Origin of the sequence: Streptomyces sp. MAR4 CNX-425, from assembly GCF_048656465.1 — a bacterium.
Taxonomy (GTDB): domain Bacteria; phylum Actinomycetota; class Actinomycetes; order Streptomycetales; family Streptomycetaceae; genus Streptomyces.
This window is the reverse complement of the sequence record NZ_JBMDLF010000015.1, coordinates 1-115,001: the sequence shown is the minus strand read 5'-3', so window position 1 is coordinate 115,001 and position 115,001 is coordinate 1. Positions and strand designations below refer to the sequence as shown.

95 protein-coding genes, 1 tRNA gene, 2 pseudogenes and 2 CRISPR repeat arrays are annotated in these 115,001 nt (G+C 73.2%); of the genes and pseudogenes, 33 read left to right on the top strand and 65 right to left on the bottom strand.

Annotated elements, in window-relative coordinates:
• Positions 1–57 precede the first annotated feature (57 nt).
• A CRISPR array of direct repeats spans positions 58–2,341; the repeat unit is 29 nt; unit sequence GGGTCCATCCCCGCGTGCGCGGGGAGCAG.
• A 299-nt stretch (positions 2,342–2,640) separates the two neighbouring features.
• From cas3 to cas2e, 8 genes are read left to right on the top strand one after another with little or no spacing between them, the layout of a single operon-like run.
• The gene (gene cas3 / locus ACHZ99_RS31310; RefSeq protein ID WP_420308208.1) at positions 2,641–5,589 is read left to right on the top strand and encodes a CRISPR-associated helicase Cas3'; all 2,949 of its coding nucleotides are present in this window, start codon (positions 2,641–2,643) and stop codon (positions 5,587–5,589) included.
• Positions 5,579–7,309, top strand: a complete 1,731-nt coding sequence (gene casA / locus ACHZ99_RS31305) for a type I-E CRISPR-associated protein Cse1/CasA (protein ID WP_420308207.1) — start codon at positions 5,579–5,581, stop codon at positions 7,307–7,309. Before cas3 ends, casA begins: the two co-directional genes overlap by 11 nt.
• Positions 7,310–7,326: 17 nt before the next feature.
• The gene (gene casB, locus ACHZ99_RS31300; protein WP_420308206.1) at positions 7,327–8,001 is read left to right on the top strand and encodes a type I-E CRISPR-associated protein Cse2/CasB; all 675 of its coding nucleotides are present in this window, start codon (positions 7,327–7,329) and stop codon (positions 7,999–8,001) included.
• Positions 8,002–8,010: 9 nt separating this feature from the next.
• On the top strand, positions 8,011–9,216 hold the full coding sequence (cas7e, locus tag ACHZ99_RS31295) for a type I-E CRISPR-associated protein Cas7/Cse4/CasC (RefSeq protein WP_420308205.1): 1,206 nt from the start codon (positions 8,011–8,013) through the stop codon (positions 9,214–9,216).
• Positions 9,213–9,917, top strand: a complete 705-nt coding sequence (gene cas5e / locus ACHZ99_RS31290; RefSeq protein WP_420308204.1) for a type I-E CRISPR-associated protein Cas5/CasD — start codon at positions 9,213–9,215, stop codon at positions 9,915–9,917. The genes cas7e and cas5e overlap by 4 nt, the downstream gene beginning before the upstream one ends.
• Complete coding sequence (gene cas6e / locus ACHZ99_RS31285; protein WP_420308203.1) at positions 9,917–10,663, top strand: type I-E CRISPR-associated protein Cas6/Cse3/CasE; 747 nt, start codon at positions 9,917–9,919, stop codon at positions 10,661–10,663. The genes cas5e and cas6e overlap by 1 nt, the downstream gene beginning before the upstream one ends.
• Before the next feature lie 2 nt (positions 10,664–10,665).
• Positions 10,666–11,628, top strand: coding sequence for a type I-E CRISPR-associated endonuclease Cas1e (gene cas1e, locus ACHZ99_RS31280; protein ID WP_420308202.1), 963 nt, complete (start codon positions 10,666–10,668; stop codon positions 11,626–11,628).
• A complete protein-coding gene (gene cas2e, locus ACHZ99_RS31275) occupies positions 11,625–11,972 on the top strand; it encodes a type I-E CRISPR-associated endoribonuclease Cas2e (protein WP_420308201.1) in 348 nt (115 codons plus the stop codon). The genes cas1e and cas2e overlap by 4 nt, the downstream gene beginning before the upstream one ends.
• Positions 11,973–12,383: 411 nt before the next feature.
• On the opposite strand, the gene ACHZ99_RS31270 is transcribed toward cas2e, so the two are convergent.
• From ACHZ99_RS31270 to ACHZ99_RS31255, 4 genes are all read right to left on the bottom strand, one after another.
• Positions 12,384–13,514: a methyltransferase domain-containing protein gene (locus ACHZ99_RS31270; RefSeq protein WP_420308200.1), complete on the bottom strand. Its 1,131-nt coding sequence runs from the start codon at positions 13,512–13,514 to the stop codon at positions 12,384–12,386.
• A gap of 15 nt (positions 13,515–13,529) precedes the next feature.
• Positions 13,530–13,967, bottom strand: a complete 438-nt coding sequence (locus tag ACHZ99_RS31265) for an SPASM domain-containing protein (protein ID WP_420308199.1) — start codon at positions 13,965–13,967, stop codon at positions 13,530–13,532.
• 29 nt (positions 13,968–13,996) lie between these two features.
• Positions 13,997–14,416, bottom strand: a complete 420-nt coding sequence (locus ACHZ99_RS31260; RefSeq protein ID WP_420308198.1) for a radical SAM protein — start codon at positions 14,414–14,416, stop codon at positions 13,997–13,999.
• Between the two features lie 528 nt (positions 14,417–14,944).
• Complete coding sequence (locus ACHZ99_RS31255) at positions 14,945–15,412, bottom strand: ATP-binding protein (RefSeq protein WP_420308197.1); 468 nt, start codon at positions 15,410–15,412, stop codon at positions 14,945–14,947.
• Between the two features lie 141 nt (positions 15,413–15,553).
• Here ACHZ99_RS31255 and ACHZ99_RS31250 point away from each other — a divergent pair, with 141 nt between their 5' ends.
• Entirely contained in the window at positions 15,554–16,387 is an 834-nt protein-coding gene (locus tag ACHZ99_RS31250) for a helix-turn-helix domain-containing protein (RefSeq protein ID WP_420308196.1), read from the top strand.
• Positions 16,384–16,593, top strand: a complete 210-nt coding sequence (locus tag ACHZ99_RS31245) for a DUF397 domain-containing protein (protein ID WP_420308195.1) — start codon at positions 16,384–16,386, stop codon at positions 16,591–16,593. The genes ACHZ99_RS31250 and ACHZ99_RS31245 overlap by 4 nt, the downstream gene beginning before the upstream one ends.
• A gap of 119 nt (positions 16,594–16,712) precedes the next feature.
• Positions 16,713–18,634: direct repeats of the CRISPR family, unit length 29 nt; unit sequence GGGTCCATCCCCGCGTGCGCGGGGAGCAG.
• Between the two features lie 279 nt (positions 18,635–18,913).
• On the opposite strand, the gene pheT is transcribed toward ACHZ99_RS31245, so the two are convergent.
• The 11 genes from pheT to ACHZ99_RS31190 all read right to left on the bottom strand — a co-directional run bounded on the left by pheT (position 18,914) and on the right by ACHZ99_RS31190 (position 30,298).
• Positions 18,914–21,442: a phenylalanine--tRNA ligase subunit beta gene (pheT, locus tag ACHZ99_RS31240; RefSeq protein ID WP_420308194.1), complete on the bottom strand. Its 2,529-nt coding sequence runs from the start codon at positions 21,440–21,442 to the stop codon at positions 18,914–18,916.
• Positions 21,442–22,587: a phenylalanine--tRNA ligase subunit alpha gene (gene pheS / locus ACHZ99_RS31235; RefSeq protein ID WP_420308193.1), complete on the bottom strand. Its 1,146-nt coding sequence runs from the start codon at positions 22,585–22,587 to the stop codon at positions 21,442–21,444. The genes pheT and pheS overlap by 1 nt, the downstream gene beginning before the upstream one ends.
• A 138-nt stretch (positions 22,588–22,725) precedes the next feature.
• Positions 22,726–23,814, bottom strand: a complete 1,089-nt coding sequence (locus tag ACHZ99_RS31230) for an ATP-binding protein (RefSeq protein WP_420308192.1) — start codon at positions 23,812–23,814, stop codon at positions 22,726–22,728.
• Positions 23,815–23,888: 74 nt separating this feature from the next.
• Positions 23,889–24,758 (bottom strand): TrmH family RNA methyltransferase, encoded by an 870-nt coding sequence (locus tag ACHZ99_RS31225; RefSeq protein ID WP_420308191.1) that lies wholly within the window; start codon positions 24,756–24,758, stop codon positions 23,889–23,891.
• 128 nt (positions 24,759–24,886) lie between these two features.
• Complete coding sequence (gene rplT / locus ACHZ99_RS31220; protein WP_420308190.1) at positions 24,887–25,273, bottom strand: 50S ribosomal protein L20; 387 nt, start codon at positions 25,271–25,273, stop codon at positions 24,887–24,889.
• Between the two features lie 102 nt (positions 25,274–25,375).
• Entirely contained in the window at positions 25,376–25,570 is a 195-nt protein-coding gene (rpmI, locus tag ACHZ99_RS31215) for a 50S ribosomal protein L35 (protein WP_027757135.1), read from the bottom strand.
• A 110-nt stretch (positions 25,571–25,680) separates the two neighbouring features.
• Complete coding sequence (infC, locus tag ACHZ99_RS31210; protein WP_420308214.1) at positions 25,681–26,289, bottom strand: translation initiation factor IF-3; 609 nt, start codon at positions 26,287–26,289, stop codon at positions 25,681–25,683.
• A gap of 331 nt (positions 26,290–26,620) precedes the next feature.
• Positions 26,621–26,986, bottom strand: coding sequence for a DUF1844 domain-containing protein (locus tag ACHZ99_RS31205; protein WP_420308189.1), 366 nt, complete (start codon positions 26,984–26,986; stop codon positions 26,621–26,623).
• 108 nt (positions 26,987–27,094) lie between these two features.
• Positions 27,095–27,838, bottom strand: a complete 744-nt coding sequence (locus ACHZ99_RS31200) for an SseB family protein (protein WP_420308188.1) — start codon at positions 27,836–27,838, stop codon at positions 27,095–27,097.
• Positions 27,816–29,204 carry a type VII secretion-associated serine protease mycosin gene (gene mycP, locus ACHZ99_RS31195; protein WP_420308187.1) on the bottom strand — a complete coding sequence of 463 codons (1,389 nt, stop codon included), beginning with the start codon at positions 29,202–29,204 and terminating at the stop codon, positions 27,816–27,818. Before mycP ends, ACHZ99_RS31200 begins: the two co-directional genes overlap by 23 nt.
• On the bottom strand, positions 29,201–30,298 hold the full coding sequence (locus tag ACHZ99_RS31190; RefSeq protein ID WP_420308186.1) for a hypothetical protein: 1,098 nt from the start codon (positions 30,296–30,298) through the stop codon (positions 29,201–29,203). The genes mycP and ACHZ99_RS31190 overlap by 4 nt, the downstream gene beginning before the upstream one ends.
• 162 nt (positions 30,299–30,460) lie before the next feature.
• Here ACHZ99_RS31190 and ACHZ99_RS31185 point away from each other — a divergent pair, with 162 nt between their 5' ends.
• Positions 30,461–31,660 (top strand): amino acid deaminase/aldolase, encoded by a 1,200-nt coding sequence (locus tag ACHZ99_RS31185; RefSeq protein WP_420308185.1) that lies wholly within the window; start codon positions 30,461–30,463, stop codon positions 31,658–31,660.
• A gap of 18 nt (positions 31,661–31,678) precedes the next feature.
• Here the strand turns inward: ACHZ99_RS31185 and ACHZ99_RS31180 are convergent, their stop codons facing one another.
• The 3 genes from ACHZ99_RS31180 to ACHZ99_RS31170 are packed head-to-tail and all read right to left on the bottom strand — an operon-like array spanning position 31,679 to position 35,294.
• The gene (locus tag ACHZ99_RS31180) at positions 31,679–32,464 is read right to left on the bottom strand and encodes a 3-oxoacyl-ACP reductase (RefSeq protein WP_420308184.1); all 786 of its coding nucleotides are present in this window, start codon (positions 32,462–32,464) and stop codon (positions 31,679–31,681) included.
• A gap of 5 nt (positions 32,465–32,469) precedes the next feature.
• On the bottom strand, positions 32,470–33,882 hold the full coding sequence (locus ACHZ99_RS31175) for an aldehyde dehydrogenase family protein (RefSeq protein ID WP_420308183.1): 1,413 nt from the start codon (positions 33,880–33,882) through the stop codon (positions 32,470–32,472).
• Positions 33,883–33,893: 11 nt separating this feature from the next.
• Positions 33,894–35,294 carry a glutamine synthetase family protein gene (locus ACHZ99_RS31170; RefSeq protein ID WP_420308182.1) on the bottom strand — a complete coding sequence of 467 codons (1,401 nt, stop codon included), beginning with the start codon at positions 35,292–35,294 and terminating at the stop codon, positions 33,894–33,896.
• 98 nt (positions 35,295–35,392) lie between these two features.
• On the opposite strand from ACHZ99_RS31170, the gene ACHZ99_RS31165 reads away from it, so the two are divergent.
• The 3 genes from ACHZ99_RS31165 (at position 35,393) to ACHZ99_RS31155 (ending at position 38,478) form a co-directional block, all read left to right on the top strand.
• Positions 35,393–36,133 (top strand): FadR/GntR family transcriptional regulator, encoded by a 741-nt coding sequence (locus ACHZ99_RS31165; RefSeq protein ID WP_420308181.1) that lies wholly within the window; start codon positions 35,393–35,395, stop codon positions 36,131–36,133.
• A 135-nt stretch (positions 36,134–36,268) separates the two neighbouring features.
• Positions 36,269–37,789 (top strand): ethanolamine permease, encoded by a 1,521-nt coding sequence (gene eat / locus ACHZ99_RS31160; RefSeq protein WP_420308180.1) that lies wholly within the window; start codon positions 36,269–36,271, stop codon positions 37,787–37,789.
• The gene (locus tag ACHZ99_RS31155) at positions 37,786–38,478 is read left to right on the top strand and encodes a gamma-glutamyl-gamma-aminobutyrate hydrolase family protein (RefSeq protein ID WP_420308179.1); all 693 of its coding nucleotides are present in this window, start codon (positions 37,786–37,788) and stop codon (positions 38,476–38,478) included. Before eat ends, ACHZ99_RS31155 begins: the two co-directional genes overlap by 4 nt.
• A 46-nt stretch (positions 38,479–38,524) precedes the next feature.
• Here ACHZ99_RS31155 and ACHZ99_RS31150 read toward each other — a convergent pair whose 3' ends face one another.
• Positions 38,525–39,460: a LysR family transcriptional regulator gene (locus ACHZ99_RS31150; RefSeq protein WP_420308178.1), complete on the bottom strand. Its 936-nt coding sequence runs from the start codon at positions 39,458–39,460 to the stop codon at positions 38,525–38,527.
• 70 nt (positions 39,461–39,530) lie between these two features.
• Here ACHZ99_RS31150 and ACHZ99_RS31145 point away from each other — a divergent pair, with 70 nt between their 5' ends.
• Positions 39,531–40,616: a C4-dicarboxylate ABC transporter gene (locus ACHZ99_RS31145; RefSeq protein ID WP_420308177.1), complete on the top strand. Its 1,086-nt coding sequence runs from the start codon at positions 39,531–39,533 to the stop codon at positions 40,614–40,616.
• 23 nt (positions 40,617–40,639) lie between these two features.
• Positions 40,640–41,374, top strand: a complete 735-nt coding sequence (locus ACHZ99_RS31140) for a helical backbone metal receptor (RefSeq protein ID WP_420308176.1) — start codon at positions 40,640–40,642, stop codon at positions 41,372–41,374.
• Between the two features lie 106 nt (positions 41,375–41,480).
• Here ACHZ99_RS31140 and ACHZ99_RS31135 read toward each other — a convergent pair whose 3' ends face one another.
• Both ACHZ99_RS31135 and ACHZ99_RS31130 read right to left on the bottom strand, forming a co-directional pair.
• Positions 41,481–44,105, bottom strand: a complete 2,625-nt coding sequence (locus ACHZ99_RS31135; RefSeq protein WP_420308175.1) for an ABC transporter permease/substrate binding protein — start codon at positions 44,103–44,105, stop codon at positions 41,481–41,483.
• Positions 44,098–45,174: a quaternary amine ABC transporter ATP-binding protein gene (locus ACHZ99_RS31130; protein ID WP_420308174.1), complete on the bottom strand. Its 1,077-nt coding sequence runs from the start codon at positions 45,172–45,174 to the stop codon at positions 44,098–44,100. Before ACHZ99_RS31130 ends, ACHZ99_RS31135 begins: the two co-directional genes overlap by 8 nt.
• A gap of 229 nt (positions 45,175–45,403) precedes the next feature.
• Between ACHZ99_RS31130 and ACHZ99_RS31125 the strand changes: the two genes are divergently transcribed.
• Positions 45,404–46,315, top strand: a complete 912-nt coding sequence (locus ACHZ99_RS31125) for a 5'-3' exonuclease (RefSeq protein WP_420308213.1) — start codon at positions 45,404–45,406, stop codon at positions 46,313–46,315.
• A gap of 170 nt (positions 46,316–46,485) precedes the next feature.
• Positions 46,486–47,349: a siderophore-interacting protein gene (locus ACHZ99_RS31120; RefSeq protein WP_420308173.1), complete on the top strand. Its 864-nt coding sequence runs from the start codon at positions 46,486–46,488 to the stop codon at positions 47,347–47,349.
• Positions 47,350–47,370: 21 nt separating this feature from the next.
• Here the strand turns inward: ACHZ99_RS31120 and ACHZ99_RS31115 are convergent.
• Positions 47,371–47,724: pseudogene (locus ACHZ99_RS31115) on the bottom strand (ABC transporter permease); the annotation flags it as partial.
• Between the two features lie 166 nt (positions 47,725–47,890).
• Between ACHZ99_RS31115 and ACHZ99_RS31110 the strand changes: the two are divergent.
• Positions 47,891–50,050 (top strand): choice-of-anchor A family protein, encoded by a 2,160-nt coding sequence (locus ACHZ99_RS31110; RefSeq protein ID WP_420308172.1) that lies wholly within the window; start codon positions 47,891–47,893, stop codon positions 50,048–50,050.
• Positions 50,051–50,089: 39 nt separating this feature from the next.
• Here the strand turns inward: ACHZ99_RS31110 and ACHZ99_RS31105 are convergent, their stop codons facing one another.
• From ACHZ99_RS31105 to ACHZ99_RS31045, 13 genes are all read right to left on the bottom strand, one after another.
• The gene (locus ACHZ99_RS31105) at positions 50,090–50,788 is read right to left on the bottom strand and encodes a L,D-transpeptidase (protein WP_420308171.1); all 699 of its coding nucleotides are present in this window, start codon (positions 50,786–50,788) and stop codon (positions 50,090–50,092) included.
• Positions 50,789–50,892: 104 nt separating this feature from the next.
• Positions 50,893–52,428, bottom strand: coding sequence for an oxidoreductase (locus ACHZ99_RS31100; protein ID WP_420308170.1), 1,536 nt, complete (start codon positions 52,426–52,428; stop codon positions 50,893–50,895).
• Positions 52,429–52,480: 52 nt separating this feature from the next.
• Positions 52,481–55,321 (bottom strand): DEAD/DEAH box helicase, encoded by a 2,841-nt coding sequence (locus ACHZ99_RS31095; protein WP_420308169.1) that lies wholly within the window; start codon positions 55,319–55,321, stop codon positions 52,481–52,483.
• A gap of 117 nt (positions 55,322–55,438) precedes the next feature.
• Positions 55,439–56,329, bottom strand: a complete 891-nt coding sequence (locus ACHZ99_RS31090; protein WP_420308168.1) for a diacylglycerol kinase — start codon at positions 56,327–56,329, stop codon at positions 55,439–55,441.
• Between the two features lie 17 nt (positions 56,330–56,346).
• The gene (gene tatC / locus ACHZ99_RS31085) at positions 56,347–57,288 is read right to left on the bottom strand and encodes a twin-arginine translocase subunit TatC (protein ID WP_420308212.1); all 942 of its coding nucleotides are present in this window, start codon (positions 57,286–57,288) and stop codon (positions 56,347–56,349) included.
• Positions 57,289–57,411: 123 nt separating this feature from the next.
• Positions 57,412–57,714: a Sec-independent protein translocase subunit TatA gene (gene tatA / locus ACHZ99_RS31080; RefSeq protein ID WP_420308167.1), complete on the bottom strand. Its 303-nt coding sequence runs from the start codon at positions 57,712–57,714 to the stop codon at positions 57,412–57,414.
• Between the two features lie 134 nt (positions 57,715–57,848).
• Entirely contained in the window at positions 57,849–58,073 is a 225-nt protein-coding gene (locus ACHZ99_RS31075) for a hypothetical protein (protein WP_420308166.1), read from the bottom strand.
• A 121-nt stretch (positions 58,074–58,194) separates the two neighbouring features.
• Positions 58,195–59,118 (bottom strand): helix-turn-helix transcriptional regulator, encoded by a 924-nt coding sequence (locus ACHZ99_RS31070; RefSeq protein ID WP_420308211.1) that lies wholly within the window; start codon positions 59,116–59,118, stop codon positions 58,195–58,197.
• A 47-nt stretch (positions 59,119–59,165) separates the two neighbouring features.
• On the bottom strand, positions 59,166–60,182 hold the full coding sequence (locus tag ACHZ99_RS31065; protein WP_420308165.1) for a helix-turn-helix transcriptional regulator: 1,017 nt from the start codon (positions 60,180–60,182) through the stop codon (positions 59,166–59,168).
• A gap of 190 nt (positions 60,183–60,372) precedes the next feature.
• Complete coding sequence (locus tag ACHZ99_RS31060) at positions 60,373–60,747, bottom strand: FKBP-type peptidyl-prolyl cis-trans isomerase (RefSeq protein WP_420308164.1); 375 nt, start codon at positions 60,745–60,747, stop codon at positions 60,373–60,375.
• Between the two features lie 271 nt (positions 60,748–61,018).
• Positions 61,019–62,002 carry an FKBP-type peptidyl-prolyl cis-trans isomerase gene (locus ACHZ99_RS31055; protein ID WP_420308210.1) on the bottom strand — a complete coding sequence of 328 codons (984 nt, stop codon included), beginning with the start codon at positions 62,000–62,002 and terminating at the stop codon, positions 61,019–61,021.
• A 127-nt stretch (positions 62,003–62,129) separates the two neighbouring features.
• Positions 62,130–63,491 carry a Pup--protein ligase gene (gene pafA, locus ACHZ99_RS31050; RefSeq protein ID WP_420308163.1) on the bottom strand — a complete coding sequence of 454 codons (1,362 nt, stop codon included), beginning with the start codon at positions 63,489–63,491 and terminating at the stop codon, positions 62,130–62,132.
• 9 nt (positions 63,492–63,500) lie between these two features.
• Positions 63,501–64,751 carry an MFS transporter gene (locus tag ACHZ99_RS31045; RefSeq protein WP_420308162.1) on the bottom strand — a complete coding sequence of 417 codons (1,251 nt, stop codon included), beginning with the start codon at positions 64,749–64,751 and terminating at the stop codon, positions 63,501–63,503.
• A gap of 181 nt (positions 64,752–64,932) precedes the next feature.
• On the opposite strand from ACHZ99_RS31045, the gene ACHZ99_RS31040 reads away from it, so the two are divergent.
• On the top strand, positions 64,933–66,024 hold the full coding sequence (locus ACHZ99_RS31040; protein ID WP_420308161.1) for a LacI family DNA-binding transcriptional regulator: 1,092 nt from the start codon (positions 64,933–64,935) through the stop codon (positions 66,022–66,024).
• A gap of 120 nt (positions 66,025–66,144) precedes the next feature.
• Here the strand turns inward: ACHZ99_RS31040 and prcA are convergent, their stop codons facing one another.
• The 9 genes from prcA to ACHZ99_RS30995 all read right to left on the bottom strand — a co-directional run bounded on the left by prcA (position 66,145) and on the right by ACHZ99_RS30995 (position 75,551).
• The gene (gene prcA / locus ACHZ99_RS31035; protein ID WP_420308160.1) at positions 66,145–67,002 is read right to left on the bottom strand and encodes a proteasome subunit alpha; all 858 of its coding nucleotides are present in this window, start codon (positions 67,000–67,002) and stop codon (positions 66,145–66,147) included.
• Between the two features lie 51 nt (positions 67,003–67,053).
• Entirely contained in the window at positions 67,054–67,899 is an 846-nt protein-coding gene (prcB, locus tag ACHZ99_RS31030; RefSeq protein WP_420308159.1) for a proteasome subunit beta, read from the bottom strand.
• Positions 67,851–68,435: an endonuclease VII domain-containing protein gene (locus ACHZ99_RS31025; RefSeq protein WP_420308158.1), complete on the bottom strand. Its 585-nt coding sequence runs from the start codon at positions 68,433–68,435 to the stop codon at positions 67,851–67,853. Before ACHZ99_RS31025 ends, prcB begins: the two co-directional genes overlap by 49 nt.
• Before the next feature lie 9 nt (positions 68,436–68,444).
• A complete protein-coding gene (locus ACHZ99_RS31020) occupies positions 68,445–68,663 on the bottom strand; it encodes a ubiquitin-like protein Pup (RefSeq protein ID WP_420308157.1) in 219 nt (72 codons plus the stop codon).
• Positions 68,664–68,856: 193 nt separating this feature from the next.
• A complete protein-coding gene (gene dop / locus ACHZ99_RS31015) occupies positions 68,857–70,368 on the bottom strand; it encodes a depupylase/deamidase Dop (RefSeq protein WP_420308156.1) in 1,512 nt (503 codons plus the stop codon).
• 244 nt (positions 70,369–70,612) lie between these two features.
• Entirely contained in the window at positions 70,613–72,379 is a 1,767-nt protein-coding gene (arc, locus tag ACHZ99_RS31010; protein ID WP_420308155.1) for a proteasome ATPase, read from the bottom strand.
• 292 nt (positions 72,380–72,671) lie between these two features.
• The gene (locus ACHZ99_RS31005; RefSeq protein WP_420308154.1) at positions 72,672–73,247 is read right to left on the bottom strand and encodes a hypothetical protein; all 576 of its coding nucleotides are present in this window, start codon (positions 73,245–73,247) and stop codon (positions 72,672–72,674) included.
• Positions 73,248–73,448: 201 nt separating this feature from the next.
• Positions 73,449–74,354 carry a tRNA (adenine-N1)-methyltransferase gene (locus ACHZ99_RS31000; protein ID WP_420308153.1) on the bottom strand — a complete coding sequence of 302 codons (906 nt, stop codon included), beginning with the start codon at positions 74,352–74,354 and terminating at the stop codon, positions 73,449–73,451.
• 27 nt (positions 74,355–74,381) lie between these two features.
• Positions 74,382–75,551, bottom strand: coding sequence for a site-2 protease family protein (locus ACHZ99_RS30995; protein ID WP_420308152.1), 1,170 nt, complete (start codon positions 75,549–75,551; stop codon positions 74,382–74,384).
• A 102-nt stretch (positions 75,552–75,653) separates the two neighbouring features.
• On the opposite strand from ACHZ99_RS30995, the gene ACHZ99_RS30990 reads away from it, so the two are divergent.
• Positions 75,654–76,679, top strand: a complete 1,026-nt coding sequence (locus ACHZ99_RS30990) for a RecB family exonuclease (RefSeq protein ID WP_420308151.1) — start codon at positions 75,654–75,656, stop codon at positions 76,677–76,679.
• Positions 76,680–76,711: 32 nt separating this feature from the next.
• Positions 76,712–77,383 carry a response regulator gene (locus tag ACHZ99_RS30985; RefSeq protein ID WP_420308150.1) on the top strand — a complete coding sequence of 224 codons (672 nt, stop codon included), beginning with the start codon at positions 76,712–76,714 and terminating at the stop codon, positions 77,381–77,383.
• Between the two features lie 76 nt (positions 77,384–77,459).
• Here ACHZ99_RS30985 and ACHZ99_RS30980 read toward each other — a convergent pair whose 3' ends face one another.
• The 4 genes and pseudogenes from ACHZ99_RS30980 to metH all read right to left on the bottom strand — a co-directional run.
• On the bottom strand, positions 77,460–79,061 hold the full coding sequence (locus tag ACHZ99_RS30980) for an ABC transporter substrate-binding protein (protein WP_420308149.1): 1,602 nt from the start codon (positions 79,059–79,061) through the stop codon (positions 77,460–77,462).
• A 57-nt stretch (positions 79,062–79,118) separates the two neighbouring features.
• A complete protein-coding gene (locus tag ACHZ99_RS30975) occupies positions 79,119–80,720 on the bottom strand; it encodes an ABC transporter substrate-binding protein (protein ID WP_420308148.1) in 1,602 nt (533 codons plus the stop codon).
• A 340-nt stretch (positions 80,721–81,060) separates the two neighbouring features.
• Positions 81,061–81,798, bottom strand: coding sequence for an HAD family hydrolase (locus ACHZ99_RS30970; RefSeq protein ID WP_420308147.1), 738 nt, complete (start codon positions 81,796–81,798; stop codon positions 81,061–81,063).
• Positions 81,799–81,896: 98 nt separating this feature from the next.
• Positions 81,897–85,445: pseudogene (gene metH / locus ACHZ99_RS30965) on the bottom strand (methionine synthase); the annotation flags it as partial.
• Positions 85,446–85,715: 270 nt separating this feature from the next.
• On the opposite strand from metH, the gene ACHZ99_RS30960 reads away from it, so the two are divergent.
• From ACHZ99_RS30960 to ACHZ99_RS30940, 5 genes are all read left to right on the top strand, one after another.
• On the top strand, positions 85,716–86,480 hold the full coding sequence (locus ACHZ99_RS30960) for an IclR family transcriptional regulator (protein ID WP_420308146.1): 765 nt from the start codon (positions 85,716–85,718) through the stop codon (positions 86,478–86,480).
• Positions 86,481–86,668: 188 nt separating this feature from the next.
• The gene (locus ACHZ99_RS30955) at positions 86,669–87,463 is read left to right on the top strand and encodes an MIP/aquaporin family protein (RefSeq protein WP_420308145.1); all 795 of its coding nucleotides are present in this window, start codon (positions 86,669–86,671) and stop codon (positions 87,461–87,463) included.
• Positions 87,464–87,551: 88 nt separating this feature from the next.
• The gene (gene glpK, locus ACHZ99_RS30950; RefSeq protein WP_420308144.1) at positions 87,552–89,078 is read left to right on the top strand and encodes a glycerol kinase GlpK; all 1,527 of its coding nucleotides are present in this window, start codon (positions 87,552–87,554) and stop codon (positions 89,076–89,078) included.
• Between the two features lie 5 nt (positions 89,079–89,083).
• A complete protein-coding gene (locus ACHZ99_RS30945; RefSeq protein ID WP_420308143.1) occupies positions 89,084–90,706 on the top strand; it encodes an FAD-dependent oxidoreductase in 1,623 nt (540 codons plus the stop codon).
• Positions 90,707–90,878: 172 nt separating this feature from the next.
• On the top strand, positions 90,879–91,550 hold the full coding sequence (locus tag ACHZ99_RS30940; protein WP_420308142.1) for a FadR/GntR family transcriptional regulator: 672 nt from the start codon (positions 90,879–90,881) through the stop codon (positions 91,548–91,550).
• Positions 91,551–91,584: 34 nt separating this feature from the next.
• On the opposite strand, the gene ACHZ99_RS30935 is transcribed toward ACHZ99_RS30940, so the two are convergent.
• The 6 genes from ACHZ99_RS30935 to ACHZ99_RS30910 all read right to left on the bottom strand — a co-directional run bounded on the left by ACHZ99_RS30935 (position 91,585) and on the right by ACHZ99_RS30910 (position 98,563).
• Complete coding sequence (locus tag ACHZ99_RS30935) at positions 91,585–92,412, bottom strand: amidohydrolase family protein (RefSeq protein WP_420308141.1); 828 nt, start codon at positions 92,410–92,412, stop codon at positions 91,585–91,587.
• A 2-nt stretch (positions 92,413–92,414) separates the two neighbouring features.
• Positions 92,415–93,380, bottom strand: a complete 966-nt coding sequence (locus tag ACHZ99_RS30930; RefSeq protein ID WP_420308140.1) for an aldo/keto reductase — start codon at positions 93,378–93,380, stop codon at positions 92,415–92,417.
• A gap of 10 nt (positions 93,381–93,390) precedes the next feature.
• On the bottom strand, positions 93,391–94,395 hold the full coding sequence (locus ACHZ99_RS30925; RefSeq protein WP_420308209.1) for an ABC transporter permease: 1,005 nt from the start codon (positions 94,393–94,395) through the stop codon (positions 93,391–93,393).
• 53 nt (positions 94,396–94,448) lie between these two features.
• Positions 94,449–96,059 carry a sugar ABC transporter ATP-binding protein gene (locus tag ACHZ99_RS30920; protein ID WP_420308139.1) on the bottom strand — a complete coding sequence of 537 codons (1,611 nt, stop codon included), beginning with the start codon at positions 96,057–96,059 and terminating at the stop codon, positions 94,449–94,451.
• A gap of 3 nt (positions 96,060–96,062) precedes the next feature.
• A complete protein-coding gene (locus ACHZ99_RS30915; protein ID WP_420308138.1) occupies positions 96,063–97,109 on the bottom strand; it encodes a sugar ABC transporter substrate-binding protein in 1,047 nt (348 codons plus the stop codon).
• 134 nt (positions 97,110–97,243) lie between these two features.
• A complete protein-coding gene (locus ACHZ99_RS30910) occupies positions 97,244–98,563 on the bottom strand; it encodes an enolase C-terminal domain-like protein (protein WP_420308137.1) in 1,320 nt (439 codons plus the stop codon).
• 260 nt (positions 98,564–98,823) lie between these two features.
• Between ACHZ99_RS30910 and ACHZ99_RS30905 the strand changes: the two genes are divergently transcribed.
• Entirely contained in the window at positions 98,824–100,038 is a 1,215-nt protein-coding gene (locus ACHZ99_RS30905) for a PAC2 family protein (protein WP_420308136.1), read from the top strand.
• A gap of 22 nt (positions 100,039–100,060) precedes the next feature.
• Here ACHZ99_RS30905 and mshC read toward each other — a convergent pair whose 3' ends face one another.
• From mshC to ACHZ99_RS30875, 6 genes are all read right to left on the bottom strand, one after another.
• On the bottom strand, positions 100,061–101,290 hold the full coding sequence (gene mshC, locus ACHZ99_RS30900) for a cysteine--1-D-myo-inosityl 2-amino-2-deoxy-alpha-D-glucopyranoside ligase (protein ID WP_420308135.1): 1,230 nt from the start codon (positions 101,288–101,290) through the stop codon (positions 100,061–100,063).
• Between the two features lie 134 nt (positions 101,291–101,424).
• Positions 101,425–102,336: an SCO1664 family protein gene (locus ACHZ99_RS30895; protein ID WP_420308134.1), complete on the bottom strand. Its 912-nt coding sequence runs from the start codon at positions 102,334–102,336 to the stop codon at positions 101,425–101,427.
• Positions 102,300–102,890 carry a DUF3090 domain-containing protein gene (locus ACHZ99_RS30890; RefSeq protein WP_420308133.1) on the bottom strand — a complete coding sequence of 197 codons (591 nt, stop codon included), beginning with the start codon at positions 102,888–102,890 and terminating at the stop codon, positions 102,300–102,302. The genes ACHZ99_RS30895 and ACHZ99_RS30890 overlap by 37 nt, the downstream gene beginning before the upstream one ends.
• Before the next feature lie 103 nt (positions 102,891–102,993).
• Positions 102,994–103,722 (bottom strand): histidine phosphatase family protein, encoded by a 729-nt coding sequence (locus tag ACHZ99_RS30885; RefSeq protein ID WP_420308132.1) that lies wholly within the window; start codon positions 103,720–103,722, stop codon positions 102,994–102,996.
• Positions 103,723–103,898: 176 nt separating this feature from the next.
• On the bottom strand, positions 103,899–104,690 hold the full coding sequence (locus ACHZ99_RS30880) for a ferritin-like domain-containing protein (RefSeq protein WP_420308131.1): 792 nt from the start codon (positions 104,688–104,690) through the stop codon (positions 103,899–103,901).
• A 226-nt stretch (positions 104,691–104,916) separates the two neighbouring features.
• Positions 104,917–105,966, bottom strand: a complete 1,050-nt coding sequence (locus ACHZ99_RS30875) for an LLM class F420-dependent oxidoreductase (RefSeq protein WP_420308130.1) — start codon at positions 105,964–105,966, stop codon at positions 104,917–104,919.
• A 125-nt stretch (positions 105,967–106,091) separates the two neighbouring features.
• Here ACHZ99_RS30875 and ACHZ99_RS30870 point away from each other — a divergent pair, with 125 nt between their 5' ends.
• Together ACHZ99_RS30870 and ACHZ99_RS30865 are read left to right on the top strand one after the other, a co-directional pair.
• Positions 106,092–107,099: an aldo/keto reductase gene (locus tag ACHZ99_RS30870; protein WP_420308129.1), complete on the top strand. Its 1,008-nt coding sequence runs from the start codon at positions 106,092–106,094 to the stop codon at positions 107,097–107,099.
• A complete protein-coding gene (locus ACHZ99_RS30865) occupies positions 107,096–109,465 on the top strand; it encodes a helix-hairpin-helix domain-containing protein (RefSeq protein ID WP_420308128.1) in 2,370 nt (789 codons plus the stop codon). Before ACHZ99_RS30870 ends, ACHZ99_RS30865 begins: the two co-directional genes overlap by 4 nt.
• A gap of 80 nt (positions 109,466–109,545) precedes the next feature.
• Here ACHZ99_RS30865 and ACHZ99_RS30860 read toward each other — a convergent pair whose 3' ends face one another.
• Entirely contained in the window at positions 109,546–110,328 is a 783-nt protein-coding gene (locus tag ACHZ99_RS30860; RefSeq protein ID WP_420308127.1) for a hypothetical protein, read from the bottom strand.
• 47 nt (positions 110,329–110,375) lie between these two features.
• Here ACHZ99_RS30860 and ACHZ99_RS30855 point away from each other — a divergent pair, with 47 nt between their 5' ends.
• Positions 110,376–110,564 (top strand): DUF5703 family protein, encoded by a 189-nt coding sequence (locus ACHZ99_RS30855; RefSeq protein WP_420308126.1) that lies wholly within the window; start codon positions 110,376–110,378, stop codon positions 110,562–110,564.
• 90 nt (positions 110,565–110,654) lie between these two features.
• Here the strand turns inward: ACHZ99_RS30855 and ACHZ99_RS30850 are convergent, their stop codons facing one another.
• From ACHZ99_RS30850 to ACHZ99_RS30840, 3 genes are all read right to left on the bottom strand, one after another.
• Entirely contained in the window at positions 110,655–111,419 is a 765-nt protein-coding gene (locus ACHZ99_RS30850; RefSeq protein WP_420308125.1) for a chaplin, read from the bottom strand.
• Between the two features lie 139 nt (positions 111,420–111,558).
• A complete protein-coding gene (gene chpH, locus ACHZ99_RS30845) occupies positions 111,559–111,792 on the bottom strand; it encodes a chaplin ChpH (protein ID WP_420308124.1) in 234 nt (77 codons plus the stop codon).
• Positions 111,793–111,975: 183 nt separating this feature from the next.
• Positions 111,976–113,310: a M20/M25/M40 family metallo-hydrolase gene (locus tag ACHZ99_RS30840; RefSeq protein WP_420308123.1), complete on the bottom strand. Its 1,335-nt coding sequence runs from the start codon at positions 113,308–113,310 to the stop codon at positions 111,976–111,978.
• Between the two features lie 145 nt (positions 113,311–113,455).
• Between ACHZ99_RS30840 and ACHZ99_RS30835 the strand changes: the two genes are divergently transcribed.
• A tRNA-Leu gene (locus ACHZ99_RS30835) sits at positions 113,456–113,539 on the top strand.
• A 193-nt stretch (positions 113,540–113,732) separates the two neighbouring features.
• On the opposite strand, the gene ACHZ99_RS30830 is transcribed toward ACHZ99_RS30835, so the two are convergent.
• A complete protein-coding gene (locus ACHZ99_RS30830; RefSeq protein ID WP_420308122.1) occupies positions 113,733–114,434 on the bottom strand; it encodes a DUF3710 domain-containing protein in 702 nt (233 codons plus the stop codon).
• A 362-nt stretch (positions 114,435–114,796) separates the two neighbouring features.
• Here ACHZ99_RS30830 and ACHZ99_RS30825 point away from each other — a divergent pair.
• Positions 114,797–115,001, top strand: a 205-nt coding sequence (locus tag ACHZ99_RS30825) for a hypothetical protein (protein WP_420308121.1), incomplete at its 3' end; no start/stop codon positions are given.

Sequence of the window (115,001 nt, the reverse complement as noted above, 5' to 3'; positions counted from 1 at the left end):
CCCACCATCCCGCATCACCGCAGGTCAAGACACAAACCACTGCTGGAGTACTAGCCCGGACCCATCCCCGCGTGCGCGGAGAGCAGGTGTTCGCGTCGGAGCCGCCCGAGCGGATGCGGGGTCCATCCCCGCGTGCGCGGGGAGCAGTCCCAGTCGAAGTCGAACGGCCCCGGCACGAGGGGTCCATCCCCGCGTGCGCGGGGAGCAGTTGTCTCCGGCCGCGTCGGAGCGGCGGTGCGAGGGTCCATCCCCGCGTGCGCGGGGAGCAGCGGAAGCCGCGGATCGCAAGCGCGTCATACTCGGGTCCATCCCCGCGTGCGCGGGGAGCAGTACCTGTCGGTGCTGCGCACCGTCGTCCCGCTGGGTCCATCCCCGCGTGCGCGGGGAGCAGGGCATCGGCAGCCGCATCGATGCGGGCAAGCAGGGTCCATCCCCGCGTGCGCGGGGAGCAGGTCGCCGGCCCGGTCGTGGACAAGCTGGCGCGGGGTCCATCCCCGCGTGCGCGGGGAGCAGGGCGATGTGCAGACAGCCTTTGGTTCATGATCGGGTCCATCCCCGCGTGCGCGGGGAGCAGCTGCGCGCTCAGGTGACGCAGCATGTCGCGGAGGGGCCATCCCCGCGTGCGCGGGGAGCAGTCGGCGGTCTCCCCCTGGACGCTGACAGAGCAGGGTCCATCCCCGCGTGCGCGGGGAGCAGACGAAGCCGAACCCGCAGGCGCACTTCGCGACGGGTCCATCCCCGCGTGCGCGGGGAGCAGTGGACGCCATCGGAGCTTCCGGAGGGCTTCCCGGGTCCATCCCCGCGTGCGCGGGGAGCAGAGCTTCTCGTTCCTGCTCCACGTCCCGGTTCAGGGTCCATCCCCGCGTGCGCGGGGAGCAGAGCGAAGTGCGCAGCGGCGGGGCCGGCCACGGGGGTCCATCCCCGCGTGCGCGGGGAGCAGACGGGGGCAGTGATGGCGACGTTCACTGACCTGGGTCCATCCCCGCGTGCGCGGGGAGCAGACCGGCAGAGACAGATTGCGGAACTGCTGCATGGGTCCATCCCCGCGTGCGCGGGGAGCAGTCAGCTACGTCCATAACGGCGTCCGCCGCCCGGGGTCCATCCCCGCGTGCGCGGGGAGCAGAAACAGGAAAGGGACTGGCTGATCACGGCCCTGGGTCCATCCCCGCGTGCGCGGGGAGCAGCGGACATCGAGGGCGGTGGGGCGTCCGGAGGTGGGTCCATCCCCGCGTGCGCGGGGAGCAGTGCTCCCAGGCGGCTTCGGCCGCCGCCTTGGCGGGTCCATCCCCGCGTGCGCGGGGAGCAGACGATCCGGTCTGCCCGGGCAGGGGTGATCTTGGGTCCATCCCCGCGTGCGCGGGGAGCAGTGCCGCCACGAATTCGGCTTTGCCAGCGAGAAGGGTCCATCCCCGCGTGCGCGGGGAGCAGGCCCGCGCCGTGCTCAGCGCGGCAGCTTGGGTGGGTCCATCCCCGCGTGCGCGGGGAGCAGCTCCGTCAGCGGCGCGCTGGCGGCCGAGCAGGCGGTCCATCCCCGCGTGCGCGGGGAGCAGTCCGTCTGCACGATCACCCCGTCCACGCGCCAGGGTCCATCCCCGCGTGCGCGGGGAGCAGTGTCCAGCGCGATGTACCGCCAGCCGCCGGAGGGTCCATCCCCGCGTGCGCGGGGAGCAGGAGGTGCGACCCAAGAAGCGGGACCCCGAGACGGGTCCAGCCCCGCGTGCGCGGGGAGCAGTGCTGGCCGAAAGCATTGAAGTCCATGTGATGGGTCCATCCCCGCGTGCGCGGGGAGCAGTTCAAGGCCATCGGGGCGATCTTCCGGTTCTGGGGTCCATCCCCGCGTGCGCGGGGAGCAGGGGTACGAGGGGGCGCGTCAGGTCTTGGAGGGGGGTCCATCCCCGCGTGCGCGGGGAGCAGCGCCGGCGTACGGTGCGCCAGGAGGAAGCGCAGGGTCCATCCCCGCGTGCGCGGGGAGCAGAAGGAAGCGTTCTTGATCGGAAGCGCGACCGGGGGTCCATCCCCGCGTGCGCGGGGAGCAGCTACTGACCAGGGAGGCACCCGCATGATCCCGGGGTCCATCCCCGCGTGCGCGGGGAGCAGGTCTTCTCCGGTACGGGTCGCAGTGCTGCGGTGGGTCCATCCCCGCGTGCGCGGGGAGCAGTTCGAGGTCATGAACAAGACCATGGGCCTGCTGGGTCCATCCCCGCGTGCGCGGGGAGCAGTTCGCTACCTACGGCCGCGAGCCGGGTGCGCTGGGTCCATCCCCGCGTGCGCGGGGAGCAGAAGTGGTCCGAACTAAAGTTCACCTATCTTTGGGGTCCATCCCCGCGTGCGCGGGGAGCAGACTTGCTGACCTGGGTGTTTATCGAGCGATGACGCCGTTCTGAGCAACCAACGAAGATTCGGACATTTCCGCCATTCAGTCTAGCTGGGACAGCACGTCCCGCCTCAGGTGCAGCTCAGCGTACGCCCATCGGAGCCACTGCCGGACAAGCCGGACAGGTGAGTGACCATCGGATGCCGGGAGGGGAGAATCAGCCGCGACGAAGCAAAGCTACAAAACGTCGATCACAAACATGAATTATCAGACAGAATCATTCAACGGCGCTATGCATCACCTCATCACGGGGTCTAATGCACGGCATGAACGACAGGCCGCTGGACCCGGCACGTATCGGTGAGCGATTGTCCTCGCCCGCCCGAACGGTGTGGGCGAAGTCCGACCAGCGCGAAGGCGGCAAAAGCGGTGCGTGGCTGCCGCTGTGGCGGCACATGGCCGACAGCGGGGCCGTGGCCGGGCGCCTCTGGGACGACTGGTTGCCCCGTCAGGTGCGGCGGTCGGTGGCAGAGGCTCTGCCGGGTGGGAACGAGGATGCGCGGCGTCTGGCCGTGTGGCTGGCGACGGTGCACGACATCGGTAAAGCCACGCCGGCCTTCAGCTGCCAGGTGGAGGATCTCGCCGCCGTCATGCATGACCACGGTCTGGCGATGTCGACCCGCCGCCTGCTCACCGACCGCAAAGCTGCACCGCACGGCCTGGCCGGACAGTTCCTCCTGGACGAGTGGCTGGAGGCGCGCGGCGCGTTCGCGAAGGACACACGGGGCCAGTTCACCGTGGTCGTCGGCGGGCACCACGGCGTGCCTCCGGACGCCGGGCAGGTCAGACAGCTCCGTGGCAGAAGTGAACTGTTACGCACGCGCGGGGCGGCCGAAGACGCGTGGCGGCGCGTGCAGACAGAGTTGCTGGACGCGGCCGCCGTGGTGTGCGGGGTTCAGGACCGGCTGTCCGCCTGGCGGGACATTCGGCTTCCTCAGACCGTTCAGGTGCTGCTGTCCGCGACCGTCATCGTCGCTGACTGGATCGCGAGCAACCCCGACCTCTTCCCCTACTTCCCCGACGCGCAGGACCAGACCTCCGCCGAGCGGATCGAAGTGGCCTGGCACGGGCTCGAACTCCCCGCCCCCTGGCAGGCGGTGGACCCACCGGCAGCAGCGGACGACCACTACGGCACCCGGTTCGCCCTCCCCGCCGGCGCGCAGGTACGACCGGTCCAGACCGCGGCGGTGGAGCTGGCTCGTGAACTGCCCGAGCCGGGGCTGCTGATCGTCGAGGCCCCGATGGGTGAGGGGAAGACGGAGGCGGCGCTGGCGGTGGCGGAGGTGTTCGCGGCGCGATCGGGCGCGGGCGGGTGCTTCTTCGCTCTGCCGACCAGGGCGACGGGTGACGCGATGTTCCCCCGGCTCCGGAACTGGCTGGGCCGACTGCCGGACGAGGACCGGGATCGTGGCGCGCACTCCGTGTTCCTGGCCCATGCCAAGTCTGCGCTGAATCCCCACTACACCTCGCTGATGGGCGCTCCTTCCCGCCCGATGGCCGTGGAGGCGGACGACCCGCGGACGAAGGGGTCGCAGCGCATCGACGGACACGTCGTGCACACCGCGGAACTGGTGGCACACCAGTGGCTGCGCGGCCGGAAGAAGGGGATGCTCTCCTCCACCGTCGCGGGCACGATCGACCAGCTCCTCTTCGGCGCGCTCAAGACCCGCCATCTCGCCCTGCGTCACCTCGCGCTGGCCAGCAAAGTGGTCGTAATCGACGAGGCGCACGCGTACGACGCGTACATGGACACCTATCTGGACGCCGCCCTGGCCTGGCTGGGCGCGTACCGGGTGCCGGTCGTGGTGCTCTCCGCGACGCTCCCTGCGGCGCGTCGGCGGGAACTCACGCGCGCGTACGCGGGCGGGCAGGCGTATCGGGAGCCGCTGCGGCCGGACTCCGCGCCGGTGTACCCGCTGCTCACCGCCGTTCCACCGGGCGGTACCGCGGTGGAACGCGCGCCGGCGGCGTCGGGGCGCGGTACGCAGGTCGTCGTCGAGGCGTTGGCGGACAGCCCGGAGGTCCTCGCCGAAAGGCTGGCCCGTGAACTCGACGGCGGCGGTTGCGCTCTGGTCGTCCGCAACACGGTGGACCGGGTGCGGGAGACCGCGGCCGTCCTGCGGGCGCGCTTCGGTGCGGAGGCGGTGACGGTCGCTCACGCGCGCTTCGTGGACCTGGACCGCGCCGCCAAGGACACCGACCTCCGCGAGCGCTTCGGGCCGCCGGATACCTCCCCCGGACGACGGCCGGAGACCGCGCACATCGTGGTGGCCAGCCAGGTCGCCGAGCAGTCGCTGGACGTGGACTTCGACCTCCTGGTCACCGACCTGGCCCCGGTGGACCTGGTCCTCCAGCGGATGGGCCGCCTGCACCGCCACGAGCGGGAGCGTCCGCCGCGGCTGCGGTCCGCCCGCTGTCTGGTCACCGGCATCGAACCGGATGACCAAGGCAGGCGGTGGACCGCCCCCGCCGGGCCGCCTCCCGTCCCGGTCCGCGGATCGGCGGCCGTGTACGGGGCCTGGCCGCTGCTGCGCGCGGCGGCAGTGCTCCGGCCGCACCTGGCGGACGGCGGCCGGCCGGTACGGCTCCCGGCGGATATCTCCCCGTTGGTGCAGGACGCGTACGGCGCGGCCCCTCTGGGGCCGACGGGCTGGCAGGACGCCCTGGCAACAGCGGAGAAGTCCGACGAGGCGCGGCGGGCCCGGCAGAAGGAGAAGGCCAGGACGTACCGGCTGGCCGCTCCCAAGGCGCCGGGGCGGTCACTGCTGGGCTGGATCGACGCGGGTGTCGGCGACGCGGACGACACCCCGGCTGGGCGGCAGCAGGTGCGGGACGCCGAGGACAACTTGGAGGTACTCGTCGTCCAGCGCACCGCCGACGGGACGCTGCGCACTCTCCCGTGGCTGCCCCCGGACGAGCGCGGACGGCGTCGCGGCGGGCTGGAGCTGCCCACCGACGCCGCGCCGGACGCGCACCGCGCACGCGCGGTCGCGGCCAGCGCGCTGCGCCTGCCGCGCCAGTTCAGCCACGAGACCGCGGACCGTGCGGTGACGGAACTGGAGGAGCTGTACATCGACGCGTGGCAGGGACGCGACTGCCACTGGCTGGCCGGCGAGCTGGTCCTGGCGCTGGACGAGGAGTGTCAGTGCTCTCTGGCAGGCTTCACACTGCGCTACTCGCCCGACGACGGTCTTGAGGTGACCCGTGTCCCCTGACGTCCAGGAACCGGTCCCCGACGCCGACGCGACGCCCTCCTTCGACCTGACCACCCAGCCGTGGCTGCCGGTGCTGCTGCGCGACGGGGTGGAGAAGGACCTGTCACTGACCGAGGTGTTCGAGCGGGCCGACGACATCCGGCGGCTTCCGGGCGACCTGCCCACGCAGGAGTTCGCCCTGGTCCGGCTGCTGCTGGCGGTGCTGTACGACGCGCTGGACGGCGGGCCGCCGACGCGGGACGCGTGGGCGGAGTTGTGGCAGGCGGGTCCGGAGGGCTTCCCGGCCGAGCAGGTGGCGGCGTACCTGTCGGAGCACCGGGGGAGGTTCGACCTGCTGCACCCGGAGCGCCCCTTCTTCCAGGTGGCGGACCTGCGGACGGCGAAGGACGAGGTCTTCAGCCTGGACCGGATCGTCGCGGACGTCCCCAACAACGACCGGTTCCTCACCATGCGGGCGCACGGCGCGCAGCGGTTGTCCTTCGCCGAGGCGGCCCGCTGGGTGGTGCACGCGCACGCCTGGGATGTCTCGGGCATCAAGACCGGTGCCGTGGACGACCCGCGGGTCAAGTCGGGCAAGGTCTACCCGCAGGGCGTCGCTTCGGTCGGGATGCTCGGCGGCGTCTTCGCGGAGGGGGACACGCTGCGCGAGACGCTCTTGCTGAACCTGATCCCCCGCGAGGACGACGACCTGCTGCGGCACGATGACGAGGACCTGCCCGTCTGGCGCCGTCCGCAGGCGCCGGGGGCGGCTCCGCTGCCCGCGGCGGAGGCAGGGCCGTACGGGCCACGCGGCAGGTACACCTGGCCCGCCAGGCGGGTGCGGCTGCACCATGACGGCCGTGAAGCGCACGGCGTGGTGCTGGCCTACGGGGACCCGCTCCCCTACCGGGACATGCACGGCTGCGAGCCGATGACCGGCTGGCGGCGCAGCGCGCAGCAGGAGAAGAAGCTGCGGACGAGCCCGGTGTACCTCCCGCGCACCCATGATCCGGCCCGCGCCGCCTGGCGGGGTCTGGCCGCACTGATCACCGGCTACCCGCCCGAAGCGGTGCAGAGTGCCGCCGACCGGGGCGCGGCACCGGGACTCACGCCCCGCGTGCTGGAGTGGCTGGGCCGCATGGCGGAAGAGAGCGCCGTGCTGGGCCGGGACCACCTGATCAGGGTGCGGATGGTGGGCTGTGAGTACGGCACCCAGCAGTCGGTGGTCTCCGATGTGGTCGACGACAGCCTGAGTATGTCCCTCGCGCTGCTCTCCCAGCAGGGCAGCAGGCTGCGGGACACGGCGATACGGGCCGTGCAACTCGCCGAGACCGCGGTCTGGCTGCTGGGCAACCTCGCCGCGGGCCTCGCCGAGGCAGCGGGCGCCGAGCAGGCGACGCCGCGGGCGGAGGCCCGCGACCGGGGCTTCGGCGAGCTGGAGGGTTCCTTCCGCCTGTGGCTGGCGACGCTCAAGTCCGGTGCGGATACCGGAGAACGGCTGGAGAGCTGGCGTCGCGTTGCGCACGACCGGGTGCGCGCGCTCGGCTCGGAGCTGGTCGAGTCCGCGAGCGAGGCCGCCTGGGAAGGCCGCGTCCTGGAGACCGCGAAGGGCGGCACGAACTGGCTGAACGCCGCGAGCGTGGAACGCGGATTCGGCAGGGAACTGCGCAAGCGCGTCCTGGCCCCGGAGGACGACGGACCCCCGCCCGGCCCCGACGGTGACGCCCCCTCACCAAACTGACCAGAGGAGCCCACGCCGTGACCACCAGCAGCGCCACGCCCACCGAGGCGGGGCGGGACGTGTACGAACCCGGCCCCGCCGGCCGTACGGTACTGGCGTGCCTGGAGCCGATCCAGCGCGGCTATGTGTCGCACGACGAACCATGGGCCGTCGCCCGGCTCGCCCAGCTCCGGCGCGGCGCGGGGAAGGCGCCTGAGGAGGTCCCGGAGCTGTTCGGCCTGATCGATATGGATGCGCTCTACACACCGGGGGGCCGGGTGCGGGGCAGTGAGCACGGGCCCACCGCCGTCCATCTGGCGGTCACCTTGTACGCGCTGCACCAGCAGTCCAAGCGCACCGGCCCGATGCATGTTCGCGGCAAGCGGCTCGGCGGCGCCGTTCGGGCGCTGATGCCACGGGGCGAGATCGACGAGTCGCTGCGCCGTCGTTTCGTCCGGGTCGCCGGGGCCACGTCGGCGAACGTACTGGCGTACCGGCTGCGGGAGTTGGTCCTGCTGCTGCGGGGCGCGGGCGAGCCGCTGGACTACGCCAGGCTCGCCGACCAGATCGAGCGGGTCCTCGATCCCACCCGGCGCCTGGCCGTCCGCCGGGAGTGGGGCCGTGAGTTCCACTCCCGGCGCCTGGACGAGGAAGCCGGGAACGCGAGTCCCACCGACGAAGGCGGTTCACCCGCCACCGGGAACGACCAGTGAGGAACATCCGTGAGCCGTACGATCGTTGACATCCACGTTCTCCAGACGGTCCCGCCGAGCAACCTGAACCGGGACGACACCGGCACCCCCAAATCCGCCGTCTACGGCGGCGTGCGCCGTTCCCGGGTCTCCAGTCAGGCGTGGAAGCGCGCCACCCGCACGGCGTTCGGGCGGCTGCTGGACCCGGCCGAGCTGGGCGTACGGACGAAGAAGGTCGCCGAACTGATCGGCGAGACGATCCGGGAGCTTCAGCCGGAGGTCACCCCCGAGGAGTCGTGGGAGCTGGCCAGGGCCGTCGTGGAGGCCGGTACCGGCGCGAAGCTGAGCGTCCCCGAGCGCAAGAAGCCCAAGAAGACCAAGGATTCCGCCGAGGCGGAGGAAGCGAAGCCGCTGCCGCCCGAGTCCCCGTACCTGATGTTCCTCAGCGCCCAGCAGCGGCGCGGTCTGTCGGAGCTGGCGATCGAGGGCCGTGCGGACATCGGCGGGTTCCTGAAGGCCAAGGAGAACAAGGAGCGCGCCCGGCAGATCGCCGACACCCGCCACTCCGTCGACATCGCCCTCTTCGGCCGGATGGTCGCCGACGGAGCCGACATCAACGTGGACGCCGCCGCCCAGGTCGCACACGCCCTCAGCGTGCACGCGGTGGAGAACGAGTCGGACTACTACACGGCGGTGGACGATGAGAACGAGGCGGACGAGACCGGCGCCGGGATGATCGGCACCGTCGAGTTCAACTCCGCGACGCTGTACCGCTACGCCGCCCTCGACGTGGACCGGCTCGCCGACAACCTCGGTCAGGGTGTGGACGAGGACGCCGACCGGGCCACGCCGGTGCGCCGGGCGGTCGAAGCGTTCGTCCGCGGCTTCGTCTCCTCCTTGCCCACCGGCAAGATCAACACCTTTGCCCACCACACCCCTCCGGACGCCGTGGTGGTCAAGCTGCGCGACGGCCGGCCGGTCAACTTCGTGGGGGCGTTCGAGGAGCCGACGATGGCCGAGTCGGGCAGCGGCCACGTCCGGCAGGCCAGCGAGCGGCTGGCCGAACAGATCGCCGACGTGGAGCGGGAGTTCGGCGAAGAGGCGCTGGCGACCTGGGTGGTCCTCGCCGGCCGCAACACCGCCAAGCTCGCCGAGGTCGGCACCCGGGTCACCCTGGCCGAGCTGGTGGCGAGCGTCGGCGCGGCGGTCGCGGAGCGGCAGGGCGGCGGGCAGTGAGTGTGCTGCTGCTCCAGCTCGCCGGGCCGCTCCAGTCCTGGGGCGCCTCCTCCCGCTTCGCGCGGCGCTCCACGGAGTCGGCGCCGACCAAGAGCGGAGTGCTCGGGCTGCTCGCCGCCGCCCAGGGCCGCCCCCGCACCGCCGATCTGTCGGATCTCGCCGCGCTGCGCTTCGGCGTACGCGTCGATCAGCCGGGCACGCGTGTGCGGGACTTCCACACCGCGCACCACCAGGTCAGCGGCAAGGCGATGCCGGTCACCGAGCGCTTCTACCTGGCCGACGCGGTGTTCCTGGCGGCGGTCGAGGGCGGCCGGGCACTGATCGAGGAGCTGCGCACGGCAGTGCGTGCGCCGCACTTCCTGCCGTTCCTCGGCCGCCGCGCCTGCCCGCCCGCACGGCGGCTCGACCTGGGCGTCCGGCACGACACAGGGCTGGAAGGGGCGTTGCGGGAGCACCCGTGGCTCGCCGCGGCCTGGTATCGGCGGCAGACCACCCGCGCCGCCCCGGACCGGCTTCCCGTGCTGCTGGACTCCGCACCCGACGACCCGCCCGGTGACATCGTGGCCGACCAGCCGCTCAGCTTCGACCCGCGCCACCGCCGGTACGCCCGCCGGTCGGTGCGGGTCGACGGCGTACCGCGGCCGGTCGAGATCCCGGGAGTCCCGGAGCACGACCCGATGCCCCTGCTGGAGAGCGACTGATGTACCTCACCCGCTTCCGCATCAACACCGCGCGGGCCGGAGCCCGCTTCCTGCTGTCCTCACCGCAGCGCCTGCACGCGGCGCTGCTCGCCGGCTTCCCCGGCCTGTCCACCGACCCCGAAGCCCGGCCCCGCATCCTCTGGCGCCTGGACCACGGCGACCGTACCGACGTGCAGGTCTACCTCGTCGGCCCCGACCGTCCCGACCTCACGGCCCTCGTCGAGCAGGCCGGCTGGCCCAGACTGGCCACACCCGAGGCCCCCGGCTGGGAGACCCGGCACTACCAGCCGTTCCTGCGCCGCCTGGCCAAGGGCGACCGCTGGTCGTTCCGGCTGACCGCCAACCCGGTTCACTCCATCCGCCGCAAGGACGGGGAACCGACCAAGCGCACCGCGCACGTCTCCCCGCGCCACCAGCTCGGCTGGCTGCTAAAGCAGCAGGAAAGGCACGGCTTCGAGCTGCTGCCGGGAGCGGCGCCGGACGCGGAGGACCCGCTGCACCGGCACGCCGTGGTCGTCCACGGCCGCCGTGACCTCTCCTTCCGCAAACGCCCCGGCGACCCCGCGCCGCCCGCAGGCGGGAAGGGGAATGGCACGCGGGGCGGCCCGGTCAGCCTGGCCACCACCGTCTTCAGCGGCGGACTGGAGGTCACCGACCCCGATGCCCTGCGGAACGCCTTGATCCACGGCATCGGCCGGGGCAAAGCGTACGGCTGCGGACTGCTCACCCTGGCACCACAGGAATAGCGATGACCACCGTCAGCAGGCGCGGCGCCTCCTCACCACGCGAACTCACCCGGATCGGCGACCGGTTGTCCTTCGTCTATCTGGAGCGCGCCGTCGTCCACTGTGCCGACAACGCGATCACCGCGGCCGACGGCGACGGCGTACGCCACCTCCCGTCCGCGACCATCGGCACGCTGCTCCTCGGACCGGGCACGAAGATCTCCCAGCAGGCGGTCCGGCTGCTGGGCGAGAGCGGCGTCGGCATCGTGTGGGTCGGAGAGCACGGCGTACGCTACTACGCCGGCGGCCGGGCCCTCTCCCGCTCCGCGGCCCTGGCCGAGGCCCAGGCACGGCTGTGGGCCAACCCGCGGACGCGGCTGGATGTCGCCCGCTCGATGTACGCGCTCCGCTTCCCCGACGACGACCCGGCCGGCCGCAGCCGCCGCGAGCTGCTCGGCAAGGAGGGCGACCGCGTCAAGGCGTGCTACCGCGCCGAGGCGACCCGCACCGGCATCCGCTGGCGCGGCCGCCGTTACGCCCACGGCGACTTCGCCTCCGGCGACGCCCCGAACCAGGCCGTCACAGCAGCCGGGCAGTGCATGTACGGCATCGCGCAGAGCGTGGTCGCGGTGCTGGGCTGCGTCCCCGGGCTGGGCTTCGTGCACTCCGGGCATGAGCTGTCCTTCGCCCTGGACATCGCGGACCTCTACAAGACGGAGATCGGTATCCCGGTCGCCTTCGAGGTCGCAGCGGAGAGCGAGGAGGACATCGGCCCGCGCGTGCGCCGCGCGCTACGCGACCGCATACACACCACCGGACTGCTGGAGCGCTGCGTCCGCGACGTGCAGGCGCTGCTCACCCCCGGGATGACGGCCGCGTCCGCCGAGGAGGGCAACCCCCCGCAGCAGGACCGGGTCATGCTCCAGTCCGACCGCGGCGAAGAAGTGGAGTCCGGCAGCAACCTCGGCGAGGGGCTGATCTGGTGACCGTGATCGTCCTGTCCAACTGCCCCGTCGGCCTGCGGGGCTTCCTCACGCGCTGGCTGCTCGAAGTCTCCCCCGGCGTCTTCGTCGGCAGCCCCTCGGCCCGTATCCGCAGCGCGCTCTGGGCAGCGGTGGACGAGTACGCGCACGAGGGCCGCGCCCTGCTGACGTACACCACCGACACCGAGCAGGGCTACACCTTCGAGACCCGCGACCACCACTGGCAACCGGAGGACCACGAGGGCGTCACCCTCATCCGCCGCCCCACCGACCAGCCCACCGCTCCAGCTCGCCCACCCCGCCAGGGCTGGAGCACGGCCGCCAAGCGCCGCCGCTACGGCCGCTGAGCGAACGAGCCGGGGGCGGAAGCCCACCGAGGGTTCCGCCCCTATCCTGTCAGGACCTGCTCCCTGGCAGGCAGGGAAGCCTGGTGACAGCCCTGCTCCCGCGCACGCGGGGATGGTCCCCGTGGCAACTCCCACCGTCATGCAAGGCCCTTCAAGCGCCCGCGACAGAAGCAGTCAGAACCGGCGTACCTTCGCCCCACGGTGCTCCAGCCCCGCCCGACCTGGCACGAGCGTGGCCGCCGCCGACCTCGACCGCCTCAAGGCGCAGGCCGACCAGGCCGTCGCTCCGGTCCGCGCCGTCGCCCGGCGCGCCACCACTCGGAGCTCCCGATTCCGGGCGGGGCAGGGCGCGGGGACGGGGCTGCTCAGCGGTGCGAGGGTCAGTCGGTCACCGCGGAGACGGCGACGCGGTCAGCCGTAGGAGGCCGACCACTTCCCGCGGGTGAAGTGGCATACGCCATCGGGGGTGATGTGCACGCGGCTGCCGTAGATCGGTAGACCTCCCTCGGCGTTGAGCCGGTGCCGGATGCGTTCCAGAGTCGTCCACAGTCGCCGCGGGCCCCCCTGGTGGACCGTGGGCGGATCAATCCACGTCGCCGACGCGCGGGCCCAGGAGCCGTCGGCGTGCAACAGCCGTGCCGTGCGCTGGTCGCCGTGTTCCTCGTAGAAGGTCTCGACCCCGGGCGCGGCGAGTTCGAGCATGGCGCGCACGTCCCACGCCTCCGCCACGTTCAACACCGGATAGCGGCCCCTGGTCACCTCCTCCCCCTCGCGATCGCGAACGGCCGTGAACAGCTCGCCCACGCCGGGCGGGTAGTCGGCGCCCGTGCGGGTGGACATGAACCCGGCGCGGTCCCACTCGACCACGCCGCGGGCGGCGCCGTCGGAGTCCTTGTCGGCCGTGACGATCACGTGCATGCGGGCGAGTGTGGTCACCAGCCGCCCGCCTGGACGTAGCGCGGCTACCACCGTGGCAAGATTGCGCAGCGCCACGAGTGACACGATGCGGTCGAAGTCGGCTGGCAGTGGTCCCGTAGCGTCACAGGTGACCATCCGGGGGGACATGCCGGCAGCGGCAAGCCGCTCCGCCGCCGTCTCGGTCAGGTACGGGTCTACGTCCATGGCCGTGACGTGCTCATCCCCCAGGCGCCGTACGGCGAGGGCGGTGCTGGCGCCGGTGCCCGTGCCGATCACGCCGAGGTCGGCACCGTCGTACAGCAGGCCGTGCCGCAGCATGCGCACCACGAGGCCGGGCATGGTGCCGGACGACGTGGGCACGCCGCGCGGCCGGTGGCCGGAGGTCGCCTGGTCGGCATGCAACGGGCCCACCCGGGTCACCAGGGACGTGTCCGAGTAGGCCGCGCGCAGCCACGCGGACTCGTCCGTCGGCCCGTCGCGCAGCGCCCAAGCGCCGTCGTCCGCCGGTTCCCACCACCGGGGCACGAAGACGTGCCGGGGGGTGGAGGCAACCGCTTCCCGCCATCGCGAGACGGGCGGGGCCACCTCGGCCGCGAGGCGTTCGGCATGGGGCTTCCAGTTCATCAGCGCCCTCACTCGCTAGTACTTGGGGTCGCACGCTTCCTGCTCTGCGGGCGAGCAGTCTCCGCCGTCCGAGGCGGGCTTGCAGTCGGGGTCACATGGGCCGATGTCCGCGCGAGCCGGGATCACGCGCAGCGCCTCGGCCCACGTCTCGCCGCCCAGGATCGCGCCCAGGGCACGGTTTCGCACGTTGCCACCGGTCAGCCACCGCGCAATAACGCACGGTGTCACCTCGCCCGAGGGCAGAACGGCCGCCTGCCCGTCGCCACAGCGCCCGCACAGCTCCGCCGCGTCGGTCGCGTCCGCCCCGGGCCGCAAGGCGCGGCCGAGCCGCCGTGTGCGGTCCGTGCGGATCGTCCTCACGCCGAGCGTTTCCAGTTCGCGCCGCGCCTCGGTCACGCGCTGCCCCGGCAAGACGGACACGATGCCGACGCGCAGCGGAATACCGCGCCGCACGGCCTCGACGACGTTGGCCCGGGTCCTTTCTAGCTGCCCGGCCGCGTGGTAATCGCGTCGTGTTCCTCGGCACGGTCGCTGTAGTAGCTGGTTGCCAGCTTCACGCCGTCGCGGTCGAGCACGTCCCACCAACCGGGCTTGATGTGGAACAAGTTGCTGTAGACCTCGGTCCGAAGGCCGAGGCTCAGCGCATGGTCGACCAGCTCGCGCCATGCCGGGTGCGTGGTCGGTTCCCCTCCGATGAGTTGCACCTCGCGCACGCCGAGTGCTGCGGCATCGCTGATCACGCGTCGCCAGTCGTCGGCCGTCATTGCGCCGTGCGTGCCGTGCGGCCCCGACTCGGCGAAACACTGCGTGCACTGAAGCTGGCAAGCTCCCGTGATTTCGAGTTCAAGCAAGCTGAGCCCCCCGCAGGGCGCACTGGCCGGACTGTCCACGATGGCGGTCACTCGCCGTACTCCTTCGCGTCGGTTGTCATAATGTGTCATGCTTCCGCCGTCTCAGGTCAGTTGCGGCCGGTGGCGTCCCGCCCCCAACCCCTGATCCGTGAGACGACCTGTTGCGGCGGGCCACCGGGGGGGTGGCCCCCGGCGGCCCGCTGTGTCCTGCCGTACGCCGCAGGCCCGGAGCAGGCGGCAGGTGCGCCCGCTCCGGGCCACCCCCGTCCTCGCCGGGGTGTCCGGCGGTGGGGGGGCGGGGCCGAGGCGGCCCGGGGCGGCGTCATGGCGGCGGTGAGGTCAGCACTGGCGTGGCGCCTGCCGGCCGCTGCCGCGTTCATGCGGTGACCGCGCCGAGGAGTGCGCGACCGCGCGTGCCCCTGTGGTCGAGGTACGGCTCGACAGCGTCGGAACCGGAGCCAAGCGGTAGCGGGTCGAGGCCGACGACAACGCATCCGGGGGAGCCGTGCGTCGCGTCAAGGCGGGTTGCGGCACACAGCGTCGCAGTGAACCCGGGGCCCGGCACCCCGGCACGGGCCGTCAGCACGTCCCCTCCACGGCAGCCTGGATCTTGAACTCCATCCACACGAACTTGCCGGGTCCGAGGCGGCCGGACGACCCCCAATCGTCCGCGAAGGCGGCGACGAGCATCAGGCCACGCCCGCGGTCGTCGGTGTCCGCGGGCGTGCACATGCGCGGAGTGCCCCCGCCGGCGTCGTGCACCTCGATGCGCACGACGCCCTCGTTGATGATGATCCGTACGAGGAAGCGGCGGCCGGCGGGGGTGTGCTGGAGCGCGTTGGTCGCGACTTCGGAGACGCACACGCGAATGTCGTCGGTGCGGTCGCCCGCGCCAACCACGGTGGCGACGAAGTCGCGGGCCTTGCCGACCGAGGCGGCACTCCGGGCGAACAGGCGCGCATACGTGGTCTTGGTGTCTGCCTCGTTCCCGGTGGGAGGCTGTCCGGAGGACTGCCCATCCGCTGCGTGGCTGCCTGCCGTCGTCATACCGAATCTCCGCGGGGGGTATCTCGTGTGGCCCCGACTTCCTGCCGGGTACTACTCTGCGTATCCCAACCATCACCGAGAAGCGGCGACTTGACCCCCCGTCAGGCGTCGTCGCAGCGGCAGGCAACAGCGGGAGACGGCATGGCCGAACAGACAGGCGAGAACAAGGACCAAGAGAAGCAAGACGCACGCGAGATCTTGGCTCACGCGCTTGTCACGCTGAGGAAGAAAGCGGGCAAGTCCCTCTCGCAGCTCGCAGAAGACACAGGGTACGAGCGAAGCTACCTAAATCGCCTTGAAAACGGCGAACGCATTTCAAAGCGCCCGGTCATGGAAGACCTGGACAGCTACTACGGGACTGACGGATTGCTGGTAAAGCTCTGGCAGTCAGCGCGGAACAGCGTCATCGTGAACAGGTTCAAGCTGTTCATCCGGTACGAAGAGGGGGCGGTGATCATGCACAAGTTCATGACCGCGATCCCCGGACTCCTCCAGACCGAGGACTACGCGAGAGCCATCCTGTCGTCATCTCCGAACCACGGAGGGCCGGACTGGCTGGAAGAACAGGTAGCCCTGCGCCTCAGCCGTCAGGAACTGCTAAGGCGGGAGCCGCCGCCGAGCCTTCGCGTGATCCTCGACGAAGCCACGCTCAGGCGGCCAACCGGGGACGCGAAGGTGTGGGCGGGACAGCTCACCCACTTCTTGGAGTCGGCCGAGCAGCCCTCCATCGTGATCCAGGTCCTACCCTTCACGGCCGGCGTCCACGACCTCATGGGCGGTTCGTTGTCGCTGCTATGGCAGGCGGACGGGATGGGCGTTGCCTACCTGGAGGGCAACAAGTCGGGGGACCTGGTGGAGGATGCGGCAGAGGTGGCTCAGTACAGGCTGTCATACGATCAGCTACGAGACGCGGCCCTCCCACCGTCAGCCTCGCTCGATTTCATCAGAACCGTTATGGAGGACACGGCATCATGAGTACCACCAACCTCGGCGCCGCGCGGTGGCGCAAGAGCAGCTACAGCAACGGGGGCGACGCGACCTGTGTTGAGGTCTCCGACAGCTTCCCCGGCATTACGCCGGTACGGGACTCGAAGGACCCAGACGGCCCGGCGCTCGTCTTCTCGGCGGATGGCTGGGCTTCGTTCGTCGCCGCCGTCAAGGGCGGGGAGTTCACCGCCTGAGCCCACGAAAGCAGACCCCGAGTGACCGGCCCTCGCCACGCGGCGGGGGTCGTTGTCGTGCCGGCACAGGCCACCAATTCGGCGCCGACCGTACGTGTGCGAGCGGCGCGCCGCCGCGACGGGCCATCCCCGCATGGGCGGGGAGCAGGTCCTCGTCGCCGGCCGGCTCGGGCGGTACTGGGGTCCATCCCCGCGTGCGCGGGGAGCAGTGGCTTGGAGCTGAAGGCGAATCGGACGGACACGGGTCCATCCCCGCGTGCGCGGGGAGCAGGGCCTGTTGGCGTTCGGGGGTTCTCGGTGTGGGGGTCCATCCCCGCGTGCGCGGGGAGCAGGTCTCGGGGTCGACGGAGATGTCGCCGTGTTCGGGTCCATCCCCGCGTGCGCGGGGAGCAGCCGTTGCTGTTGCGCTCGTAGCGGCGGCCGGAGGGTCCATCCCCGCGTGCGCGGGGAGCAGGTCCCCAGCGGCCCGCCCCTCGTGCTTCGAGAGGGTCCATCCCCGCGTGCGCGGGGAGCAGAACGGCTGCAATGGCGGAGATCAGTGCGACTAGGGTCCATCCCCGCGTGCGCGGGGAGCAGTTCTCAATCCGCACAAGCCACGGGCGCAGGGTGGGTCCATCCCCGCGTGCGCGGGGAGCAGCGATCATGACCGCTTTGGTCTGCGTGTCCTCCGGGTCCATCCCCGCGTGCGCGGGGAGCAGAGAGGTAGAGGAGGCTGTCGCGTACGTGGCCGGGGTCCATCCCCGCGTGCGCGGGGAGCAGCACACGAACGTCCGCCGCGCGCTGATCGCGGCGGGTCCATCCCCGCGTGCGCGGGGAGCAGGACCCGGACATGACGTTCGAGCGCGACGACTCGGGTCCATCCCCGCGTGCGCGGGGAGCAGCACACGGCGTCGGACGCCTTGCGGATCGTGTTGGGTCCATCCCCGCGTGCGCGGGGAGCAGCTACTGGGACGCCCCCGGCCAGCGCGACCCCGCGGTCCATCCCCGCGTGCGCGGGGAGCAGATGGGATGGGACATCTCCCACGGCACCAACAAGGGTCCATCCCCGCGTGCGCGGGGAGCAGCGGTTTCCTCTGCCGGCAGCTTCGCCTCGGAGGGGTCCATCCCCGCGTGCGCGGGGAGCAGGCGCGCGCTCGCCCCAACAGAGCGTTGAAGCGGGGTCCATCCCCGCGTGCGCGGGGAGCAGGGGGACTCGTTGAGGATGCCGGTGATGTACAGGGGTCCATCCCCGCGTGCGCGGGGAGCAGCAGATCTGGCCGCTGCGCCCGGATCTGGTGCGGGGTCCATCCCCGCGTGCGCGGGGAGCAGCACGGCGTGCGGCTGGAGTCGGGGCTGACGTTCGGTCCATCCCCGCGTGCGCGGGGAGCAGTCGTTCCAGTCATCCCGCGCTCGGATGTACCCGGGTCCATCCCCGCGTGCGCGGGGAGCAGTCATCGAGGACCCTCCGGCGAGCTGACGACGTCGGGTCCATCCCCGCGTGCGCGGGGAGCAGTCCTTCCCGCCCGGGCCGCCGCCGTCTTTGATGGGTCCATCCCCGCGTGCGCGGGGAGCAGCGTTCGCGCGAGAGCGAGCACACGCGGGCATGGGGTCCATCCCCGCGTGCGCGGGGAGCAGCTGTGTCATCTCTCCGATGACAACGAGGAGTTGGGTCCATCCCCGCGTGCGCGGGGAGCAGGTACACCTTCCGGCCGGCACCCGGCCAACGTCGGGTCCATCCCCGCGTGCGCGGGGAGCAGAAAGGACGACCGATGGGTGAAGCCCACGACGAGGGTCCATCCCCGCGTGCGCGGGGAGCAGTCCAGGCGGCAGCGGCAGACTGGCGCCGGCGTGGGTCCATCCCCGCGTGCGCGGGGAGCAGCCCTGATGTACCGGCCCGAGCAGCTCGCCGAGGGGTCCATCCCCGCGTGCGCGGGGAGCAGGTATCGCCCACTACAGATGTAGTCCACGTGGTGGGTCCATCCCCGCGTGCGCGGGGAGCAGAGATTCTCCGCCTCGCACCAGTCCAGATATTCGGGTCCATCCCCGCGTGCGCGGGGAGCAGTCTTGCTGACCTGGGTGTTTATCGGAACCAGAGGCCGTTCTGAGCAACAAAGAGGGATTCGGACATTTCCACCACCTGCCGAGCGGGATGTCTGCGTACTTCGTGGTGCGCGGGGTCCAACACTTCGTCTCATGCTACGAGTTCAGCTTTAGCCGTTGTCAGCGGAAACGACTGCCGAACTCCAGTGGCCACGACGGTTCCTCCCGGAGTACCTCCCCGGTGCGGGGCCGTCTCCGGCCCCGCACCGGGCGGCAGCTGCGGGCGCGACCGCCGTGCTGGTCACGCCCCCCGGAGCACCGCGCCTGCCTCCTCCGCCGCCCGCGCCACCGCCGCGTCGCGGGCGGCGCTCGCCTCCTCCGCGGTCAGCGTGCGGTCCGGGGCGCGGAAGCGCAACGCGTACGCGAGGGACTTGTGGCCCTCGCCTACCTGTTCGCCGGTGAAGACGTCGAACAGCCGCACCGACTCCAGCAGCTCCCCCGCGCCCGCGCGCAGCGCCTCGGCTACCTTCGCCGCCGGCACATCCGCCGCCACGACCAGCGCCACGTCCTGCGTCGCCACCGGGTACGTGGAGACGTGCGGGGCCTGGACCGGGCCGCCGCCCGCGATCTCCAGCAGGTCGAGCGAGACCTCCATCGCGCAGGTGCGCTCCGGCAGCTGGAGGGCTTTGACCACCCGCGGGTGCAGTTCTCCGGCGTGGCCGACGATGCGCCGTTCGCCGTCCACGACGGCGAACAGCGCGGCGCAGCGGCCGGGGTGCCACGGCGTGTGCTGGTCGGGCTCGGCTTCCAGTTCCACGCCCGCCGCTTGGGCGACGGTGCGGGCCGCGGCCACCGCGTCCGCCCAGTCCGCCGGGCGGCCGGGACCCCACCAGCCGGCCCGCTCGCGGGCGCCGGCGAGGACGGCGGCGGCGCGGCGGGGCTGCTTGGGGAGGGCGGCGTTGAGGGAGGCGATCTCCTCGGCGGTCGGGCGGCGGTCGACGGGGAGCCGGGCCGGCTCGGACTCGTAGCCGGAGGGGCGGAAGACGAGGCCGGTCTCGAAGAGCGCCAGGTCGGCGGTGCCGCGGCCGTGGTTGCGGCGGAGGGCGGTGAGGAGGCCGGGCAGCAGGGTGGTGCGCAGGCCCGGTTCCTCGTCGCTGATCGGGTTGACGAGGGTGACCGTGCGGCGGCGGGGGTCGGACGCCTCCAGGCCGAGGGCGTCTAGGGCCACCTGGCCGACGAAGGGGTAGTTCAGCACCTCTACGTAGCCGGCGCCGGCCAGGGCGCGGCCGGCCCGGCGGTGCAGCCGCTGGCGGCCGGTCAGGCCGCGGCCGGCCGGGGGGCGGGGCAGGGTGGACGGCAGGTTCTCGTAGCCTTCGAGCCGGATGACCTCCTCGGCGAGGTCGTTCGGCGCGGCGAGGTCGGGGCGCCAGGTGGGTACGGTGACGGTCAGCTCGTCGGCGCCGTAGACGTCGCAGCCGACCTCCTGGAGCCGCCGTACGACGGCTTCGCGCCCGTACGTCACGCCGGCGACCCGGTCCGGGTGGTCGGCCCGCATCCGGACAGTGCGCGGCCCGGTGGGCGCGACGACCTCGGTGACGCCCGCCTCGGCGGAGCCGCCGGCCAGCAGCACCAGCAGGTCGACGGTGCGCTGTGCCGCGGCGGGGCCGGCCTGCGGGTCGACGCCGCGTTCGAAGCGGCGGGAGGCTTCGGAGGTGAGGCGGTGGCGGCGTGAGGTGCGGGCGATGGAGACGGGGTCGAAGTGCGCGGCCTCGATCACGATCTCGGTGGTGCCCGCCACCGTGCCGAGCAGGTGGTCGCGGACCTCGGGCTCGGCGATCTCGGTGTCGGCGCCGCCCATCACTCCGGCGAGCCCGATGGGCCCGCGGTTGTCGGTGATGAGCAGGTCCTCCGGGTGGAGGGTGCGCTCGACGCCGTCGAGGGTGGTGAGCTTCTCGCCGCGGGTGGCGCGGCGGACGCCGATGGGGCCGTCGAGCCGGGCGCGGTCGTACGCGTGGAGGGGCTGGCCGATCTCCAGCATCACGTAGTTGGTGACGTCGACGGCGAGGGAGATCGGGCGCATGCCGGCTTTTTGCAGCCGGCGCTGGAGCCAGATCGGTGAGCGGGCCTCGGGGTCGACGCCGGTGACGACGCGGGCGGTGAACCGGTCGCAGCCGCGCGGGTCGTCGACCTTCACCTCGTAGCCGTAGTCGTTGGGCGTGGGTACGTCGAGGAGCGCCGGGTCGCGCAGCGGCAGGCCGTAGGCGATGGCGGTCTCGCGGGCGACGCCGCGCAGGGACAGGGCGTAGCCGCGGTCGGGGTTGACGGCGATGTCCAGGACCTCGTCGTCGAGCTCCAGCAGCTCGATCGCGTCGGTGCCCGGCTCGTACTCCGGCGGCAGCACGAGGATGCCGTCGTGGTCGTCGCCGATGCCCAGCTCGCGCACGGAGCAGATCATGCCTTCGGAGACCTTGCCGTACGTCTTGCGGGCGCCGATCTTGAAGCCGCCGGGCAGCTCGCCGCCGGGCAGGATGACGACGACCTTGTCGCCGACGGCGAAGTTGGTCGCGCCGCAGATGATGTTCTGCGGGTCACCCGTGCTGTTGGCGTCGCCGACGTCGACCTGGCAGTAGCGGATCGGCTTCTTGAACTCCGTCAGCTCCTCGATCGCCAGCACCCGGCCGACGACCAGCGGGCCCGTGAGGTCCGCGCCCAGCCGCTCGACGGTCTCGACCTCCAGGCCGGCGCTGATCAGCCGGTCCTGGACGCCGCGGCCGGTCTCGCCGGCGGGCAGGTCGACGTACTCCCGCAGCCACGAAAGCGGGACTCGCATCAGATCTCCATCCCGAACGGCCGGGTGAAGCGCACGTCACCCTCGACCATGTCTCGCATGTCCTCGACGTTGTGGCGGAACATCAGCATCCGCTCGATCCCGAACCCGAAGGCGAACCCGCTGTAGCGCTCGGGGTCGATGCCGCAGGCGACCAGCACCTTCGGGTTGACCATGCCGCAGCCGCCCAGCTCGATCCAGCCCTCGGAGCCGCAGGTGCGGCAGGGCCGGTCCGGGTTGCCGACGGAGGCGCCGCGGCAGACGAAGCAGACCATGTCCATCTCGGCGGACGGCTCGGTGAACGGGAAGTGGTCCGGTCGCAGCCGGGTCCGCATGCCCTCGCCGAAGAGCGAGGAGACCATGTGGTCGAGGGTGCCCTTCAGGTCGGCCATGGTCAGGCCCTCGTCCACCGCCAGCCCCTCGACCTGCATGAAGACGGGGGTGTGGGTGGCGTCCAGCTCGTCGGTGCGGTAGACGCGGCCGGGGCAGATCACGTAGACGGGCAGCTCGCGGTCGAGCATGGAGCGGATCTGCACCGGTGAGGTGTGGGTGCGCAGCACGACGCCGGTCTCGTCGTCGTCCCGCTGCCCGGCCGCGCCGTCGCGCCGGGGGGCGCGGACGAAGAAGGTGTCCTGCTCGCTGCGCGCGGGGTGGTCGGGCGCGATGTTGAGCGCGTCGAAGTTGAACCACTCGGCCTCGACCTCGGGGCCCTCGGCCACCTCCCAGCTCATCGCCGTGAAGATGTCCTCGATGCGCTCGGAGAGGGTGGTCAGCGGGTGCCGCGCGCCGGCGGGGGTGCGGTCGTACGGCAGTGTGACGTCCACCGCCTCCTCGACCAGCACCCGGGCGTCGCGCTCGGCCTCCAGCTCCTCCTGGCGCCGCTTCAGGGCCTGCCCCACCTCGCCGCGGGCCCGGCCGACGCGCTTGCCGGCCTCCGCCTTGGCGTGCGGCGGCAGGGCGCCGATCTCGCGGTTGGCGAGCGCGAGCGGGGAGCGGTCGCCGGCGTGGGCGGTCTTCACCTCGCGGAGCGCTGCGAGGTCGCCGGCCGCGGCGATGGCGGCGAGCGCCTCGTCGCGCACCCGGTCGATCTCTTCCGGTTTCAGTGCCTCGACCTCGACAGGGTCGTACGACTTGTTCGGTGCCGACATCTCTTCCCGTGCTTCCGATTGGCTGGCTGCGCCCGATCCGGCGGCCGCGGCGCCGGCGACCGGGGTCGCCGAAGTGCCGGGGGTCGAGTCTACGGGCGCGGGGACGCTGGTGTGGCCCGTGGGCGGGGCGGCCGCTGCTCAGGCGAGGTGGGCCGGGGCGCCGACGGGCAGGGTAAATCGAAAGCGGGCGCCGCCGCCGGGCGCGCGGCCGACGGTGATGATCCCGCCGTGCGCCTCGACGATCCCCTTGACGATGTAGAGGCCCAGGCCGGTGCCGCCGCGCTTGCTGCCCCGCCAGAAGCGGGTGAAGACGCGGCTCATCGACTCCTCCGGGATGCCGGGGCCTTCGTCGCTCACGGTGACCTGGGTGCCTTCCCTGCCGTGGTTGAGGGTGGCGGGTGCCACCTCGATGGTGACAAGTCCCTCGCCGTGCCGCACGGCATTTTCCAGCAGGTTGCCGAGGACCTGGTCGACCTTGTCGGGGTCGGCCCACAGGTCGGGCAGCTGCCGCGGCACCAGGGTGCGGAAGCGGGCCGGGTCCTGGCCCGCGGTGGTCTGCGCCTCGACGTGCCGGTGTACGGCGGCGACCACGTCGACGCGCTGCTTGCGCACCTCCAGGCGGCCGGAGTCGATGCGGGAGATGTCCAGCAGCTCGGCGATGAGCCGGGTGACGCGGTTGGCGTCGGCGTGCACGGTCTCCAGCATCAGGCGCTTCTGGTCGTCGGTGAACCGCTCCCACTTCGCCAGCAGCGTGGCGGTGAAGCCCTTGACGGAGGTGAGGGGGGAGCGCAGCTCGTGCGCCACGGTGGCGATCAGCTCCGCGTGGCTGCGCTCGCTGCGGCGCCGGGCCTCGGTGCCGCGCAGGGTGAGGATCAGCCTGCGCACCGGGCCGGTGCGCCCGTCGCGTACGTAGCGGGCGGCCACCAGCACCTCGCGGTTGCCGGGCAGCAGCAGGTTGCGCTCGGGGTGGCCGGTGCGGATGGCCAGGCCCCCGTACGGGTCCGTCAGCCGCCACCAGCGGCGGCCCTTCAGGTCCTCCAGGGGCAGCGCCTCGGTCAGCGGGCGGCCGAGGACGGCGGCCGGCTCCAGGGCGGTGATCCGCGCGGCGGCGGCGTTGAAGCACACCACGAGACCGCGCTCGTCGGCCACGACGAGGCCGTCCGGCAGATCGTCGGGCGCCCAGCCGAGGTCCTTGGCCTCCGGCCCGTCGGCATCTGCACTCTCCACCCCATGAACCCCCTCCCACAGACCGGGCGTTGGCCTGTCCGTACGGTCGGCGCGCGGCGCCTAGGGCGGTCACCTTACCTGGCCCGGCTGACGGGACGGCACCCGCCGATCGGGCGGTGCGCCCGGGCGGAGGCGTAGAGGCAGACCGCCGCGGCGGTGGCGAGGTTCAGGCTCTCGGCGCGGCCGTGGATCGGCACGCGCACGACGGCGTCGGCGAGCGCCCGGGTCTCCGGCGGCAGCCCCCACGCCTCGTTTCCGAAGATCCAGCCGGTCGGGGCGGCGAGGCCGCCGTCGTCCTGCTCGTCGTCCAGGTCCCGCTCCCCCGCCCCGTCCGCGGCCAGCAGCCGTACGCCGGCGGCGCGCAGCTCGGTGGCGGCGTGGCCGGCGGGCACGCCGGTGACGACGGGGAGGTGGAAGAGGCTGCCGGCGGAGGCGCGTACGGCCTTGGGGTTGTACGGGTCGACGGAGGCGTCGGTGAGGACGACGGCGTCGGCCCCGGCGGCGTCGGCGCAGCGCAGCACGGTGCCGGCGTTGCCGGGGTCGCGGACGTGCGCGAGGACGGCCACGAGGCGGGGGCGGGCGGCGGCCACGTCCGCCAGCGGCACGTCGAGGAACCGGCAGACGCCGACGAGCCCCTGCGGCGTGACGGTCTGCGAGAGGCCGGCGACGGCCTCCTCCGCGGCGGTGTGCACGCGCGCGCCGCCGTCCCGGGCCGCCTCGACGATCTCCGCGTGCCGCCGGGCGGCGTCCGGGGTGACGAACAGCTCGGCCAGCGCCGGGCCCGCGCCACCGGCCGGGCCGGCGGCGTACGCCACCGCCTCCCGCACGGCCTGCGGCCCCTCGGCGAGGAACCTGCGCTCCTTGGCCCGCCCGGCGCGCCGGAGCAGCTTGCGGGCGGCGGTGACGCGGGCGGAGCGCGGCGAGATCGGCTCGGGGGTGCCCATGGGCGGCGGGGGGACCTTTCGTGCGGCGGGTTCGGGCACCGGGAGCGGCCCCTACGGACGGCAGAACCCGCAGGCCGGCGGGGCCTGCGGGTTCGTGACGCGTGCTCGCGCGGGGGCGCGCCGCCGGCTCAGGCGGCCGACTTCGGCGCGTTGACGTCGCTCGGCAGGGCCTTCTGGGCCACCTCGACGAGCGCGGTGAAGGCACCGGCGTCGTTCACGGCCAGGTCGGCGAGCATCTTGCGGTCCACCTCGACGCCCGCGGCCTTCAGGCCCTGGATGAAGCGGTTGTAGGTGATGCCGTTGGCGCGGGCAGCGGCGTTGATCCGCTGGATCCACAGCTGCCGGAAGTCGCCCTTGCGCTTCTTGCGGTCGTTGTAGTTGTAGACGAGGGAGTGGGTGACCTGCTCCTTCGCCTTGCGGTAGAGGCGGGAGCGCTGGCCGCGGTAACCGCTGGCCTGCTCGAGGATCGCCCGGCGCTTCTTCTGGGCGTTGATTGCCCGCTTGACGCGTGCCACTTGTTCACTCCTTGGGGCTGGGTCGCGTCGGCTGCGCGACCCGGAACGGCTGGGTCCCGGTGTGCTGGGTCGTCCTGCGCCCTGCCGGGGCAGGGCGGCGGCTCACCGGCCGAGCAGCTTCTTGGCCTTCTTGGCGTCGGCCTTGGACAGTTCGACCGTGCCGGCGAGGCGCCGGGTCAGAGTCGACGGCTTGTGCTCCAGGTAGTGGCGCCGGTTGGCACGCTGACGCAGCACCTTGCCGGAGCCGGTCACGCGGAAGCGCTTCTTGGAACCACTGTGGGTCTTGTTCTTCGGCATCTCGCCGTTCACTCCTCGTCGTCGGCGCTCCCGCCGCCCGGCGTAAAAGGGCATGCGGAAGCGTCGGACTGTCTCTCTCCTACGGTCCCGGACCCGGGGTCGGGCCGGGATCAGGCCTCGGCGCGCTCCGCGGGAGCGGTGTCGTCGCCCCTTCGCTCCGCCTTGCGGGCCGCCTGGGCCTCACGGGCTTCGGCCATCGCCTCGGTCTTCTTCTTGTGCGGACCGAGAACCATGATCATGTTGCGGCCGTCCTGCTTGGGGTTGGACTCCACGAAGCCCAGCTCCTGCACGTCCTCCGCGAGCCGCTGCAGCAGCCGCCGGCCCAGCTCGGGGCGGGACTGCTCACGGCCGCGGAACATGATCGTGATCTTGACCTTGTCCCCCTGCTTGAGGAACCGCTCGACGTGACCCTTCTTGGTGTCGTAGTCGTGCGGGTCGATCTTCGGCCGGAGCTTCATCTCCTTGATGACCGTGTGCGCCTGGTTCTTGCGCGCCTCACGGGCCTTCATGGCCGACTCGTACTTGAACTTCCCGTAGTCCATCAGCTTGCACACCGGAGGACGGGCGTTGGCCGCCACCTCGACCAGGTCGAGGTCGTACTCCTGGGCAAGCTCCAGAGCCTTGGCGAGCGGGACGATGCCCACCTGCTCGCCGCTGGGGCCGACAAGTCGCACCTCGGGGACGCGAATCCGGTCGTTGATGCGGGGCTCGGCGCTGATGTGGCCTCCTCATTTCCACCACGCGACTGCCTGGCGGGCAACCGCGTCACGTGCTGTCTGCCGACCACCCGCCGCGGGCACGAAAAAAGCCCCGGACGGGACGCAAATGCGGGCTCCTGCCGGGGAGCACCGCCGCAGAGCGTGCCGCGGGGCGCTTCGGACCGGTGACCCGCCGACCGGGGGCCGGAAGGTGGGAGAGCGGAGCCTCCACTTGCGGGCCGGTCGCTCCTCTTTCCTGCATGGCGCGTCCGGCCGGTCGCCCTCCAGCATAGCAGCGCCCGCGGACAACCTGCACATCCGCGCGGGGGGCGGGCGGCGGCGGCCCGGCGGGTCAGCCGATGACCGGGCCCGTGTACGCCTCGCCGGGGCCGCGGCCCGGCTCGTCCGGGTGCTCGGACGCCTCGCGGAAGGCCAGCTGGAGCGACTTCAGCCCGTCGCGCAGCGGCGCCGCGTGGTACGAGCCGACCTCCCCGGCGCCCGCGGTGACCAGCCCGGCCAGCGCGGTGATCAGCTTGCGGGCCTCGTCGAGGTCCTTGTGCGCGGCGCCGTCCTCGGCGAGCCCGAGCTTGACCGCCGCGGCGCTCATCAGGTGCACCGCCACCGTCGTGATCACTTCCACGGCGGGGACCTCGGCGATGTCGCGCGTCATCGCGTCGAAGTCGGGGCCGGTGTCGGCGCCGGGGCCGGTATCGCTCATCGGGGCTCACTTCCTCGTACGGGCCGGGAGGCCACCCTAACCAGGGCCCCGGCCGCGGCCCCGGGGCGGGCCTCGGCCGCCGCCCGGGGGCGGGCCGGGGGCGGCGGCTCAGCGCAGCGGCAGCGGCTCGCCGGGCAGCCCGGCGTCCGGCGGCAGCAGCGCCAGGTCCAGGCCGCGGACCAGCCGGGCCCGCAGGACGTCGTCCGCGGCGAGCGCCTCGGCGACCCGGCGGGCCACGCCGGCGGGGGCGGTGCCGGGGCCGGGGACGACGGCCAGGGTGCCGTCGGCCTCGCCGGCGCGGGCCAGGGACGCGGCGCGTACGCCGTCGACGGCGGCCACCACGGCGGTGACGGCCGCGACGACGGCGGGGTCGGCCAGCGGGTCGGTGCTGCCGCGGCCCTCGGCGGCGGCGAGCAGCGCCGGGCCGGTCAGCTCGTACGGGACGGGGCCCGCGACGTCGAGGACGACGGTGTCCGCGCGCTCGGCGACCGCCGCCCGCACGGCCTGCGGCACCGGCACGGCCACGGGGCGGGCGGCGGGGTCCCAGCGGGCGAGCGCAGCGGTGGAGGTGAAGGCGGGCAGGGCGCGGCGGCCGCCGGGGACTTCGAGGGTGGGCACCGCCATGTCGCTGGTCTTGTCCCGCCGCAGCCCGTCGGGGCCCTCTTCGGACTCGCCGAGGAGCGCGACGACGGGGACCAGCACCCGGGTGCCGGCGAGGGCGGCCAGCACGCGGGGTCCGGCGCCGGGGTCGTCGGGGGCGTCGGCGTACGCGGCGAGGGCGGCGGCGAGGCGGGGGTCGGCGGAGCCGTCGTCGCCGGCGAAGCCGGGGTCAGGGATGTTCTTCTGCGGCACCCGTCGAGCCTAGCGGTGGCCCCTCGCCGCCCCGCGGGCGCGGTCCGCCGGGGCCGGTGTCCGGGCCGGGCGCGGGCGCCGGCCGCGGCGGTTCGGCGGGCGGGGGCGCGTAGCCGGGGGGCGGCGGGCCGCGCCAGATCCCGGCCTCGCGCAGCCGCGGGCCGCGCCAGAGGAACCAGGCGCCCGCTATCAGCCCCACCCCCAGGACCCCGGCGACGAGCGCCAGGCCGCCCGGCCCGTCGTCCTCGGCGGGGACGAGGGCCGGCGCCTCGCCGAAGCGCTTCTCGCCGTACGCGGCCGCCGCCGGCCGCTGCGGCGCGGCCTTCCTCTCCCGCGCCGCCGCGACGGCCGCCGCGGCGTCCACCCGGCCCGCGCCCAGCTCGTCGCTGCGGCCGCCCGCGGGCGGGTCCTGCGCGGTGTCCCGCAGCAGGTCGCGGATCTGCCAGGGGCTCAGGTCGGGGTTGGCGGCGCGGACCAGGGCGGTGACGCCGGAGACGAACGCGGCGGCGGCGCTGGTGCCCCAGCCCTCGTAGTAGGTGCGGTCGGGGTCGGCGATGGCCACGTCGACGCCGGGGGCGGCGACGGTGGCGTACCAGTTCCTGGTGGAGAAGTCGGCGCGCGCCCCGGTGCGGTCGACGGCGGTGACGGCGATGACGCCGGGGTAGGCCGCGGGGTACGAGATGCGGTCGCCCTTCTCGCCGCTGTTCCCGGCGGACGACACCACGGTCACGCCCTTGCGCAGCGCGTAGCGCACGGCGGCGTCCTCGCCGGGCTCGGGGTGGGCGGACTTGCTGTCGTCGCCGAGGGAGAGGTTGATGACGTCGGCGCCGTTGTCGACGGCCCAGCGGATGCCGTCGGCCAGCGCGCTGCCGCGGGTGTCGCGGGCCTTACTGCGCTGCGCGTCGCCGTCCTCCAGGATGACCCGCACCGGCAGGATCTTCGCCTCGGGGGCGACTCCGGTGACGCCCTCGGCGGCGCCGGGGCCGTGTCCGTGCGCGGCGATGATGCCGGCCATGGCGGTGCCGTGCCGGGCCCAGGAGTCGTCGCCGCGGCGGGCGCCGAAGCCGACGAAGTCCTTGCCGTCGAGCACCTGCCCGGTGAGGTCGGGGTGGGTGGCGTCCACGCCGGTGTCGAGCACGGCGACAGTCATGCCGGCGCCGCGGGTGGTGTCCCACGCCTCGGCGGCGCGGACGTCGTCCAGGCCCCACTGGAGGTCCTTCAGGCTGTCCGCGCGCGCGGGCGCGGCGGTGGCGGTGGCGCCGAACAGGGCCGCGGCGGCGGTCAGCGCGGCGAGGAGCGCGGTGGCGCGGCGGCGGCGCGCGGGGGCGGGCCGGCGCGCGGGGGCGGGGCCGGTCGGGGGCGTCACCGCGGGGACTCCGTCGCCTTGGCGGAGGTACGGCGCAGGCTGCGCTCGACGCGGTCCGCGAGGGCCTCGGCGTCGTGGCCGAGACCGGCCTGCGCGGGCGCGGTGGTCGCGGTGGGGTGGACGGCGTCGCCGGCGGGCTGCGGCGCGGTCACGGCGCGGCCGTCGGCGAAGCCGGTGACGGCGTAGAGGACGACGGGGGCGTCGGTGAGGACCCGTACGGTCCAGGTCGCGCGCTGCTCGTCGCCGAAGCCGGCGGCGGGGCCGGTCTCCGTGCCGTACGCGCGCGGCAGCATGTCCTCCCGCGCGCCCAGCTCCTCGTCCTCGAAGCGCTCCTCGAACCGGCCCATCTTGGCGGCCCCGGCCGCGGTGAAGACCATCCCGACGGTGGTGACGCTGCTGCGGGTCTCGTCGGCGTACGTGGCGCGCAGCAGCTTCTCGCAGCCGACGCGGCGCAGCTCCCGGGCGAGCGCCGGGTCGAGGCCCTTCTGGCAGCCGGTGGGCGGGGCGACGGCGACGCGCACCCAGACGCGGTCGGCGCCGCCGGGGCCGGCGCCCTCGCCTTCGAGCCGGCGCGGGAAGAGCGTGTCGACCTCGGCGGCGTGCCACAGGCCGCGGGCCACCTCGTACGCCCCGGGCTGGGCCTGCGCGCGCGGGCCGTCGCTGAGCACGCTGCCGGTGGCGGCGCCGGCGACGAGTCCGATGCCGGTGACGAGCGCGACGGCGGCGGCCACGGTGCGCGCGACGCCGCGCCGTTCGGCGGGCGGCTCCGGCTCGGCGCGGGGGATGTCGGAGGGGAGCACGGAGGCCATGTGCAGCGGGGCGCCTACGGGGTCGGGAGGGGCGGCGGGCACGGGCGGGGCGTAGGGCCGCGGCGGGGCGGACGCGTCGGGGCCGGCCGGGGCGGCGGGCGGGGGCCCGCCGGGCGCGGGTGCGGCGGCCGGGGGTGCGGCGGGCGGCGGGGGCGGCGCGGATCGCGGCGGCCGGACGGAACCGGCGCCCGGCGGCGGCGCGGACGTCCCCGCGGACTCCGCGCGCTCCGGCGGCGCGGCCGGTGGCGGCGGGGCCGCGCGCGTCTGCTCGGCGTCAGTGCTCAACAGCCCCCTCACTCCCCTCCTGTGAGTAGCCCCCGGACGACCTGCTGACAGGCGCTCGCGACACTCTACTGGGCCCGGGTGACGGACGGTGCGCCGCCCGAACGCCTCATCCTGTGCGTACCCCACTACCGCGCCCCGGCCACGCGGTGGCAGTCTTCGGTCATGCCGGATTACGCAGCTCTGCGCGCCCGCTACGACCGTGCCACGGCCCGTCTCGACGCCCCGTTCGCCGCCGTCGACACCGAGGCGTTCGACGCCAACGCCGCGGATCTGGTGCGCCGCGCCGGCGGCAAGCCGGTCCGGGTGGCGAGCAAGTCGGTGCGCTGCCGGGCGCTGCTGGAACGGGTGCTGGCCCGGCCCGGCTTCGCCGGGATCATGGCCTTCACGCTCGCCGAGGCGCTGTGGCTGGCCCGCTCCGGCTTCGACGACGTGCTGCTGGCCTACCCCTCCGCGGACCGCGCCGGCTTCGCCGAACTGGCCGGCGACCCGAAGCTCGCCGCCGCGGTGACGGTCATGGTGGACGACCCCGCCCAGCTGGACCTGGTCGACGCGGCCCGCGCCGGCGGGCGCGAGGAGCTGCGCGTCTGCCTGGAGCTGGACACCTCGCTGCGGCTGCTCGGCGGCCGGGTGCGGGTCGGCGCCCGCCGGTCGCCGCTGCACGACCCGGCGGCGCTGGCGGCGGTGGCCCGCGAGGTGGTGCGGCGGCCGGGCTTCCGGCTGGTGGGGCTGATGGCGTACGAGGGGCACGTCGCGGGCGTCGGGGACGACGTGCGCGGGGCGGCGGTGAGGTCGCGCGGGATACGGCTGATGCAGGCGGTGGCCCGGCGGCAGCTCGCCGAGCGGCGGGCGGAGGCGGTGGCGGCGGTGCGCCGGCTGGCGGACCTGGAGTTCGTCAACGGCGGCGGTACGGGCAGCGTCCAGTACACCGCCGCGGAGGACGCGGTCACCGAGGTCGCCGCCGGCTCGGGGCTGTACCAGCCGCGGCTGTTCGACAACTACACCGCGTTCGACGGCCGCCCCGCCGCGGTCTTCGCGCTGCCCGTGGTCCGGCGCCCGGGCGTCGGCGTCGTGACCGTCCTCGGCGGCGGCTACCCCGCCTCCGGCCCCGCGGGCGCGGACCGGCCGCCCGTGCCGTACCTGCCGGAGGGCCTCGCCTACGACCGGCAGGAGGGCGCCGGCGAGGTGCAGACCCCGCTGCTCGGCGGCCCGGCCGACGACCTGCTGGTCGGCGACCGGGTGTGGTTCCGGCACGCGAAGGCCGGCGAGCTGTGCGAGCGGTTCGACGCCCTGCACCTGATCGAGGGCGAGAGCGTCGCCGGGACGGTCCCGACGTACCGCGGCGAGGGCCGTACGTTCCTCTAACACTGACCGCGGCGCGCCCTACAGCGGCGTGACGTACGCGCCCGCGATGCCGCCGTCGACGAGGAACTCGGCGGCGTTGACGAACGACGCGTCGTCGCTCGCCAGGAACGCCACCGCGGCGGCGATCTCCTCCGCCTCCGCGAAGCGGCCGGCGGGGATGTGCACCAGCCGCCGCTCGGCGCGCTCCGGGTCGGCGGCGAACAGCTCTTGCAGCAGCGGGGTGTTGACCGGGCCGGGGCACAGGGCGTTGACGCGGATGCCCTCGCGGGCGAACTGCACGCCCAGCTCGCGGGACATGGCCAGCACGCCGCCCTTGGAGGCGGTGTAGCTGATCTGGGAGGTCGCGGCGCCCATGACGGCCACGAAGGAGGCGGTGTTGACGATGGAGCCGCGGCCCTGGCGCTGCATGTAGGGGAGGGCGGCCTTGCAGCAGAGGTAGACGGAGGTGAGGTTGACCTCCTGCACGCGGCGCCAGGCGTCGATGTCGGTGAGGAGGATGGAGTCGTCCTCGGGCGGGGAGATGCCGGCGTTGTTGAAGGCGACGTCGACCGAGCCGTACGTGTCGTGCGCGGCCCGGAACAGCGCCTCGACGTCGGCGGGGACCGTGACGTCGGTCCGTACGAACAGCCCGCCGGTGGCCTCCGCGGCCGCCTTGCCCGCGGCCTCGTCGACGTCGGCGCAGACGACGTGCGCGCCCTCGGCCGCGAGCCGGCGGGCGGTGGCCAGGCCGATGCCGCTGCCGGCTCCCGTGACGACGGCGGTGCGGCCGGGCAACCGGCGGCAGACGGGGGTCTCGTCGGTCAACGTGCTCACTCCTCGGTACTGATGAAGACGTTCTTGGTCTCGGTGAACGACGCGAGCGCGTCCGGGCCCAGCTCCCGGCCGAGGCCGGACTGCTTGAAGCCGCCGAAGGGCGTCCAGTAGCGCACGCTGGCGTGCGAGTTGACCGAGAGGTTCCCGGCGGCGACGGCGCGCGAGACGCGGACCGCGCGGGCGGTGTCGCGGGTCCAGAGCGAGCCCGAGAGGCCGTACGGGCCGGCGTTGGCCAGGCGTACGGCGTCGGCCTCGTCGTCGAAGGGGTGGACGACGGCGACGGGGCCGAAGACCTCCTCGCGGCTGACCGGGTCGTCGGGGGCGGCGTCGGTGAGGACGGTGGCGGGGTACCAGTAGCCGGGGCCGTCGGGGACCGTGCCGCGGATGGCGGCGGGGCGGGACTCGGGGACGTGGCCGCGGACCCGTTCGCGGTGGGCGGCGGAGATCAGCGGGCCCATCCGCGTGCCGGGGTCGGCGGGGTCGCCGGCGGTGAAGGCGTGGACGGCGGGCTCCAGCAGGGCGAGGAAGCGGTCGTACACGCTGCGCTGGACGAGGATGCGGCTGCGGGCGCAGCAGTCCTGGCCGGTGTTGTCGAGGAACGAGCCGGGGGCGGCGGCCGCGGCGCGCTCCAGGTCGGCATCGGCGAAGACGATGTTCGGGCTCTTGCCACCGAGTTCGAGGGTGACGCGCTTGACCTGCTCGGCGCAGCGCGCGGCGATGCGCCTGCCGACGGCGGTGGAGCCGGTGAACACGATCTTGGCCACGTCCGGGTGGTCCACGAGCGCGGCGCCTGCGACCGGTCCGGCGCCCGGCACCACCTGGAACAGCCCCTCGGGCAGGCCCGCTTCGCGCGCCAGCTCGGCGAGGCGCAGCGCGGTCAGCGGGGTGGCCTCGGCGGGCTTGAGCACGACGGCGTTGCCGGCGGCGAGGGCGGGCGCGGTGCCCCAGGCGGCGATGGGCATGGGGAAGTTCCACGGGGCGATGACGCCGACGACGCCGAGGGGTTCGGCGAAGGTGACGTTCAGCCCGCCGGCGACCGGGATCTGGTGGCCGGTGAGCCGCTCCACTCCCCCGGCGGCGTAGTCGAGGAGGTCGCGTACGTTGCCCGCCTCCCAGCGGGCGGCGGCCACCGGGTGCCCGGCCTCGGCGGTCTCCAGGCGGGCCAGCTCCCCGATCCGGGCGTCGACCTCGGCGGCGAAGCGGCGCAGCAGCCGGGCGCGGTCGCCGGGGGCGAGGGCGGCCCAGTCGCGCTGGGCGGCGGCGGCGCGGGCGACGGCGGCGGCGACCTCGGCGGGCCCGGCGGCCGGGACGGTGGCGACGGTCTCCTCGGTGGCGGGGTTGACGACGGTGTGCTCGTGCGGCGGTGCGGGGGCGGTGGTGGTTTCCGCCGGTGCTGCTGCTTCTGCCAAGGGAGTCGACCTCACATGCGCTCGAAGGACCGGAAGCGTTCCCAGTCGGTGACGGCGGTGTCGTACGCCTCCTGCTCGACCCGCGCCATGTTGCGGTAGTGCCGGACGACGTCCTCGCCGAACGCCTCCCGGGCCAGCGTGCTGCCGCTCCACAGCGCGGCGGCGTCCCGGAGGGTGGCGGGGACCTGCGCGGCGTCGCCGGTGTAGGCGTTGCCGGTGCAGGGCTCGGGGAGTTCGAGCTTGTGCTCGACGCCGTGCAGCCCGGCGGCGATCATCCCGGCGACGGCGAGGTAGGGGTTGACGTCGCCGCCGGGCAGCCGGTTCTCCAGCCGCAGCGAGGCGCCGTGGCCGACGACGCGGACCGCGCAGGTGCGGTTGTCGGGTCCCCAGGCGACGGCGGTGGGGGCGAAGGAGCCGGGGCGGAAGCGCTTGTAGGAGTTGATGTTCGGGGCGTAGAGCAGCGTCAGCTCGGGCAGGCAGGCGAGCTGGCCGGCGACGAAGTGCCGCATGGTCGCGGACATGCCGTACGGGCCGGCGTCCTCGCCGGGGGCGCCGGAGCCGTCGGGCGCGGCGAAGACGGGGGTGCCGTCGGCGTCGCGGACGGACAGGTGGATGTGGCAGGAGTTGCCCTCGCGCTCGTCGTACTTGGCCATGAAGGTCAGCGCCGTGCCCTCCTGGGCGGCGATCTCCTTGGCGCCGGTCTTGTAGATGCTGTGCTGGTCGCAGGTGGTCAGCGCGTCGGCGTAGCGGAAGGCGATCTCGTGCTGGCCGAGGTTGCACTCGCCCTTGGCCGACTCCACGGTCATGCCGGCGGCGCCCATCTCGTTGCGGATGCGGCGCAGCAGGGGCTCGACGCGGCCGGTGCCGAGGACGGAGTAGTCGACGTTGTACTGGTTGACGGGGGTGAGGCCGCGGTACGCGCTGTTCCACGCCTGCTCGTAGGTGTCCCGGAAGACCATGAACTCCAGCTCCGTGCCGACGTACGCGGTCCAGCCGCGGGCGGCGAGGCGGTCGAGCTGGCGCCGCAGCACCTGCCGCGGCGAGGCGGGGACGGGTGTGCCGTCGTGCCAGGCGAGGTCGGCGGTGACCATGGCGGTGCCGGGGTGCCACGGGACGCGGCGCAGGGTGGCGGGGTCGGGGTGCATGGCGAAGTCGCCGTAGCCGCGCTCCCAGGAGGACATCTCGTAGCCGTCGACGGTGTTCATGTCGGCGTCGACGGCCAGCAGGTAGTTGCAGCCCTCGGTGCCGTGCGCCAGGACCTCGTCGAGGAAGAAGCGGGCGGCGAAGCGCTTGCCCTGGAGCCTGCCCTGCATGTCCGTGAAGGCCAGGACGACGGTGTCGAGTTCGCCGGCGTCGACGAGGCGGCGCAGCTCGGGCACGGGCAGCGCGGGGGTGCGGTCGGAGTCGGTCACGGCGCGGTCTCCTCTTCTGCGGACGTCTTAAGGTAGGCCCGGATACCTTTGAAGGGGAAGTAGGCCGGGGCAGCGGGTCGGCGGAGCGGGGGTCGAGGATGCGGGCGTTCACCAGCGCGGCGGCCGGCGACGGGCTGCGGACCGTACTGCGCCCGGTGCGCGCGGGCAACGGCTTCGAGGAGGCGCTGGAGCAGATACTCCAGGTGCTGCGGCTGGGCCTGGTGCCGCCGGGCGGGCGGCTGCCCGCGGAGCGCGAGCTGGCGGAGCGGCTGCGGATCAGCCGGGTGACGCTGCGGGACGTGCTGAAGGTGCTGCAGGACGAGGGGCTGGTGGAGAGCCGCCGGGGGCGCTACGGCGGCACGTTCGTACGGGAGCGCACGCCCGCGCGCCGGGACGCGCAGGAGGAACTGCGCCGGCGCACGGAGCGTACGGACCTGGAGGACGTGCTCCGCTTCCGCGAGGTGCTGGAGACGGGCGCCGCGGAGCTGTGCGCCGGCGCCGGGCTCGCGGCTAGCCAGCGGACGCGGCTGCGGGCCGCGCTGGCGGCGACGCAGGACGCGCCGCTGGACGGCTACCGGCGGCTGGACACCCTGCTGCACCTGACGCTGGCGGAGCTGGCGGGCTCGCCGCGGCTCGCGGCGCAGTACGCGGCCGTACGGGCCACCGTCAACGACCTGTTGGACTGTATCCCGCTGCTGGTCAGGAACCTGGAGCACAGTCAGGCGCAGCACGCCGCGCTGGTCGGCGCGGTGCTGGAGGGCGATCCGGACGCCGCCCGCGAGGTGATGCGCGAGCACTGCGCCGGCACGGCGGCGCTGCTGCGCGGCTTCCTGGGCTGAGCGCCGGGGCGGCCGCCGGGTGGCGTAACAGGACGTTCACGCAGGGGGCTTGCGCTCGCCACCGCGCCGCCGCAAAGGTATGGGACCACACCATTACGTGACTCCCCCACCGTCCGTTCAGTCAGGAGCGGCACCATGAGCGAAGGCACCGAGTCCCGCCCCGCACCGCCCGGCCCCCGCGCCGCCCCCGACGACGCCGCGGGCTCCCCGACCGGCCCGCGGGCCGCCGCGGACGACGCGTACCTCAAGCGCCGCGCGCTCCGCACCGGCAGCGCCGGCCCGCTGCTGCTCACCGGCCTCGGCGTGGCGTACGTCGTCTCCGGCGACTTCTCCGGCTGGAACTTCGGCCTGGCGGAGGGCGGTTTCGGCGGCCTGGCCATCGCCGCGCTGCTGATGGGGGTGATGTACACCTGCCTGGTCTTCGCCCTCGCCGAGCTGGCCGCCGTGCTGCCCACGGCGGGCGGCGGCTACGGCTTCGCGCGCAAGGCGCTCGGTCCCTGGGGCGGGTTCCTGACCGGGACGGCCATCCTCATCGAGTACATCCTGGCGCCGGCCGCGATCGTCATCTTCATCGGCGACTACGTCGAGTCGCTGGAGCTGTTCGGGCTCACCTCCGGCTGGCCCGTCTACCTCGCCTGCTTCGCGATCTTCCTCGGCATCCACCTGTGGGGCGTCGGCGAGGCGCTGCGCTTCAGCCTCGTCGTCACCGCCGTCGCGGTCGCGGCGCTGCTGATCTTCGCCGTCGGCGCGGTCACCGAGTTCAGCGCCGGGTCGCTCAACGACATCCCCGTCGACGAGTCCGCCTTCGGCGCCGGCTCCTGGCTGCCGTTCGGGATCATGGGCATCTGGGCGGCGTTCCCGTTCGGCATGTGGTTCTTCCTCGGCGTGGAGGGCGTGCCGCTGGCCGCGGAGGAGACCAGGGACCCGTCCCGTACGCTGCCGCGCGCGATGGCCTGGGCGATGGGCATCCTGCTGCTGCTCGCCGTCGTCACCTTCGTCACCGCGGCCGGCGCGCGCGGCCCGGCGGCCGTGCAGGACGCGGGCAACCCGCTGGTCGAGGCGCTGCAGCCGGACGGCGAGGCGACCGCGCTGAGCCGGTTCGTCAACTACGCGGGCCTCGCCGGGCTCGTCGCCTCCTTCTTCTCGCTCATCTACGCCGGTTCGCGGCAGCTCTTCGCGCTCTCCCGGGCCGGCTACCTGCCCCGCGCCCTCTCCCTCACCTCCCGCCGCAGGGCCCCGTACCTGGGCCTGCTGGTGCCCGGCACGATCGGCTTCGGGCTGGCGGCCGGGACGGGCGACGGGGCGCGGATGCTGAACGTCGCGGTGTTCGGCGCCACCATCTCGTACGCCCTGATGGCCCTCTCGCACCTCGTGCTGCGCCGCCGGGAACCGGGGCTGCACAGGCCGTACCGCACCCCCGGCGGGGCGCTGACCTCGTCGGTGGCGTTCGTGCTCGCGCTGTCGGCGCTGGTGGCGACGTTCCTGGTGGACAAGTGGGCGGCGATGATCGCGGGTTGCGTATACGCGGTGGCAGTGGGGTATTTCGCGCTCTACAGTCGGCACCGTCTGGTCGCGGCCGCACCCGAGGAGGAGTTCGCGGCGCTGGCGGCGGCGGAGGCGGAACTCGAACGCACCCAGGTGAGGAAGAACGGATGACCCGGCCCCTGATCGGCATCTCCACCTACCTCGTCGACGAGGCCCGGTGGGGGCAGTGGCAGCTGCCCGCCGCCCTGCTGCCCGCCGGCTACCACCGCCTCGCCCAGCGCGCCGGCGGCCTGCCGGCGCTGCTCCCGCCGGACGACCCGGCCCGCGCGGCGGAGACGCTGCGCCGCCTCGACGGCCTGGTCGTCACCGGCGGCCCGGACCTGGACCCGGCGCGCTACGGCGCGCCCGCGGATCCGCGTACGGACGCGCCCACCGCGACCTCACGCGCGCGTGACGCCTGGGAGCTGGCCCTGATCGACGCGGCGCTGGCGGCGGAGCTGCCGCTGCTGGGGATCTGCCGCGGGGCGCAGCTGCTGAACGTCGCGTGCGGCGGCACGCTGCGTCAGCACATGGAGGGCCACCGCGAACAGCCGGGCGTCTTCGGCGAGCACGAGGTCAAGCCGGTCCCGGGCACCCGGCTCGCCGCGCTGCTGCCGGAGGCGGTGACGGTCCCGGCGTACCACCACCAGGCGGTGGCGGAGCTGGGCGACGGCGTGATCGCGTCCGCGTACGCGGCGGACGGGGTGGTGGAGGCGGTGGAGCTGCCGGACGCGGGGGGCTTCGCGCTGGGGGTGCAGTGGCACCCGGAGATGGGCGAGGACGTGCGGGTGATGCGGGGCCTGGTGGCGGCGGCGGGCTGAGCGGTCCGCCGCACTCAGGGCGGGGACCGGAACGCCCCCGTTCCGCCTACGGGCTCCGCCGCGTCAGGGACAGCAGATCCCGCGCCGGGCCCGACGGGCGCTGGCCGCGCGGCCACACCGCCCGCAGCGTCCGCGTCAGGTCCAGCCCCGGCACCGGCACCGCCACCAGCCGCCGCGCCGCCACCTCGTCGGCCACCGCCAGCTCCGACAGCACCGCCGGCCCCGCCCCCGTCACCGCCGCCGACTTCACCGCCGTCGTCGACGCCAGCTCCAGCAGCGGCACCCCCAGGCCCCCGTGCGGGGCGAGCGCCGCGTCCAGCACCTGCCGCGTACCCGAACCCTGCTCCCGCAGCACCAGCGCCGCCCCCGCCAGCTCCGCCGGCGGCAGCTCCCGGCGCCGCGCCCACGCGTGCGACGGCGCCACCACCACCAGCAGCCGGTCGTGCCCGATGACCGCCCCGTCCAGCCCCGGCGGCACCCCCGGGCCCTCCACGAACCCCAGGTCCGCCGACCCGTCCCGGACCTGCGCCGCCACCGCCACCGAGTTCCCCGCGTGCAGCGACACCGCCGTCTCCGGCCGGGCCGCGCGCAGCGCGACCAGCCAGCCGGGCAGCAGGTACTCCGCCACCGTGAGGCTCGCCGCCACCCGCAGCCGCGAGTCGCGGCGCGCGCGCAGCGCCTGCGCGCCCGCGTCGAACGCCTCCGCGGCCTCGACCACCCGCCGGGCCCACTCCGTGACGACGCCGCCCGCCTCCGTCAGCCGCGACCCGGCCGGCGAGCGGTGCACCAGCGCGACGCCCAGCTGCCGTTCCATGGCGCGCAGGCGCGCGCTCGCGGCCGGCTGGCTCACGCCGACGGCCCGCGCCGCCCGCCCGAGGCTGCCCAGCCGGGCGACGGCGAGCAGCAGCTCCAGCGCCGCCAGATCCGGCACCCGGCGGGCCGGCGACGGCGCCGGGCCGCCCCCGGGCTCGTCCTCGCTCATAACCCCAGCTTATGACCCGATAGCGGAACGGCCTCTACCGGGCACCCGCCACCCCCGCGAGGCTGGCGCCATGGCCGCCACCGCCCTCGTACGCCCCCGCCCCGCCGCCCCCGCCCGTCCCCGGCTCTCCGTCCGCGAACTCGGCCCCAACTGGTACGCCGCCGTCATGGGCACCGCCGTCGTCGCCACGGCCGGCCCCGCGGTCGGCCTGCCCGCCGCCGCGCTCACGCCCGTCTGGGCGCTCTCCGCCGTCCTCCTCGCCGCCCTCCTGGCCGCGCGCGCCGTGCACTGGGCCCGGCACGCCGACCGCGCCCGCGAGCACCTCGCCAATCCGGCGGTCGCGCCGTTCTACGGCTGCCTGTCGATGGCCCTGCTCGCCGTGGGCGCCGCGACCGGCGCCGTGGGGACGCGGGTGACCGGCGCCGGCGCGGCGTTCGCCGCGCAGGCCGCGCTGTGGGTGGCGGGTACGGCGGTGGGCCTGGTGGCGGCCGTGGCGGTGCCGTACCTGCTGGTCGTACGCCACCGGGTGCGGCCCGGCGACGCGTCCCCGGTGTGGCTGCTGCCGGTGGTGGCACCGATGGTGGCGGCGGCGACGGGCCCGGCGCTGGCGCCGCGGCTGCCGGCGGGGCAGTGGCGGGAGTCGCTGGTGCTGGGCTGCTTCGCGATGTTCGGGATGAGCCTGCTGGCGACGCTGCTGATGCTGCCGCCGGTCTTCGTCCGGCTGGTGGAGCGGGGCCCGCTGCCGCCGGCGCTGACGCCGGCGCTGTTCCTGGTGCTGGGGCCGCTCGGGCAGTCGACGACGGCGGCGGGCGCGCTGGCGGACGGCTCGGCGGCGGTGCCGGGGGCGTTCGCGACGCTGTACGGGGTGCCGGTGCTGGGCTTCGCGCTGCTGTGGCTGGCGGTGGCGGGGGCGCTGGTCGTACGGGCCGCGCGCCGCGGCATGCCGTTTGCGCTGACGTGGTGGGCCTTCACGTTCCCCGTCGGCACCTGCGTGACCGGCGCGGCGAGCCTGGCGGAGCACACCGGACTGACCGCGTTCCGGGCGCTGGCGGCGCTGCTGTACGGGCTGCTGGTGGCGGCGTGGCTGACGGCGGCGGTGCGTACCACGGCGGCGGTGGCCCGCGGCGAGCTGCTCGGGGCCGCGGCCGGCCGCTGACCCGGCGCCGTAGCCTTAAGGGCATGGCAGGCAGGCGGGTGGTGTCCCTGGTTCCGTCGCTGACGGAGGCGATCGCCGTCTCGGCACCCGGCGCGCTCGTCGGCGCGACCGACTGGTGCAGCCACCCGGCCGGCCTCGATGTCGTACGGGTGCGGGGGACGAAGAACCCGGACGTCGAGCGGATCGTCGCGCTCGCCCCGGACCTGGTCGTCGCCAACGAGGAGGAGAACCGCGGGCCCGACCTGGACGCGCTGCGCGCGGCGGGGCTCACGGTGCTGGTCACCGAAGTCCGCACGCTGGAGCAGGCGTTCACCGAGCTGGCGCAGGTGCTGACGGCGTGCGGGGCGGCGGCGCGGCCGGGGTGGCTGGCCGCCGCGGAGGCGGCGTGGCGGGACGTACGGCCGGGTCCCGGGCTGCGGCGGCGGGCGGTGGTGCCGGTGTGGCGGCGGCCGTGGATGGTGCTGGGGCGGGAGACGTTCGCCGGGGACCTGCTGGCGCGGCTGGGGGTGGAGAACGTGTACGCGGGGCACGCGGAGCGGTATCCGCGGGTGCCGCTGGCGGAGCTGCGGGCGAGCGGGGCGGAGCTGGTGGTGCTGCCGGACGAGCCGTACGCCTTCGCGCCGGACGACGGGCCGGAGGCGTTCCCGGGGACGGCGGCCGCGCTGCTGAGCGGGCGGCATCTGACGTGGTACGGGCCCTCGCTGGCGGCGGCGCCGGCGGTGCTGGGGGCCGCGCTGGCGGCGGCGGGCAGGGCGTAGCGGCACGGGCCACAGCGGCGCGGGGCGCGGGCGCGGACAGGCGGACGCCCCGCCCTCCCCCACGCGGGGGGACGACGGGGCGCCCGGTGTCAGCCGCGGCCGCCGGTCAGGAGACCGGTGCGATCCGCTCGACGACCTCGGGATGGTCCTCCATCCACTTGCGGGCGGACTCCTTCTCGTTGCCCTCCCCGCCGTTCTGGATCTCGACCTCCAGCGAGGACAGCTCCTCCTCGGAGAGCGTGAAGTCCTTCAGCCACTCGTGGAACTCCGGGAAGTCCTTGGCGAAGTCCTTCTTGGCCACGGTGTGGATGTCGTCGCCCTCGCCCCAGGCCCCCTTCGGGTCCTCCAGCTTGGTCAGGTCCCACTTGCCGTAGGCCCAGTGCGGCGACCACAGCGTGACGACGATCGGCTCCTTGCTCTCGTACGCGCTCTCCAGCTCGGCGAGCATCGAGGACGTGGACGAGGAGACGACCTCCCAGTCCTCCAGGCCGTACTCGTTGACGACCTTGTCCTTCAGGATCCCCATCATGCCGGCGCTGGCCTCGATGCCGATGATCTTCCCGTCGAACTCGCCCTTGTGGTCCTTCAGATCCTCAAGGGACTTGATGTCCTTCATGTACGACGGGACGGACAGCTCCAGCGTCGTCGGCCCGTACCAGGAACCGACGTCGGTGAGGTTGTCACCGAATCTCTTCCAGTACTGCTCGTGCGTCGTCGGCAGCCAGGCGTCGAACTGGACGTCCATCTGGCCCTCGGCGAGCGCCGTGTACAGCGGCCCGGGGTCGAGCTGACTGACGTTGGTCTTGTAGCCGCGGTCCTCCAGCACGTTCTGCCACAGGTACGTGGACGCGATGGCCTCGTCCCACGGGAAGTAGCCGAGGTTCACGGTCTTGCCCGCGCCCTTGCCCTGCGTGGCGCCGTCGCCGCCGCCGTTCGGCAGCGGGGCGATCTTGTCGACGTAGCCCTTGTTCTGGTCGAGCCAGTCGCGGACGGCCTGCCGCTCCTTGCCCTCACCGGCGTCGACGATCATCTCCTCCAGGCTGGTGAGCTCCTTCTCCTTCATGGTGAAGTTGCTCAGCCACTCGGCGACGACGGGCTCGTCCTTCGCGAAGCCCTTGCGGGCGGTGGTGTGCACGTCGTCGCCGGAGCCCCAGGCCTCCTTGGGGTCCGCCAGCTTGGTCAGGTCGTACTTGCTGTACGCCCAGTGCGGCGACCACAGCGTGACGACGACGGGCTCCTCGGCCTGGTACGCGCGCTCCAGCTCGGCGAGCATCGAGGACGTGGACGAGGAGACGACCTCCCAGTCCTCCAGGCCGTACTCGTTGACGACCTTGTCCTTCAGGATCCCCATCATGCCGGCGCTGGCCTCGATGCCGATGATCTTCCCGCCGAACTCGCCCTTGTGGTCCTTCAGATCCTCAAGGGACTTGATGTCCTTCATGTACGACGGGACGGACAGCTCCAGCGTCGTCGGCCCGTACCAGGCGCCCAGGTCCTCCATCTTGTCGCCGAACTTGTTCCAGTACTGCTCGTGCGTGACGGGCAGCCAGGCGTCGGTCTGGAAGTCGACCTGGCCCTCGGAGACGGCGGTGAAGAGCGGGCCCGGGTCGAGCTGCTTGGTCTCGACCTCGAAGCCGCGCTGCTCCAGCACCTCCTGCCACAGGTACGTGGAGGCGATGCCCTCGTCCCACGGGATGTAGCCGATGTCGATCTGGCGGCCCTCGCCGACGTCCGTGGAGGCGGCGGGCTGGGTGCCCTCGTCGTCGTCCTCGGCCAGGTTCAGCCCGCCGGCGAGCAGCGCCAGCACCACGATGCCCACGGTGGCGATGGCCGTGGTGGGCTTGTAGTGCAGGAACTTCCACCGGTCGACCGCGGCCGCGGTCTTGGCGAGCGCGCGCCGGCCGAGCGGCGAGACGCGCTGGTTGAGCGCGCCGGTCATCCGGTCCAGGTACATGGCGAGGATGACGACCGCGAGGCCGCTCTCGAAGCCGGTGCCGATGGCGACCCGGGTGACGGCGTTGTAGACGACCTCGCCGAGGCCGCCGCCGCCGACCATACCGGCGATGACGACCATGGACAGCGCCAGCATGATGACCTGGTTGACGCCGGCCATGATCGTCGGCAGCGCCAGCGGCAGCTGCACGCGGCGCAGCGTGTCGGCGGGCCTGGTGCCGAACGCCTCGGCGGCCTCGACCAGCTCCGCGTCGACCTGCCGGATGCCCAGCTCGGTCATGCGCACGCCGGGCGGCATGGCGAACACGATGGTCGCGATGATGCCCGGGGTGATGCCGATGGAGAAGAAGATGACGCCCGGGATCAGATAGACGAAGGCGGGCATCGTCTGCATGAAGTCCAGCATCGGCCGCACGGCCGTACTGACGATCTTGTTACGCGCCGCCCAGATACCCACCGGCACCGCGACCACCACGGTGATCACGGTGGCGACCAGCACCATCGACAGGGTTTCCATGGCCTCCGGCCACAGTTGCACCGAGTCGATGACCGCAAAGCCGGCGAACGCCAGGATCGCGGGCGCCGGGCCGCGCAGCCAGAAGGCGATCACGGCGAAGATGCCGGCCATGACGAGCGGTTCCGGGGCGTCGAGGACGGCGTTGACGCCGTCGTACATGCCCGTGAGGACCGTGTCGATGAAGTCGAAGAGCCAGCCCAGGTGGTCCTTGAGCCAGTCGACGGCGGACTCGACCCGGGATCCGAAGTCGATCTCAGGCACCCGCGATCACCTTTTCGCCCTCGTCGTCGCCGGTCTGTTCGCCGAGGATGGACAGCAGCCGGCCGCGCTCCACGAGGCCGACCAGGTCGCCGTCGGCGTCGGTGACGCCGACCGCGTCGTCGCCGGTGGCGAACGGGCCGAACAGCTCGGCCACCGGGGTGTCCTCGGTGACGCTGACGGGTGCGGTCTCGCGCAGTTCCTTCGGGGAGAGGCCGTCCTGCGGCTCCTCCATGATCGAGCCGGCGGTGAGCACCCGGGTGCGGTCGACGTCCTCGACGAAGCGCCGGACGTAGTCGTCCGCGGGCCGGACGAGGATGTCCTCGGGGCTGCCGATCTGGACGATGCGGCCGTCGCGCATGACGGCGATGCGGTCGCCCAGGCGCATGGCCTCGTTGAGGTCGTGGGTAATGAAGACGATGGTCTTCTTCAGCTTGGACTGCAGCTCGATCAGCTGGTCCTGCATGTCCCGCCGGATCAGCGGGTCGAGGGCGCTGAAGGACTCGTCCATGAGAAGCAGGTCGGCATCGGTGGCCAGCGCGCGGGCGAGGCCGACGCGCTGCTTCATGCCGCCGGACAGCTCATCGGGCCAGTGGTGCTCCCAGCCCTCCAGGCCGGTCAGCTCCAGCGCCTCCGTGGCGCGCCGCTCACGCTCCTCCTTGGGTACGCCCTGGACCTCCAGCCCATACGCGGCATTCTCCAGGACGCTGCGGTGCGGGAAGAGCGCGAAGTGCTGGAAGACCATGCTGATCTTCTTCGAGCGCACCTCCCGCAGCCCGCGGTCCGTCAGCGACGTCAGGTCCTGGCCGTCGAAGAGCACCCGGCCCGACGTCGCGTCGAGCAACCCGTTGAGCATGCGCAGCAATGTCGACTTGCCGGACCCGGAGAGGCCCATGACCACGAATATCTCGCCCGGCTGGACGGTGAACGAGGCGTCCACCACCGCCGCCGTCGTGCCTTTCTTGCGAAGTTTTTCGCGGTCCTCGCCCGCATCCAGCCTGGCGACCGCTTCCTCTGGCCGTTTGCCGAACACCTTGTACAGGTGCTCCGCCTGGAGCCTGCTCACATACACCTCACGCTTCGAACGGAAAAATCGACCTGCCTCCCCCGTCGGCAGGTCGTGGAGTGACGCGGGTTCTGCCCCTGTGCTTCCCGAATTGTCCGTGTATAGACCATCGGTTCACTCCACTTCCGCCGCTGCCCAGGATGACGGTGTCCAAACCACTGCGTGATCCAGTTCACATCGCGACCGCGTTTGGTCGCGGCGAATGCGGCATCATCTGGGGATGACCCGACGCCTGATGCTGCTCGACACGGCCAGCCTCTACTTCCGCGCGTACTTCGGTGTACCGGAATCGGTCACGGCCCCGGACGGCACCCCCGTGAACGCCGTGCGGGGGCTGCTGGACTTCATCTCCCGGCTCGTCGCCGACCACCGCCCGGACGACCTCGTCGCGTGCATGGACGCCGACTGGCGGCCCCAGTGGCGGGTGGACCTCATCCCCTCGTACAAGGCCCACCGGGTCGCCGAGGAGCACCCCGGCGAGGCCGAGGCGGACGAGGAGGAGGTGCCGGACACGCTGTCGCCGCAGGTGCCGGTGATCGAGGACGTGCTCGACGCCCTCGGCATCGCGCGGGTGGGGGTGGCCCCGTACGAGGCGGACGACGTGATCGGCACGCTCACCGCGCACGCGGCCGGTCCCGTGGACATCATCACCGGCGACCGCGACCTGTTCCAGCTCATCGACGACGACCGCGGGGTGCGGGTGGTCTACCCCGTCAAGGGCGTCGGGAACGCCACCGTCATGGACGGCGCGGCGCTGCGCGGGAAGTACGGCGTCGACGGCCCCGGCTACGCCGACCTCGCCCTGCTGCGCGGCGACCCGAGCGACGGCCTGCCGGGCGTGCCGGGCATCGGCGAGAAGACGGCGGCGAAGCTGCTCGACGCGTACGGCGACCTCGCCGGGATCATGGCCGCCGTCGACGACCCCGCCTCGCGGCTCACCCCGGCGCAGCGGCGCCGGCTCGCCGAGGCGCGGCCGTACGTCGAGGTGGCGCCGAAGGTGGTGCGGGTCGCGGCGGACGTGCCGCTGCCGGCGTACGAGCCGGAGCTGCCGCGGACGCCGCGGGACCCGGAGCGGCTGGCGGCGCTCGCGAAGCGGTGGGGGCTCGGGGGCTCGCTGGAGCGGCTGCTGACGACGCTGCACGGCTGAGCGCGGCCGGGACCCGGGCCGGGGCGGGCCCGGGGGAGGGCTGACCGGGGGCTGACGGGCGGCTGACCGGAGCGGGCCGTCCGGCGCGGAGCGGGCGGTTTCCGGCCACGGGCCGATGGCCGGGATGTTAGGTTAGGTAACCCTAACTTCCCCTCGTCCCGGAGGTTCCCGTGGCAGACCGCCCCGCCGGCCGGAAGCGCCAGGTCCACACCGCCCGCGTGGTGCGTACGGAGCAACTCACCCCGCACATGGTGCGCGTGGTCCTCGGCGACGCCGAACTGCCCGGCTTCACGGCGGGCGAGTGGACCGACCACTACGTCAAGCTCCTCTTCCCCGCGCCGGGCGCCGCCTACCCGGAGCCGTACGACCTGGACGCCATCCGCCGCGACCTGCCCCGCGACCGCTGGCCGGTGACGCGCACGTACACCGTGCGCCGCTGGGACCCCAAGGCGCGCGAGGTGACGCTCGACTTCGTCGTGCACGGCGAGAGCGGCGTGGCCGGCCCGTGGGCGCTGCGCGCGCGGCCGGGCGAGACGGTGCGCTTCCTCGGCCCCGGCGGCGCGTACGCGCCGAGCCCGGCGGCCGACTGGCACCTGCTGGCCGGCGACGAGAGCGCGCTGCCCGCCATCGCCGCCTCGCTGGAGCGGGTGCCCGACGGCGCCGTCGCGCACGTGCTCGTCGAGGTCGCCGACGAGGCCGAGCGGCAGCCGCTCGCCGCCCCCGAGGGCGCCGCCGTCACCTGGCTCCACCGCGACGGCGGCCCGGTGGGCCGGGCCCTCGTGGCGGCGGTGCGGGCGCTGGACTTCCCGCCCGGCCGGGCGCACGCCTTCGTGCACGGCGAGGCCGGGATGGTCAAGGAGCTGCGCCGGCACCTGCGGCTGGAGCGGGGGCTGCCGCGCGAGCAGCTGTCGATCTCCGGGTACTGGCGGCTCGGCCACGACGAGGACGGCTGGCAGTCCTCGAAGAAGCGGTGGAACGAGGCCGTCGAGCGCGAGCAGGAGGGTGCGGAGCCGGCCGTCGGCTCCGCACCCTGAGCCCCGTTCCCGCGGGCCGCCTCAGACGGAGCGCTGGTACGTCCGGAACGTACGCGTCGACAGCCACACCGCCGCCACCGCCACCGCGAGCAGCGCGCCGCCCCGGGCCAGCAGCCCGGCGATCCCGCCCGCGTAGTCCGCGCCGGCGAGCAGCCCGAGCAGGATGATCACGACGGACTGCACGGGCACGCTGACGCCGTTGTTCACCACGTTGGCGTTCATCAGCGCCCCGCGGCTGACCGGGGTGGTCAGAAACCGGTTGAGGGTGCCGCGCTCGATCTCCTCCAGCGTGCCCATCCCGGCCCACATGCTGGAGCCGAGCGCGGTCATCACCACCACGCCGGGGGTCAGGTAGTCCAGGTACGAACCGGTGCCGTCAACACGAGATGTATCGCGACTTTGGGGCCGGGTCCAGCCGAGTGGCGACCCCTGGTCCTTTGCGGTGGACTTCGCCCCGCCCGCGGGCCAGCACCGCGGGCGGCGGAGCGGCGCGTGTGAGCCTGACGCGGACGATCGACCACCCCCCATGGAGTCCATGCGCATGCAGCTCACCCGTCTCCTCAGACGCCGGCTGGCGCCGGTGGCCTGCGCCCTGGCGATGGCCGCGGCGCCCGCCGTGACCGCCGCGACCGCCGCCGGCGCGGCCGAAGCCCCCGACCCCGTCCGCGGCGCCACCGCGGCGACCCCCGCCACAGCGGCGCTGGCCGCCCCGTTGCCGGGGGGACTCGGGCCGTGCGTGCCGGGCAACTGCCCGCCCGACGGCTTCCCGCCCGTCAACAACGGCCCGATCACGTACCGCGACGACGCGATCAACATCTACGTCGGCCAGGACTACCTCGTGCGCGAGCGCGCCGCGGAGGCCGAAGGCCGGATCGTCGTCCTCAACGACTTCGACATGGACAAGGACCCGACGGGCAGCCAGATCTACAACGTCGGCGAGGTCGGCGTCGGCTCCCGGGTCGCGCCCAGCCCCGGCTCGGACTGGCTGACCACCGGCGGCGACATCACCATCGCGAGCGGCGAACGGCTCCTCGCCGAGGACGGCGTCGTACGCCACGCCGGCACGGTCACCGGAGAGGTCGACTCCACGCTGGTGCAGGACGACGCGGCGGCGGACCCGTACCTCGCGCTGCGCGACGAGCTGACGGACGCGAGCCGGTGCTACGCGTACACCGACGGCGACCGGCGGCCGGCGAACGGCACCGTCCTGCACAACCTCGGCGAGACCGTCTTCACCGGCGACGGCGCCTCCAGCCTCCAGGTGTTCGAGGTCGACTTCGACATGATGAGTTCGAGCGGCGGCCAGGAGGGCATCCGCTTCGAGAACATCCCGCCCGACGCCACCGTGCTGATCAACGTCTACGGCGACGCCCGGACGATCAGCACCTACAGCGGGACGATCGACGACAGCAGCGACTTCAACCAGCTGCGCGAGCGCCTGCTGTGGAACTTCCCCGACGCCGCGGATGTGTCGTTCGAGGGCACCGGCCAGTTCCAGGGCAGCGTCCTGGTGGGCAACCAGGCGTCCACGACCGCCGTGTCCATCCCGGGCATGAACGGCCGCTTCTTCACCACCGGGTCGCTCACCCACACCAGTGCGCCGACCGGCGGCGGGGGGCAGGAGTTCCACGCGTACCCCTTCGAGGGCGACCTGCCGGAGTGCGGTGAGGTGCCGGTGACGGGCGACGTCACGGTCACGAAGGTCGACGACGAGACGGGAGACCCGCTGGCGGGCGCCGAGTTCGAGCTGTGGGAAGAAACCAACGGCGTCCCCGGCCTCCAGACCGACGGCACCGACCCCGACACCCAGATCGGCGACACCTGCACCACCGGCACCCCCGGCGAATGCACGCGGACCGTACCCCCGGGCACCTACTACTGGCTCGAAACCGCAGCCCCGGACGGCTACGACCTCCCCGACCCCAACGTCTTCGGACCCCTGGAACTCACCGAAGCCAACCTCGAAGAAGGCGTCACCGTCACCGCCACCAACACCGCCACCCCCGTCGACCCCGACGAAGGCGACGTCACCGTCCTCAAAGTCGACGACGAAACGGGTGATCCGCTGGCGGGCGCCGAGTTCGAGCTGTGGGAGGAGACCAACGGCGTCCCCGGCCTCCAGACCGACGGCACCGACCCCGACACCCAGATCGGCGACACCTGCACCACCGGCACCCCCGGCCAATGCACGCGGACCGTACCCCCGGGCACGTACTACTGGCTCGAAACCGCAGCCCCCGACGGCTACGACCTCCCCGACCCCAACGTCTTCGGACCCCTGGAACTCACCGAAGCCAACCTCGAAGAAGGCGTCACCGTCACCGCCACCAACACCACCACCCCCGTCGACCCCGGCACCGGCGAGATCGACCTCGTCAAGACCGACAAGCACGACGGCAGCCCCCTCGCCGGGGCGGTCTTCCAGCTCTGGCGCGAGACCAACGGCGTCGCCGGGTTGCAGACCGGCGGCGGCGACCCGGACACCCGGGTCGGCGCCGCCTGTGCCACCGACGCGCGCGGCCGGTGCGAGTTCACCGGCCTTGAGTTCGGCGAGTACTACCTCCAGGAGACCGCCGTCCCCGACGGCTACCGGCTCCCGGTGGACCGCGTGAGCGGCCCGTACGAGCTGACCGAGGAGAACGCCGAGGAAGGCGTCACCGTCGCGGTCGGCAACAAGCGCGACGACGGCGACAAGAAGTAGCCGACGACGCGGCGACACGATCCGGGCACGGTGCGGCGTTCAGCCGGCCGTGCCCGGTTTCGTGCCCCAGACGTAGACGTGGTCGTCCTTGCGGAGCAGGTCCCACAGCTGCTTCGCGTCCGCCTTCGTGAGGTTCACGCAGCCGCCGGAGCCGGAGGTGAACAGGTCGTCGTCCGTGCCGTGCAGGGCCTGGCCGCCGTCGAAGAACTGCGCGTAGGGCATCGGGACGTTGTAGATGGTGGAGAAGTGGTCGATGTTGCGCCAGTAGATGCGGTGCCACCCGCCGCGGGTCTCCAGCCCGTCGCGGCCCGTGCGCACCGGCACCGGGTCGAACACCAGCCGCTCGCCCTTCTGCACCCACAGCAGCTGCCGGTTCAGGTCCACGCACGTCACGCGGTACGCGCGCGTGGGGCACTCGCGCCGCTCCGCGGGGTCGCGGCGGACGCGGTCGGCGAGCATGAAGCGGTACGTCCGCAGGTCGGCGCGGCCGTCGGCGGGGCGGACGCCGAGGCGGCGCTGCAAGTCGCGGATGGCGCGGCAGTCCTCCGGGCTCTGCCGGCCGTCGACTTCGAGGTTGAGCTCGGCTTCCAGCTGCCGCTGGTACGGGGCGGTGCCCGCGGTGCACGGCGCCTCGTCGCGGGGTGCCGTGGCGGCGCCCGTGGCGGCGGTCGGGGCGGCCAGGAGTACGGACAGGGTGGCGGCGGAGACCGCCGCGGAACAGAGTGTGGTCCAACGCATGGCTCACAGGGTCACGGCCCGCGGCGGAACGGCGGCGCAACACCCCGTACCTCTCCCACGTTCGGTGCAGCGCCGTCACCCGGTCACGGCCCGTCCTCTCCCCGCTACGCCCGTTCCAGGGTCCGCGTCACGCCGGCCACCAGCGCCGTGGTCAGCAGCCAGCCGGTGGCGACGAGCAGGTACGAGAGGATCTGCGCGGTCCCGCCGTCCATGTACCAGGACTCGCGCTGGCCGAGGCCGCCGACGGGGATCAGCAGGTCGAGGGCGTAGATGACGGGGCTGAACTCGGGCCCCTCGCCCGCGCGCACCCGCTTGTTGTCCCCGGCGGCGAAGACCAGGCTGCCGAGCAGGGTGAGGGCGGCGAGCCAGAGCCCGGCCAGCCAGGGGCGGTAGCCGAAGCCGACGGTCCCGTCGAGCAGCAGGCTCCAGGCGCGGCCGAGGGGGCGCAGGGTGCGGCGGCGGGCGCGCTGTTTGGCGAGCAGCACGCGGCGGGCGTCGTCGACGTGGCCGATCTGCCGGTACCAGGCGGCGAGCTGTTCGTACGGCTGCGGGGCGTAGCCCGCGCCGCGGCGGACCCAGTCGAGCCTGCGGTGTACGGATTCCTCGGGCCGCGCGCCGGCCGCCGCAGGCGCCGCCGCGGGGCGCGGAGCCGGCGCGGCCGGCGGGGGCTGCGCCGGCCGGATGGACCCGTACACGAAGCCGTCGAGGTGCACGGTGGCGGGCCAGCAGCCGACGTCGTCGTGGAGCGTGGCCACCTGCGTGCCGCCGAGGAACACCGGCCCGGCGGGCGGACGGGCCGGGGTGAAGCGGAGGTCGGTCGCGTGCAGCCGGGCGCAGTCGACGCCGGTGCAGTCGCCGAGCTGCGCGCCGTCGAAGGTGAGCAGGTCGGCTATCTGCGCGCCGCGCATCTCCAGCCGGCCCGCGGCGGAGAAGCCGTCGGTGAGCCGGACGGTGGTGGCGTGTGCGTGGTCGAGGCTGAGCGCGACGCCGTCCGCGGCGCCGGTCCGCGCGCCGTCGAGGAAGAGGCCGCCCGAGAGGCGGGCGCCGATGAGCCGTATCCCGCCGCCGCCGGTGAAGCCGTGGGTGCAGAAGACCGCGCCGTCGACCTCCATCCCGCCGGCGAACAGCGACCAGCCGTTCTCGTGGCCGAACCGGGCTCCGTGCAGGAGGAGTTCGCCGCTGATCCGGGCGTTCGTGGCGGCCAGGGCGCCGGCGACCCGGCACCGCCGTACCGACAGCACGCCCTCGATTCGGGCCATCCGGGCGTCGAGGCGGGGCAGCACGCTGTCGTCGATGCGTACGCTCGCCGTGGTGGCCGAGTTGACCGTCACCTGGCTCTCGAACCAGCAGTGCTCCAGCCGCAGCTGGTACGCCGTCTCCGCGCCCGCCAGGTCCAGGCTCCCGGTGATCCGCGCCCCCGCGAGCCGCAGTGCGGCTGTGGCGCCGGGCTGCGGCGGGTGGGCGCCCAGCAGCAGGGCGGCGAGGACCGCGGCCCGTACCGTGCGCTCCGGGCCCCAGTCCGGGCCGCCGAGGGGGTCGTCGCGGGCGGTGTCGCCGGCGCGCAGGTCCACCCGGCGGCCCTCGGGGAACGCGGCCCACAACTCCCGCTCCGGCGCCGTCAGATCGTCGTAGGAGATCACCCGGGAAGATTAGTGCGGCCGCCGGGGGCCGGGCCTTGGGGGACCGGTCCGCTCAGCCCACCGAGCTGTACGCCACGACCCCCCGCAGCAGCTTGTCGACCGCCTTGCGGGCGCTGCCCGCGACCGTGCTCTCGGGGTCGGCGGCGGCGGACAGCTGGCCGAGGACGTCGATCAGCTGCTTGCACCAGCGCACGAAGTCGCCCGGCGGCATCTCCGCCTCCCGCAGCACCTCGTCGAGGCTGCGGCCGGCGGCCCACTGGTACGCGGCCCAGGCGAACCCGAGGTCCGGCTCGCGCTGGCCGACGCCCTCGGTCTGGCTGATCCGGTGGTCCTCCTCCAGGGCGTCGAGGCGGCCCCAGATGCGCACCATGTCGCCCAGGGCCCGCTTGGCGCCGCCGCCGGGCAGCTTCGGCGGCAGCGCGTCGTCGGACTGGCGGGCCTCGTAGACCAGCGCGGAGGCGCAGGCGGCAAGCTCGGCGGGGCCCAGGCCCTCCCAGACGCCCTCGCGCAGGCACTCGGAGGCCAGCAGGTCCAGCTCGCCGTAGAGGCGGGAGAGGCGGCGGCCGTCCTCGGTGACCTGCTCGCCGCCGCGGTCCTCGGCGATGTAGCCGAGCTCGGTGAGGAGGGCGTAGACCCGGTCGAAGGTGCGGGCGATGGTGTTCGTCCGGCCCTCGATGCGGCGCTCCAGCTGGCGGGTGTCGCGCAGCAGCCGGTGGTACCGCTCGGCCCAGCGGGCGTGGTCCTCGCGGGCGTCGCAGCCGTGGCAGGGGTGGGCGCGGATCGCCTTGCGCAGCTGGGCGATCTCGGCGTCGTCGGCGGCGGGGGCGCGCTCCTTGCGGTGCCGCCGGGGCTCCAGGTGGCCGGCCTTGGTGCGCAGCGCGGACGCGAGGTCGCGGCGGGACTGCGGGCTCCGGGGGTTGAACGACTTGGGGATGCGCATCCGCTCCAGCGGCTCCACCGGCACCGGGAAGTCCATCGCGGCCAGCCGCTTGACCTGCCGGGCGGCGGTGAGCACCAGCGGGCGGGGGCCGTCGTGGTGCTCCAGGCCGCGGTGGCCGTTGGTGCGGCCGGCGGGCGTGCCGGGGTCGAGGACGAGGGCGAGGCCGGCGAACTTGCCGGTGGGCACGTGGATCACGTCGCCCGGGCGGAGCTTCTCCAGCGAGCCCGCGGCGGCGGCGCGGCGCTGCGCGGCGCCCTGGCGGGCCAGCTCCGTCTCGCGGTCCTTCAGGTCGCGGCGCAGCCGCGCGTACTCCTCGAAGTCGCCGAGGTGGCAGGTCATGGCCTCGCGGTAGCCGCCGAGGCCCTCCTCGTTCTTCTGCACCTGGCGGGAGATGCCGACGACCGACTTGTCGGCCTGGAACTGCGCGAAGGACATCTCCAGCAGCTCGCGCGTGCGGTGCCGGCCGAACTGGGCGACGAGGTTGACGGCCATGTTGTACGAGGGGCGGAAGGAGGAGCGCAGCGGGTACGTCCGGGTGCCGGCCAGGCCCGCGACGTACTCCGGGCTCATGCCGCGCTGCCACAGCACCACGGCGTGGCCCTCGACGTCGATGCCGCGGCGGCCGGCGCGGCCGGTGAGCTGGGTGAACTCGCCCGGGGTGACGTCGGCGTGGGTCTCGCCGTTCCACTTCACCAGCTTCTCCAGCACCACGGAGCGCGCCGGCATGTTGATGCCGAGGGCCAGGGTCTCGGTCGCGAACACCGCCTTGACCAGGCCCTTGGCGAACAGCTCCTCGACGACCTCCTTGAAGGTCGGCAGCATCCCGGCGTGGTGCGCGGCGATGCCCCGCTCCAGGGCCTCCAGCCAGTCGAAGTAGCCCAGGACGTGCAGGTCTTCGCGGGGGATCGCGGCCGTGCGCACCTCGGCGATCTCGCGGACCGCGGCGCGCTCCTCCTCGTCGTTGAGCCGCAGGCCCGCGTAGAGGCACTGCTGGACGGCGCCCTCGCAGCCGGCGCGGCTGAAGATGAACGTGATCGCGGGGAGCAGCGCCTCGGCGTCCAGCCGCTCGACGACCTCGACCCGGCTGGGCGTGAAGACCCGGGAGCGGGAGCGGCGGTCCCGCTCGCGGTCGGCCTCGCGGCCGCGGCCGCGGCGCCGGTCCCGGGGGCCGGCCGGGCGCGTGTACTCCTGCCGGGCCAGGCGCAGCAGGTCGGGGTTGACCGCCTTGGCGGGCTCCCCGGCCCGGGCGCCGACGGTGCTGCGCTCCTCGAAGAGGTCGTACATGCGGCGGCCGGCCATCACGTGCTGCCACAGCGGCACGGGGCGGTGCTCGGAGACGATGACGGCGGTGTCGCCGCGGACGGTGTCGAGCCAGGCGCCGAACTCCTCGGCGTTGGAGACGGTGGCCGAGAGGGAGACCAGGGTGACGGACTCCGGGAGGTGGATGATCACCTCTTCCCAGACGGCGCCGCGGAAGCGGTCGGAGAGATAGTGCACCTCGTCCATCACCACGTAGCCGAGGCCGAGGAGGGTCTGGGAGCCGGCGTACAGCATGTTCCGCAGGACCTCGGTGGTCATGACGATCACCGGGGCCTCGGAGTTGATGGTGTTGTCGCCGGTCAGCAGGCCGACGTTGGCGGCGCCGTAGCGCCGGACGAGGTCGCCGTACTTCTGGTTGGACAGCGCCTTGATCGGCGTGGTGTAGAAGCACTTGCGGCCGCGCTCCAGGGCGAGGTGCACGGCGAACTCGCCGACGACCGTCTTGCCGGAGCCGGTGGGCGCCGCGACCAGCACGCCCCGGCCGTCCTCCAGGGCCCGGCAGGCGTCGAGCTGGAAGGGGTCGAGCGCGAAGTCGTACAGCCCGCGGAAGGTGCCGAGTGCGGTGGCCGCCTCGGCGGCCCGGCGGCGGTGCGCCGCGTACGCCTCGGCGGGGGGGATGTGCTCGTCGGTCATCGTGAGTACGAGCCTACCGGGCCCCGCCGACAACGCACCCGATCTTTATGGACCGCCCCAGGTCAGCCGGGCGGCGACGGTGCGGCCGGGAACGCTCCCGGGCCGTGTCCGCGCCGCTCAGCGCACCAGCACCCGGGCCGCGCCCGGCACGCACTCCGCCGTCAGCGGCAGCGGCCCCAGCGGCTCCCCGTCCGCGTACCCGGTGACGTCCGCGGCGGTCAGGGACACCTTCGCGGCCCGGTGGACGGTGACGGCCGGATGGGTCAGGTGGGTGCCCTTGTAGACCCGCGGGAAGACCCGCAGCAGGGTGCGCCGGCTGCACCGGCCGACGACGGTGATGTCGAACAGCCCGTCGTCCATCCGCGCCTCGTGGCAGATGCGCATGCCGCCCCCGTACGACGGGCCGTTGCCGACGGCGACGAGCGTCGCCTCCAGCTCCGTCTCCGGCCCGTCGTCGAGCCGCATCTTGTACGGGATCGGGCGGAACGACGCGAGTTCGGCGACGATCGCCGCGTCGTACTTGAACCGCCCCGGCGGAAAGCTCATCCGGTTGCCGCGGTCGTTGACGCGGGAGTCGAAGCCGGAGGCCAGGACCGTGCCGAAGTACTTCTCCCCCACCCGGCCCAGGTCGATCGGCCGGGTGCTGCCGGACTCCAGGGCGCCGACGACGACCTCGGCCGCGGCGGCCGGGTCGCGTACGGGCAGCCCGGTGGCGCGGGCGAAGTCGTTGCCGGTGCCGACGGCCACGAATCCGACCGGTACCTCGGTACCGGCAACGGCCTGGAGGGCGAGGCCGGCCATGCCGTCGCCGCCGACCGATATGAGCGCCCCGGTGCCCGCGGCGACGGCCTCGCGGGCGCCGGCGAGCGCGGAGCCGGAGTCGCGGCCCTGGACGGTGGTCACCTCGTACCCGGCGTCGCGGAGGGCCTGGGCGACGACGGGGGCTGCCTTGGCGCCCCGGCCACGGCCCGCGGTGGGGTTGACGAACACGGTGATATCGCTGGTCACCAGCGTGACCTTAGCGGTCAGGTGGCGTCGTCGTAACCATTTCTGCGGGTCGTCCCGTCCCCGGCCGCCGCGCCGCTGGCGCCGTCGGCCTCGCCGGTGGCCTGCTCGGGCAGCGCCGCCGAGGCGCCCACGGGCTCCACGTCGCCCACTTCCTCGGGGGTGAGGTCGAGGTCGGCGGCCTCGTCGTCGGCCGGGCCGCGGGCCGCGATACGGGCCCGCCGGCGGTCGTTGAACAGGGCGAACCCGGTCGCCATGAAGTACAGCAGGATCACCGGGCCGGCCAGCGCGAACATCCCGATCGGGTCGGTGCTGGGGGTGGCGATGGCGCCGAAGGCGACGATCCCGAAGATCATGGCCCGCCACCAGCCGAGCATGCGGCGCCCGGTGACGGCACCGCCCATGTTGAGCATCACCAGCACGAGCGGCAGCTCGAAGGAGAGCCCGAAGACGATGACCATGCGCACGAGCAGGTCGATGAACTCCGGCAGCGGCAGCAGGTTGGTGGCGTTCTCCGGGGTGAACTCCAGCAGCACCTCGGCCGTGGTCGGCAGGATCCGGTACGCGAAGTAGGCGCCGCCGAGGAAGAGCGGCACGCCGGCGGCGACGAAGCCCAGCGAGTACTTCTTCTCGTTCTGGTGCAGCCCGGGGGCGAGGAACGCCCACAGCTGGTACAGCCAGATCGGGGTCGAGATCACCATGCCGGTCATGAAGGAGACCTTCAGCATGATGGTGAACGGCGAGATGAGACCGTTGACCGTGAAGGACGCGCAGTCCTCCTTGCCGTCGATCTCGGACACCTTCAGGCCGTCCGGACAGCCGACGGATTCGAGCACCGGGTCCATCAGGAAGTCGACGATGTCCTGATAGAAGAAGAGCGCGGCGATACAGACCACCAGAATGGCCCCGACGGCCTTCACCAGCCGGTCGCGAAGCTCCCTCAGGTGCTCCGCGAGGGGCATCCGCCCCTCGGGGTCCCTCTCCCTGCGCTCCTTGCGCTCCTTACGGCGGGCAACGCCTAGCAACCCACGTCCTCATCTCGTGCCGCGTGGCCGTTCCCGGCCGCGGTATGCCCCTGCGGATTCTCAGCGCTGCGACTGCGACTGCTGCTGCGTCTGCTGGTCGTCCGTCTGCGACTCGCTGACCGGGCGGGAGCTGGTCACGTCGCCGGGGGCGGCCTGGATGGTCTTCGGCGCGGGCTGCGGCGGGTCCGCGGGCGCGGCCTCGTCCGACTTGCCTTCGCTCTTCATGGCCTTGGCCTCGCTCTTGAGGATACGGGCCGACTTGCCCAGCGAACGGGCCATGTCCGGAAGCTTCTTCGCGCCGAACAGCAGGATGATGACGACGAGAATCAGGATGATCTCGGTAGGGCCGAGCCGTCCGAACATATGCGTCTACCTTCTCACCGAGGCTGCGTGGGTTTGGGCGTGATCGATCGTAACCCGCGGGGGTGAACTCGGGGCAATCCCCCGGCGTACACCAATCGTGGCCCCCGCCTCGCATCGGAGCCGCGATGTGCAGCCTACCTCTCGAAATCCGATCCGGGGAGGTCACCTGCCGACCCCGCCCGCCGGGCCACGTCCGCCGCCGAGCGCTCCAGATCCCGCGTGGCACGGCTGATCTGCTGCGCGGCGTCGTCCAGCCGGCGGGCGAGCCTGCGCACTTCGAGGCCGACGCGCAGAGCGGGCACGGCGATGGCGACGAGGCCGAGGAAGCCGAGCGCGACGGCGGTCATGGGCCACAGCATGGGCGAAGCCTAGCCGTCCCGGCGGCGGCCGCGGACACCGGGCACCCGGGCGGCGGCTGACGGTTCGTCCGGCATATCCCATACGTCCGGAATACCGCAAAGGGGCGTTTCCGCGTGTGCCTTATGCGTCGTACGCGGCCAGCGCCTTGACCGCCGCCGCACGCGCGCTCTCCGCCAGGTCGCCCGGCGAGACGATCCGCCCGTCCCGGCCCAGCCGCAGCGCCAGCCGCCGCAGCGACGCGGGGTCGGGGGCGCGCAGCGAGATCCGCAGCCCCCCGTCGGGCAGCTCCTCCGCGCTGTCGTGCGGGTAGTACTCGGCGACCCAGCGGCCGCCGGGGCCCACCTCGATGACGACCTCCGGGTCCTCCTCGGACGGCTGGACGATGCCCGCGGACAGGTCGCGCAGCTCCACGGGCGGCGGGTCGGCCGGGGCGTCGAGGATCCGGATCGCGGCGACCCGGTCCAGCCGGAACGTACGCCGCGCCTCCGACAGCCGGCACCACGCCTCCACGTACGTGTGCCCGACGGTGACCAGCCGGATCGGGTCGATCTCCCGCTCGGTCAGCTCGTCGCGGGACGGCGAGTAGTAGCGCAGCCACAGCCGGCGCCGCTCGGAGATGGCCCGGTCCACCTCGGCGAAGACCCCGCCCTCGGACTCGAAGGTCACCGACAGGCTGGAGCTGGCCGCCGCCGACTCGCCCGCCGCCGCCTCCAGCTTCGCGGTGGCCCGCAGCAGCGCCTGCCGGTCGCCGGCGCGCAGCCCGGGCAAAGTGGCCACCGCCCGGGCGGCCACCAGCAGGGCGGTGGCCTCGTCCGCGGCCAGTCGCAGCGGCTCGCCGGTGCCGGTGGACTCGGGGTTGCGGAACCAGATGCGCTCGCCGTCGGTGTCGATGTCGAGCAGGTCGCCGCCGCGGAAGCTCGTCCCGCACATCGGCAGCACGTCCAGGTCGGAGATCAGCTCGTCCTCGGTCACGCCGAAGGCCCGGGCGACGTCCGAGAGGTACGCGCCGTTGCGCTCCCGCAGATACGTCACCAGCGACAGCATCCGCCGGGTCTGGTCGATGGCACTCGCCACTGCTCCCCCGCTCCCCCTCAGCCCTTGGCCACGGCGCGCAGCCGGTCGATGACGTCGGCCCGCAGCTCGGCGGGCTCCAGCACGACCACGTCGGGCCCGAACTCCACCAGCCAGGCGTCCAGTCCGTGCCCGTACGGGATCTCCAGCTCGTCCCAGCCGGCGTCCACGGCCTCGCGGATGCCGTACGCCCGGGCGCGCAGCGGGTAGCCGGCGCCGGCGCGGAGCCGGATCAGGGCCGAGCGGTCGGCGCTCTCCCCGGCCCAGCGCTCGACGGTCTCGCGCACGGTGACGCGGTCCGGGACCTCGGCGGTGAAGCCGCGGCCGCGGTGGCGGACCCGGCCGGTGATGCGGGAGAGCCGGAAGACGCGCTCCGCGTCGCGGCCGCGGTCGTGGCCGACGAGGTACCAGTGGCCGCGCCAGCACTCCAGCTGCCACGGCTCCACGTGCCGGTCCTCCGGGCGGGCCGCATTGGCCTTGCGGTACGGGAAGACGACGGGCCGGCGGTCCCGGCAGGCCAGCATCAGCGGCTCGAACGCCGCCTCACGTACCGGAATCCGCGGCTCCAGGGCGCTGACCTGCTCCACCGCACCCGCCTCGGGGCTGTCGGCGGCCCCGGCGAGCGGCATCCCGGCGGCCCGCAGCTTCTGCAGCGCGCCGCTGGCCGCGCCGGCGAGCCGGGCCTGCTGCCACACTTTCGCGGCCACCGTGAGGGCGGCGGCCTCCTCGGCGTCGAGGGTGACGGGCGGCAGCCGGTTGTGGTCCCGGCGCGCCAGATAGCCCGGCTCGCCGTCCAGGCCCTCCACGGTGTCGATGACGAGACCCAGCTCGCGCAGGTCGTCCTTGTCGCGCTCGAACATCCGGTTGAACGCGTCCTCACCGGAGGTGTCGGACCCGAACGCCGCCCCGCGGCCGGGTCCGAAGGCTTCCACGTACGCCTCGATGGACGTGCGCAGCTCCCGCTTGCTGAGCGGCCGGCCCGTGCCGAGCAGGCACAGCGCCAGGCACATCAGCCGCTCCGCCTTGGCGATGGCCATCGAGGGGTTCTCCTTAAGCAGCGCGTCCGGGGCGGCGCACGGCCGCCGCCGGCGACCCCGTCCGCGCGTGTCGCCGGGGTTCGCAGATGACGACGGTACTCCGCCCGGGCCCGGCGGCCAAAGCGAAGGCCCCCGTCGCGCGACGGGGGCCCTGCGCTGTGCTACGGGCGGACAGCCCGTCGGCGGCGGGTCAGACCGCGACCAGGTCGCAGACGAAGATCAGCGTCTCGCCCGGCTTGATACGGCCGCCGCCGGCGCCGGCGTCGCCGTAGGCCAGGTGCGGCGGGATGGTCAGCCGGCGCCGGCCGCCGACCTTCATGCCCTGCACGCCCTGGTCCCAGCCGGGGATGACCTGGCCGGCACCGAGCTGGAACTGCAGCGGCTTGCCGCGGTTCCAGCTGGCGTCGAACTCCTCGCCGCTGGAGAAGGCGACCCCGACGTAGTGGACGGAGACGGTGTCACCGGCCTTCGCCTCGGGTCCTTCGCCCTCCCACAGGTCCTGGACCTCCAGGCCGGCGGGCGCCGGGCCCTCGGGGAAGTCGACCTCGGGCTTGTCGATGCTCACGGAAGAACACTCCTCGTGCATGAGTGACGGTGACTGGGCTGCCAAGTCTCGCAGACGCCCCCGGCCGGCTCCCCCGCCGCCTCCCCCGGCGCGGCGAGGACGGCCGGTCCGGTGCTACATCCCCCGACCGGGGCCTGCCCCACCGCCGCCGACCAGCCGGAACCCGACCCGCCACGCCGACCGCAGGTCAGACCGTGCCCCGCCCCCACCCACACGGCACGCCCCACCGCCGCCGACCAGCCGGAACCCGACCCGCCACGCCGACCGCAGGTCAGACCGTGCCGAGGATGTCGACGACGAAGATCAGGGTCTTCTTCTGCAGCTCGTTGCCCTCGGACTTGCCGTAGCCCAGCTCCGGCGGGACGACCAGCAGCACCCGGTCGCCGACGTGCTTGCCGACGAGCCCCTTGTCCCAGCCCTCCACGACCATGCCGGTGCCGATCTGGAACACGGTCGCGCCGCTGTTGTCCCAGGAGGAGTCGAACTTCTTCCCGTCCTCCCAGGCGTAGCCGGTGTACTGCGCGATGAGCCCCTCGCCCGCCTTGACCTCGGCGCCCTTGCCCTCGATGAGGACCTGCTCCTTGAGCTCCTTCGGGGCCTCCGCGCCGTCCGGGACGGTGATCTTCGCGGCCTTGCCCGCGGGGACCTCGACGTCCGGCATGCCCTCGCGCGGCTCGGCGGACTCGCCCTTCAGCTCGGCCTTGGCGTCGACCTTCTCGGCGCCGACGACGTCGATGACCCAGACCAGGCCGTCGCTCTGCTCGATGCCCGACTCGGGGTTGAGGTTCTCGCCCACCAGCGCGCCGGCCGTGCCCTCGACCAGCAGGCGGCTGCCCACGGTGTGGCCGGCGACGGAGTCCAGGACCGGCGGGGGCAGCGCCTGGTTCGGCTCGCCGATCTTCCCGATCACCTGCTGGCGGGGGCCGCCGGCGCTCTGCTGGCCGCCCTGGGCGGCGGGCTTCGCCCAGGTGCTGCCCAGAGCCTGGTCGTCCTTCATGGCCTTGCCGGCGAAGTCCAGCCGGACCTGGTCGCCCTTGCCGACCTTGTCCCCGTCGCCCTCGCTGAGGGTCTTCACGACGACCTCGTCGGCCGCCTCGGCGCCGTCCGGAAATTTGATCTTCGGCTTCTCGCCGAAGTCGCCCGTGACCTTCGTCACGGCGGCGGCCTTGCCGCCCCCGTTGTCCGAGTCGGAGGAGTCTTCGGAGCCGCAGGCCGCGGCGAGCAGCAGGGCGGGCACGACGAGCGCCGCCCCCATGCGGGTCATGTTGCGAGATGTCATGGGTCCAACTCGTGTAGGGGGTCCGGGCAGCTCCGGCCACTCTACGGCCTCGGCGCCCGGATCCCCGTCAACCCGTCAACCGCACGGGCAACGCGCGCCCCGCCTACATTCCGGCGATCAGCTTTTCCACCCGGTCGTCCACGGAGCGGAACGGGTCCTTGCACAGCACCGTGCGCTGCGCCTGGTCGTTCAGCTTCAGGTGCACCCAGTCCACGGTGAAGTCCCGGCGCTGCTCCTGGGCCCGGCGGATGAAGTCGCCGCGCAGCCGGGCCCGGGTGGTCTGCGGCGGGACCGACTTGGCCTCGAAGACCTTCAGGTCGTTGCAGACCCGGGCGGCCTGGCCGCGCTTCTCCAGCAGGTAGTACAGCCCGCGGCGGCGGTGGATGTCGTGGTAGGCGAGGTCTATCTGGGCGATCCGGGGGTGGGAGAGGGTGATGTTGTTCTTCGTCCGGTAGCGCTCGATCAGCTGGTGCTTCATGACCCAGTCGATCTCCGTGCCGACCTTGGCGAGGTCCTGGGTGCGGATCGCCTCCAGGGTGCGCCCCCACAGCTCCAGGACGCGCTCGACGGTGCCGGTGCGGATGCCGCGGCGTTCGCAGAAGTCCACGGCCTTCTCGTAGTACTCCTGCTGCACCTCCAGCGCGGACGCCTCGCGCCCGCTGGCGAGGCGCACCTTGCGCTGCCCGGTCATGTCGTGGCTGACCTCGCGGATCGCCCGGATCGGGTTCTCCAGGGTCAGGTCGCGCATCACCGTGCCGGCCTCGATCATGCGCAGGACGAGGTCGGTGGCGCCGACCTTCAGCAGCATCGTCGTCTCGGACATGTTGGAGTCGCCGACGATGACGTGCAGCCGGCGGTAGCGCTCGGCGTCGGCGTGCGGCTCGTCGCGGGTGTTGATGATGGGCCGGGAGCGGGTCGTGGCGGAGCTGACGCCCTCCCAGATGTGCTCGGCGCGCTGGCTGACGCAGTAGACCGCGCCGCGCGGCGTCTGCAGCACCTTGCCCGCGCCGCAGATCAGCTGCCTGGTGACGAGGAACGGGATGAGGATGTCGGCGAGCCGCGAGAACTCGCCGTGCCGGGCCACCAGGTAGTTCTCGTGGCAGCCGTAGGAGTTCCCGGCGGAGTCGGTGTTGTTCTTGAAGAGGTAGACGTCGCCGGCGATGCCCTCCTCGTGGAGCCGGCGCTCGGCGTCCACGAGGAGACCTTCGAGAATGCGCTCGCCCGCCTTGTCGTGGGTGACCAGCTCGATGACGTTGTCACACTCGGGAGTTGCGTATTCGGGGTGCGAGCCGACGTCCAGGTACAACCGTGCCCCGTTGCGCAGGAAGACGTTGCTGCTGCGGCCCCAGGAGACGACTCGGCGGAAGAGATAGCGCGCCACCTCGTCCGGGGACAGGCGGCGCTGCCCCCGGAACGTGCACGTGACGCCGTACTCGTTCTCAAGCCCGAAGATGCGGCGGTCCATGACTGAACATTACGCCTGTCGCTCAGTTTCGAAACCGGGTGCAGCTCCGTCGATTCGATCTTTTTCGACCGCCGGTCGCGGTCGGCCGGTTCGCGCCAGAATCCGTACGAAGCCGGTCAGCACCAGCAGCGCCGCCACCCCGCTGAGCCCGACGACCGCGAAGCCGCCCCTCTCGCCGCCGTACTCGACGGCGGGGCCGCTGACCGCGGTGCCGGCGGCGGCGCCGAAGCCGAAGGTCGTCACCAGCCAGGAGAACGCCTCCGTGGCCGTGCCGCGCGGCGCGTGCCGGTCGAGGACGACGAAGGAGCAGGCCAGCGCCGGGGCCAGGAACAGGCCCGCGACGCCCGCGAGCAGCGTCATCACGGCGGTGCCGGGGGTGAGCGTCAGCGGCAGGTAGCCGGCCGCCAGGCCGGCCAGGAGCAGCTGGAGCCGCCGCTCGGCCGGGCCGCGCCACTGCCGGGCGCCGTAGACCAGGCCGCCGACCAGGGCGCCGGCGCCGAGCGCGGACAGCAGGTAGCCGCCGACGGCGTCGTCGCCGCGGGCGTCGGCGTACGCGACGGAGGCGACCGCCGTGGCGCCGAGGGCGGCACCGACGAAGAAGAAGGCGCCGAGGACCACCAGCAGCCCGGGCGCGCGCAGGGCGCCCAGCCAGTGCGCCTCACGGGGCTCGGAGCGCCACCGGCGGGCGGGCGGCGACAGCACCACCCACAGGGCGCCCAGCACGCCCAGGGCGTTCAGCACGAGCAGCGCGGCCGCCTCGGAGGCCGTGCCCACCAGCAGGGTGACGATCAGCGGCGCGACGGCGAACATCACCTCCTGCGCCACGGCGTCCAGGGCATACGCGCCGTGCACCCGGTCCTCCCGCTGGAGCACGCTGGGCCACAGCGCGCGCAGCGCGCCCTCCAGCGGCGGCGTGAACAGCCCGGCCGCCAGCACGGCGGCGCAGGCCACCGGCAGCGGCTCGATGCCCACGACGGCGAAGAGCGCCATGCCGGCGGCGGACAGCAGGGCGCTGGGCAGCAGCACGCGCGGCTGGCCGCGGAGGTCGACGGCCCGGCCGAGGAGCGGCTGTCCGACGGCGGTGGCCAGGCCGTAGCCGCCGGAGAGGATGCCGCCGAGGGTGTACGAGCCGCCCTCGGCGCGGACGAACAGCACGATGGCGAAGGCCGCGGTGGCGTTGGGCAGCCGCCCGACCAGCGTGCCGGTGAGCAGCCGGCCGACGTGCCGGACGCGCAGCAACTCGGCGTATCCCCGCAGCACTACCCCTCCCGCGACGCTGGCGTGTTACGTATAACGCCGTAGGTTATACGTAACACGGGCGAGGGTCGACCCCGGGACCCTCCTGACGGATCAGGCCGGACCCCGGCCCCGGACCCCGGGCCCGGGCCCCGGGGCGGTCCAGCAGCAGAGCCCCGACAGGGAAACGCGACGAGGAGGCAGGATGCGCGGCGGACACGGAGACGCGGGCCGCGGCGGACCCCCCGGCGCGGGCGACACCGCCCCACGACCCCCCGCCGCCGCCCGCCGCACCGCCGTCACCAGCCGCGACGTCGCCCGCGCCGCGGGCGTCTCACAGGCCGCCGTCTCCCTCGTCCTCGGCGACAAATGGCGCGGCCGCGTCTCCGCCGCCAAGGCCGACGCCGTCCGCGCCGCCGCCCGCGAACTCGGCTACCGCCCCAACGCCGCCGCCCGCACCCTCCGCACCGGCGGCACCCGCACCGCGCTCCTCGTCGTCCCCGCCCTCACCAACGAGTTCTTCGCCGGCGTCCACACCGGCGCCGCCCGCGCCGCCGCCGCCCACGACTTCGGCGTCGTCCTCTACCCCTCACCCCAGGGCATCGGCCCCGCCCCCGACCCCTTCGCCGCCGCACACGCCGCCGTCGACGGCGTCATCGCCTCCTCCATGGCCACCGACGCCGTACGGGCGCTCCGCGGCGGCCGGCTGCCGCTCGTCATGCTCGACAGCGACCCCGCCGACACCGGCGCCGTCGCCACCGTCAACGCCGACGTCGCCGACGGCATGCGCCAGGTCACCCGCCACCTGCTCGCACTCGGCCACCGCCGCATCACCCACATCGCCGCCGGCATCGACTCCTGGACCTTCGCCGCCCGCCGCCGCGCGCTGGCCGACGCGCTCGCCGCCACGCCCGGCACCCGCACGCGCACCGAACACGCCGACCTCTCCGTCGCGGGCGGACTGGCGGCCGCCGGGCGGGCGCTCACCGGACCGCCGGCCGACCGGCCCACCGCGCTGGTGTGCGACGACGACCTGCTCGCCGCGGGCGCCTGCAAGGCCGTACGACGCCTCGGGCTGCGCGTCCCCCACGACGTGTCCGTCACGGGCTTCGACGACCTGGCACTGGCCACCGCCGTCGAGCCGGAGCTGACCACCGTACGGCTCCCCGCCGACACCGTGGGCGCCGCCGGAATGACGGCGCTGCTCGACGCCCTGGCGGGCCGCCGCCCGGGCAGCACCACGGTCCCCGCCCGGCTGACGGTCCGGCACTCCACGGCCCCCGCCCCGGACGCGTAACGGCCCGCGCCGCCCCACGGGCGCGGGCGCGGTGGGCGGGCGCGCCCGGGCGCGGTCGGGTCCGGACACGGCGACGGGCGGGCCCGTGGCAGAGCCCGCCCGTGCGACAACGCCGTACGGCTATTTCTTCTTCTTGTTCTTGCCGGAGTCCTCGCCGGAGTCCTCGCCGGACTTCTCCGCGGCGCCGTCCCCCGTGTCCCCGGTCCCGGGGGCGTCCGCGGACTCATCGGCGTCGCCGGCGTCGTCCCCGGGACCGGACCCGGCCGCCGAACCGTCGCCGTCCTCCTCCAGCAGCCGGGAGAGCTGCGTGCCCAGAATCCGCCGGAACTTGCGCTGCTGCGCCCGGTTGCGGTCGAGGACCGCGACCTCCAGCTGCTTCGACGTCAGCTCCCGCTCACCGCCGTTGTTGTCCCGGGCAAGCGACTCCGCGGCCAGCTTCAGCCCCTCCGCCAGCGTCATGCCCTCACGGTGCCGCTGATCGAGATAGCTGCTGATCTGGTCGGCGTTGCCGCCGACCGCGACCGAACCGTGCTCGTCGACGATCGACCCGTCGTGCGGCAGCCGGAAAATCTGGTCGTCGGCGGGGGTCTCCCCCACCTCCGCGACGATCAGCTCCACCTCGTACGGCTTCTCGGCGCCGCTGGAGAAGATGGTGCCGAGAGTCTGGGCGTAGACGTTGGCCAGACCGCGGGCGGTGACGTCCTCACGGTCGTACGTGTACCCGCGCAGATCCGCGTACCGGACACCGCCGATGCGCAGGTTCTCGAACTCGTTGTACTTCCCGACGGCGGCGAAGGCGATCCTGTCGTAGATCTCGCTGACCTTGTGCAGGGCCCGGGACGGGTTCTCGGCGACGAACAGGATCCCGTCGCTGTACTGCAGCACCACCACGCTGCGCCCGCGCGCGATGCCCTTGCGGGCGTACTCCGCGCGGTCCGCCATGGCCTGCTGGGGTGAGACATAGAACGGTGTCGACACCGGCTTATCCGTCCCTCTCTGCTCGGTGGGAAATCTCGTGGGGCCGCGCTGTCAGAGCACGGAGGCGCGCGGGCCGTCGGGCTGCTCCAGCCGCCGGTCGACCACCGAGCGGGCGATCTCGGCGACCTCGGCCTCGCCGAGCCTGCGGAAGCCCTCGTCGGTGATGGACGTGACGATGGGATAGATGCGTCGGGTCATGTCGGGCCCGCCGGTGGCGGAGTCGTCGTCCGCGGCGTCGTACAGCGCCTGGACGACGACGGTGGCGGCCTGCTCCTCCGTCAGCTCCTCGGTGTACAGCTTCTTCAACGCGCCCCGGGCGAACACCGACCCCGAGCCCACGGAGGTGAAGCCCCGCTCCTCGGTCCGGCCACCGGTCACGTCGTACGAGAAGATACGGCCCTTCTCCCGCGCCGGGTCCCACCCGGCGAAGAGCGGCAGCACGGCCAGGCCCTGCATCGCCATGCCGAGGTTGGACCGGATCATCGTGGACAGCCGGTTGGCCTTGCCCTCCAGCGAGAGCTGCGCGCCCTCGACCTTCTCGAAGTGCTCCAGCTCCAGCTGGAACAGCCGCACCATCTCGACGGCCACACCGGCGGTGCCGGCGATGCCGATGGCCGAGTACTCGTCGGCGGGGAAGACCTTCTCGATGTCGCGCTGGGCGATCATGTTCCCCATGGTGGCGCGGCGGTCCCCGGCGAGCACGACCCCGCCCGGGAAGGACACGGCCACGATGGTGGTGCCGTGCGGCGCCTCGACGGCGCCCTTCACGGGCGGTAGCTCCCGGTTGCCCGGGAGGGCGGCGGGAGCGTGCTCACCCAGGAAGTCCATGAACGAGGACGAGCCCGGGGTCAGGAAGGCGGCAGGCAGGCGCCCGGTGCTCCGAGAGGTGGCTTCCACACGGTTCCTTCCACGTAAGCGGCGGCACGCCTGATGACGTCCGGCCGGTCCTTGAACTGCCCCAGGGCCGCGTTGCAGCTGAAGCACAATACGCCCCGGACCCTACCTGTCTGGTGGTCGTGGTCGACATGCTCGGCGCGAGCTGCCAGGCAGATGAGGCACACCCCACCCTGGGAGACGATGAGAGCGTCACGCTCGGCCTCCGTGAGGCCGTACTTCCTCCGGAAGTAGCCCTCCCGATTGCGCTTCGCCCGACATTCCCGGCAGTAGCTGGCCCAACCGTCCGACGAAGACCGGTTCCGCTCCCACGCCGAGTGGGGTTTGACTTCACGACACTGAGGACAACGCTTGTGGCCTCGGGCAACCGGCACCTTGGCCCGGACCCGGTGGCCCTTCGCCTCCCGTCGCTGCCGGTAGTACTCAGCTGAGCACCTGCGACAGTAAGCCTGTAACCCGTCCCGCGCAGACCTGTTACTTGCATACGAGCTCACGGAGAGGGTCCGCTCGCAACGCGGGCAACGCTTCTCTTCGTTCATATTCGTGAACTACTGTCCACCCTTCTGAACGAAGGACCTCACGAAATCCTCGGCGTTCTCCTCGAGCACATCATCGATTTCGTCGAGAACCGAGTCCACGTCCTCCGACAGCTGCTCCTGCCGTTCCTTCAGGTCTTCGGAGACCTCGGCGTCCTGCGCCTGCTCCTCGACCTCCTCCTGGGACCGCGTGGCCTTCTGCTGACCACCACCGCTGTCCTTGGTCGCCATTTCCCTCACCCCGCTCGGTGTCGCCCGATGGTCCTGACTGCGTCGCCCTGCAAGATCCGACCCTACAAGCTGGGCCTGACATCGGCCCGGTGCTCTGTCAACGCTCGAAGGCCACCCGGATGATTCCCCTCCGCGCCACCTTTAGCCCGGTCCGTCCCGCCTCCCTGACTCTCCGCCCCCGCCCCTCCGCGGCTCAGCCGCCGGACAGGACCCGTACCAGCTCCTCTGCCGTGCGGCAGCGGTCCAGCAGCTCCTTGACGTGGTTGCGCGTACCCCGCAGGGGTTCCAGCGTCGGCACCCGTTGCAGAGAGTCACGACCCGGGAGGTCGAAGATCACCGAGTCCCAGGAGGCCGCGGCGACGTCGTCCGCGTACTGCTCCAGGCAGCGGCCGCGGAAGTACGCCCTGGTGTCCTCCGGGGGGTTCTTCACGGCCCGTACGACGTCGTCCTCGTCCAGCAGCCGCTTGATGCGGCCGCGGGCCGCGAGGCGGTTGTACAGGCCCTTCTCCGGACGTACGTCGGCGTACTGCAGGTCGACGAGCGCCAGGCGCGCGGCGTCCCACTCCAGGGCGTCGCGGCGGCGGTAGCCCTCCAGCAGTTCCCGCTTGGCCAGCCAGTCCAGCTCGCCGGCCAGGCTCATGGGGTCGGCCTCCAGCCGGTTGAGGGTGTCCTCCCAGCGGGTGAGCACGTCCTTGGTCTGGTCGTCGGCGTCGGCGCCGTAGCGCTCCTCGACGTATTTGCGGGCCAGCTCGCAGTACTCCATCTGGAGCTGTACGGCGGTGAGTGTGCGCCCACTGCGCAGGACGACCTGGTGGCGCAGGGAGGGGTCGTGGGAGACCTGGTGGAGGGTGCGTACCGGCTGTTCGACGGCGAGGTCGACGGCGATGAAGTTGTCCTCGATCATCGACAGCACCAGGGCGGTGGTGCCGAGTTTGAGGTAGGTGGAGATCTCGGACAGGTTCGCGTCGCCGATGATGACGTGCAGCCGGCGGTATTTCTCGGCGTCGGCGTGGGGCTCGTCGCGGGTGTTGATGATGGGGCGTTTGAGGGTGGTCTCCAGGCCGACCTCGACCTCGAAGTAGTCGGCGCGCTGGCTGAGCTGGAAGCCGTGTTCGTTGCCGTCCTGGCCGATGCCGACGCGGCCGGCGCCGGCGAAGACCTGGCGGGAGACGAAGAAGGGCGTGAGGTGGCGCACGATGTCCGAGAAGGGGGTTTCCCGCTTCATCAGGTAGTTCTCGTGGCAGCCGTAGGACGCGCCCTTGTTGTCGGTGTTGTTCTTGTAGAGGTGGATGGGCTGGGCGCCGGGCAGCTGGCCGGCGCGTTCCGCGGCCTCGGCCATGACACGTTCGCCGGCTTTGTCCCAGAGGACGGCGTCGCGGGGGTTGGTGACCTCGGGGGCGCTGTATTCGGGGTGGGCGTGGTCCACGTAGAGCCGGGCGCCGTTGGTGAGGATGACGTTGGCGAGGCCGATGTCCTCGTCGGTCAGCTGGCTGGCGTCGGCGGCCTCGCGGGCGAGGTCGAAGCCGCGGGCGTCCCGCAGCGGGTTCTCCTCCTCGAAGTCCCAGCGGGCGCGCCGCGCCCGGTGCATCGCCGCGGCGTACGCGTTGACGACCTGGGACGAGGTGAGCATGGCATTGGCGTTGGGGTGGCCCGGGACGGAGATTCCGTACTCCGTCTCGATGCCCATTACTCGCCGTACGGTCATGCGGCCCTCCTTGCCCGGTGCCGGCCCCGGCCCTGGACGGCACTCATGTGCCGCTGCGTCTGCGGCACGCGTGGTCCCCGTGGTGGCGTTGCGCTGTGCGACGCGCCGGTGGGGAAGAGCCTAGAACGCCTCAGCGGCGGTGGGGAGATCATTACAGTCTTTGCTCCGGTCCGTTTGTACCCGTGGAAATGCGTGTCCGGCTGCGGGCGGCCGTGTGGTGCCCCCCGCAGCCGGATCGATGCATTTACAGGTACTGGCCGGTATTGGCCACCGTGTCGATGGAGCGGCCCGTGTCCGCGCCCTGCTTTCCGGTGACGAGGGTGCGGATGAAGACGATCCGCTCGCCCTTCTTTCCGGAGATGCGGGCCCAGTCGTCGGGGTTGGTGGTGTTGGGCAGGTCCTCGTTCTCCTTGAACTCGTCGACGCAGGCGGCGAGCAGGTGGGAGACGCGCAGGCCCTTCTGGTTGTGGTCGAGGAACGCCTTGATGGCCATCTTCTTGGCGCGGTCCACGATGTTCTCGATCATCGCGCCGGAGTTGAAGTCCTTGAAGTAGAGGACTTCCTTGTCGCCGTTGGCGTAGGTGACCTCCAGGAACCTGTTCTCCTCGGACTCGGCGTACATCTGCTCGACGACGGACTGGATCATCGCGTCGACCGTGGCCTCGGGGGAGCCGCCGTGTTCCGACATGTCCTCGGTGTGCAGCGGCAGGGTCCGGGTGAGGTACTTCGAGAAGATGTCCTTCGCGGCCTCGGCGTCGGGGCGCTCGATCTTGATCTTCACGTCGAGCCGGCCGGGGCGGAGGATCGCGGGGTCGATCATGTCCTCGCGGTTGGAGGCGCCGATGACGATGACGTTCTCCAGGCCCTCCACGCCGTCGATCTCGGAGAGCAGCTGGGGGACGATGGTGTTCTCGACGTCGGAGCTGACGCCGGAGCCGCGGGTGCGGAAGAGGGAGTCCATCTCGTCGAAGAAGACGATGACGGGGGTGCCCTCGCTGGCCTTCTCGCGGGCCCGCTGGAAGACCAGGCGGATGTGCCGCTCGGTTTCGCCGACGTACTTGTTGAGCAGCTCGGGGCCCTTGATGTTCAGGAAGTAGCTCTTCCCGGCGGGGCGGCCGGTGTGCTCGGCGACCTTCTTGGCCAGGGAATTGGCGACGGCCTTGGCGATGAGCGTCTTGCCGCAGCCGGGGGGGCCGTAGAGCAGGACGCCCTTCGGGGGCCGCAGCTCGTGTTCCTTGAAGAGGTCGGGGTAGAGGTACGGCAGCTCGACGGCGTCCCTGATCAGCTCGATCTGGTTGCCCAGGCCGCCGATCTTGGTGTAGTCGATGTCGGGGACCTCTTCGAGGACGAGCTCCTCGACCTCGCTCTTGGGGATGACCTCGTAGACGTATCCGGAGCGGGGCTCCAGGAGCAGGGCGTCGCCGGCGCGGATGGTGGTGTGCAGCAGCGGCTCGGCGAGCCGTACCACCTTTTCCTCGTCGGTGTGGCCCATGACGAGGGCGCGCTCGCCGTCCTCCAGGATCTCCTTGAGGGTGACGATGTCGCCGGAGCGCTCGAACTCCATGGCCTCGACCACGTTGAGCGCCTCGTTGAGCATCAGCTCCTGGCCGCGGCGGAGCTCGTCCAGCTCCACGCTGGGGCTGACGTTCACCCGCAGCTTGCGGCCGCCGGTGAAGATGTCCGCGGTGCCGTCCTCGTTGGCCTCCAGGAAGACGCCGAAGCCGGCGGGCGGCTGGGCCAGCCGGTCGACCTCTTCCTTGAGGGCCACGATCTGGTCGCGGGCCTCACGGAGAGTGTTGGCGAGTCGCTCGTTCTGCGCGGACACGCCCGCGAGGTTGGTCTGCAACTCGACGATGCGTTCTTCGAGGATCCTCGTGTGACGCGGCGAGTCGGCGAGCTTTCGTCGCAGGACGGCGATCTCCTGCTCAAGGTAGGCGACCTGACCGGCAGGGTCTTCGGACCCTCGACCCGGCCGGATGCCGCGGTTGGTGTCGTCGTCGTGGGCTGCCACGGTCCTCACCTCCTCCAAGGGGAGCTGGACGCTTCCTGACCCTACCTGGCCGCGTCCCACTTGAAACCCCTAGATCACAAAGACGGTCGGGGTGCATCCGATCTTCACCCGTGCGCCCGTCCTCACGCCAGGCAAATACCCAATCAGCAACATCGGAAAGCAGCCATTTGTTTCGTCTACAACGCTCAACACCCGCCAAGGGTGCCTGGAATTGCAGCGGAACGGCGACCGGTCCCCGGCGTGTTCCGGGGACCGGCGGGAAGGCGGTGCGCGCGGGGTGCCGGCGGGGGGCTCAGACCTGGGTGCCGGGGACCGGTTCGGCGGTGAGGCCGAAGCGGCCGTCGTCCCACTTCCAGGTCACCTTGCGCTGCTTGTCCGGCTTGCTGCGGGGGACGTCGGGCGAGGAGTAGCCGAGGAGGGTGGCCGAGATCTCGTTTTCGCGGACAGCGAATTCCCCGACGCTCATCCCTTCGGCGGGGTCGACCAGGGTGGCGGTCACGTGGGGTGACACCCCGGGCTTGGTGGATGACAGGACGTACATGCCGCTGGGCGGGGTGCCGGCGGCGGACCGGCAGCGGACCACGGCGACGGTCTCGGCGCGGCCGTCGGCGTCGAAGTCGGCCGAGCCGTGCTTGTAGACCTCGGGCTCGGTGCCGGCGCAGTCGAGGGGGTAGGTGGCGGAGTCCGGGTCGGGGCCGGGGGCGGGGCGGCCGGCGTGGGCGCCCTTGCCGTCGTTGCCGGCGGCGACGCTCGGGGGCTGGATGAGGGCCGCGAGGGCGATGACGCCGGCCATGGCGGCGGCGGTGGCGACCCAGTGGACCGCGCGGGGGTGGGTGTGCGGGAGGTCGGCGCCGGGCAGAGGCTGCACGGGTGGGGCTCCTGGGAGGGCTGGGAGGGCCGTGGGAGAGGGCAGCATGGTGTCACACCCCGCCCGCCCGCGGAACGTCCCGTGCCGCTTCTGTGCGGTGTTCTGTGCCGGGTTCTGTGGCGCCCGCGTGGCCCGGCCGCCCGGGCGGGCCGCCCCGGGCGGCCGTGTCCGGGCACCCGGGCCGGGGTCCCGGCGGCCTCCTCAGCCCCTCGCGTCGGCCCGCTGGCCACCGGGGCCGGTGTAGTCCTCCCCGTACGCGCCCTTCGCGGGCCGCCGGCGGCGCAGCGGCGGCTCGACGCCGTCGGCGAGCCGGCGGGCGGTGAGCAGGAAGCCGGTGTGGCCGATCATGCGGTGGTCGGGGCGTACGGCCAGGCCCTCGACGTGCCAGTTGCGCAGCATGGTCTCCCACGCCTGCGGCTCGTTGAAGTTGCCGTGCTCGCGGATGGACTCCACGGTGCGGGCGAGCTGGGTGGTGGTGGCGACGTAGGCGCAGAGGATGCCGCCGGGCACCAGGGCCTTGGCGACGGCGTCGAGGCACTCCCAGGGCGCGAGCATGTCGAGGATGACGCGGTCGACGTCGCTGTCGGAGAGGTTGTCCTGAAGGTCGCCGACGGTCAGCTGCCAGGCGGGGTGCGGGCCGCCGAAGTAGCGCTCGACGTTCTGCCGGGCGACGTCGGCGAAGTCCGCGCGGCGCTCGTAGGAGTGGAGCATGCCGCTGTCGCCGACGGCGCGCAGCAGGAAGCTGGTCAGCGATCCCGAGCCGACGCCCGCCTCGACCACGCGCGCGCCGGGGAAGACGTCGGCGAAGGCGAGGATCTGGCCGGCGTCCTTGGGATAGACGACGGCCGCTCCGCGCGGCATGGACAGGACGTAGTCGGGGAGCAGGGGGCGCAGCGCGAGGTACGGGACGTTGCCCGTGGTGCGTACGACGGTTCCCTCGGGGGCGTCGATCAGCTCGTCGTGCGGGAAGGAGCCCTTGTGGGTGTGGAAGGACTTCCCGGCTTCGAGCGTGAACGTGTAGTGGCGGCCCTTGGGGTCGGTGAGCTGTACCTGGTCCCCGACCTGGAAGGGCCCGCGGCGGCGGGCGGCACCGGTCGGCTCGGACATGCCGCTCACCCTACCGGCCTGCGGTGGTCAGGACTGCGGCCGGGCCATCGCGGCGACGAAGGCGCGCTCGACGTCGGCGGTGGCGAGGACGCCGTAGATGTGGCCGGTCTCCTCCAGCACGAGGTACTCGCTGTGCGGGCTCTCGCGCAGGTGTTCCAGCAGCTGCTCGCCGGTCAGCTCGGCGGAGACCTTCATCTCGTCCGTGAGGTCCTGCGAGAGCGCGCTGACGGCCACCCAGGGGCGGCGGTGGGCGGGCGTCTGCGCGATGGCCGCGCCGCGTACGACGCCGGTGGGGTCGCCGCGGCCGTCGACGACGACGAGGGCGCGGGCGCCGGCGGCGTCGGCGCGGCGCAGCGCCTCGGACAGCGGGGTGTCGGCGGTGACGGGGGCGGCCCGGCGGGTGAGTGCGCGGGCGCGCAGGTCGGGCAGCCGCTCGCGGAGCCTGGCCATGCGCAGGCTGTTGCCGGCCCCGGTCCAGATGATCGCGGCGAGGATGGCGGCCAGCAGGGCGTCGGTGACGGTGTCGACGCTGCCGTTGTCGGAGGTGCGGGAGTGGGTGAACAGCGGCAGCCCGATGAGCGTGGCCACGGCCAGCGCGCGGCCCACCCAGGCGGCGACGACGGTGCCGGTCATGGGCTTGCCGCTGACCTTCCACACCAGGGCGCGCAGCATCCGGCCGCCGTCCAGCGGCAGGCCGGGCAGCAGGTTGAAGACGGCCACGATGAGGTTGGAGATCGTCAGCGCGGCGAGCAGCACGGCGGGCACCGTGTCCTCCTCGACGAGCTGGAGGGCGCCGAAGAAGCCGGCGGCGAGGACGAGCGAGAGCAGCGGGCCGGCGAACGCGAGCCAGAACTCGCGGCCGGGGGTCTCGGACTCCTTCTCGATCTCCGAGACGCCGCCGAAGAACTGGAGCTGGATGCGGCGTACGGGCAGCTTGTAGTGGATCGCGACGCGGGTGTGGGCCAGCTCGTGGACGAGGACGGAGGCGTAGAACGCGACGGCGAAGAACAGCGCGATGACGTACCGCAGGGCGCCCAGGTCGGGCAGGATCCGCTCCAGCTGGCCGCCGAAGACCCAGGTGATGAGCGCGGCGACGAGGAACCAGCTCGGGGCGACGTACACGGGCACGCCGAAGGGGCGGCCCATGAGGATGCCGCCGCGGCGGCGGGGCCGGTCGCCCCTGCGGTCCTCGCTCACGCTCCCACTCCTGCCCGCTCGCGGCGCCCCGTGTGTTGCCCGCCGGTCCGGCCTGCATGGTATGCCGCCGGATGTCGGTGGCGGGCTCTAGGGTCGTACACCATGAGTACCCGCAGCGATTCCGGGAACCACCCCGGGGACCCCGCCCCGCCGCAGGCCGGGGGCGACGCCCGGCCGGACGTTCCCCGGGCCGCGGAGCCGCCGCGGGCGCTGTCCCCGTCCCGCGCGGCCGACTTCATGACCTGCCCGTTGATGTACCGCTTCCGGGTGATCGACAGGCTGCCGGAGAAGCCGCGCGCCTCCGCGGCCCGCGGGACGCTGGTGCACGCGGTGCTGGAGCGGCTCTTCGACGATCCTGCTGCCGAGCGTACGCCCCCGCGGGCGCGGGCCCTGGTGGCGCCGGCGTGGGAGCGGATGCTGGCGGCGCGGCCGGAGCTGGCGGAGCTGTTCGCGGAGGGTGACGGCGCGGCGGCGGGTGCGGGCGCGGAGGAGGCCGGGAGCGGCGGGGGCGGCGCGGAGGGGGCGGCGGCGCGGCTGGCGGAGTGGCTGGCCGGGGCCGAGCAGCTCGTCGAGCGGTGGTTCACGCTGGAGGATCCGGCGCGCCTGGAGCCCGAGGAGCGGGAGCTGTTCGTGGAGACGGTGCTGGCCTCCGGGCTGAAGCTGCGCGGCGTCATCGACCGGGTCGACGTGGCTCCGACCGGCGACGTCCGGGTCGTGGACTACAAGACCGGCAAGGCGCCCCCGCCGGAGTACGCCGCGGACGCCCTCTTCCAGATCAAGTTCTACGCGCTGGTGCTGTGGCGGCTGCGCGGCCGCGTCCCGCGCCGGCTGCAGCTGGTCTACCTCGGCAGCGGTGACGTCCTGACGTACGACCCGGACGAGGCCGACCTGCGCGGCGTGGAGCGCAAGCTGCACGCCCTGTGGCAGGCGATCCAGCGCGCGACGGAGAGCGGCGACTGGCGGCCCAGGCCCGGCCGGCTCTGCGGCTGGTGCGACTTCCAGGACTCCTGCCCGGCCTTCGGCGGCACCCCGCCCCCGTATCCGCTGGGCACGGCCGACCTGGGCATGCCGGGGCCCCGCCCGGCCGGGGACGGGGACGGCGCGCAGGGCAGAATGGACACCGCCTGACAGTTCGGTCCGGCCGAGGTAGAGGAGTCCCTGTGGCCATCCGCGTCCTGCTCGTCGACGACCAGCCGCTGCTGCGCACCGGCTTCCGCATGATCCTGGAGGCCGAGCAGGACATCGCCGTCGTCGGCGAGGCCGGCGACGGGCTGCAGGCGCTCGACCAGGTCCGGGCGCTCCAGCCGGACGTGGTGCTGATGGACATCCGGATGCCGCGCATGGACGGGGTGGAGGCCACCCGGCAGATCACCGGCGCCGGCCGGGACGGGCCCGCGAAGGTGCTGGTGCTGACGACCTTCGACCTCGACGAGTACGTCGTGGAGGCGCTGCGCGCCGGGGCCAGCGGCTTCCTGCTGAAGGACGCGCCGGCCGGCGAGTTGGTGCAGGCGATCCGCGTGGTGGCGGCGGGGGACGCGATGCTCGCCCCGAGCATCACCAAGCGGCTGCTCGACAAGTTCGCGACCAAGCTGCCGACGGGTGAGCAGGACGTCCCGGACACCCTGGAGACGCTCACGGAGCGCGAGGTCGAGGTGCTGAAGCTGGTGGCGCGGGGGCTGTCGAACGCCGAGATCGCCGCGGACCTGTTCGTCAGCGAGACGACGGTGAAGACCCACGTGGGTCACGTGCTGACGAAGCTGAGCCTGCGCGACCGGGTGCAGGCCGCGGTGTACGCGTACGAGAGCGGCCTGGTGCGCCCCGGAGGGTCCTGAGGGACCTGGGAGCCCTGCGGCACTGCGGCGCGGAGGGCTCCGCCCGCCGGGGCGGCGGGTCAGGCGGGGGGCGCGGTCACTCCGCGCCCTTCGAAATCTCCCAGAACCTGAAGACGGTCGAGGCGTCCAGCGTCCACTCCAGGCCGAGGATGTTCTCCTGGGCGGCCGCGTACTGCTTGCCCTGCCACAGCGGTATCACCGGCAGCTCGTCGGCGACGATGTCCTGGAGCTCGCCGTACGCGTCCACCGTGGCCGTGCGCTCCGACTGGGCCGCGGCCTGCGGGATCAGCTCGCTGGTGATCCGGCCCGGCTCGTAGTTGTTGGCCAGCACGTTGTCCTTGCCGAAGAACGGCGCGGTGAAGTTGTCCGGGTCCGGGTAGTCGGGCACCCAGCCCTTGACGTAGACGCCGTAGGCGCCGTTCTTCACGCCCTTGTCGAACTCGTCCAGCGGCACGGACTTGACGTCCGCCTCGAACAGGCCGCTGGCGTTGAGCTGCTCGGCGATCAGCTCGAAGGACGGCACGGTGCCCGGCCCGAAGCGCTCGGGGGTGGCGTAGAGCGTCACCCGTACCTTGTCGTCGATGCCCGCCTGGCGCAGCACCTGCTCGGCCCTGGCCGGGTCGGGCCGGTCGCCGTAGGTGTCGTAGAAGGCGGTGTTGTGGCCGGTGATGCCGGCCGGGACGATCGAGTACAGCTCCTCCGCGGTGCCCCGGTAGACCTCGCGGACCAGCGCGTTGCGGTCGATGAGGTAGGCGAACGCCTTGCGGACCGCCGGGTCGCCGGCGACCGGGTCCTCCATGTTGAAGACCAGGTGCTGCACCTCGGCGCTGGTGCCCTCGACGAGCTTGATCTGCTGGCCGGCGCCGGTCTGGTCCTGGAGCTCGGCGATGTCCTTCATCGCCAGGCCGCGGTAGGCCAGGTCGATGTCGCCGTTCTCCAGGTCCGCCTTCAGCTGGTCGTCGCCGCCGGAGCCGCCGTACAGCTTCAGCGTCATCCCGGAGTTCTGCAGCTCCGCGGTGCCCTTGTAGCCGGAGTAGACGGAGAAGACCGCCTCCTTGCCCTCCTGGTAGGAGTCGAGCCGGTACGGACCGGAGCCGACGGCCTCGCCGCCCTCGCGGAGCTTGTCCTTCGGGTAGGACTCGCTGTCGACGATCGAGCCGGCGCCGGAGGCGATCTTCATGGGGAAGGTCGCGTCGGGGTAGTCCAGGCGGAACGTGACGGTCAGCTCGTCGGGCGTCTCGATCTCGCCGATCGAGTCGAGCATGACGGCGGGGCCGTCGGGGTGGTTGATGCCGATGGTGCGTTCGAAGGAGAACTTCACGTCCTCGGAGGTGAGTTCCGAGCCGTTGGAGAACTTCAGCCCGTCCTGCAACGTGCAGGTGTAGACGCGGCTGTCGTTGTCCTCGAAGGCGCACTCCTTCGCGGCCTCCGGCTCGGGCTCGGTGGCGCCCTTGGGGAAGCTCAGCAGCGACTGGAAGACGTTGTTGAACACCAGCCAGGAGCCGGGGTCGTAGCCCGCGGCGGGGTCGATGGAGCTCACCTCGTCGGTCATCCCCATGACGACCGCGTCACCGGAGCCGGCCCCCGATCCGGAGTCCGAGCCGCAGCCGGCGGCGAGCAGTACGGTGGCCATGGCGGCGCCGAGGGGTGGGGCGAACCGCTGGACAGCCTTCTTCACGTGTGTGGGTTCCTTCACTCGGGTCGGTTACTGCCGGCGCGGCACCGCCGGTGGCACCTACTCGCTCAGCCCGCGCCCCAGCTCCCACAGCTGCAGCGTCGATGACGAGTTGAGCGCCCACTCCGCCCCCGTGACGGTGTCGCGCGCCGCGATGTACTGCTTGCCCTGCCAGAGCGGGAGGTACGGGACGTCGCTTGCGAGGACGTCCTGGATCCGCTCGAAGCTGTCCGTCGTACGTTCCCGCTGCGCCTCCTGGCGCGTCCGCGGGATCAGATCCTCGATGACGGAGCTTCCGTAGTTGTTGTGGGTGAAGTTCTCCGCTCCGACGAACGACGCGGTGAACGTGTCGGGGTCGGGGAAGTCGGGGTACCAGTGCAGGCCGTAGACGGCGTACCGGTTGTCCGCGTAGCCCTTCTTGAACGTCTCCCAGGTCTCGCCCTTGATGTCGGCGTCGAAGAGGCCGGACTGGTTGAGCTGGTCGCGCAGCTCTTCGAACTCGGCCTTCGTCGTCTCGCCGTAGTGGTCGGTGGTGTAGTTCAGGGTGAGCCGCACGGGCGTCTCGACGTCCGCCTCCCGCAGTAGTGCGCGGGCGCTGTCGACGTCCGGACGGTCGCCGTAGGCGTCGTGGAAAGCGGTGTTGTGGCCGATGATGCCGCGCGGGATCATCGCGAACAGGGGTTCGACGGTGCGCTTGTAGACGTCGCGGGCGAGCTTCGTCCTGTCGATCAGCTCGGCCATCGCCCGGCGGACGGCCACGTCCTCGACGGTCGGGTTCTGCACGTCGAAGACGAGGTAGGCGATCTCCGCGCCGGGTGTCTCGAAGAGGTTGACGTCGCTGTCGCCCTCGTCGAGGCGGTTGATCTGCTCCGGCTTCAGGCTGCGGCCCATCACGTCGATGTCGCCGGCGGAGATGCTGTCCTCCATGCTCTTGGCGTCGTCGAAGTAGCGCACCTCGACGCCGTCGTTCTGCGGGTCGACCTCGCCCTTGTAGTCCTCGTTGCCGGTGTAGACGGCCTTGGTGGCGACGTCGTTCTCGTGCTCCACCTCCAGGCTGTACGGGCCGGAGCCGGCGATCTCGAAGCCGTCGTACAGCTCGTCCTTCGCGTAGACCTCGCTGTCGACGATGGCCGCGGCGGGGGTGGCGAGCTTCAGGGGGAACGTCGCGTCCGGCGTCTTGAGGTGGAAGACCACGGTCCGCTCGTCCGGGGTCTCCACCGTGTCGACGTTGGTGAGGAGGCTGTACGGGCCGTTGTCGTACTTGATCTTCAGCATGCGTTCGATCGAGAACTTGACGTCCTCGGCCGTCAGGTCGTGGCCGTTGGTGAACGTCAGGCCGTCGCGGAGGGTGCAGCGGTACTGCTCGCTGCGCCGGTCGGCGAAGACGCACCGCTCGGCGGCGTCGGGCTCGGGCTCCGAGCCCGTGCGGGGCATCCGCATGAGCGTCTGGAAGGTGTTGTGCAGGACGTTCCAGGAGTTGATGTCGTACGCGGTGGCCGGGTCGAGCGGGGCGGGGTTCTCCTCGGTCAGCTCCAGCCGGTCGGTCGTGCCCACCGTGATCGCGTCGCCGTCTCCGCCGGAGTCCCCCACCATGCCGCAGGAGGCGAGAACCGGGGCGAGCATGCCCAGCAGTGCGGGCAGCACCAACGACTTACGAATCATGGTCGGCTTTCTCCCTCTGACGTCCCCGGAGAGATTAGCCGGAGCACCCGGCCGCGCTCGGCAGCAGGGAAGTTGAGAAGGAATCACGCGACGATTACGCCCGGCCTCCTTCCGATAACCGGACGCGGGAACAATGGCCGCGAACCCTGATCAAACCGGGCACAGGCGACCGGGGCAGGGGGTGCTCGGGCCTCTTTCAGCACAGTTCAGGACGGTTGTCGAGAGCTGGTGACGTGAGAAAGCTCACCCTGTCGAATCTGCGCCTTGAAGCCGCAATGGGGTAACGGCTTTCGTCACGCAAAATACATGGGCCGCTGCACGGAGTTTCCCGCGCGCTTTCTCACTGGAGGCGCTCGACTACGGAGCGGAGAAAGGGGAGATCGACTTCCGTCAGGGAACGCACCAGATGCCGTCCCGGCGCGGGTTCGATCGGCGCCACCGACGGTACCGCCACGACCGCGCAGCCGGCCGCCTCCGCCGCCGTCACGCCGGTGAGGGTGTCCTCCACCACCGCGCAGCGCCGCGGGTCGGCGCCGAGGGCGGCGGCGGCGTACAGGTACGGGTCGGGGTGCGGCTTCGTCCGCGGGATCTCGTCGCCGGCCACGGAGAGGCGGAAGGACTCGGGTCCCAGGGAGCGCAGCACCCGGTCGATGATGCGCCGGTGGGAGGCGGAGACGAGCGCCGTGGGCACGTCGTGCGCGGCGAGTTCGGTGAGCAGCCGGCGGGCGCCGGGCATGAGGGGCACGTCGCCGTCGATCAGCTCCTCGAACCGGGTGTTGAGCCGGGTGGTCAGCTCGGGCAGCGCGATGTCGGCGCCGGTCGAGGCGATGAGGTACGCGGCGCTGCGCGACATCGGGCCGCCGACGACCACCTGGCGCTGCTCCTCGGTCAGCTCGTGCCCGAACTCGGCGAAGACCGAGACCTCGGCGGCCCACCAGAAGCCCTCGGTGTCCACCAGGGTGCCGTCCATGTCGAGCAGCACGGCCTGCGGCGTCGTCCCGCGGGCCGGGCGCGTACGGCGGACCGGGGCGGTGCCCTGGGCCGTTCGGGTGCCTTCAGCGGGGATGCTGCCGGTCATCCGCTCACCTCCCTCGAAGGGGCGCAAAGGCCGGCCGCCAGAGGCGACCGGCCTGTTCCGGACAGACCAGTGTAAGCGGACTGTCCGAAAACCGCCCGGCGGGCGTTGAAGTACTTCGCCTCCGGGTGGTGGATGACGATCGCGTCCGTGGACTGCTCGGGGTGCAGCTGGAACTCCTCGGAGAGCTTCACGCCGATCCGCTCCGGCCCCAGCAGGTCGGCGATCTTCGCCCGGTCCTCCAGGTCCGGGCAGGCGCCGTAGCCGAGCGAGAACCGGGCCCCGCGGTACTTCAGCGAGAACATGTCCTCGATCTCCGCCGGGTCCTCGCCGGCGTAGCCCAGCTCGGCGCGTACGCGCGCGTGCCAGTACTCCGCCAGCGCCTCGGCGAGCTGCACGGAGAGCCCGTGCAGCTCCAGGTACTCGCGGTACGAGTCGGCGGCGAACAGCTCGGCCGTGGCCTCGCCGATCTTCGAGCCGACGGTGACGATCTGGAACCCGACGACGTCCGTGTCGCCGGAGTCCTCCGGCCGGAAGAAGTCCGCGAGGCACAGCCGCCGCCCGCGCCGCTGCCGCGGGAAGGTGAAGCGGGTGCGCTCGCTGCCGTCCTCGCCCAGGACGATCAGGTCGTCGCCCTTGGAGACGCAGGGGAAGTAGCCGTAGACGACGGCCGCCTCCAGGAGGTTGCCGGTCTGCAGCCGGTCCAGCAGGCCGCGCAGCCGCGGCCGGCCCTCGGTGGCGACCAGGTCCTCGTACGACGGGCCGTCGCCGCCGCGCGGCGCCTTCAGCCCCCACTGGCCCTTGAACAGGGCGCCCTCGTCCAGCCAGGCGGCGTAGTCGGCCTGCTGGATGCCCTTGACGACCCGGGTGCCCCAGAACGGGGGTTCGGGCACGGGGTTGTCGGTGGCCACGTCGGAGCGGGCGGGCGCGGCCCCGTCGTCCGCGGCGCCCGCGGCGGGCGCCGGGGTGGCGGCCCGTACCCGGCGGGGGCGCAGCTCGGGCAGCTCGGCGCCGGGGACGCCGCGCTTGACGCCGATGAGGGCGTCCATGAGGCGCAGCCCCTCGAAGGCGTCGCGGGCGTAGCGGACCTCGCCCTCGTAGACCTCGTGCAGGTCCTGCTCGACGTAGGCGCGGGTGAGGGCGGCGCCGCCGAGGATCACCGGGTAGCGGGAGGCCAGCCGGCGCTGGTTCAGCTCCTCCAGGTTCTCCTTCATGATCACCGTGGACTTCACCAGCAGCCCGGACATCCCGATCACGTCCGCGGAGTGTTCCTCGGCCGCCTCCAGAATGGCCGAAACCGGCTGCTTGATACCGAGGTTGACCACGTTGTAGCCGTTGTTGGACAGGATGATGTCGACGAGGTTCTTGCCGATGTCGTGCACGTCGCCGCGCACCGTGGCCAGCACGATCGTGCCCTTGCCGGAGCCGCCCTCGCCGTCCTCGACCTTCTCCATGTGCGGCTCCAGATAGGCCACCGCGGTCTTCATCACCTCGGCGGACTGGAGCACGAACGGGAGCTGCATCTGCCCGGAGCCGAACAGCTCGCCGACCACCTTCATGCCGTCGAGCAGCGTCTCGTTGACGATGTCCAGGGCCGGCCGCTCGGCGAGCGCGGCGTCGAGGTCGGCCTCCAGGCCGTTCTTCTCGCCGTCGATGATCCGCCGCTTCAGCCGCTCCGCCAGCGGCAGCGCGGCCAGCTCCTCGGCCTTGCCGGCCTTCATCGACTTGGTGTCGACGCCCTCGAACAGCTCCAGCAGGCGCTGGAGCGGGTCGTACGCGGGCTGGTCGCCCTGCGCGGGGCGGCGCCGGTCGTGGATGAGGTCCAGGCAGACCTGGACCTGCTCGTCCTCCAGCCGGGCGATCGGCAGGATCTTGCTGGCGTGCACGATCGCGGAGTCGAGCCCGGCCTTGACGCACTCGTCGAGGAAGACGGAGTTGAGCACGACCCGGGCGGCCGGGTTGAGGCCGAAGGAGATGTTCGACAGGCCGAGCGTCGTCTGCACGTCGGGGTGGCGGCGCTTGAGTTCGCGGATGGCCTCGATGGTGGCGAGGCCGTCGCCGCGGGACTCCTCCTGGCCGGTGCAGATGGTGAACGTGAGGCAGTCGATGAGGATGTCGGACTCGTGGATGCCCCAGTTGCCGGTGAGGTCGTCGATCAGCCGCTCGGCGATGGCGACCTTGTGCTCGGCGGTACGGGCCTGGCCCTCCTCGTCGATGGTCAGCGCCATCAGCGCCGCGCCGTGCTCCCGGGCGAGGGTCGCGACGCGGGCGAAGCGCGACTCCGGGCCGTCGCCGTCCTCGTAGTTGACGGAGTTGATGACGGCCCGGCCGCCGAGCTTCTCCAGCCCGGCGCGGAGCACGTCGACCTCGGTGGAGTCCAGCACGATCGGCAGCGTGGAGGCGGTCGCGAAGCGGCCGGCCAGCTCGGCCATGTCGGCGGCGCCGTCGCGGCCGACGTAGTCGACGCACAGGTCGAGCATGTGGGCGCCCTCGCGGATCTGGTCGCGGGCCATCTCCACGCAGTCGTCCCAGCGGCCTTCGAGCATGGCCGTGCGGAACTTCTTCGAGCCGTTGGCGTTGGTGCGCTCGCCGATCGCCAGGTACGAGGTGTCCTGGCGGAACGGCACCGTCTGGTACAGCGAGGCGGCGCCCGGCTCGGGCCGCGGGGTGCGCTCGGCCGGCTCCAGCTCCCGTACCCGCTCGGCCAGCTGCCGCAGGTGCTCGGGCGTGGTGCCGCAGCAGCCGCCGACCAGGGACAGGCCGTACTCGCGTACGAACGTCTCCTGGGCGTCCGCGAGCTCGCCGGCGGTGAGCGGGTAGTGGGCGCCGTCCTTGCCGAGGACCGGGAGGCCGGCGTTGGGCATGCAGGACAGCGGCACCCGGGAGTGCCGGGCGAGGTAGCGCAGGTGCTCGCTCATCTCGGCGGGGCCGGTGGCGCAGTTCAGCCCGATCATGTCGATGCCGAGCGGCTCCAGCGCGGTGAGGGCGGCGCCGATCTCGCTGCCGAGGAGCATGGCGCCGGTGGTCTCGACGGTCACCGAACAGATGAGCGGCAGGTTCGCGCCGGTGGCGGCGAGCGCGCGGTGGGCACCGAGGACGGCGGACTTGGTCTGCAGCAGGTCCTGGGTGGTCTCGACGAGGAGCGCGTCGGCGCCGCCGGCGATCATGCCCTCGGCGTTCTGCTGGTACGCGTCACGCAGCGTGCCGTACCCGATGTGGCCCAGCGTCGGCAGCTTGGTGCCGGGGCCCATGGAGCCGAGGACCCAGCGCTGCCGGCCGTCGCCGGCGGCGTACGCGTCGGCGGACTCGCGGGCGATGCGCACGCCGGCCTCGGAGAGCTCGAAGATCCGGTCCGCGATGTCGTACTCGCCGAGGGCGGCGTGGTTGGCGCCGAAGGTGTTGGTCTCCACGCAGTCCACACCGGCCGCGAAGTACTCGTCGTGCACCGAGCGCACGATGTCGGGTCGGGTGACGTTGAGGATCTCGTTGCAGCCCTCAAGTTGCTGGAAGTCCGCCAGCGTGGGTTCCTGGGCCTGGAGCATGGTGCCCATCGCGCCGTCGGCGACCACGACGCGGGTGGCGAGGGCCTCCCGGAGCGCGTCGGCGCGGGTCTGCTGGCTGGCTGCGGGCTGGGACGGCTGCGAGGCCATGGGGATACTCCCTCGTGTGCGACGGCTGTCGGCTATGCGCGGCCCGCGGGGACCGGTGCACGGGCCCAGGGTATCGGCCGGAGCCGGTACGGCGCGGGCTGTCCCACGACCCGGACGGCGGGTTTGCGGGGTTGTCCGGTGGGCCCGGGCAGGTTCGGCGCTTCCGGGGTCTTCCCCGACCTCCCCCCTGCGGCGTGACAATGACCGATAGTGTTCAGCATTGTCGAACCTGATCGTCGAACCTAGGGGTCTCGTGGAGGAGGACCTTCCGTGGCACGGAACATCCAGTCGCTTGAGCGAGCGGCTGCGGTGCTGCGCCTGCTGGCCGGGGGCGAACGGCGGCTGGGCCTGTCGGACGTCGCCTCGACGCTGGGCCTGGCCAAGGGCACGGCGCACGGCATCCTGCGCACGCTGCAGCAGGAGGGCTTCGTCGAGCAGGACCCGGTCTCCGGGCGCTACCAGCTGGGCGCGGAGCTGCTGCGCCTGGGCAACAGCTACCTGGACGTGCACGAGCTGCGCGCCCGCGCGCTGCCCTGGACCGACGACCTGGCCCGGGCCAGCGGCGAGAGCGTGCACCTCGGCGTGCTGCACCACCAGGGGGTGCTGATCGTCCACCACGTCTTCCGGCCCGACGACAGCCGGCAGGTGCTGGAGATCGGCGCCATGCAGCCACTGCACAGCACGGCGCTGGGCAAGGTGCTGTGCGCGGTGGACCCGGTGGCGCACGCGGAGGTCGCGGAGGGTGACCGCAAGGCGCTCACGCCCGCGACCGTCACCGAGACGGCGGAGCTGGAACAGATCCTGGAGCTGACCCGGGCCCGCGGCTGGGGCTCGGACGTCGAGGAGACCTGGGACGGCATCGCCTCCGTCGCCGCCCCCGTGCGCGACCGCCGCGGCATGCCCGTGGGCGCGGTGGGCGTCACCGGAGCGGTGGAACGCGTCTGCCCCGGTGGCGAGCTGCGGCCCGAGCTGGTGGCCGCGGTGCGCGACTGCGCCCGGGCGGTGGCCCGGGACCTGGGCGCCGGGCGCTTCTGAGCGCGGCGGGCGCCCAGCCTCGCCGATTCCTTCGTTTTCCCGTCACCGGGCCTTGACGCGCCTGTGACGTGGCGGAACACTGCCGTGCACCGGTCGGCATTGTCGAACACCAAACGACATATTTGACGTATGGTGTGTCTGGCGGACCGGATCCTCGTACGGACCACCCAGGACAAAGGAGTCGCGGGATGAACCCGTCCAACTGGGATATCTTCACCGGCGAGGTCGTGGGAACGGCCTTGCTGATCCTCCTCGGCGGCGGCGTGGTCGCTGCCATCACCTTCAAGAAGTCCAAGGCTTTCGAGGCGGGCTGGGTCGCCATCTCCCTCGGCTGGGGTTTCGCGGTCATGACCGGGGCGTACGCGGTCGCCGGCGTCTCCGGCGCCCACCTCAACCCGGCGGTGACCCTCGGTCTGGCGATCAAGGGCGACACCGACTGGGGCGACGTGCCGCTCTACATCGCCTCCGAGATGCTCGGCGCCATCATCGGCGCCACGTTCGTGTGGCTCGCGTACTACGGCCAGTTCCAGCACCACCTCACCGACGAGGACGTGGTCGGTCATCTGCGGCGTGGGGACAAGGCAATCGAGGCCACGGAGAAGGGCGCGGGACCGGTGCTCGGCATCTTCTCCACCGGCCCGGAGATCCGTAACCCCGTGCAGAACCTGATGACCGAGATCATCGCCACCTTCGTCCTGGTCATCGCCATCCTGACGCAGGGTCTCAACGACGAGGGCAACGGCCTCGGCCCCCTCGGTGTGCTGATCGTCGCCCTGGTCGTGGCCAGCATCGGCCTCTCCCTCGGCGGCCCCACCGGGTACGCCATCAACCCCGCGCGCGACCTCGGACCGCGCATCGTCCACGCCCTGCTGCCGCTGCCCAACAAGGGTGGTTCCGACTGGAGCTATGCGTGGGTACCCGTCGTCGGCCCGCTCATCGGCGGCGCCCTCGCCGGCGGTCTCTACGAGGTCGCCTTCGCCTGAGCCGGCCCGTCCCGCCGGCGCGCAGGGCGGCGGGGCGGCACCGCGCACCACCCCGACACAAGCGGAAACAACGACGTATCGGAGCGACATGACCGACGCACACACCGCAGGTCCGTTCATTGCGGCTATCGATCAGGGGACGACTTCGAGCCGGTGCATCGTGTTCGACACCGATGGCCGGATCGTGTCGGTGGACCAGAAGGAACACGAGCAAATCTTCCCCAAGCCCGGCTGGGTCGAGCACAACGCCGCCGAGATCTGGCGCAACGTCCAGCAGGTCGTCGACGGCGCCGTCGCCAAAGCCGGCATCACCTCGGCGGACGTCAAAGCCATCGGCATCACCAACCAGCGCGAGACCACCCTGCTGTGGGACAAGCACACCGGCGAACCCGTCGCCAACGCCATCGTCTGGCAGGACACCCGCACCGCCGAACTCTGCCGCCAACTCGGCGGCACCGAAGGCCAGGACCGCTTCCGCGCCGCCACCGGCCTGCCCCTGGCCTCCTACTTCGCCGGCCCCAAAATCCGCTGGCTCCTCGACCACACCCCCGGCCTGCGCGCCCGCGCCGAAGCCGGCGACATCCTCTTCGGCACCATGGACTCCTGGGTCATCTGGAACCTCACCGGCGGCCCCGGACGCGGCGTCCACGTCACCGACGTCACCAACGCCTCCCGCACCATGCTCATGAACCTTCAAACCCTCGACTGGGACACCGGAATCCTCGACGCCATGGGCGTCCCCGCCGCCGTCCTGCCCGAGATCCGCTCCTCCGCCGAGGTCTACGGCCGCGCCGCCTCCGGCACCCTGACCGGCATCCCGGTGGCCTCGGCGCTGGGCGACCAGCAGGCCGCGCTGTTCGGCCAGACCTGCTACGCCACCGGCGAGGCCAAGTCCACCTACGGCACCGGCACCTTCCTGCTGATGAACACCGCCGACGAGCCGGTCCACTCCGAGAACGGGCTGCTGACCACCGTCGGCTACCGCATCGGCGACCAGCCCGCCGTCTACGCCCTGGAAGGCTCCATCGCCATCACCGGCGCCCTGGTGCAGTGGATGCGCGACCAGATGGGCATCATCTCCACCGCCGCCGAGATCGAGACCCTCGCCCTGAGCGTCGAGGACAACGGCGGCGCCTACTTCGTGCCCGCCTTCTCCGGCCTGTTCGCCCCCTACTGGCGCGACGACGCCCGCGGCGTCATCGCCGGCCTGACCCGCTACGTCACCAAGGCCCACCTGGCACGCGCGGTGCTGGAGGCCACCGCCTGGCAGACCCGCGAGATCGTCGACGCCATGACCAAGGACTCCGGCGTCGAGCTGACCTCGCTGAAGGTCGACGGCGGCATGACCGCCAACAACCTGCTGATGCAGACCCTCGCCGACGTCCTGGACGCCCCCGTGGTCCGGCCCCTGGTCGCCGAGACCACCTGCCTGGGCGCCGCCTACGCCGCCGGCCTGGCCGTCGGCTTCTGGCCCGACACCGACGCCCTGCGCGCCAACTGGCGCCGCGCCGCCGAATGGACCCCCCGCATGGACGAAGCCACCCGCGAACGCGAATACAACGACTGGCTCAAAGCCGTCCAGCGCACCATGGGCTGGATCGAGGACAAGGAGTAGCGACGATGACCCTCCCGCAGACCGTCCCGGCGGCGATACCCGCGCTCGGGACGCACCCGACTGCCGGCCGCACCCCGGGCCGCGCGGAGACGCGGGATCTGCTCGACCGGGCGACGTACGACCTCCTGGTCATCGGCGGCGGGATCCTGGGCACCTCGGTGGCCTGGCACGCCGCGCAGTCGGGACTGCGGGTGGCGATGGTGGACGCCGGCGACTTCGCCGGCGCCACCTCGTCCGCGTCCTCCAAGCTCGTCCACGGCGGCATCCGCTACCTGCAGAACGGCGCGGTGAAGCTGGTCGCCGAGAACCACCACGAGCGCCGGGTGCTCGCCCGCGACGTGGCGCCGCACCTGGTCAACCCGCTCCCCTTCTACCTGCCGCTGTACAAGGGCGGCCCGCACGGCGCCGCCAAGCTCGGTGCCGGCGTCTTCGCGTACTCGGCGCTGTCCGCCTTCCGCGACGGCGTCGGGCACCTCATCACGCCCGGCCGCGCGGCCCGGGACATCCCCGCGCTGCGCACGGAGGGGCTGAAGGCGGTCGCGGTCTTCGGCGACCACCAGATGAACGACTCGCGGATGGCGGTGATGACGGTACGGGCCGCGGTCGGCGCCGGCGCCGTCGTCCTCAACCACGCCGAGGTCACCGGGCTGCGGTTCACCCACGGCCAGGTGACGGGCGCGGAGCTGCGGGACCGGCTGAGCGGCGCCGAGTTCGGCGTGGACGCCCGGCTGGTGCTCAACGCCACCGGGCCGTGGGTGGACCACCTGCGGCGCATGGAGGAGCGGGGCGCCGCGCCCTCCATCCGGCTGTCCAAGGGCGCGCACGTCGTGCTCAAGCGGCGCTCGCCGTGGCACGCCGCGATGTCGACGTGGGTGGACAAGTACCGCGTCACCTTCGCGCTGCCGTGGGAGGACCAGCTGCTGCTGGGCACCACGGACGAGGCGTACGAGGGCGAGCCGGCCGACGTGCGCCCGACCGATGCCGACATCGCGCAGATCCTCGACGAGGCGTCGCTGTCGGTGCAGGACGAGGACCTGTCGCGGGACCTCGTGACGTACGCCTTCGCCGGGCTGCGGGTGCTGCCGGGCGGCCCCGGCGGCACGGAGCAGGCCAGGCGGGAGACGGTCGTCACCGAGGGCGCCGGCGGGATGCTGTCGGTGGCGGGCGGCAAGTGGACGACGTACCGGCACATCGGCCGGATGGTCATGGGCAAGCTCGCCAAGGAGCACGGCGGCGCGATCGCCGAGGACATGCAGCCGGTGAAGTCCCTGGTGCGGCACACTCCGCTGCCCGGGGTGGCGAACCCCGAGGCGGTCGCCCGCCGGCTCCTGGTCGACCGCGGCCCGGGCCACCGCATGGCCCCCGACACCGCCCGCCAGCTGGCCACGCACTACGGCTCGCTGTCCTTCGACATCGCCCGCCTGGTCAACGAGAACCCGGACCTGGGCGAGCGCATTCACCCGGACGGGCCCGAGATCTGGGCGCAGGTGGTGTACGCCCGCGACCACGAGTGGGCGGAGACGGAGGACGATGTGCTGCGCCGCCGCACGACGGTGACGATCCGCGGTCTGGACACCGACGCGGTACGGGCCCGGGTGCGGGAGTTGCTCGGGCGCGAGCCGGGCTGAGCGCCCGCGCGGCGGGGCCGCGGTCCGGAGGGGAGAGGCCCGTGGGGGTGCCTCTCCCCTCCCCCGTTCCGGCCCGCCGGGTTTCCGTGCCATCCTCTGGTCCTCGCGGCCCTCCCGCGGGTCATAATGGAACCGCACAGACATCGGATGTCTGTGCAGGGAGGGCGGCGCGATGGCGGTCACGGACGAGGCGATCGAGAAGATCAAAGGCATGATCGTCTCCGGGAAGCTGCGGCCGGGCGACCGGCTGCCCAAGGAGAGCGAGCTGGCGGCCGAGCTCGGCCTGTCGCGCAACTCGCTGCGCGAGGCGGTGCGCGCGCTCGCGCTGATACGCATTCTCGACGTGCGGCAGGGCGACGGCACGTACGTCACGAGCCTGGACTCCCAGCTGCTGCTGGAGGCGATGAGCTTCGTCGTCGACTTCCACCGCGACGACACCGTGCTGGAGCTGCTGGCCGTACGCCGCATCCTGGAGCCCGCCGCCACCGCGCTGGCCTGCGCCGGCATCTCCGAGACCGAGCTGGACGCGCTGGACGCGGAGCTGGCCGCGCTGGGCGAGGACCCGTCCGTGGAGGAACTGGTCCGCGCCGACCTGGAGTTCCACCGCCGGATCGTGCAGGCGTCCGGGAACTCCGTGCTCAGCTCGTTGCTGGAGGGGCTGTCCGGGCCGACCGCCCGCGCCCGCATCTGGCGCGGCCTGACGCAGGAGGACGCGGTCCGGCGCACGCTCACCGAGCACCGGGCGATCCTCGACGCCATGCGCAGCCGGGACGGGGAGGCGGCGCGGTCGTGGGCGACGGTGCACATCGCGAGCGTGGAGCAGTGGCTGCGCCGCACGCTGTGACGCCCGGGCGCCGGGCACGTCCCGCTCCCGGCCGTCAGTCCAGGCGGTAGACCCGGCGGGCGGTGCCGCCGAAGACCGCCTCCCGCTCCGCCGCCGTCAGGTCCGCCGTCGCCTCCTCGGCCAGCTCCACCACCCGCCCGTAGTCCGCCGCCAGCGTGCACACCGGCCAGTCGGAGCCGAACAGGATCCGGTCCGGCCCGAACACGTCGATCACGTGCCGGGCGTACGGCAGCACGTCCGCCGGCCGCCAGCTCTCCCAGTCCGCCTGCGTGACCAGCCCGGACAGCTTGCAGCTGACGTGCGGCAGCCGGGCCAGCTCCGCGACCAGGTCCGCCCACGGCTGCCACTCCCCCGCCGCGATCGGCGGCTTGCCCGCGTGGTCGAGCACGAACCGGGTCTGCGGCACCGCGCGTGCCGCGGCGATCGCGGCGGGCAGCTCGCGCGGGGTGACCAGCAGGTCGTAGGCGAACTCCGCGTCGCCCGCGAGCCCCAGGGCCCGCAGCACGTCCGGGCGTTCGAGCCACCGCGGGTCGGGCTCGTCGGCCACCTGGTGCCGCAGCGCCAGGAACCGCGGCGGCTGGTGGAAGAAGGTGTCCCCGTCGAGCCAGGGCGCGGTCAGGTCGAGCCAGCCGCAGACCACGCCCACCGGCGGGTCCGGCTCGGCGCACAGCTCCAGCGACTCCTCGTACGAGGACGACGACTGCACCACCACCGTGCCGTCGATGCCGTGCTCGTCGAGGTGCGGGCGCAGGTCGGCCAGCGTGAAGGTGCGCCGCAGCGGGTCGGCCCAGGGGCCGTCCATCCACGGCTGCGGGCGGCGGGTGATGTCCCAGAGGTGGTGGTGGGCGTCGATGCGCGGCACGGTCAGCCTCCCGCGGACGCCGGCAGCGGCAGGTCGGCGTCGAGCAGCCCGAGTTCGACGAGGGCGGGCCAGAGCCCGTCCGGGATGTCGTACGCGAACATCTCCGCGTTCTCCGCGGCGTCCGCCGGCCGGGAGGCGCCGGGCACGACCGAGACGACCGCCGGGTGCGCGAACGGGTAGCGCAGCGCCGCCGCCTTCAGCGGCACCCCGAACTCGCCGCACACCTGGGCGATCCCCTGCGCCCGCGCCACCACCTCGGCCGGCGCCTCGCCGTAGTGGAAGCGCCCGCCGGGCCGCGGGTCGGCGAGCAGCCCGGTGTTGTAGACGCCGCCGACGACGACGGCGGTGCCGCGCCGCTCGCAGACGGGCAGCAGGTCGTCGTACGCGCTGCGCTCCAGCAGCGTCCAGCGGCCGGCGCACAGCACCACGTCGACGTCGAGGTCGGCGACGAGCCGGCCCAGGTGGTCGCTGAAGTTCATGCCGAAGCCGATGGCGCCGACGGCCTTCTCCGCCTTCAGCTCCGCGAGCGCGGCGAACGCGGTCTCGTACACCTGCGGCAGGTGGTTTTCGACGTCGTGCAGGTAGGCGATCTCCACCCGGTCGAGGCCCAGCCGTTCGAGCGACGATTCGAGCGTCGCCCGGATCCCGTCCCGGGTCAGGTCCCAGGTCCGGCCGCGGGCCGGGGTGCCGACGAAGTCGTGGGCGGGCTCGGTCTCGCCGGGGCCCAGCGGCCGCAGCCGCCGGCCGACCTTGGTCGAGACGGTGTACGAGTCCCGCGGCCGGCCCGCGAACGCGCGGCCGAGGCGCTCCTCGGACAGCCCGACGCCGTAGTGCGGGGCGGTGTCGAAGTAGCCGTAGCCGTGCGCGAACGCGGTGTCGACGATCTCGGCCGCCGTGGCGTCCGGCATCGCCCGGTAGAGGTTGCCGAGGTTGGCGCAGCCGAGGCCGAGCCTGGGTATGGGGCGCATCCGCCGCCTCTCAGTCCTGTTTCTCGCCGCTGACGAACCGGGAAATGACCAGGGCGACGATGATGATCGCCCCGTTGAGGAACTTCGTCCACTCCGCGGGCACGCCCGCGAGCGTCATGACGTTGATGACGAGCTGGAGGGTCAGCACGCCGGTCAGCGCGCCGAAGAGGGTGCCGCGCCCGCCGCGCAGGCTGATGCCGCCGATGACGGCCGCGGCGAAGACCTGGAAGATCATGTCCTTGCCCTGGCCGGCGGAGACCGAGCCGTAGTGGCCGGTGTAGAGCACGCCGGCGAAGGCCGCGAGCATGCCGCCGATGGCGAGGACGATCCACGTGATGCGGTCGACGCGGATGCCCGCGGCGCGCGCCGCCTCCGGGTTGCCGCCGATGGCGTACAGCGCCCGCCCGTGCCGCAGGTAGCCCAGCATCAGGCCGCCGACGGCGTAGAGCCCGAGGCAGACGTAGACGGCGGCGGGCACGCCGAGCCAGCTCTCCTTGCCGAGGTAGGCGAAGGACTCGGGCACCTCGATGATGGACTTGCCGCCGGTGATGCCCTCGTGCAGGCCGCGCAGCATGACGAGCATGCCGAGCGTGGCGATGAAGCCGTTGACGCGGAGCTTGAGGATGAGGAAGCCGTTGAACATGCCGATCGCGGCGCCGACCAGGAGGCACAGGAAGATCGACGTGCTGGACGGCAGCAGCTCGATGCCGGTGAACCGGCCGCCCTCGGCGGGCAGGACGAGCCAGAGCGCGATCACCGGCGCGACGCCGATCGTCGACTCCAGCGAGAGGTCCATGCGGCCGCTGATGAGGATCAGCGCCTGCGCCAGCACCAGCAGCCCGAGTTCGGTGGACTGCTGGACGACGCCGATGAGGTTGTCGGAGGTCAGGAACGCCGGCGAGACGATGAAGCCGATCACGCCGAGCACGAAGATGACGGGTACGAGCGAGAAGTCGCGCCAGCGGCCGAGGTCGATCTCCACCCCGCCGAGCTGCAACTGCGGCTTCTTCTCCAGCACCGCGCTGCCCTCGGCCGCGGCGGCCGGCCGCGCTGTCGACGTAGGCCGTGTCATGCTTGCTGCCCCTTCTCCGGCTGGTCCTGCTGGTCGGGCTGGTTGCTGTCCTGACCGGGTTCGATGCCCTCCATCGCGGCGACCAGCTCCCGGTCGGTCCAGCCGCCGCCGAACTCCGCGACCACGCGCCCGTGGAAGAGCGCGAGCACCCGGTCGCAGACGCGCAGGTCGTCCAGTTCGTCGGAGATGATCACGGCGCCGCTGCCGCTCCCGGCCACCCGCCGGACGACGCCCAGCAGCGCGTCCTTGGACTTCACGTCCACGCCCGCGGTCGGCTTGATCGCCACCAGCACACCCGGGTCGCGGGCGAGCGCCCGGGCGATGACGACCTTCTGCTGGTTGCCGCCGGACAGCCCGTCGACGTCCTGGGCGGGTCCGGAGGTCTTGATGTCCAGCGACTCGATCATGCGCTGGGCGAACCGGCGGGTGCGCGAGGGCAGCACGGTGCCGTACGGGCCGAGCTGGTCGGCGACGGTCAGCGTGGCGTTCTCGGCGACGCTGCGCCCGGGCACCAGGCCCTGCGCGTGCCGGTCCTCCGGTACGTACCCGATACCGGCCTCCAGCGCGTGCGGCACGCTGCCGGTGCGGACGGCGGCGCCGCGCACCTCGACCCCGCCGCCGTCGGGCGCCCGCATGCCGACGAGGGTCTCGCCGATCGCGGTGTTCCCGCTGGCGGCGGCGCCGGCGAGGCCGACGACCTCGCCGGCGCGCACGTCGAGGTCCAGCGGCTCGTACGCGCCCGCCACGGCCAGCGCCCGCGCCCGCAGCACCGGCGCCGCGGCGGCGCCGTCCGCGGCCGGCGCGGCGGTGGCCGCGGGCGCCGCCGCCTGACCGGGGACCATGGCGCTGGGCGACACCCGCGCCGGGCCGCCGCCGGCGGGGCCCTCCCCGGTCATCGCTTCGACCAGGTCCTCCTTCGGCAGCCCGGAGACCGGCGCGGTGAGGATGTGCCGGGCGTCGCGGAAGACGGTGACGGTGTCGCAGAGTTCGTAGACCTCCTGGAGGTGGTGGGAGATGAACAGGAAGGCGACGCCCTGCCGCTGGAGCTCGCGCAGCTTGCCGAAGAGCCGGTCGATGCCGCCGGCGTCGAGCCGGGCGGTCGGCTCGTCAAGGATGATCAGCCGGGCGCCGAAGCTGAGGGCTCTCGCGATCTCCACGAACTGCCGCTGCTCGACGCCGAGGTCCTTCGCCCGCGCGGCGGGGTCCACCGCCACCCCGTACGCCGCCAGCAGCTCGCGGGCGTGCGCGCGCAGCCGGCGCCAGTTTATGCGGCCGGTGCCGGTGAAGCGGTTGAGGAAGAGGTTCTCGGCGACCGTGAGGTCCGGGACGATCATGAGTTTCTGGTAGACGCAGGCGACCCGGGCGCGCCACGCCGCCGTGTCGCCGAACGGCGGCGCGGGCTCGCCGGAGAAGGTGACGGTGCCGGTGTCGGGGCGCTCCATGCCGGTGAGCACGGAGACGAGGGTCGACTTTCCGGCGCCGTTGCGCCCGACGAGGGCGTGCGCCTCGCCGGGCGCGACCTCCAGGTGCACGCCGTCGAGCGCGAGCGTGGGGCCGAAGCGTTTGACGACGCCGTCGGCGCGGACGGCGGGGGGCGCCGCGGGCACCGCTCAGCCCTGCTTGTCGAGCTGGTTGGCCCACAGCTCGGGGTCGTCGACGTTCTCCTTGGTGACCAGCGGGGCCGGCAGCTGGTCCTCCAGGCCGTTCGGGATCTTCACGATCGTCGAGCCGTGGTCGGTCTTCCCCGGCTTGAACTCCTTGCCCTTCAGCGCCTGCCGGGCGTAGAAGAGGGCGTACTCGGCGTAGAGGTCGGCGGGCTGGGAGACGGTGGCGTCGATCTTGCCGGCGCGGATGGCGTCCAGCTCCTCGGGGATGCCGTCGTTGGAGACGATCGTGATGTGGCCCTCCTCGCCGGCGGGCTTGAGCAGGCCCTTCTGCTCCAGCAGCGCGAGGGTGGGCTGGAGGAAGACGCCGCCGGCCTGCATGTAGATGCCGTCGATCGAGCCCTCCTTGGCCAGGACGCTCTGCAGCTTCGCGGAGGCGACGTCCCCCTTCCACTCGGTAGGCAGCTCGAAGACCTCCATGCCGGGGTACTTCTCGTCCATGCACTTCTTGAACGCCATCGAGCGGTCGCGGCCGTTGATGGAGGCCAGGTCGCCCTGCAGCTCCACGACCTTGCCCTCGCCGCCCAGCTGCTCGCCCAGGTACTCGCACGCCTTGATGCCGTACGCCTCGTTGTCGGCCCGTACGACCATGTAGACCTCGCCCTTGTCGGGGCGGGTGTCGACGCTGACGACGGGGATGTCCTCCTCCGCCAGCCGCTCCAGGGTGGAGGCGACGGCACCGGTGTCCTGCGGCGCCATGATGACGGCGTCGGCGCCCTGATCGGTGAACGCCTGCACGTTGGCGACCAGCTTGCCGATGTCGTTCTGGGAGTTGGTGATCGGCAGGGCGTCGACGACGCCGTCCGAGACGCCCTTCTTCAGGTACTGGTGGTAGGAGTTCCAGAAGTCGCTGTCGGTGCGCGGCATGTCGATGCCGACCTGGCCGTCGGAGCCCGCCGCGTCGTTGCCGCGGTTGCAGGCCGCCAGCGGGGCGAGGGCGAGGAGTGTGGTGCAGGCCGCGACGGCGGTCGTGCGGAGTCTGCGAGTCAGCATGGGAGTCCCGTCCCGTCGGTCGTCTCGGGTGTGCGGCCGGCAGGGCCGGCCGGGGATGCGGCGTGCGGTCGGGCCGGACCGGCCGGTCCGGCCGGTCCGGCTGGCAGGGCGGCTTGCGGTACGGCGGGCATGGCTCAGCTCCCCCGGCCCCGCCGGGCCACGGCCTGCCAGACGGGGCCGTCGGGGTAGCGGTGCGCCGCGAGCGACTCGGGGAGCATCCGCGCGGAGAAGCCGGGGGCCTCGGGCGCCCGGTAGCGGCCGTCCACGACGACGGCCGGGTCGGCGAAGTGCTCGTGCAGGTGGTCGACGTACTCGATGACGCGGTCCTCGCGGCTGCCGGAGACGGCGACGTAGTCGAACATGGCCAGGTGCTGCACCAGCTCGCACAGCCCGACCCCGCCGGCGTGCGGGCAGACCGGGACGCCGTGCTTGGCGGCGAGCAGCAGGACGGCCAGGTTCTCGTTGACGCCGGCGACCCGGGCGGCGTCGATCTGGACGAAGTCGACGGCGCCGGCCTGGAGCAGCTGCTTGAACATGACGCGGTTGGCGACGTGTTCGCCGGTCGCGACCTTCACCGGCTGCCCGGCGCGTACGGCGGCGTGGCCGAGGACGTCGTCGGGGCTGGTGGGCTCCTCGATCCAGTGCGGCCCGTACGGCGCGAGGGCGGTCATCCAGCGCACGGCGTCGGCGACGTCCCAGCGCTGGTTGGCGTCCACGGCGATGCGCACGTCCGGGCCGACGGCCTCGCGGGCGAGCCGCAGCCGGCGGACGTCGTCGTCGAGGTCGTCGCCGACCTTCAGCTTGATCTGGCCGAAGCCCTCGGCGACGGCGGACTTGGCGAGCTGGACGAGCTTCTCGTCGGAGTAGCCGAGCCAGCCGGGGGTGGTGGTGTACGCGGGGTAGCCCTCGGCGCGCAGCCGGGCGGCCCGCTCGGCGCGGCCGGGCTCGGCGGCGCGCAGCAGGGCGAGGGCCTCGTCGGGGGTGAGGGCGTCGGAGAGGTAGCGGAAGTCGACGAGGGAGACCAGCTCCTCCGGGGTCAGGCCGGCCAGGAACTCCCACACCGGCAGCCCCGCCTGCCGGGCGGCCAGGTCCCAGGCGGCGTTCACGACGGCGCCGGCGGCCATGTGCATCACGCCCTTCTCCGGGCCGAGCCAGCGCAGCTGGGAGTCGTGGGTGAGGGCCGTGCACAGCGCGGCCAGCTCGGCGGCGGTGCCCGGCGCGGGGCGGCCGACGATGTACGGCGCGAGGGCGCGGATCGCGGCGGCGGTGACGTCGTTGCCGCGGCCGATGGTGAAGCAGAAGCCGTGGCCCTCGACGCCGGGCGCGTCGGTGCGGAGCACGACGTACGCGGCCGAGTAGTCGGGGTCGGGGTGCATGGCATCCGACCCGTCGAGCTCCAGTGAGGTGGGGAAGCGGATGTCGGAGACGTCCAAATCGGTGACAGTCGGTCGCATGCGGGCTTCCCTCGCGTTGGAACATCGGATCTTTCATCAGTCATCCGATGTATAGCCGGGTGGGCTCGCCAACGTCCAGAGGCCGTGAGTGATTTATCCACACTGACGCGCTGTCAATCCTCCTTAAGGTGCACACCTCGGATGAATCGGTCCTCGTGCCGCACGGGATACGGCGCCTCGGCGGGGAAGCCTTAGGCTGGGGGCCGCAAGTCCCGGAGCACGTGGCCACAGGGGCCGTTACCGCCGGAAGGAGGCGCTGGGTGATCGAGCTGGAGGGGCTGCCCGAGCTGGTCGATCCGGTGATGATCTGCGCCTTCGAGGGCTGGAACGACGCCGGAGACGCCGCCTCCTCCGCGGTCGGCCACCTCGACCGGGAGTGGAAGGGCGAGGTCTTCGCGTCCCTCGACGCCGAGGACTACTACGACTTCCAGGTCAACCGGCCCACCGTCACCCTCCACGGCGGCGTACGGAAGGTCACCTGGCCCACGACGCAGCTGTCCGCGGTGCGCATCGCCGACGCCGACGGCAAGGGACACCCCCGGGACCTCGTGCTCGTCCGCGGCATCGAGCCGAGCATGCGCTGGCGCTCGTTCTGCAACGAGATCCTGGGCTTCGCCCACGAGTTGGGCGTCGAGCTGGTGGTCCTGCTCGGCGCGCTGCTCGGCGACACCCCGCACACCCGGCCGGTGCCGGTGACCGGCGTGACCTCCGACCCGGAGCTGGCCGAGGCGATGGACCTGGAGGAGACCCGCTACGAGGGCCCGACGGGGATCGTCGGCATCCTCCAGGAGGCGTGTACGCACGCGGGGGTGCCGACCGCCAGCCTGTGGGCCGCCGTGCCGCACTACGTGTCCCAGCCGCCCAACCCGAAGGCCACGCTGGCGCTGCTCAACCGGCTCGACGACCTGATCGACGTGCGCATCCCGCTCGGCGAGCTGCCCGAGGACGCGCGCGCCTGGCAGCTGGGCGTGGACCAGCTGGCCGCCGAGGACACCGAGGTCCAGGAGTACGTGCAGACGCTGGAGGAGGCGCGCGACACCGCGGAGCTGCCGGAGGCGTCCGGCGAGGCGATCGCCCGCGAGTTCGAGCGCTATCTGCGCCGCCGGGACACGGGCCCCGGCCCGTACCTGCGCGACCTCTCCGGCCCGCAGCCGTTCCCGGACCTGCCGGCGCCGGAGGAGCGCGAGGAGGGCGCGGCGAAGGGCCGGACGGGCGAGAAGGGCGAGAAGCGCGGGAAGGGCGAGAAGGGCGCGGACGAGGCGGAGGCGGCGGACGGAGCCACGGAGGCGAAGGACGAGGACGCCGACGGCGAGGCCGAGGACCGCTCGGACGACGACGGCGGCGCGGATGGCGACGGCGGGGACGACGACCGCGGCGGCGCTGACACCGCGGACGGCTCCGACGGCTCCGGCTCCGACGACAGCGGCTCCGGCGACGGGTCCGGCCGTGACGGCGGGGCCGGCGGCAAGGACTGACGCCGGCCCGCCTCCCCGGCCGCTACAGCGCCACGCCCAGCAGCGCGTCCACCGCCCGCGAGACCACCCCGGGCGCCCCCGTGTCCGTACCGCCCTCGACGCGCTGGAGCGCCGCCCAGCGGTCGACGGCGGCCAGCGCCGCGGGCGAGTCCAGGTCGTTCGCCAGCGCCTCGCGGATCTCCTCCACGAGCCCCTCCGCGGGCGGCCCCTCCGGGCGGGAGACGGCGGCGCGCCAGCGGGCCAGCCGCTCCTCCGCCTCCTCCAGCACGGAGGCGGTCCACTCCCAGTCCGTGCGGTAGTGGTGGGCGAGCAGCGCGAGCCGTACGGCCACGGGGTCGACGCCGTCGCGGCGGAGCTGGGAGACGAAGACGAGGTTGCCCCGGGACTTCGACATCTTCTCGCCGTCCAGGGCGACGAGACCGGAGTGCACGTACGCCCGGGCGAAGGGGTGCTCGCCGGTCAGCGCCTGCGCGTGGGACGCGCCCATCTCGTGGTGCGGGAAGATCAGGTCGCTGCCGCCGCCCTGCACGTCGAAGCCCATGCCGAGCAGGTCCAGCGAGATGGCGACGCACTCGATGTGCCAGCCGGGCCGGCCGCGGCCGAGGGAGCCGCCGTCCCAGCTCGGCTCGCCCTCGCGGGCGGCGCTCCACACAAGCGGGTCGAGCGGGTTCTTCTTGCCGGGGCGGTCGGGGTCGCCGCCGCGTTCGGCGGAGAGCCCGCGCATGGTGGCGGCGTCGAGCCCGGAGACGGACCCGAAGCGGGGGTCGGATTCGACCGAGAAGTAGGTGTCGCCGTCGAGTTCGTACGCCGCGCCGGCGTCGCGCAGGCGTTCGACGAGGGGCACGATGCCCGGTATCGCCTCCACCGCGCCGACGAACTCGCGGGGCGGGAGGTTCCGCAGCGAGGTCATGTCGTCGCGGAACAGGTCCGTCTCGCGCTCGGCGAGCACGGTCCAGTCCTCACCGGTCTCGGCGGCCCGCACCAGCAGCGGGTCGTCGACATCGGTGACGTTCTGCACGTAGTGAACCTGCCGCTTGTTGTCCAGCCAGACGCGCTGCACGAGGTCGAACGCGGTGTACGTGGCCGCGTGCCCCAGGTGGGTGGCGTCGTAGGGGGTGATGCCGCAGACGTAGATGCGGGCCTCCGGTCCGGGATCGAGGGTGACGAGCCCTCCGGTCGCGGTGTCGTGGAGGCGGAGGTCGCGGCCGGTGCCGGGGAGCACCGGGACCTCGGGAGCGGGCCAGGCATGCATGTAAACGAGCGTAACCGCCGGTTGCCTGGTGAAACGACCGGGGCGGCGGAAGGTCGCGGTTTCGGACAGGCGTGGGACGGTTCGTACGGATTACTCCCGGGGGTATACGGGAACGGGGCCGGGCCGGGGCCGGCTCAGACCGGTGGCCAGGGGATGGCCGGCCACTCGCCGCTCGGCTCCGGGTGCCGCCCGGAGGCCAGCAGCGCGGTGACCCGGGCGCGCAGCGCGGCCACCTCCGCGCGGGTGATCAGCGGCGCCAGCCGGGCGGCCAGCGGCCCGCCGGCGGCCAGGCCGTCCGCGAGGCGGCGCAGCACGGCGACGGCCTCGGCGGGCAGCGCCTCGCCGGCCCAGCCCCAGAGCAGGGTGCGGAGCTTGTCGTCGGTGTGGAACGTCACGCCGTGGTCGATGGCGTAGAGCCGCCCGCCGGGGGCGGGCAGCAGGTGGCCGCCCTTGCGGTCGCCGTTGTTGATCACGGCGTCGAGGACGGCGAGGCGGCGCAGCCGTACGTCGTCGGCGTGCACGAGCAGCGCGGGGCGGGACCCGCCGGTCTCGGCGTAGCCGACGGCCTTCCAGCCGGGGCCGGGCTCGTCGCCGTCGACGAGGGCGAGCAGCTCGGCGCCGGTTTCCGCGGCCGCCTCCGGGGCGTCCGCGCCGTCCCCGTCCCGGTCCCCCTCACCGTCCCGGTCGCCGTCCGCGGACGGGATCCACAGCTGGCACATGCCCTCGCCGAACGGCCCCTCCCGCAGCACGGTGGGCGGCACCAGTCCCCAGCCGGTGGCCTCGGAGACCTCGTACGCCGCGACCTCGCGCTGCGCCAGCGTCCCGTCGGGGAAGTCCCACAGCGGCCGCTCCCCCGCGACCGGCTTGTAGACGCACTCCGCGGTGCGCCCGGCGTGCGCGACGGTGCAGAACAGGACCGCGTTGGAGGCGCCGCGGATGCGCCCGGCGACGGTCAGCTCGCCGCCGGTGAGCAGCGCGCGGGCCTCGTCGGGCGCCAGCGAGAGCGGGGTCACTCTCCCCGGCGGTATCCGTTCTGGCGCGGACATACGTGTCCCTCCGGGTCGAGCGGCAGGCTGCACAGCGGGCAGGGCGGCCGGCCGGCGTTCACCACGTCGTTGGCCCGCTTGGCGAACGCGCGGGCCATCTGCCCGGTGAGGCGTACGCGCAGCATCGGCGGACCGTTCTCGTCGTCCTGGAGCAGTGCCTCCTCGGCGGCCGCCAGGTCTTCGTCGGAGTCGGCGTCCAACTCGACCAGCGCCTGCGCCTCGACGACCATGCGCTCGCCCTCCGCGTCCCACGCCAGCGCCATCGTGCCGACCCGGAACTCCTCCTCGATGGGGGCGTCCAGGGGCGCGGTGTCGGCCAGCTCCGCGGGTGCCACGGCGGGCACGTCGCTGGTGCCGCCGCTGCGGCGTACGACCTCGTCGAGAAGCTCGTCGATCCGCTGGGCGAGCGCGGCCACCTGCGCCTTCTCCAGGGCGACGCTGGTGGTGCGGCCGGACTTGGACGCCTGCAGGAAGAAGGTGCGGCGTCCCGGCAGCCCGACCGTGCCGGCCACGAAGCGGTCCGGCGGGTCGTAGAAGTACACCTCACGCGGCACGTGCTGCTCCGATTACTCGACTTACTCGGCTTACCCGGGTCCTGGACGGGATCCGCTGCGGGACCGGCCCGACCACCCTACTGCGCGAGCTGATCACCGGGGATCACCCGGCTCCGGCACCGCCGCCCACCTCCGCGGCGCTCTCGTCCGCCGCTTCCCCGTCCGGCTCCCCGTCGGCTCCCGAAGCCGCCGCGGCGGGCGGCGGCGCGAGGTCGTCGAGCCGGCCGGTGTCGCCGAGGCGCAGCAGGAAGGGGCGCAGCGGGGTGTAGCGGATCGCGGTGACGGAGGCCGGGCCGACGGCGATGCGCTGGAACAGGTCCAGGTGCATGCCGAGGGCGTCCGCGACCACGGACTTGATGACGTCGCCGTGGCTGCACATGACGTACAGCGCCTCGGGGCCGTGCTCGGCGGCCACGGTGGCGTTCCACTCCCGCACCGCCTCCACGGCGCGCGCCTGCATGGCGCGCAGCGTCTCGCCGCCGGGGAACCCGGCCGCCGACGGGTGCTGCTGGACGGTGTTCATCAGCGGGTCCTGCGCCAGCTCGGCGAGCTTGGCGCCGGTCCACTCGCCGTAGTCGCACTCGTTGAGCCGCTCGTCGACGGTGACAGGCAGCCCGGGGCGATCGGCCAGCAGCGGCTTCAGCGTCTCGCGGCAGCGCTGGAGCGGGCTGCTGACCACGGCGGCGGGCGCCAGGCCGGCCAGCCGGGCGGGCAGCCCGGCGGCCTGCTCGGCGCCGCGTTCGTCCAGCCCGACGCCCGGGCCGCGGCCGGCGAGCACGCCGTCCACGTTGGCCGTGGACCGGGCGTGCCGGAGCAGTAGGAGGGTGGGCATGGCAGCCAGCGTACGTCCTGCGCGAGGCCGCGCAGTGTCCGGGAAGGAATGACGGAGGGATCGTCGGCTCCGCCGCGTCACCCGGGCCCGCCGCCCGGGCCGAGCACGCCGCTGACCGGCGGCGGGGCCCGCCGTTCGCGCCCACGCGCGCGGCCCGTTCGCCGGGCCTGTTCGCGTCAGGCGAACTCGGCCGCGGTGCGCGGCGGCGGTCCGCCGAGGGCGTCGCGGCGCTCCGGCATCCGCAGGGTGACCATGCGCCGCCAGCCGCCGGCGCGTTCGTACGCGTACTTCCCCTCGATGCCCGCGGACAGCACCATGCGCTTGCCGCGGGGCCACCCCAGGATCCGCCCCATGTGTTCCATCACCGCGTGGCCCACGTCCCGGTACACCCGGATCTCGGCCTGCGCCGCCTCGCGCAGCGCGTCCCGTACGCGCCGGCCGTGGCCGTTCGCGGCCAGGCCGAGGAGCTCCTCGTGGCAGTAGGCGAGGTGGTTCTCCTCGTCGTGGGAGATCATCCGCACCGCGCGGCCGATCTCCGGGTGGTCGCCGAAGTACTTGAGGAGCATCCCCATCTGGTCCGCCGCGCGCTGCTCGGTGACCCGGCTGTGCGCGAGGTAGGTGACGATGTCGGCCTCGGTGAGCTGGCGGTCGCGGCGCAGCTGGTCGTGGGCGAGACCGATGCCGATGCCCTCCAGCAGCATCGTGTAGTCGGTCTCGCCGGGGACCTCCGCCGGCTCCAGCCCGCGCTTCTTCAGGAGGGCGTTGAAGATGCGGCCGTGCTTGTCCTCGTCCGCGCCGTGCCGGGCCACCTTGGGGGCGAGCGCGCGGTAGGAGTCGGGGACGAGGGCGGCGATGCGGGCGTTCTCCCAGCCGCCCTGGGCCTCGCCGGCGGCGGCGATGGAGCAGAACAGCCGGAAGCTGTCGTCGTTGTCGATGATCTCCTGGAAGAGTTCCTTGGCCGAGAGCATGTGACCGTCGCCTTTCTCCGCCGGAATACACCCGTATTCGAGTGAATGACGCAGATGCGGCTGACGCAACACCCCGGTACGCGCCATCCCCCATCCGGGCGACGGCGTAACCGATACGGGGATGGCGCGTTGGGTGGAGTGACGGCCGTGGCGGGGAGGACCCCGAGCCCCCACCACGGCCGCGGCCCTGCCGGGGGGCGCCTCCGGGGGCGGCCGGGGGCGGGGCTCAGGCGAGGCCGGCGCGCTCCAGCGCCTCCACTCCGGCGCGTACGCCGGCGATGCGCTCCTCCCGGGTGAAGCCGGACGGCGCCAGCGACAGCGACGTCACCCCCGCCTCGGCGTACGCCCGCATCCGGTCGGCGATCCGCTCCACCGGGCCGATGAGGGTGGTGGAGTCGATCAGCTCCTGCGGCACGGCGGCGGCCGCGGCGGCCTTGTCGCGCGCGAGGTACGCGGACTGGATCTCCTCGGCCTCGCGCTCGTAACCCATGCGCGCGGCGAGGCGGTTGTAGAAGTTCTGCTTGGCGCTTCCCATGCCGCCGACGTAGAGGGCGGTGTACGGGCGGAAGACGTCGGCGAGCGCCGCCACGTCGTCCCCCACGGCCATGGGGACCGTGGGCACGATATCGAAGCCCGCCAGCTCCTTGCCCGCCTTCGCGCGCCCGGCGCGCAGGTGGCGCAGGGTGGTCTCCTCGGCGTGCTCCGGCGAGTAGAAGACCAGCAGGGCGCCCTCGGCGATCTCGCCGGTCTGCTCCAGGTTCTTCGGGCCGATGGCCGCGATGTAGACGGGGATGTGCTCGCGCACGGGGTGCACGGTCAGCTTGATGGGCTTGCCCGGGCCCCCGGGCAGCGGCAGCGTCCAGTGCTCGCCCGCGTACGACAGCCGCTCGCGCGCCAGCGCCTTGCGCACGATCTCCACGTACTCGCGGGTCCGGGCGAGCGGCTTGCCGAACTCCACCCCGTACCAGCCCTCGGAGACCTGCGGCCCGGAGACGCCGATGCCGAGGCGGAAGCGGCCCTCGGTGAGGGAGTCCAGGGTGGCGGCGGTCATCGCGGTCATGGCGGGGGCGCGGGCCGGGATCTGGAAGATCGCGGAGCCCACGTCGATGCGCTCGGTCTTGGCGGCGACCCAGGTCAGGACGGTCGCGGCGTCGGATCCGTACGCCTCGGCCGCCCAGCACACGTCGTAGCCGAGGCGGTCGGCCTCCTGGGCGACGGCGAGGTTGTCGGCGTCCATGCCGGCGCCCCAGTAACCGAGGTTGATCCCGAGCCGCATGCGGGCCTCCCTGCTCTCCGGCGTGCCACGCCGAGGTCGTCTCTACTGGCGGGTAATATATCTCTGCGACTCTAGCGCGACCGTCCCCGCCGCGCAGCGCACCCGCCCCAGTAATCTCAACGCCCATGGAGCACAGGCAACTCGGCCGCACCGGCCTTCGCGTCTCCCGCATGGGACTGGGGACCCTCACCTGGGGGCGGGACACCGGAGAGGCCGAGGCGGCCGGACTGCTGAAGACGTTCTGGGAGGCCGGCGGGTCGCTCGTCGACACCGCCGACGTGTACGCCGACGGCGGCGCGGAGGGCCTGCTGGGGCGGCTGCTCGGGGGCCTCGTACCGCGGCGCGACATCGTCGTGGCGACGAAGGCGGGCAGCGTGCCCGACCCCGACCGCCGCTTCGACACGTCCCGCCGGCACCTGCTCGGCGCGCTGGACGCCTCGCTGAAACGCCTCGGCACCGACTACGTGGACCTGTGGCAGGTGCACGCCTTCGACCCGTACACGCCGCTGGACGAGACCCTGCAGGCCCTCGACACCGCCATAGCGAGCGGCCGGGCGCGCTACGCGGGCGTGAGCAACTTCTGCGGCTGGCAGCTCGCCAAGGCCGCCACCTGGCAGCTGGCGGGCGCCGCGGGCGGGGGCGGCGGCCCCGGCGGCGGTCGGGCCCGGCTGGCGTCGACGCAGATGGAGTACTCGCTGCTGCAGCGCGGCGTGGAGCGGGAGGTGCTGCCGGCGGCGCTGGACCTGGGCGTGGGCCTGCTGCCGTCGTCCCCGCTCGGCCGCGGCGTGCTGACCGGCAAGTACCGCGACGCCACCCCGCCGGGCTCACGCGCCGCCTCGGAGCACCTGGCGCCGTTCGTCGCGCCGTACCTGGACGAGGCGGCGAGCCGGGTGGTGGAGGCGGTGGCCACGGCGGCGGACGGGCTGGCGGTGACGCCGCTGGAGGTGTCGCTGGCGTGGGTACGGGACCGGCCGGGGGTGGCGGCGCCGCTGGTGGGGGCGCGCAACGCCGAGCAGCTGACGGCGGTGTTGTCGGTGGAGGGTCTTACGCTTCCTGACGAGATCTGCCAGGCGCTCGACGACGTGTCGGCGCCCGTGCACCGCTACCCCGATCAGGACTGGAGCACGCTGTGAACGACGCACGAGACGCCGCGGGCGCCGCGCAGGCGGCGGAGCGGGGCACGGGGCCGGGGACGACGGACGCGGGCGGCGGCGCGGATTCCGGCACCGGCGCGGGGACCGGCACGAGCGGAGTGGCCGAGGGCGGCGGGGGCGCGGCGCCGGTGGAGAACGGGGCGCCCGGCCCGGCGGGCGGGGACCGGGAGGCCGGGGCGGGACCGGAGACCGGCGGGAGCGGGCAGGACGGCGGCGCCGGAGCGGACGCGGACGGCGGCGGCGGCACGGGCGCGGACGGCGGCACGGGCGAGGGGCGCCGGCCCCGGGCAGCGGTGGCCGTCGAGAGCGGCGCGGCGCTGACCGGCAAGGCCGCCGAGCTGCTGGCCGCCGTACGGGCCGTGGAGCGGGGCGAGCGCGACGCCGCCGCGTTCTTCCCCGCGCCCGCGCGGGCGCCCGCGCCCCCGCCCGTACGAGAGGCGGAGCCGGCGCCCGGCGCGCGGGCGGTGCCCGGCGCCGGGGGGCGTCCACGGCAGGAGGCGCCGGCCCGGCCGCCGGAGCCGACCGCGGAGGCGGTCGCCGCCGTGCGCGAGGTGCTCGCCGGCGGGGGCGCCCCGGAGGCGCTGGCCGCCGGGGCCGCGGCGCAGCTCGGCGACGGCGCGGCGGAGGCGCTGCGTGCGGACCCCTGGCAGCTGCTCGCGGTGCCCGGGGTGCGGCCGTCGCAGGCCGACGAGTTCGCCCGCGGCCTGCTGGAGTCGGCGGAGCCCGGGGACGGGCGCCGGGTCGAGGCGCTGGTGGGCTGGCTGCTGGCGCAAGCCGCCCTGCGGGGGCACACCGCGCTGGACCTCCCGGCGGTGGCCGCGGCCCTGACGGGGTACGGGGTGCCGGACGCCGAGGAGGCGCTGCGCGCCGCGGCGGAGGCGGGCGGCGTGCTGGTCTTCGAGGAGCGGGAGGAGCCGCCGGCTCCGGCGCAGGCGGCGGAGGGCGAGGAGGAGGCTCCCGTACGGCTGCTGCTCGGCCTGGAGCGGTACGCGATGGCGGAGGAGGGCCTCGCGGACGGCCTGTCCCGCCTGGTGAACACGTTCACGCCGCCGGCGGGTCCGCCGGCGGACGGCGGCGACGGGACGGGCGCGGACGCGGCGGCGTGGGAGGCGGCAGCCGGGGGCGCGCCCTCGGCGTCGGCCGCGGAGCTGATCCGCGCCGTCGCGGGCGGCGGGCTCGTGCTGCACACCGGCGGCGAGGCCGCCCGCGCGGAGCCGGCGGCGCTCGTCGCCGCGGCCCGCGCCCTGGGGCTGCGCGCGTACGCCGCCGCCCACACCGACGACGGCCGCGCCCGCCTGGCCGCCCTGCTCGCCGCGGCGGCCCCGGCCGGTCCGGTGGACGACACCCCGCGGGACGGCCCCGCACCGGGCGGCGCCGCGTCCGGCCCACCCGCCGCCGGCGCCGTGACCGTACGGGGACTGCTCGCCGGGCGCGAGGGGCCCGGGCGCGACGCGGACGGCCTGCTCGCCGTCGACGTGCTGGCCGTGCTGGACGCCCCGCAGCTCGACGCCGAGGTCGCCGCCGCCCTCGTCGAGGCGCTGCCCGACGGCGCCCGGCTGGTCCTCAGCGGCGACCCCGGGCTGCTGGAATCGGCCGGCCCCGGCCGGGTCTTCGCCGATGTCGCCGCCGCGCGGATCTGCCCCCGGGTGACGTCCCGCACCCCCGATCCCGGCCCGATCGGCGAGCTGGTCTCCGGTGTCGGCGTCGGGGAGCTCCAGGCCGTCGCGGCGCCCGGCAAGGAGGTGGTGATCGTGCCCGTGCAGGACCCCGGCGAGGCGGTCCACCGGACGGTGCAGCTGGTCGCCGACTCCGTACCGCGCGCGCTCGGGGTGCCCGCCGCGGACACCCAGGTGATCGCCGTGGGTCACGGCGGCGCCGCCGGCACCCGGGTGCTGAACGCCGCGCTCAAGGAGCGGCTGAACCCCGGCCCCGGCGCGTTCGGCGGCTTCGACCCGGGCGACCGCGTCGTCTACGTCCCCGCCCCCGGCACCGCCGTCCCGGGCACCGTCGCCTCGGGCGACGACGCCGGACTGCACCTCGACTGCGGCGGCACCCCCGTCGTCGTACGGCCCGAGCAGGCGGGCGAGGCCGTGCGGCACGGGTGGGCGCTGACCGCGCACCAGGCGGCGGGGCGGCGCTGGCCCGCCGCGGTGGTCGTCGTGCCCGGGGACGCGGAGCCGGCGCTGAGCCGCGCGTGGGCGTACACGGCGTTCAGCCGCGGCGAGCGGCACCTGTCCGTCGTGCACGGCGCGGGGCCCGTGCTGGCCCGGCGCCTCGCGGAGGTGCCGGCCCCGCCGCGTACGACACGGCTGCGGGGCCTGCTCGGCGCCCAGTCCCGGGGCTGACGCGGGGCCGCGGCCGGGCGCGGGGCCCACGGGCGGCGGGGCGCGGGCGGCGGGGCGCTGGGGCCGCGCCCGGCGCCCGTTCAGCGGCCGGTGTCCACCGGCTCCAGCTCGTCCTCGCCGTCGTCCAGGTCGTCCAGGTCGTCGAGCGCGTCGGCGGCCACGCCGCCCTCCCGCTCCCGGCCCTCGGCGCTCTCGTCCTCGCCGTCTTCGTCGTCCTCGTCGTCGACCGGCTCGAAGTCGAGCTCGTCCTCGAACGACGCGCTGACGTCGAAGCGGCAGATGACCAGCTCGGGGTCGACCTGGTCGAACGGCGCCGACAGCCACTCCCCCGGCTCCGCCGGCTCCTCCGCCGCCGCCACCCACACCGCGGAGTCGCCCTCCGAGAGGCCGAACTCCCGGTGCCGCGAGGCGATCTCGTCCGGTTCGAACTCGCCGAAGAGCACCCCGACCGCGGCCGTCAGGCTGGTGCCCACGGCCTCCCGCTCGTCGGAGTCGTCCCCGCCCGCGACGTCCGGGTCGAGGTCGGCGATGCGCTGCGCCTGGGCCAGCAGCCGGTGCGGCTCCGCCACGGTGTAGTCCCGGCGGATGAGGACGCTGAGCGCCCCCGGCTCGTCGGGCCCGGTGTAGGCGGGCAGCGTGTCGCTGCTGGGGATCTCGAAGGGGGTCACTTCGTCGTGGACCTCGTACAACACCTCGTCGTACGCCTCGGCTGCCGCGGCCAGCTCCTCGAAGGCGGCGTAGACGGCGGAGCCCTCCTCGCCCGACCCGCGCTCGACCTCTTCGAGGTGACGGTCGATCGCGGCTTTCAGCGCCGTCGCGGCGGCTCGTACCTCGGCAGCCGTAGGCTGCGCAGCATCAGACATAGTGCAGACGCTATCCGGAGCAAGGCACTTTCCGCACAATGGATGCGATGCCGGAATACGAGTTTCGTGATGTCTATGTGCCGCGGGGAGTCTCACGGGCCGCCGCGGCGAGGCTTCTGACCGACCAAGCCGAGTACGGGCACTGGGAGTTGCACCGGCTCCGGCTGTACCCCGACGGCAGCCGCAAGGCCCGTCTGCGGCGCCGGATCATCAGGCAGATGCGGGCGACGTGGTGAGCCCGGCGGCGGGCGCCGCGGGCGGGGGTGTGGACGGCGAAGGGGCGGGTCCGGCGCGCCGGACCCGCCCCTTTCGTCGGCGGGAACGAATCAGGCCGCCGAGCCGCGGGCGCGGCGGTAGAGGACGGCGCCGCCCAGCAGCAGGCCGCCGCTGAGCGGGATCAGCGCCCCCAGCGGGACGCCGGAGCCGGTCTCGGCCAGTTCGCCGGGCACGGGCGTACCGGCCTGCGTCTCGTGGTTCGGCGGGACGTGCGTCCGGTCGGTCGGCTCGTCGGGCCGGTCCGGGGTGCCGGGCGGCTCGGGGGTGTCCGGCTCGTCCGGCTGGTCGGGCCGGTCGGGCTCGTCCGGCGTCGGCGGCTCCTCGGGGCGCGGCGGCTTCGGGGTGTCGGGGGTGGCGCCGTTGCCGCACTCGTTGCCGAAGGCGGCGTTGCCGACGCCCACGACGTTGGCGGAGTTGCCGCATGCGTTCACCGGTACGTCCACGGGCACCTGCACCGTGTTGCCGGAGAGCACCCCGGGGGACTGCGACGACTGGCCCTGGGCCGCGGCCCCGCCCCCCGTCTCCGTCCCGCCGGTCCCGCTGCCGGTCCCGCCGCCGGCCTGCGCGCCACCGCTGTCGTTGACGCACGTGTTGCCGTACGCGGGGTTGAGCAGCCCGCCGACGTTCACCGTGTTGCCACAGGCGTTCACCGGCACGTGCACCGGCGCCTGCACCGTGTTGCCGGAGCCGATGCCGGGCGAGTTCTGCGCGGCGCCCTCGGCGCCCGCGTCGGCCTGCGCGGCGGCGCCCGCGGCGACGAGCATGCCGCCCGCGGCGGCGATGGTGAACAGGCCCTTCCTTGCGACATGTCGCATGGGTCTTTCCTGCCTTCTGAGCTCAGGGGACACGAGCGGGCGGGCCGTCCCCGTCCCGCTCGTCCAAAAAGCCCGTCCGGCCCCGGGGCGCCGCTGCGCACCGGGGCCGTCCGGACACACCCTTACGGGAGGTTCAACGTCACTTGTTGACGCAGGTGTTGCCGAACGCGGGGTTCAGCAGACCGATGATGTTCACGGTGTTGCCGCAGGCGTTCACGGGGATGTGAACCGGGACCTGCACGACGTTGCCGGAGATCACGCCCGGGGACTGCACGGCAGCGCCCTGCGCACCCGAGTCGGCGACGGCGACGCCGGCGCCCGCGAGCACGAGACCGCCCGTGGCGGCCGCCGCGGCGACAACCTTCTTGATCATTCTTCCTCCTCATTGACGGAGCGGTCCCAGCAGCGGACCGCACCCAATGCAACGAGGAGGTAGGTATCGAGCTACGCGCTTATCGTGCCATTCACCCGATTCAGTCCGATTGGTACAGGTGGCCGATTCGGCCGCGTGCGCCACCCGCGCGCCACCGCACCTCCGTCAGGAGGAAACCCCAGCTCAGCAGGCGTCGAGAAACCGGTCCAGGACCCGGACGCCGAACTGCAGACCCGCGACCGGTACCCGCTCGTCGACACCGTGGAACATCCCGGCGAAGTCCAGCTCCGGCGGCAGCTGCAACGGCGCGAAGCCGAAGCAGCGGATGCCGAGGTCGTCGAAGGACTTGGCGTCGGTGCCGCCGGAGAGGCAGTACGGCACCGCGCGGGCGATCGGGTCCTCCGCCTTCAGCGCCGTCGACATGGCCTCGACCAGCGCCCCGTCGAAGGTGGTCTCCAGCGCCCTGTCGGCGTGCACGTCCTCGCGGCGGACGCGCGGGCCGAGGATGCGGTCGAGGTCGGCGAGGAACTCCTCCTCGTGCCCCGGCAGGAAGCGGCCGTCCACGTGCGCCGTGGCCTGCCCGGGGATGACGTTCACCTTGTAGCCGGAGCCGAGCATGGTGGGGTTGGCGGTGTTGCGCAGCGTGGCTCCGATGATCTTCGCGATGCCGCCGAGCCGGGCGAGGGTGGCGTCCATGTCCCCGGGGTCCAGCTCGACGCCGAGGGCGTCGCCGAGCTCGTCGAGGAAGCCGCGTACGGACTTGGTCAGCCGCACCGGGAACTCGTGCCGCCCCAGCCGGGCCACGGCCTCGGACAGCTCGGTGATCGCGTTGTCGCGGTTGGTCATCGAACCGTGCCCGGCGGTCCCGTCGACCGTCAGGCGCATCCAGTGCATGCCCTTCTGCGCGGTCTCGATCAGGTACAGCCGCACGTCCTCGTTCACGGTGAAGGAGAAGCCGCCGACCTCCCCGATGGCCTCCGTCACGCCCTCGAACAGCTCGGGCCTGGTGTCGACCAGGTGCCGGGCGCCGTAGAGCCCGCCGGCCTCCTCGTCGGCGAGGAACGCCAGCACGACGTCCCGCGGCGGCTTGCGCCCGGTGCGCAGCCGCTCGCGCACGACCGCGAGGGTCATGGCGTCCATGTCCTTCATGTCCACCGCCCCGCGCCCCCACACGCAGTCGTCGGCGACCTCCCCGGAGAAGGGGTCGTGGGTCCAGTCGGCGGCGTTGGCGGGCACGACGTCGAGGTGGCCGTGGATGAGCAGCGCCGGCCGCGAGGGGTCCTCACCCTCGATCCGCGCCACGGTCGACGCCCGCCCCGGGTGCGACTCGAAGACCTCCGGCTCCAGCCCCACCTCGGCGAGCTTCTCCGCCACGTACTCCGCGGCCGCCCGCTCCCCCGGCCCGGAGTGGTCGCCGTAGTTGCTGGTGTCGATCCGGATCAGCTCGCGGCAGAGGTCGACGACCTCGCTCTCCGCGCGCTCGACGGTGCCGCCACGGCCGTTCTCCGGCTGGCTCACAATGCCTCCCTGACACGTTCGGGGTCCACGCCCCATCCTGCCCCGCCGGGGCCCCGCACCCAAGCGTGCGGGGTGATCGCGAGGGCGCGCGGGTTTGCTAGGCTGTACCGCGTCGCAGCGGGCCGCGCCCGTGCGGCGCCCACCGGTCCGGGTGGCGGAATGGCAGACGCGCTAGCTTGAGGTGCTAGTGCCCGTAAAGGGCGTGGGGGTTCAAGTCCCCCCTCGGACACAACCAATCCCCCCACGCGCGGCCTCGTGGTTGTCGCCGGGGTCCGCCCCACTGAGCGCCGAGCGCACGCCTCCGTAGGCGTTGACCAGATCCTTGATTTCCTCGCGGCGTAGCCGTCGGTGGCCGGTGAACCGGCCTGGAGCCGCTCCAGCCGTGAAGGAAGGCTCGCCTCTCTCGGAAGACCTCCACCGCCTCACCAGGGCCACCGCAGCGTTATCGGCGTGCCCGGCGTGGCCAACGAGGCAGAGCCGGAACCCGACGCGTTCACGACCGCCCCGGCGAACAGCTCGTACGCCCAGGCGGCAGCCCCGTCGCCCTCCGGAGCCGCCCCTTCGCCGGTGAGCAGGGCGCGCAGCACCCAACCGGGGCCGTCGCAGCCGAACACCCGCACGGGGCGGGGCGATCCGACGGCCCAGCGCGACTTGCGCTCGGGCCACAGCCACCCGCGTACCGCCCGCCCGGCAGGCCCCAGCCACTCCCCGACCCTGGCCCCCCGGTGGCGCAGCCACGCCACCGCACTCTCCCGCACCTCGTCCCAGCACAGGCCGCTCCGCGCATGCAGCGCCTGGAGCTCCAGCGTCGTCGCGCCCGACTCCGCGCGTACGCCCACGATGTCCAGGCCCGCGTCGCGCACCGGCGCAAGCTCCACGCTCCGGCCCCCCGCGCCGACCGGCAGCCGCAAGCCGCCCAGGTCGATGCGGTCGGCCACGGAGACGACCCCCGCCTCCGCGGCCTCGCGCACGTCCCAGGGCCCGGTCTCGACCCCCCGGATGCGAGGCCGCCGCCAGGCCCCTGTGGCCAGCACGTCATCGGCCTCCACCCGAGCCTGGGACAGCAACTCCACCACCGCGGCCTCCGACAGACCCTCGTCGCGGATCACCGTTCGGAGCAGCACGACGACATCGTCCGGCGCCAGCCGACCCCCGGCGCTGGCTACGCGCACGGCCGACAACTCACCGATGACGGGGCGCACCACTGCGAGAGCCCGCTCCTCGGACAGCTCGGCAACGTCCAGTCCAGCGGCAAGCTCCCGCAGCAGCGCATAGCCCTCATACCGCCACCGTCGCAGCAGCATGGCCCGGAGAGCGAGGATGAGCACCCAAGCCGGCGTCACACGCCCCCACGTACCGAACCCCGACCGCTCCCCCGACGGCGGCACCGGCCCCTCCCGGCGCCAGCTCCCGCCTCCCGCCCCGGAGCGGGCACTGTCCGAGTTCAAAGCGCCCTGCTCGCTGTATGTAACAGCGCTTCAACATAGTGCGATCTCTGCAGACCAACCAGATCGACGATTGGGGCTTTCAGTACGGTCAGGACCTGCCCGACGTGAGGTATGGCACGTTTATCGGATGGGCCAGGGTCCACGATGAAGTGTTCTCCACGTTCGAGACTCGCAACAAAACACGGCAGGCCACTCAGGTTTTCTCAGCGAGTTTCGTTCCATGTGTTGTTGAGGACGAGGGCG

Excerpts from the sequence above, each read along its gene's own strand:
- ACHZ99_RS31250 (WP_420308196.1), top strand. The coding sequence starts at position 15,554 with ATGGCCGAACAGACAGGCGAGAACAAGGACCAAGAGAAGCAAGACGCA.
- ACHZ99_RS30940 (WP_420308142.1), top strand. The coding sequence starts at position 90,879 with ATGGCGGTCACGGACGAGGCGATCGAGAAGATCAAAGGCATGATCGTC.
- ACHZ99_RS31185 (WP_420308185.1), top strand. The coding sequence starts at position 30,461 with ATGCCGGATTACGCAGCTCTGCGCGCCCGCTACGACCGTGCCACGGCC.
- ACHZ99_RS31065 (WP_420308165.1), bottom strand. The coding sequence starts at position 60,182 with ATGGCCATCGCCAAGGCGGAGCGGCTGATGTGCCTGGCGCTGTGCCTG.
- ACHZ99_RS31105 (WP_420308171.1), bottom strand. The coding sequence starts at position 50,788 with ATGCGTTGGACCACACTCTGTTCCGCGGCGGTCTCCGCCGCCACCCTG.
- ACHZ99_RS31075 (WP_420308166.1), bottom strand. The coding sequence starts at position 58,073 with ATGCTGTGGCCCATGACCGCCGTCGCGCTCGGCTTCCTCGGCCTCGTC.
- ACHZ99_RS30955 (WP_420308145.1), top strand. The coding sequence starts at position 86,669 with ATGAACCCGTCCAACTGGGATATCTTCACCGGCGAGGTCGTGGGAACG.
- ACHZ99_RS30860 (WP_420308127.1), bottom strand. The coding sequence starts at position 110,328 with ATGTCTGATGCTGCGCAGCCTACGGCTGCCGAGGTACGAGCCGCCGCG.
- glpK (WP_420308144.1), top strand. The coding sequence starts at position 87,552 with ATGACCGACGCACACACCGCAGGTCCGTTCATTGCGGCTATCGATCAG.
- ACHZ99_RS31270 (WP_420308200.1), bottom strand. The coding sequence starts at position 13,514 with ATGAACTGGAAGCCCCATGCCGAACGCCTCGCGGCCGAGGTGGCCCCG.
- ACHZ99_RS30885 (WP_420308132.1), bottom strand. The coding sequence starts at position 103,722 with ATGCCCACCCTCCTACTGCTCCGGCACGCCCGGTCCACGGCCAACGTG.
- tatA (WP_420308167.1), bottom strand. The coding sequence starts at position 57,714 with ATGTTCGGACGGCTCGGCCCTACCGAGATCATCCTGATTCTCGTCGTC.
- ACHZ99_RS31255 (WP_420308197.1), bottom strand. The coding sequence starts at position 15,412 with ATGACGACGGCAGGCAGCCACGCAGCGGATGGGCAGTCCTCCGGACAG.
- cas3 (WP_420308208.1), top strand. The coding sequence starts at position 2,641 with ATGAACGACAGGCCGCTGGACCCGGCACGTATCGGTGAGCGATTGTCC.
- ACHZ99_RS30930 (WP_420308140.1), bottom strand. The coding sequence starts at position 93,380 with ATGCGCCCCATACCCAGGCTCGGCCTCGGCTGCGCCAACCTCGGCAAC.
- ACHZ99_RS31040 (WP_420308161.1), top strand. The coding sequence starts at position 64,933 with ATGCGCGGCGGACACGGAGACGCGGGCCGCGGCGGACCCCCCGGCGCG.
- ACHZ99_RS31110 (WP_420308172.1), top strand. The coding sequence starts at position 47,891 with ATGCAGCTCACCCGTCTCCTCAGACGCCGGCTGGCGCCGGTGGCCTGC.
- ACHZ99_RS30990 (WP_420308151.1), top strand. The coding sequence starts at position 75,654 with ATGAGTACCCGCAGCGATTCCGGGAACCACCCCGGGGACCCCGCCCCG.
- ACHZ99_RS31155 (WP_420308179.1), top strand. The coding sequence starts at position 37,786 with ATGACCCGGCCCCTGATCGGCATCTCCACCTACCTCGTCGACGAGGCC.
- ACHZ99_RS30895 (WP_420308134.1), bottom strand. The coding sequence starts at position 102,336 with ATGTCCGCGCCAGAACGGATACCGCCGGGGAGAGTGACCCCGCTCTCG.
- ACHZ99_RS31000 (WP_420308153.1), bottom strand. The coding sequence starts at position 74,354 with ATGTCCGAGCCGACCGGTGCCGCCCGCCGCCGCGGGCCCTTCCAGGTC.
- ACHZ99_RS30945 (WP_420308143.1), top strand. The coding sequence starts at position 89,084 with ATGACCCTCCCGCAGACCGTCCCGGCGGCGATACCCGCGCTCGGGACG.
- cas1e (WP_420308202.1), top strand. The coding sequence starts at position 10,666 with ATGACCACCGTCAGCAGGCGCGGCGCCTCCTCACCACGCGAACTCACC.
- ACHZ99_RS30915 (WP_420308138.1), bottom strand. The coding sequence starts at position 97,109 with ATGCTGACTCGCAGACTCCGCACGACCGCCGTCGCGGCCTGCACCACA.
- ACHZ99_RS31020 (WP_420308157.1), bottom strand. The coding sequence starts at position 68,663 with ATGGCGACCAAGGACAGCGGTGGTGGTCAGCAGAAGGCCACGCGGTCC.
- ACHZ99_RS30910 (WP_420308137.1), bottom strand. The coding sequence starts at position 98,563 with ATGCGACCGACTGTCACCGATTTGGACGTCTCCGACATCCGCTTCCCC.
- ACHZ99_RS31055 (WP_420308210.1), bottom strand. The coding sequence starts at position 62,002 with ATGGGGGCGGCGCTCGTCGTGCCCGCCCTGCTGCTCGCCGCGGCCTGC.
- ACHZ99_RS31125 (WP_420308213.1), top strand. The coding sequence starts at position 45,404 with ATGCTGCTCGACACGGCCAGCCTCTACTTCCGCGCGTACTTCGGTGTA.
- tatC (WP_420308212.1), bottom strand. The coding sequence starts at position 57,288 with ATGCCCCTCGCGGAGCACCTGAGGGAGCTTCGCGACCGGCTGGTGAAG.
- ACHZ99_RS30875 (WP_420308130.1), bottom strand. The coding sequence starts at position 105,966 with ATGCGGCTCGGGATCAACCTCGGTTACTGGGGCGCCGGCATGGACGCC.
- cas6e (WP_420308203.1), top strand. The coding sequence starts at position 9,917 with ATGTACCTCACCCGCTTCCGCATCAACACCGCGCGGGCCGGAGCCCGC.
- pheS (WP_420308193.1), bottom strand. The coding sequence starts at position 22,587 with ATGTCGGCACCGAACAAGTCGTACGACCCTGTCGAGGTCGAGGCACTG.
- ACHZ99_RS30850 (WP_420308125.1), bottom strand. The coding sequence starts at position 111,419 with ATGCGACATGTCGCAAGGAAGGGCCTGTTCACCATCGCCGCCGCGGGC.
- ACHZ99_RS31025 (WP_420308158.1), bottom strand. The coding sequence starts at position 68,435 with ATGAACGAAGAGAAGCGTTGCCCGCGTTGCGAGCGGACCCTCTCCGTG.
- pafA (WP_420308163.1), bottom strand. The coding sequence starts at position 63,491 with ATGGACCGCCGCATCTTCGGGCTTGAGAACGAGTACGGCGTCACGTGC.
- ACHZ99_RS30870 (WP_420308129.1), top strand. The coding sequence starts at position 106,092 with ATGGAGCACAGGCAACTCGGCCGCACCGGCCTTCGCGTCTCCCGCATG.
- ACHZ99_RS30855 (WP_420308126.1), top strand. The coding sequence starts at position 110,376 with ATGCCGGAATACGAGTTTCGTGATGTCTATGTGCCGCGGGGAGTCTCA.
- ACHZ99_RS31165 (WP_420308181.1), top strand. The coding sequence starts at position 35,393 with ATGCGGGCGTTCACCAGCGCGGCGGCCGGCGACGGGCTGCGGACCGTA.
- ACHZ99_RS30880 (WP_420308131.1), bottom strand. The coding sequence starts at position 104,690 with ATGCTCTCGGCCAAGGAACTCTTCCAGGAGATCATCGACAACGACGAC.
- rpmI (WP_027757135.1), bottom strand. The coding sequence starts at position 25,570 with ATGCCGAAGAACAAGACCCACAGTGGTTCCAAGAAGCGCTTCCGCGTG.
- ACHZ99_RS31070 (WP_420308211.1), bottom strand. The coding sequence starts at position 59,118 with ATGCTGTCGCTGGTGACGTATCTGCGGGAGCGCAACGGCGCGTACCTC.
- ACHZ99_RS31225 (WP_420308191.1), bottom strand. The coding sequence starts at position 24,758 with ATGGGCACCCCCGAGCCGATCTCGCCGCGCTCCGCCCGCGTCACCGCC.
- ACHZ99_RS30975 (WP_420308148.1), bottom strand. The coding sequence starts at position 80,720 with ATGATTCGTAAGTCGTTGGTGCTGCCCGCACTGCTGGGCATGCTCGCC.
- mshC (WP_420308135.1), bottom strand. The coding sequence starts at position 101,290 with ATGCATGCCTGGCCCGCTCCCGAGGTCCCGGTGCTCCCCGGCACCGGC.
- ACHZ99_RS31205 (WP_420308189.1), bottom strand. The coding sequence starts at position 26,986 with ATGAGCGATACCGGCCCCGGCGCCGACACCGGCCCCGACTTCGACGCG.
- pheT (WP_420308194.1), bottom strand. The coding sequence starts at position 21,442 with ATGCGAGTCCCGCTTTCGTGGCTGCGGGAGTACGTCGACCTGCCCGCC.
- ACHZ99_RS31145 (WP_420308177.1), top strand. The coding sequence starts at position 39,531 with ATGGCCGCCACCGCCCTCGTACGCCCCCGCCCCGCCGCCCCCGCCCGT.
- chpH (WP_420308124.1), bottom strand. The coding sequence starts at position 111,792 with ATGATCAAGAAGGTTGTCGCCGCGGCGGCCGCCACGGGCGGTCTCGTG.
- ACHZ99_RS31150 (WP_420308178.1), bottom strand. The coding sequence starts at position 39,460 with ATGAGCGAGGACGAGCCCGGGGGCGGCCCGGCGCCGTCGCCGGCCCGC.
- ACHZ99_RS31095 (WP_420308169.1), bottom strand. The coding sequence starts at position 55,321 with ATGACCGACGAGCACATCCCCCCCGCCGAGGCGTACGCGGCGCACCGC.
- ACHZ99_RS31140 (WP_420308176.1), top strand. The coding sequence starts at position 40,640 with ATGGCAGGCAGGCGGGTGGTGTCCCTGGTTCCGTCGCTGACGGAGGCG.
- ACHZ99_RS30970 (WP_420308147.1), bottom strand. The coding sequence starts at position 81,798 with ATGACCGGCAGCATCCCCGCTGAAGGCACCCGAACGGCCCAGGGCACC.
- ACHZ99_RS31245 (WP_420308195.1), top strand. The coding sequence starts at position 16,384 with ATGAGTACCACCAACCTCGGCGCCGCGCGGTGGCGCAAGAGCAGCTAC.
- eat (WP_420308180.1), top strand. The coding sequence starts at position 36,269 with ATGAGCGAAGGCACCGAGTCCCGCCCCGCACCGCCCGGCCCCCGCGCC.
- dop (WP_420308156.1), bottom strand. The coding sequence starts at position 70,368 with ATGACCGTACGGCGAGTAATGGGCATCGAGACGGAGTACGGAATCTCC.